Origin of the sequence: Desertibaculum subflavum, from assembly GCA_003576705.1 — a bacterium.
GTDB classification, from domain to species: Bacteria; Pseudomonadota; Alphaproteobacteria; order Ferrovibrionales; family Ferrovibrionaceae; genus Desertibaculum; species Desertibaculum subflavum.
Genome location: QOZS01000004.1, coordinates 53,393 through 158,682 on the forward strand (window position 1 = coordinate 53,393; position 105,290 = coordinate 158,682).

102 protein-coding genes (1 of these 102 cut by a window edge) are annotated in these 105,290 nt (G+C 68.7%); 39 read left to right on the plus strand and 63 right to left on the minus strand.

What is annotated here, in order from left to right; translation table 11 throughout:
- A protein-coding gene (locus DT074_RS03255; RefSeq protein ID WP_119418371.1) for a TRAP transporter large permease crosses the window boundary here: on the plus strand, positions 1–214 show its 3' end. It extends 1,106 nt beyond the left edge of the window; the window shows 214 of its 1,320 coding nt (coding positions 1,107–1,320); the start codon falls outside the window, past its left edge; the stop codon is at positions 212–214.
- A 358-nt stretch (positions 215–572) separates the two neighbouring features.
- Here DT074_RS03255 and DT074_RS03260 read toward each other — a convergent pair whose 3' ends face one another.
- Positions 573–1,463, minus strand: coding sequence for a LysR family transcriptional regulator (locus DT074_RS03260; protein WP_119418372.1), 891 nt, complete (start codon positions 1,461–1,463; stop codon positions 573–575).
- 36 nt (positions 1,464–1,499) lie between these two features.
- Positions 1,500–2,468 carry a thioredoxin-disulfide reductase gene (trxB, locus tag DT074_RS03265; RefSeq protein ID WP_119418373.1) on the minus strand — a complete coding sequence of 323 codons (969 nt, stop codon included), beginning with the start codon at positions 2,466–2,468 and terminating at the stop codon, positions 1,500–1,502.
- Between the two features lie 258 nt (positions 2,469–2,726).
- On the opposite strand from trxB, the gene ccmA reads away from it, so the two are divergent.
- The 3 genes from ccmA to DT074_RS03280 are packed head-to-tail and all read left to right on the plus strand — an operon-like array spanning position 2,727 to position 4,758.
- Positions 2,727–3,350 carry a heme ABC exporter ATP-binding protein CcmA gene (ccmA, locus tag DT074_RS03270; protein WP_119418374.1) on the plus strand — a complete coding sequence of 208 codons (624 nt, stop codon included), beginning with the start codon at positions 2,727–2,729 and terminating at the stop codon, positions 3,348–3,350.
- Complete coding sequence (gene ccmB / locus DT074_RS03275) at positions 3,347–4,012, plus strand: heme exporter protein CcmB (protein WP_119418375.1); 666 nt, start codon at positions 3,347–3,349, stop codon at positions 4,010–4,012. The genes ccmA and ccmB overlap by 4 nt, the downstream gene beginning before the upstream one ends.
- 26 nt (positions 4,013–4,038) lie before the next feature.
- Positions 4,039–4,758, plus strand: coding sequence for a heme ABC transporter permease (locus tag DT074_RS03280; RefSeq protein WP_119418477.1), 720 nt, complete (start codon positions 4,039–4,041; stop codon positions 4,756–4,758).
- 12 nt (positions 4,759–4,770) lie between these two features.
- Here the strand turns inward: DT074_RS03280 and DT074_RS03285 are convergent, their stop codons facing one another.
- Together DT074_RS03285 and DT074_RS03290 are read right to left on the minus strand one after the other, a co-directional pair.
- Positions 4,771–5,802 (minus strand): AI-2E family transporter, encoded by a 1,032-nt coding sequence (locus tag DT074_RS03285; RefSeq protein WP_119418376.1) that lies wholly within the window; start codon positions 5,800–5,802, stop codon positions 4,771–4,773.
- 97 nt (positions 5,803–5,899) lie between these two features.
- Entirely contained in the window at positions 5,900–7,156 is a 1,257-nt protein-coding gene (locus DT074_RS03290; protein ID WP_119418377.1) for an acyl-CoA dehydrogenase family protein, read from the minus strand.
- A gap of 162 nt (positions 7,157–7,318) precedes the next feature.
- Here DT074_RS03290 and ccmD point away from each other — a divergent pair, with 162 nt between their 5' ends.
- From ccmD to ccmI, 6 genes are read left to right on the plus strand one after another with little or no spacing between them, the layout of a single operon-like run.
- Positions 7,319–7,507 carry a heme exporter protein CcmD gene (ccmD, locus tag DT074_RS03295; protein WP_119418378.1) on the plus strand — a complete coding sequence of 63 codons (189 nt, stop codon included), beginning with the start codon at positions 7,319–7,321 and terminating at the stop codon, positions 7,505–7,507.
- Positions 7,504–7,950 (plus strand): cytochrome c maturation protein CcmE, encoded by a 447-nt coding sequence (gene ccmE, locus DT074_RS03300; protein ID WP_119418379.1) that lies wholly within the window; start codon positions 7,504–7,506, stop codon positions 7,948–7,950. Before ccmD ends, ccmE begins: the two co-directional genes overlap by 4 nt.
- Positions 7,947–9,929 carry a heme lyase CcmF/NrfE family subunit gene (locus DT074_RS03305; protein ID WP_119418380.1) on the plus strand — a complete coding sequence of 661 codons (1,983 nt, stop codon included), beginning with the start codon at positions 7,947–7,949 and terminating at the stop codon, positions 9,927–9,929. The genes ccmE and DT074_RS03305 overlap by 4 nt, the downstream gene beginning before the upstream one ends.
- A 2-nt stretch (positions 9,930–9,931) precedes the next feature.
- Positions 9,932–10,486, plus strand: coding sequence for a DsbE family thiol:disulfide interchange protein (locus DT074_RS03310; protein ID WP_119418381.1), 555 nt, complete (start codon positions 9,932–9,934; stop codon positions 10,484–10,486).
- Positions 10,480–11,067: a cytochrome c-type biogenesis protein gene (locus DT074_RS03315; RefSeq protein WP_119418382.1), complete on the plus strand. Its 588-nt coding sequence runs from the start codon at positions 10,480–10,482 to the stop codon at positions 11,065–11,067. The genes DT074_RS03310 and DT074_RS03315 overlap by 7 nt, the downstream gene beginning before the upstream one ends.
- Positions 11,068–11,069: 2 nt before the next feature.
- Positions 11,070–12,887 carry a c-type cytochrome biogenesis protein CcmI gene (gene ccmI, locus DT074_RS03320; protein WP_119418383.1) on the plus strand — a complete coding sequence of 606 codons (1,818 nt, stop codon included), beginning with the start codon at positions 11,070–11,072 and terminating at the stop codon, positions 12,885–12,887.
- Here the strand turns inward: ccmI and DT074_RS03325 are convergent.
- Genes DT074_RS03325 through DT074_RS03335 form a run of 3 tightly spaced genes read right to left on the minus strand, consistent with a single transcriptional unit; the run spans position 12,884 to position 18,435 of the window.
- Positions 12,884–14,062 carry an acyl-CoA dehydrogenase family protein gene (locus tag DT074_RS03325; RefSeq protein ID WP_119418384.1) on the minus strand — a complete coding sequence of 393 codons (1,179 nt, stop codon included), beginning with the start codon at positions 14,060–14,062 and terminating at the stop codon, positions 12,884–12,886. The genes ccmI and DT074_RS03325 overlap by 4 nt on opposite strands.
- Positions 14,063–16,339 carry a CHASE2 domain-containing protein gene (locus tag DT074_RS03330; RefSeq protein WP_119418385.1) on the minus strand — a complete coding sequence of 759 codons (2,277 nt, stop codon included), beginning with the start codon at positions 16,337–16,339 and terminating at the stop codon, positions 14,063–14,065. It lies immediately after the preceding gene.
- Positions 16,336–18,435 (minus strand): ComEC/Rec2 family competence protein, encoded by a 2,100-nt coding sequence (locus DT074_RS03335; protein ID WP_119418386.1) that lies wholly within the window; start codon positions 18,433–18,435, stop codon positions 16,336–16,338. Before DT074_RS03335 ends, DT074_RS03330 begins: the two co-directional genes overlap by 4 nt.
- A 149-nt stretch (positions 18,436–18,584) precedes the next feature.
- Here DT074_RS03335 and gltX point away from each other — a divergent pair, with 149 nt between their 5' ends.
- Complete coding sequence (gltX, locus tag DT074_RS03340) at positions 18,585–19,985, plus strand: glutamate--tRNA ligase (protein WP_119418387.1); 1,401 nt, start codon at positions 18,585–18,587, stop codon at positions 19,983–19,985.
- A gap of 11 nt (positions 19,986–19,996) precedes the next feature.
- Here gltX and DT074_RS03345 read toward each other — a convergent pair whose 3' ends face one another.
- The gene (locus DT074_RS03345) at positions 19,997–21,148 is read right to left on the minus strand and encodes a DSD1 family PLP-dependent enzyme (RefSeq protein WP_119418388.1); all 1,152 of its coding nucleotides are present in this window, start codon (positions 21,146–21,148) and stop codon (positions 19,997–19,999) included.
- Positions 21,149–21,219: 71 nt separating this feature from the next.
- Here DT074_RS03345 and DT074_RS03350 point away from each other — a divergent pair, with 71 nt between their 5' ends.
- Both DT074_RS03350 and DT074_RS03355 read left to right on the plus strand, forming a co-directional pair.
- Positions 21,220–21,834, plus strand: coding sequence for a glutathione S-transferase family protein (locus DT074_RS03350; RefSeq protein ID WP_119418389.1), 615 nt, complete (start codon positions 21,220–21,222; stop codon positions 21,832–21,834).
- 4 nt (positions 21,835–21,838) lie between these two features.
- On the plus strand, positions 21,839–22,165 hold the full coding sequence (locus DT074_RS03355; protein ID WP_368744402.1) for a YnfA family protein: 327 nt from the start codon (positions 21,839–21,841) through the stop codon (positions 22,163–22,165).
- Here DT074_RS03355 and DT074_RS03360 read toward each other — a convergent pair.
- The 6 genes from DT074_RS03360 to DT074_RS03385 form a co-directional block, all read right to left on the minus strand.
- Complete coding sequence (locus DT074_RS03360; protein WP_119418391.1) at positions 22,162–23,544, minus strand: TRAP transporter large permease; 1,383 nt, start codon at positions 23,542–23,544, stop codon at positions 22,162–22,164. The two genes, DT074_RS03355 and DT074_RS03360, sit on opposite strands and share 4 nt — an antisense overlap.
- Before the next feature lie 15 nt (positions 23,545–23,559).
- The gene (locus tag DT074_RS03365) at positions 23,560–24,129 is read right to left on the minus strand and encodes a TRAP transporter small permease subunit (protein WP_119418392.1); all 570 of its coding nucleotides are present in this window, start codon (positions 24,127–24,129) and stop codon (positions 23,560–23,562) included.
- 32 nt (positions 24,130–24,161) lie between these two features.
- Positions 24,162–25,544 (minus strand): TRAP transporter large permease, encoded by a 1,383-nt coding sequence (locus DT074_RS03370; RefSeq protein WP_119418393.1) that lies wholly within the window; start codon positions 25,542–25,544, stop codon positions 24,162–24,164.
- Positions 25,545–25,559: 15 nt separating this feature from the next.
- A complete protein-coding gene (locus DT074_RS03375; protein WP_119418394.1) occupies positions 25,560–26,123 on the minus strand; it encodes a TRAP transporter small permease subunit in 564 nt (187 codons plus the stop codon).
- Between the two features lie 94 nt (positions 26,124–26,217).
- On the minus strand, positions 26,218–27,279 hold the full coding sequence (locus DT074_RS03380; protein ID WP_119418478.1) for a TRAP transporter substrate-binding protein: 1,062 nt from the start codon (positions 27,277–27,279) through the stop codon (positions 26,218–26,220).
- 85 nt (positions 27,280–27,364) lie between these two features.
- Complete coding sequence (locus tag DT074_RS03385) at positions 27,365–28,423, minus strand: TRAP transporter substrate-binding protein (RefSeq protein WP_119418395.1); 1,059 nt, start codon at positions 28,421–28,423, stop codon at positions 27,365–27,367.
- Positions 28,424–28,716: 293 nt separating this feature from the next.
- Here DT074_RS03385 and DT074_RS03390 point away from each other — a divergent pair, with 293 nt between their 5' ends.
- From DT074_RS03390 to DT074_RS03400, 3 genes are read left to right on the plus strand one after another with little or no spacing between them, the layout of a single operon-like run.
- Complete coding sequence (locus DT074_RS03390) at positions 28,717–29,862, plus strand: efflux RND transporter periplasmic adaptor subunit (RefSeq protein ID WP_119418396.1); 1,146 nt, start codon at positions 28,717–28,719, stop codon at positions 29,860–29,862.
- On the plus strand, positions 29,859–31,862 hold the full coding sequence (locus tag DT074_RS03395; protein ID WP_119418397.1) for a MacB family efflux pump subunit: 2,004 nt from the start codon (positions 29,859–29,861) through the stop codon (positions 31,860–31,862). Before DT074_RS03390 ends, DT074_RS03395 begins: the two co-directional genes overlap by 4 nt.
- A gap of 2 nt (positions 31,863–31,864) precedes the next feature.
- Positions 31,865–33,262 (plus strand): efflux transporter outer membrane subunit, encoded by a 1,398-nt coding sequence (locus DT074_RS03400; protein ID WP_119418398.1) that lies wholly within the window; start codon positions 31,865–31,867, stop codon positions 33,260–33,262.
- Here DT074_RS03400 and DT074_RS03405 read toward each other — a convergent pair.
- Positions 33,259–34,362: an NADH:flavin oxidoreductase/NADH oxidase gene (locus DT074_RS03405; protein ID WP_119418399.1), complete on the minus strand. Its 1,104-nt coding sequence runs from the start codon at positions 34,360–34,362 to the stop codon at positions 33,259–33,261. The two genes, DT074_RS03400 and DT074_RS03405, sit on opposite strands and share 4 nt — an antisense overlap.
- A 94-nt stretch (positions 34,363–34,456) precedes the next feature.
- On the opposite strand from DT074_RS03405, the gene DT074_RS03410 reads away from it, so the two are divergent.
- Together DT074_RS03410 and DT074_RS03415 are read left to right on the plus strand one after the other, a co-directional pair.
- A complete protein-coding gene (locus DT074_RS03410) occupies positions 34,457–35,758 on the plus strand; it encodes an NAD(P)/FAD-dependent oxidoreductase (protein WP_119418400.1) in 1,302 nt (433 codons plus the stop codon).
- Positions 35,759–35,845: 87 nt separating this feature from the next.
- The gene (locus tag DT074_RS03415) at positions 35,846–36,913 is read left to right on the plus strand and encodes an alpha/beta hydrolase (protein ID WP_119418401.1); all 1,068 of its coding nucleotides are present in this window, start codon (positions 35,846–35,848) and stop codon (positions 36,911–36,913) included.
- Positions 36,914–36,929: 16 nt separating this feature from the next.
- Here the strand turns inward: DT074_RS03415 and DT074_RS03420 are convergent, their stop codons facing one another.
- The 5 genes from DT074_RS03420 to DT074_RS03440 form a co-directional block, all read right to left on the minus strand.
- Positions 36,930–37,451, minus strand: coding sequence for a hypothetical protein (locus DT074_RS03420; protein WP_119418402.1), 522 nt, complete (start codon positions 37,449–37,451; stop codon positions 36,930–36,932).
- A gap of 19 nt (positions 37,452–37,470) precedes the next feature.
- A complete protein-coding gene (locus DT074_RS03425) occupies positions 37,471–38,511 on the minus strand; it encodes a phosphotransferase (RefSeq protein ID WP_119418403.1) in 1,041 nt (346 codons plus the stop codon).
- Positions 38,512–38,517: 6 nt separating this feature from the next.
- Positions 38,518–39,585, minus strand: a complete 1,068-nt coding sequence (locus DT074_RS03430) for a phosphotransferase family protein (protein WP_119418404.1) — start codon at positions 39,583–39,585, stop codon at positions 38,518–38,520.
- A gap of 77 nt (positions 39,586–39,662) precedes the next feature.
- Positions 39,663–40,715 (minus strand): patatin-like phospholipase family protein, encoded by a 1,053-nt coding sequence (locus DT074_RS03435; RefSeq protein ID WP_119418405.1) that lies wholly within the window; start codon positions 40,713–40,715, stop codon positions 39,663–39,665.
- Positions 40,715–41,689, minus strand: coding sequence for an NAD(P)-dependent oxidoreductase (locus DT074_RS03440; RefSeq protein ID WP_119418406.1), 975 nt, complete (start codon positions 41,687–41,689; stop codon positions 40,715–40,717). The genes DT074_RS03435 and DT074_RS03440 overlap by 1 nt, the downstream gene beginning before the upstream one ends.
- 110 nt (positions 41,690–41,799) lie before the next feature.
- Between DT074_RS03440 and DT074_RS03445 the strand changes: the two genes are divergently transcribed.
- From DT074_RS03445 to DT074_RS03465, 5 genes are all read left to right on the plus strand, one after another.
- The gene (locus DT074_RS03445) at positions 41,800–42,714 is read left to right on the plus strand and encodes a glutathione S-transferase family protein (RefSeq protein WP_119418407.1); all 915 of its coding nucleotides are present in this window, start codon (positions 41,800–41,802) and stop codon (positions 42,712–42,714) included.
- A gap of 77 nt (positions 42,715–42,791) precedes the next feature.
- Positions 42,792–42,974: a zinc-finger domain-containing protein gene (locus tag DT074_RS03450; RefSeq protein WP_119418408.1), complete on the plus strand. Its 183-nt coding sequence runs from the start codon at positions 42,792–42,794 to the stop codon at positions 42,972–42,974.
- Positions 42,975–42,980: 6 nt separating this feature from the next.
- On the plus strand, positions 42,981–45,773 hold the full coding sequence (gene polA / locus DT074_RS03455) for a DNA polymerase I (protein WP_119418409.1): 2,793 nt from the start codon (positions 42,981–42,983) through the stop codon (positions 45,771–45,773).
- Positions 45,774–45,899: 126 nt separating this feature from the next.
- Positions 45,900–46,514: a glutathione S-transferase family protein gene (locus DT074_RS03460; RefSeq protein WP_119418410.1), complete on the plus strand. Its 615-nt coding sequence runs from the start codon at positions 45,900–45,902 to the stop codon at positions 46,512–46,514.
- A gap of 323 nt (positions 46,515–46,837) precedes the next feature.
- The gene (locus DT074_RS03465) at positions 46,838–47,065 is read left to right on the plus strand and encodes a hypothetical protein (protein WP_119418411.1); all 228 of its coding nucleotides are present in this window, start codon (positions 46,838–46,840) and stop codon (positions 47,063–47,065) included.
- A gap of 130 nt (positions 47,066–47,195) precedes the next feature.
- Here the strand turns inward: DT074_RS03465 and DT074_RS03470 are convergent, their stop codons facing one another.
- Together DT074_RS03470 and cyaY are read right to left on the minus strand one after the other, a co-directional pair.
- The gene (locus DT074_RS03470) at positions 47,196–48,995 is read right to left on the minus strand and encodes an ABC transporter transmembrane domain-containing protein (RefSeq protein WP_119418479.1); all 1,800 of its coding nucleotides are present in this window, start codon (positions 48,993–48,995) and stop codon (positions 47,196–47,198) included.
- 50 nt (positions 48,996–49,045) lie between these two features.
- Positions 49,046–49,387, minus strand: a complete 342-nt coding sequence (gene cyaY, locus DT074_RS03475) for an iron donor protein CyaY (RefSeq protein ID WP_119418412.1) — start codon at positions 49,385–49,387, stop codon at positions 49,046–49,048.
- A 102-nt stretch (positions 49,388–49,489) separates the two neighbouring features.
- Here cyaY and rpmE point away from each other — a divergent pair, with 102 nt between their 5' ends.
- Complete coding sequence (gene rpmE, locus DT074_RS03480) at positions 49,490–49,723, plus strand: 50S ribosomal protein L31 (protein WP_119418413.1); 234 nt, start codon at positions 49,490–49,492, stop codon at positions 49,721–49,723.
- A gap of 179 nt (positions 49,724–49,902) precedes the next feature.
- Here the strand turns inward: rpmE and DT074_RS03485 are convergent, their stop codons facing one another.
- A complete protein-coding gene (locus DT074_RS03485; protein WP_119418414.1) occupies positions 49,903–50,409 on the minus strand; it encodes a DUF1465 family protein in 507 nt (168 codons plus the stop codon).
- A 328-nt stretch (positions 50,410–50,737) separates the two neighbouring features.
- Here DT074_RS03485 and DT074_RS03490 point away from each other — a divergent pair, with 328 nt between their 5' ends.
- The 4 genes from DT074_RS03490 (at position 50,738) to DT074_RS03505 (ending at position 53,293) form a co-directional block, all read left to right on the plus strand.
- Complete coding sequence (locus DT074_RS03490; protein ID WP_119418415.1) at positions 50,738–51,208, plus strand: Hsp20 family protein; 471 nt, start codon at positions 50,738–50,740, stop codon at positions 51,206–51,208.
- Positions 51,209–51,392: 184 nt separating this feature from the next.
- Positions 51,393–52,094 (plus strand): hypothetical protein, encoded by a 702-nt coding sequence (locus DT074_RS03495; protein ID WP_119418416.1) that lies wholly within the window; start codon positions 51,393–51,395, stop codon positions 52,092–52,094.
- A 63-nt stretch (positions 52,095–52,157) separates the two neighbouring features.
- Positions 52,158–52,823, plus strand: coding sequence for an RraA family protein (locus DT074_RS03500; RefSeq protein WP_119418417.1), 666 nt, complete (start codon positions 52,158–52,160; stop codon positions 52,821–52,823).
- A complete protein-coding gene (locus tag DT074_RS03505) occupies positions 52,820–53,293 on the plus strand; it encodes a GNAT family N-acetyltransferase (RefSeq protein ID WP_119418418.1) in 474 nt (157 codons plus the stop codon). The genes DT074_RS03500 and DT074_RS03505 overlap by 4 nt, the downstream gene beginning before the upstream one ends.
- Here the strand turns inward: DT074_RS03505 and DT074_RS03510 are convergent.
- From DT074_RS03510 to DT074_RS03525, 4 genes are read right to left on the minus strand one after another with little or no spacing between them, the layout of a single operon-like run.
- A complete protein-coding gene (locus DT074_RS03510) occupies positions 53,265–54,416 on the minus strand; it encodes a hypothetical protein (protein WP_162914587.1) in 1,152 nt (383 codons plus the stop codon). The genes DT074_RS03505 and DT074_RS03510 overlap by 29 nt on opposite strands.
- Positions 54,417–54,425: 9 nt before the next feature.
- A complete protein-coding gene (locus tag DT074_RS03515) occupies positions 54,426–55,511 on the minus strand; it encodes a hypothetical protein (RefSeq protein WP_119418420.1) in 1,086 nt (361 codons plus the stop codon).
- Positions 55,508–56,608, minus strand: coding sequence for a hypothetical protein (locus DT074_RS03520; protein ID WP_119418421.1), 1,101 nt, complete (start codon positions 56,606–56,608; stop codon positions 55,508–55,510). The genes DT074_RS03515 and DT074_RS03520 overlap by 4 nt, the downstream gene beginning before the upstream one ends.
- Positions 56,609–56,621: 13 nt before the next feature.
- Positions 56,622–57,614 (minus strand): hypothetical protein, encoded by a 993-nt coding sequence (locus tag DT074_RS03525; protein WP_162914588.1) that lies wholly within the window; start codon positions 57,612–57,614, stop codon positions 56,622–56,624.
- Positions 57,615–57,701: 87 nt separating this feature from the next.
- Between DT074_RS03525 and DT074_RS03530 the strand changes: the two genes are divergently transcribed.
- Positions 57,702–58,694 (plus strand): protein-methionine-sulfoxide reductase heme-binding subunit MsrQ, encoded by a 993-nt coding sequence (locus DT074_RS03530; protein WP_119418423.1) that lies wholly within the window; start codon positions 57,702–57,704, stop codon positions 58,692–58,694.
- Here DT074_RS03530 and DT074_RS03535 read toward each other — a convergent pair.
- Both DT074_RS03535 and DT074_RS03540 read right to left on the minus strand, forming a co-directional pair.
- Positions 58,691–59,578, minus strand: a complete 888-nt coding sequence (locus DT074_RS03535) for an MBL fold metallo-hydrolase (protein WP_119418424.1) — start codon at positions 59,576–59,578, stop codon at positions 58,691–58,693. The genes DT074_RS03530 and DT074_RS03535 overlap by 4 nt on opposite strands.
- A gap of 3 nt (positions 59,579–59,581) precedes the next feature.
- Positions 59,582–60,466: an MBL fold metallo-hydrolase gene (locus DT074_RS03540; RefSeq protein ID WP_119418425.1), complete on the minus strand. Its 885-nt coding sequence runs from the start codon at positions 60,464–60,466 to the stop codon at positions 59,582–59,584.
- A gap of 59 nt (positions 60,467–60,525) precedes the next feature.
- On the opposite strand from DT074_RS03540, the gene DT074_RS03545 reads away from it, so the two are divergent.
- The gene (locus tag DT074_RS03545; RefSeq protein ID WP_119418426.1) at positions 60,526–61,470 is read left to right on the plus strand and encodes an aldo/keto reductase; all 945 of its coding nucleotides are present in this window, start codon (positions 60,526–60,528) and stop codon (positions 61,468–61,470) included.
- A 72-nt stretch (positions 61,471–61,542) separates the two neighbouring features.
- Here DT074_RS03545 and DT074_RS03550 read toward each other — a convergent pair whose 3' ends face one another.
- Entirely contained in the window at positions 61,543–62,511 is a 969-nt protein-coding gene (locus DT074_RS03550) for a D-2-hydroxyacid dehydrogenase (protein ID WP_119418427.1), read from the minus strand.
- 69 nt (positions 62,512–62,580) lie between these two features.
- Positions 62,581–63,009 (minus strand): CHRD domain-containing protein, encoded by a 429-nt coding sequence (locus DT074_RS03555; protein WP_119418480.1) that lies wholly within the window; start codon positions 63,007–63,009, stop codon positions 62,581–62,583.
- A 160-nt stretch (positions 63,010–63,169) separates the two neighbouring features.
- Between DT074_RS03555 and DT074_RS03560 the strand changes: the two genes are divergently transcribed.
- A complete protein-coding gene (locus DT074_RS03560; protein WP_119418428.1) occupies positions 63,170–64,036 on the plus strand; it encodes a transglycosylase SLT domain-containing protein in 867 nt (288 codons plus the stop codon).
- 462 nt (positions 64,037–64,498) lie between these two features.
- On the opposite strand, the gene DT074_RS03570 is transcribed toward DT074_RS03560, so the two are convergent.
- The 3 genes from DT074_RS03570 to DT074_RS03580 all read right to left on the minus strand — a co-directional run bounded on the left by DT074_RS03570 (position 64,499) and on the right by DT074_RS03580 (position 68,150).
- A complete protein-coding gene (locus DT074_RS03570; RefSeq protein ID WP_119418430.1) occupies positions 64,499–65,911 on the minus strand; it encodes an FAD-binding oxidoreductase in 1,413 nt (470 codons plus the stop codon).
- A gap of 137 nt (positions 65,912–66,048) precedes the next feature.
- The gene (locus DT074_RS03575; RefSeq protein ID WP_119418431.1) at positions 66,049–66,843 is read right to left on the minus strand and encodes an alpha/beta fold hydrolase; all 795 of its coding nucleotides are present in this window, start codon (positions 66,841–66,843) and stop codon (positions 66,049–66,051) included.
- A 14-nt stretch (positions 66,844–66,857) separates the two neighbouring features.
- Entirely contained in the window at positions 66,858–68,150 is a 1,293-nt protein-coding gene (locus DT074_RS03580) for an O-acetylhomoserine aminocarboxypropyltransferase (RefSeq protein ID WP_119418432.1), read from the minus strand.
- A 127-nt stretch (positions 68,151–68,277) separates the two neighbouring features.
- Between DT074_RS03580 and DT074_RS03585 the strand changes: the two genes are divergently transcribed.
- Both DT074_RS03585 and DT074_RS03590 read left to right on the plus strand, forming a co-directional pair.
- Complete coding sequence (locus DT074_RS03585; protein WP_119418433.1) at positions 68,278–69,906, plus strand: AMP-binding protein; 1,629 nt, start codon at positions 68,278–68,280, stop codon at positions 69,904–69,906.
- Positions 69,907–69,965: 59 nt separating this feature from the next.
- Positions 69,966–71,417: a caspase family protein gene (locus tag DT074_RS03590; RefSeq protein ID WP_119418434.1), complete on the plus strand. Its 1,452-nt coding sequence runs from the start codon at positions 69,966–69,968 to the stop codon at positions 71,415–71,417.
- Here DT074_RS03590 and DT074_RS03595 read toward each other — a convergent pair.
- Together DT074_RS03595 and DT074_RS03600 are read right to left on the minus strand one after the other, a co-directional pair.
- Positions 71,404–74,100, minus strand: a complete 2,697-nt coding sequence (locus tag DT074_RS03595; RefSeq protein ID WP_119418435.1) for a DUF2339 domain-containing protein — start codon at positions 74,098–74,100, stop codon at positions 71,404–71,406. The two genes, DT074_RS03590 and DT074_RS03595, sit on opposite strands and share 14 nt — an antisense overlap.
- 53 nt (positions 74,101–74,153) lie before the next feature.
- On the minus strand, positions 74,154–74,552 hold the full coding sequence (locus DT074_RS03600) for a DUF1330 domain-containing protein (protein WP_119418436.1): 399 nt from the start codon (positions 74,550–74,552) through the stop codon (positions 74,154–74,156).
- Between the two features lie 245 nt (positions 74,553–74,797).
- Between DT074_RS03600 and DT074_RS03605 the strand changes: the two genes are divergently transcribed.
- From DT074_RS03605 to DT074_RS03620, 4 genes are all read left to right on the plus strand, one after another.
- Positions 74,798–75,433 (plus strand): LysE family translocator, encoded by a 636-nt coding sequence (locus DT074_RS03605; protein WP_119418437.1) that lies wholly within the window; start codon positions 74,798–74,800, stop codon positions 75,431–75,433.
- A 12-nt stretch (positions 75,434–75,445) separates the two neighbouring features.
- Entirely contained in the window at positions 75,446–76,447 is a 1,002-nt protein-coding gene (locus tag DT074_RS03610; RefSeq protein WP_119418438.1) for an LLM class flavin-dependent oxidoreductase, read from the plus strand.
- Positions 76,448–76,507: 60 nt separating this feature from the next.
- Complete coding sequence (gene atzD / locus DT074_RS03615) at positions 76,508–77,614, plus strand: cyanuric acid amidohydrolase (protein ID WP_119418439.1); 1,107 nt, start codon at positions 76,508–76,510, stop codon at positions 77,612–77,614.
- A gap of 92 nt (positions 77,615–77,706) precedes the next feature.
- Positions 77,707–79,005, plus strand: coding sequence for a hemolysin family protein (locus DT074_RS03620; RefSeq protein WP_119418440.1), 1,299 nt, complete (start codon positions 77,707–77,709; stop codon positions 79,003–79,005).
- Here DT074_RS03620 and DT074_RS03625 read toward each other — a convergent pair.
- From DT074_RS03625 to DT074_RS03730, 21 genes are all read right to left on the minus strand, one after another.
- On the minus strand, positions 79,002–79,442 hold the full coding sequence (locus DT074_RS03625; RefSeq protein WP_119418441.1) for a MarR family winged helix-turn-helix transcriptional regulator: 441 nt from the start codon (positions 79,440–79,442) through the stop codon (positions 79,002–79,004). The two genes, DT074_RS03620 and DT074_RS03625, sit on opposite strands and share 4 nt — an antisense overlap.
- A 206-nt stretch (positions 79,443–79,648) precedes the next feature.
- The gene (gene htpG / locus DT074_RS03635; RefSeq protein WP_119418443.1) at positions 79,649–81,514 is read right to left on the minus strand and encodes a molecular chaperone HtpG; all 1,866 of its coding nucleotides are present in this window, start codon (positions 81,512–81,514) and stop codon (positions 79,649–79,651) included.
- Positions 81,515–81,580: 66 nt separating this feature from the next.
- Positions 81,581–82,057, minus strand: coding sequence for a ribosomal protein S18-alanine N-acetyltransferase (gene rimI / locus DT074_RS03640; protein WP_119418444.1), 477 nt, complete (start codon positions 82,055–82,057; stop codon positions 81,581–81,583).
- Positions 82,042–83,175, minus strand: a complete 1,134-nt coding sequence (gene queG, locus DT074_RS03645; protein ID WP_119418445.1) for a tRNA epoxyqueuosine(34) reductase QueG — start codon at positions 83,173–83,175, stop codon at positions 82,042–82,044. Before queG ends, rimI begins: the two co-directional genes overlap by 16 nt.
- A gap of 9 nt (positions 83,176–83,184) precedes the next feature.
- Complete coding sequence (locus DT074_RS03650; protein ID WP_119418446.1) at positions 83,185–83,853, minus strand: glutathione S-transferase family protein; 669 nt, start codon at positions 83,851–83,853, stop codon at positions 83,185–83,187.
- A 31-nt stretch (positions 83,854–83,884) separates the two neighbouring features.
- Complete coding sequence (locus DT074_RS03655; protein WP_119418447.1) at positions 83,885–84,721, minus strand: class I SAM-dependent methyltransferase; 837 nt, start codon at positions 84,719–84,721, stop codon at positions 83,885–83,887.
- 25 nt (positions 84,722–84,746) lie between these two features.
- Positions 84,747–85,580, minus strand: coding sequence for an MBL fold metallo-hydrolase (locus DT074_RS03660; protein ID WP_119418448.1), 834 nt, complete (start codon positions 85,578–85,580; stop codon positions 84,747–84,749).
- Between the two features lie 173 nt (positions 85,581–85,753).
- Complete coding sequence (locus DT074_RS03665) at positions 85,754–86,422, minus strand: cysteine hydrolase family protein (RefSeq protein WP_119418449.1); 669 nt, start codon at positions 86,420–86,422, stop codon at positions 85,754–85,756.
- Positions 86,422–87,930 carry an ABC transporter ATP-binding protein gene (locus DT074_RS03670; RefSeq protein WP_119418450.1) on the minus strand — a complete coding sequence of 503 codons (1,509 nt, stop codon included), beginning with the start codon at positions 87,928–87,930 and terminating at the stop codon, positions 86,422–86,424. The genes DT074_RS03665 and DT074_RS03670 overlap by 1 nt, the downstream gene beginning before the upstream one ends.
- Entirely contained in the window at positions 87,930–88,625 is a 696-nt protein-coding gene (biuH, locus tag DT074_RS03675) for a biuret amidohydrolase (RefSeq protein WP_119418451.1), read from the minus strand. The genes DT074_RS03670 and biuH overlap by 1 nt, the downstream gene beginning before the upstream one ends.
- Positions 88,618–89,622 (minus strand): formamidase, encoded by a 1,005-nt coding sequence (locus DT074_RS03680; protein WP_119418452.1) that lies wholly within the window; start codon positions 89,620–89,622, stop codon positions 88,618–88,620. The genes biuH and DT074_RS03680 overlap by 8 nt, the downstream gene beginning before the upstream one ends.
- 11 nt (positions 89,623–89,633) lie before the next feature.
- Entirely contained in the window at positions 89,634–90,557 is a 924-nt protein-coding gene (locus tag DT074_RS03685) for an ABC transporter permease (RefSeq protein WP_119418453.1), read from the minus strand.
- Between the two features lie 214 nt (positions 90,558–90,771).
- A complete protein-coding gene (locus tag DT074_RS03690; protein WP_368744403.1) occupies positions 90,772–91,881 on the minus strand; it encodes an ABC transporter permease in 1,110 nt (369 codons plus the stop codon).
- A 17-nt stretch (positions 91,882–91,898) separates the two neighbouring features.
- The gene (locus tag DT074_RS03695; protein WP_119418454.1) at positions 91,899–93,017 is read right to left on the minus strand and encodes a BMP family ABC transporter substrate-binding protein; all 1,119 of its coding nucleotides are present in this window, start codon (positions 93,015–93,017) and stop codon (positions 91,899–91,901) included.
- 169 nt (positions 93,018–93,186) lie between these two features.
- Entirely contained in the window at positions 93,187–93,876 is a 690-nt protein-coding gene (locus DT074_RS03700; RefSeq protein ID WP_119418455.1) for a response regulator transcription factor, read from the minus strand.
- Positions 93,877–94,014: 138 nt separating this feature from the next.
- Complete coding sequence (locus tag DT074_RS03705) at positions 94,015–94,896, minus strand: alpha/beta hydrolase (RefSeq protein WP_119418456.1); 882 nt, start codon at positions 94,894–94,896, stop codon at positions 94,015–94,017.
- Between the two features lie 114 nt (positions 94,897–95,010).
- On the minus strand, positions 95,011–95,643 hold the full coding sequence (locus tag DT074_RS03710) for a class I SAM-dependent methyltransferase (RefSeq protein WP_119418457.1): 633 nt from the start codon (positions 95,641–95,643) through the stop codon (positions 95,011–95,013).
- Between the two features lie 21 nt (positions 95,644–95,664).
- Positions 95,665–96,030 (minus strand): GFA family protein, encoded by a 366-nt coding sequence (locus DT074_RS03715; protein WP_119418458.1) that lies wholly within the window; start codon positions 96,028–96,030, stop codon positions 95,665–95,667.
- A gap of 3 nt (positions 96,031–96,033) precedes the next feature.
- Entirely contained in the window at positions 96,034–96,843 is an 810-nt protein-coding gene (locus DT074_RS03720; RefSeq protein ID WP_119418459.1) for a nucleoside phosphorylase, read from the minus strand.
- Between the two features lie 15 nt (positions 96,844–96,858).
- A complete protein-coding gene (locus tag DT074_RS03725; protein WP_162914589.1) occupies positions 96,859–97,164 on the minus strand; it encodes a rhodanese-like domain-containing protein in 306 nt (101 codons plus the stop codon).
- A gap of 89 nt (positions 97,165–97,253) precedes the next feature.
- Entirely contained in the window at positions 97,254–98,096 is an 843-nt protein-coding gene (locus DT074_RS03730) for a sterol desaturase family protein (protein ID WP_119418461.1), read from the minus strand.
- An 80-nt stretch (positions 98,097–98,176) separates the two neighbouring features.
- Between DT074_RS03730 and DT074_RS03735 the strand changes: the two genes are divergently transcribed.
- Positions 98,177–98,839, plus strand: coding sequence for an ArsR/SmtB family transcription factor (locus DT074_RS03735; protein WP_119418462.1), 663 nt, complete (start codon positions 98,177–98,179; stop codon positions 98,837–98,839).
- A 25-nt stretch (positions 98,840–98,864) separates the two neighbouring features.
- Here DT074_RS03735 and DT074_RS03740 read toward each other — a convergent pair whose 3' ends face one another.
- The 6 genes from DT074_RS03740 to ddpX all read right to left on the minus strand — a co-directional run bounded on the left by DT074_RS03740 (position 98,865) and on the right by ddpX (position 104,646).
- Positions 98,865–100,280 carry an FAD-dependent oxidoreductase gene (locus DT074_RS03740; RefSeq protein WP_119418463.1) on the minus strand — a complete coding sequence of 472 codons (1,416 nt, stop codon included), beginning with the start codon at positions 100,278–100,280 and terminating at the stop codon, positions 98,865–98,867.
- 14 nt (positions 100,281–100,294) lie between these two features.
- Positions 100,295–100,666 carry an ArsR/SmtB family transcription factor gene (locus DT074_RS03745; RefSeq protein ID WP_119418464.1) on the minus strand — a complete coding sequence of 124 codons (372 nt, stop codon included), beginning with the start codon at positions 100,664–100,666 and terminating at the stop codon, positions 100,295–100,297.
- A gap of 128 nt (positions 100,667–100,794) precedes the next feature.
- A complete protein-coding gene (gene arsJ / locus DT074_RS03750; protein ID WP_119418465.1) occupies positions 100,795–102,027 on the minus strand; it encodes an organoarsenical effux MFS transporter ArsJ in 1,233 nt (410 codons plus the stop codon).
- Positions 102,024–103,070, minus strand: a complete 1,047-nt coding sequence (locus DT074_RS03755) for an ArsJ-associated glyceraldehyde-3-phosphate dehydrogenase (protein WP_119418466.1) — start codon at positions 103,068–103,070, stop codon at positions 102,024–102,026. Before DT074_RS03755 ends, arsJ begins: the two co-directional genes overlap by 4 nt.
- Positions 103,071–103,096: 26 nt before the next feature.
- Positions 103,097–103,948, minus strand: a complete 852-nt coding sequence (locus DT074_RS03760; protein WP_119418467.1) for a metalloregulator ArsR/SmtB family transcription factor — start codon at positions 103,946–103,948, stop codon at positions 103,097–103,099.
- Positions 103,949–104,094: 146 nt separating this feature from the next.
- A complete protein-coding gene (gene ddpX / locus DT074_RS03765) occupies positions 104,095–104,646 on the minus strand; it encodes a D-alanyl-D-alanine dipeptidase (protein WP_438503661.1) in 552 nt (183 codons plus the stop codon).
- Between the two features lies 1 nt (position 104,647).
- On the opposite strand from ddpX, the gene tsaB reads away from it, so the two are divergent.
- Positions 104,648–105,290, plus strand: a 643-nt coding sequence (gene tsaB, locus DT074_RS03770) for a tRNA (adenosine(37)-N6)-threonylcarbamoyltransferase complex dimerization subunit type 1 TsaB (protein WP_119418468.1), incomplete at its 3' end; no start/stop codon positions are given.

The following is a 105,290-nucleotide window of genomic DNA, read 5'->3' on the forward strand; positions in this document are numbered from 1 at the left end:
CTTCATCATCATGATGGAGATCGGCTACATGACGCCGCCCTTCGGCTTCAACCTGTTCTACCTGAAGGGCGTGGCGCCGCCGAGCGTGACCATGGGCGAGATCTATACCTCGGTCATTCCCTATGTGCTGGTGACGCTGGTGGGCGTGCTGCTCATCATCATCTTCCCCGATATCGCGCTGTTCTTCCCGAACCTGTTCTACGGCAAGGGGTAGCGGCACAGCCGGTCGGGCTACAGGGGCGGTCGCTGCGCGATCGCCCCATTTTTTTTGACGCGAAGCACGCTGGACAAAAAAAGAGCCCCCGGTTGTTCACCGGGGGCAGTCAAACAGGGAGGCTTCACGTCTGGGAGACGTAAATGGGCTTCACACCTGGGAGGGCGCGAAACCCGGTTTCGGACCTCGCGGCCCGAACTCGGAAACTCGGTGTGCAGAGAGACGCAACGCCGCGCTGCACAGGGAAATAGTTAGGGGCGGTGCAGCATAACAACCAGATCAAGTATGGAACGTCCGCCATGCCGAAACCGCATGGCTATATCAGACGGCGATATGTCGGACAGTTGTTGCGACCGGCTCAGTACTGCCAGTCCGCCACCTTGCGCAGCAGGAAATCGCGGAACACGTTGATCCGCTTGGAGTTCCGGAGCTCTTCCGGATACACGAAATAGGCGTCGCGGGCCGGCGCCTCGACATCGTCCATGATGCGGACGAGGCGCGTGGTGCCGTCGGCGATGTAATCCGGGATCGAGGCGATGCCGAGCCCGCTCTCCACCGCGCGCATGATCGCATAGGCGTTGTTGACCTGCATGATCGGCGTGCGCTTCACCGCCGGCGGCTTGCCGGCCGTGATCAGCCAGTTGACGTCGCGCAGCGGCGGCGGCGCCTCCTCGCCATAGGTGATGAGCTTGTGGCTATCGAGCTCGTCCAGGTTTTTCGGCACGCCGAAGCGCTTCAGGTACTGGGGCGACGAATAGATGTGATAGTGGAAAGTCATCAGCTTCCGGTAGACGAGGTCCGGCTGGACCGGCTTGCGCATCCGGATCGCCACGTCGGCCTCGCGCATGGAGAGGTCGAGCTCGTCATCGTGCAGCAGCAGCACGACGTTGATGTCGGGGTAGAGGTCGATGAACTCGCGCACGCGCGGCGCGAGCCAGACCGAGCCGAAGGCCATGGTGGCCGTCACCTTGAGCTCGCCGCGCGGCCGGTCCTTGCTGTCCAGCAGGATCGCCTCGGCCATGGCCAGCTTGCCGAACACCTCGTGCACGGTGCGGAACAGCACCTCGCCCTGCTCGGTCAGGATCAGGCCGCGGGCATGGCGGTGGAAGAGCGGCGTGGTGAGGCTTTCCTCCAGCGCCGCAATCTGCCGGCTGACCGCCGACTGGCTGAGGTTCAGCTGCTCGCCGGCATGGGTGAAGCTGCCTGCCTCCGCCACCGCGTGGAAGATGCGCAGCTTGTCCCAATCCATCGAAACCTTGGCTGTCGGCACCCCCCGAAACTCCGATCAGTCGGCCGCGGCGGCGTGCGGCAGCGCGGCATGCGCCAGGAACTTCTCCGCATCCAGCGCCGCCATGCAGCCGGTCCCCGCGGCGGTAACTGCCTGGCGGTAGACTTTGTCCTGCACGTCGCCGCAGGCGAAAACGCCCGGCACGTTGGTGAACGTGGTGCCCGGCCGGGTAACGAGATAGCCCTCGCCGTCCATGTCGAGCTGGCCCTTGAAGATCTGCGTGTTCGGCGTGTGGCCGATGGCGACGAACACGCCGTCGAGCTTGAGATCGCGCTTGGCGCCGGTCTTCGCATGGGCGATGCGCAGTCCCGTCACGCCGGGCGGCTCCGCCGTGCCCAGCACCTGGTCAGCCACGTGGTCCCAGACCACCACGATCTTGGGGTTGGCGAACAGGCGCTGCTGCAGGATCTTCTCGGAGCGGAGCTGGTCGCGGCGGTGCACCAGGGTGACCTTGGTGGCGTGGTTGGTCAGGTAGAGCGCTTCTTCTACCGCCGTGTTGCCGCCGCCGATCACCGCCACTTCCTTGCCGCGGAAGAAGAACCCGTCGCAGGTGGCGCAGGCGGAGACGCCGAAGCCCTGGAATTGCTTCTCGCTGTCCAGGCCCAGCCATTTCGCCTGGGCGCCGGTGGCGATGATCAGGGTGTCGCCGACATAGCGGTCGCCCGAATCGCCGATGGCGACGAAGGGGCGCTTCGACAGGTCCACCGAGACGATGGTGTCGGCAATGATCGTCGTCCCCACATGCGCCGCCTGGGCCTCCATCTGCTGCATCAGCCAGGGGCCCTGGATGGTCTCGGCGAAGCCCGGATAATTCTCCACATCCGTGGTGATGGTGAGCTGGCCGCCCGGCTGCAGACCGTGCACCAGGATCGGCGAAAGCGAGGCGCGGGCGGCGTAGATCGCGGCCGTGCAGCCGGCCGGGCCGGAGCCCAGGATCAGCACCTTGGTCTTGTGTTCGGTCGCCATGTGCCGACCCTCTTACACCGGTTTCGTCTTGGTTTTGCACGGAATCTATGGGTCGCCCCGCGCGGCGGCAAGCCGCCGTGCTATAGGTCGGGAAATGTTGCGGCAAGCTGAGCCTGCACCGCTGCTTTTTGCTCCTCCCCCGGCGAAGACGGGGGAGGTTGGGAGGGGGTTTTTGCGGGACATTGGCCGCAGCGGGCGGAGACGGTTCACCCCCACCCTGCCCTCCCCCGTCCTTCGGCCGGGGGAGGATTCCAGGAAATGACCCTCGAGACCCGCGACCTGGCCTGCATACGGGGTGAGCGGCGGCTGTTCCGCGGCCTCGGCTTCAAGGTCGAGGCCGGCCGGGCGCTGGTGGTCGAGGGCCCGAACGGCACCGGCAAGTCGAGCCTGCTGCGCCTGCTCGCGGGCTTCCTGGCGCCGGCCCAAGGTCAGGTGCTGTGGGAGGGCCAGGACGTCGCCGAGGCGCCGGGGGCGCACCGCCGGCGGGTCGCCTGGATCGGCCATCTCGATGCCCTGAAGCCGGCGCTCAGCGTCACCGAGAACCTGCGCTTCTGGCGCGCCGCGCTGGACGACAACCGGCGCCAGCGGCAGAGCGTGCGCCGCGCCGTCGACCGGCTGGGCCTCGACCACGTGGCCGATCTGCCGGCGCGCTATCTCTCGGCCGGGCAGCGGCGGCGTCTCGCCCTCGCCCGGCTGGTGCTGGTGCATCGGCCGCTCTGGCTGTTGGACGAGCCGACCACGGCGCTGGATGCCGAGGGCGTGGCCGCCTTCCGCAGCCTGCTGGAGATGCATCTCGACCATGGCGGATCGGCGGTGATCGCGAGCCATCTCGATCTCGGCCTGCCGGCGATCGACCGGCTCCGGCTCGGCATCGTCAAGTGAGGGCCTTCCTCGCCATCCTGCGGCGCGACATCGCGCTGGGCTTCCGCCAGGGCGGCACGGCGGGCCTCGCGCTCGGCTTCTTCGGCCTGGTGGTGCTGCTGTTCCCGCTCGGCATCGGACCGGAGCGCGAGACCTTGGGCCGCATCGCCGCCGGCGTGCTGTGGATCGCCGCCCTGCTCGCCGTGCTGATCTCGCTCGACCGGCTGTTCCAGGCCGATCACGAAGACGGGAGCCTGGAATTGCTGGCGCTGTCGCCGCTGCCGCTCGAACTCGTCGTGCTGGCCAAGCTCGCGGCCCATTGGGCGGCCTGCTGCCTGCCGCTGATCGCGCTGGCGCCGGTGCTGGGGCTGATGCTGAACCTGCCGCCGACGGCGATTCCGGGGCTGATCACCGCGCTGCTGCTCGGCACGCCGACGCTGTCCGCCATCGGCGCCATCGGCGCGGCGCTGGCGGTGGGGGTCCGGCGCGGCGGCTTCCTGCTCTCGCTGCTGGTGCTGCCGCTCTATGTGCCGGTGCTGATTTTCGGCGCCGGCGCGACCGAGGCGGCGATCTCCGGCCTCGGCTTGGCCGCGCACCTGCTGATCCTGGCGGCGCTGGCCGTGGCCTCGGTCGGCCTCTCCCCGATCGCCGCCGCCGCGGCCTTGCGGCTGTCGCTGGAGTAGGGGATAAGCCGCCGATGGCCGCCAACCTGCACTGGTTCGCCAACCCGACGCGCTTCCTGAGGCTCGCGCGCGTCGTGCTGCCCGTCGCCGCGGCGCTGGGCCTGATATGCTTCGCCGCCGGGCTCTACGACGCCCTCGTCCTCTCGCCGATCGACTATCAGCAGAAGGACAGCGTGCGGATCATGTACATCCACGTGCCGGCGGCCTGGCTGGCGCTCGGCGTCTATACCGGGATCGCGCTGATGAGCGCGGTCGCGCTGGTCTGGCGGCATCCGCTGGCCGATCTCGGCGCCAAGGCAGCGGCGCCGCTCGGCGCCGGCTTCGCCGCCATCTGCCTCGCCACCGGCTCGATCTGGGGCCTGCCGACCTGGGGCACCTGGTGGGTGTGGGACGCGCGCCTCACCTCGATGCTGATCCTGTTCTTCCTCTATCTCGGCTATCTCGCGCTGTGGCAGGCCTATGACGACCCGGAGCGCGCGGCGCGTGCCGCCGGCATCCTCGCCATCGTCGGCGCGGTGAACGTGCCGATCGTCAAGTTCTCGGTCGATTGGTGGAACACGCTGCACCAGCCGGCCAGCGTGTTCACGCTGTCAGGCCCGAAGATCGACCCGAGCATGCTGCGCCCGCTGCTCTTGATGACCGGCGGCTACGTCTGCTTCTTCCTCGTCGTGCTGATCCTGCGGATGCGAGCGGAGATCGCGGCGCGGCGGGTGCGGGCACTCAGGTTGGCGCGGGTGGAGGGTTGAGCATTTCCGCCGCTATCCCGGCGCCTTGCCCAGCGCCCATTGCACGTAGAGCTTCCGCACCAACACGAAGGTGACCACCATAAGCGGTGTGGCGAAGACGATGCCGGGGATGCCGAACAGGAAGCCGAAGATCACGACCGCCAGCACGGTGAGCGCCGGCGGCAAATGCACCGCCCATTTCTCGATCATCGGCTCAAATAGATAGCCCTCAAGGTTCTGAACGACGAGGAACAGGAGCGCCGTGTACGCCGCCAGGGCCCAGCCCTGACCAGAAGCAATCAGCACGGCAGGAACAGCCGCCAGGATGGGGCCGAAGAACGGCACGAAATCCAGCACCGCGGCGAGGAAGCCGAGCCCGAGGGCCATCGGCACGCCGAGCATCCACAGGCCGAGGCCGGTCAGCACGCCGACTATCGCCATCCCGATTACCCGGCCCAGCAGCCAGCCCCGCAGGGCGCGGCCGGCGGCATCCAGGGCGTCTGCCACCCGATCACAGCCGGCCCGTGGGATCAGGGCGAGCAGTCCGCGTTTATAGAGCCCCGGATTGGCGCCGACGAGGATGGCGAGAACGAGCACCACCAGCGCGTCGCCAAGGCCGCCAAAGGCGGTCGTCGCGAATCCGTACATGCTGGGCACCGTCTTGCCATCAAGCAGGCGCTGCGCCCCATCCAGGATCAGCTGGCCGAATTGATGCTGCTGCAGCTCTTTCTCGACTGCCGACCAGGCTTCCGGAACTTTGGAGACAAGCTGGGCCATCTGCCCGCCGATCTGGCTGCCTGCGGTCAAGGTCGCGCCGATGACCAATACCAAGCACAGCGCGATCGCACCGGCGAAGGCGACGTTCTCCGGCAACGGTGTGTGGTCGGAGATCACGCTGGCGATCGACCGGAGAAGCACGGCCAGCACGATACTGCCGAAGACCAGCATCAGCAGGTCGGCAAGGTACCATATGGCCACTGCCGCCCCGGCAATGGCGACCAGCGTCAAGGCCGGAACGGCGAATCGGGCGGCCCCTGGAGAGGCGGCGGGCGCGACGTCGCTCATGGCATGCCATCCGGGTCAAAATCCCGACCCGGAAAACGCCTCCTGCCCGAGCGACGTTCCGTCCCGCTCCGCGCAAAGGTCTGAATCGACGCTGGACCTAGTCTTCGCCGGCGTTCCGGTTCCGCCCGCGGAACCCCATCAGATGCCCCGCGACGTTGCGGATCTGGATCTCCTCCGACCCCTCCGTGATGCGGTAGCGGCGGTGGTGGCGGTAGATGTGCTCGAACGGCTTGTGGCGGGAATAGCCGATGCCGCCATGCACCTGGATCGCGAGGTCGGCCGCCTCGCAGGCCAGCCGGTTGCCGCGGTAGTTGCACATGGCAACCTTGTCGCTGATCGTCATGTGGTTGCCGCGGTCGAGCTCCCAGGCGGTCTTGTAGACGAGGCCGCGCACCATCTCGCACTCGGTCTGCTTCTCCGCCAAGGGCCACTGGATCGCCTGGTGGGTCGCGAGCGATTTGCCGAACACGATGCGGTTGCGGGCGTAGTCGACGCTCTCGTTAATGCAGTACTGCGCCACGCCGACGCCGGAGGCGGCCTGGCGGATGCGGTTCTCGTGCACGAAATGCTGCGCCACGATCAGGCCCTCGCCCTCGCCGCCCAGGATGCAGGAGGACGGCACGCGGACATTGGTGAGCGACACCTCGGCGTGGTCGGAGGGCATGTTGAAGGTCCACCACATGAACTCGACCTTGAAGCCCGGCGTCTTGACCGGGACCATGAAGGCGGTGATGCCGCGCGCATCGCCCGCCTTGCCGGAAGTGCGGGCGAAGATGATGTCGATCGTCGCCGAGTGCAGGCCGGTGTTGAACCGCTTCGCGCCGTTGATGATCCAGTCGGATCCGTCCTTCCGCGCGCTGGTCTCCATCCAGGTGGCGTCGGAGCCGTGGTTCGGCTCGGTCAGGCCGAACGCGATGCGCTGCTCGCCGGTGATCGCGGGCTCGATCAGCTTCTTCTGCTCGGCCGAGCCATAGGCGGCGAGCAGGTGCACGACCGGGAAGTTGCCGACGATCGAGCTTTCGTTCTGCAGGTCGTTGTGCAGCCCGAGCCCCTTCGCCGCGAGATGTTCGCGGATGATCGCCATGGCGAGGTTGGAGCCCCCTTCGCCGCCGAATTCCTTCGGCAGGGCGAAGCGGAGGTGCCCGGCCTTGTCGGCGCGGCGGCGCATTTCCTTGAGCAGCGCCTCCCACTCGTCGCGCGGCTGGCCGTCATTATCCCAGTTGGTCCGCGCATGCTCGCGCCGGTGGTCGAAATACTGGATGTTCTCGGCCTCGAGCGGCTTGATCTCGCGCTCGATGAAGTCGTCGAGCGCCTTGAGCTTGGCCTGGATGGCGGCCGGAATCTCGAAATCCATGGGTTTGCCCCGTTTTGCGCGATGCGTCTCTCTCCCGCTGCCGCGGATTAGGCCACACGGCCGAAGGCGCGGCAATGACAGGTGAATTCGGCGTGAGGCACGGTGCCGCATCGATGCGGGACGCTGGACGGCGCCCCCACCCCGGGATATGCCGATAGCATCATGGAGAGCTTCCGGACCTTCCTGCAGATGGGCGGCTATGCAGCCTATGTCTGGCCGGCCTATGGCATCGCCGCCGCGGTGCTGGCCGGGCTCGCCATCGCCTCCTATCGCGGCATGCGCCAGGCCGAGCGCCAGGCGGAGCGCGAGCGGCCCGCGCGGCCGCGGCGCGGTGGCGAGGAGCGGCCATGACCCGGAAGCGGCGGCGGCTCTATATGCTGGGGGCGGGCGTCGCCGTGCTGGCGGTGGCGACCACTTTGGTCCTGCTCGCGTTCCGGGAGAACCTGGTCTTCTTCTACAGCCCGACCGACATCGTCGAGAAAGGCGTTGCCCCGAACCAGCGCATCCGCATCGGCGGGCTGGTCGAGGCGGACAGCGTGAAGCGCGACGGGCTGACGACCGAGTTCCGCGTCACCGACACCGCCAACACCCTGCGTGTGGTCTATACCGGCCTGCTGCCCGACCTGTTCCGCGAAGGCCAGGGCGTGGTGGCGCATGGCAAGCTGGATTCCGGCGGCCAGTTCGTCGCCGACGAGATCCTGGCCAAGCATGACGAGAACTACATGCCGCCCGAGGTGGCCAGCGCCTTGAAGAAGCAGGACCACTGGAAACCAGGCGAGGGTCAGAAACAGTGACCGCCGAGCTCGGCCATTTCGCCCTCGTGCTGGCGCTGGCGGTGGCGCTGGTGCAATCGACGCTGCCGCTGGTCGGCGCCTGGACCGGCAATGTCGCCTGGATGGCACTGGGGCGCACGGCGGCGCTGGCGCAGGCGGCGCTCGCTCTGATCGCCTTCGCCATGCTGACCGTCGCCTTCGTCGGCTCCGACTTCTCGGTCGTCAACGTGGCGCAGAACTCGCACTCCCTGAAGCCGATGCTCTACAAGGTCGCCGGCGTCTGGGGCAATCACGAGGGCTCGCTCTTGCTCTGGGTGACCATCCTGGCGCTGTTCGGCGCCGCCGTCGCCGTGTTCGGCGGCAACCTGCCGATGAGCCTGCGCGCCCGCATCCTGTCGGTGCAGGGCATGATCGGCATCGGCTTCCTGCTGTTCATCCTGCTCACCTCGAACCCGTTCCTGCGCCTCGATCCGGCGCCGGTCGACGGCAACGGGCTGAACCCGCTGCTGCAGGATCCCGGCCTCGCCTTCCATCCGCCGCTGCTCTATCTCGGCTATGTCGGCCTCTCGGTGGCGTTCTCGTTTGCCGTCGCCGCGCTGATCGAGGGCCGGGTCGACCCGGCCTGGGCCCGCTGGGTGCGCCCCTGGACCCTGGTCGCCTGGTGCTTCCTGACGCTCGGCATCGCCCTTGGCTCGTACTGGGCCTATTACGAGCTCGGCTGGGGCGGCTGGTGGTTCTGGGACCCGGTCGAGAACGCCTCCTTCATGCCGTGGCTGGCCGCCACCGCGCTCTTGCATTCGGCGATCGTCGCCGAGAAGCGCGACGCGCTGAAGAGCTGGACCATCCTGCTCGCCATCATCGCCTTCTCGCTGTCGCTGCTCGGCACCTTCCTGGTGCGCTCCGGCGTGCTCACCTCGGTGCACGCCTTCGCCACCGACCCGGCGCGCGGCGTGTTCATTCTGATCTTCCTCTGCCTGGTGGTCGGCGGCTCGCTGGCGCTGTACTCCTTCCGCGCCGGCGAGCTGAAGGCGGGCGGCCTGTTCGCGCCGATGAGCCGCGAAGGCGCGCTGGTGCTGAACAACCTCTTGCTCGCCACGGCGACGGGGAGCGTGCTGCTCGGCACGCTCTATCCGCTGTTCCTCGACGCGATCACGGCTGAGAAGGTCTCGGTCGGCCCGCCCTTCTTCAACGCGGTGTTCGTGCCCCTGATGACGCCGCTGGTGGTCGCCATGGCGGTCGGGCCGCTGCTGGCCTGGAAGCGCGGCGATCTGGCCGGCGCGCTACAGCGGCTGAAATTCGCCTTCGCGGCGGCGGCGATCGCCGTGCTGGCCGGCTGGTGGTGGCTTGCGGACGGGCCGGTGCTGGCCTTGCTCGGGCTCGGCCTGTTCGCCTGGGTGACGGTCGGCGTGATCGTCGAATGGGCGGAGCGCGTGGGCCTCGGCCGCGTCGCGCTGCGCGACAGCCTGAACCGCGCGCTGAACCTGCCGCGCGCCGCCTATGGCATGAGCCTCGCCCATCTTGGCATCGCCCTGACGGTGCTCGGCATCACCGCCTCCTCCGCCTGGCAGCGCGAGGTGCTGACCATCCTGAAGCCGGGCGACAAGGTGGATGTCGGCAGCTACACGCTCACCTTCGAGGGCGCGCGCCAGATGCGCGGGCCGAACTACACCGCGCTGCAGGGCAGCTTCGCCGTCGCGAAAGGCGGCCAGCATCTCTATGTGCTGCAGCCGGAGACGCGCCGCTTCCCGCAGCCGCCGATGGACACGACCGAGGCGGCGATCGAAAGCACGCTCGCCGGCGATCTCTATGTCGTGATCGGCGAGCCGGACGGCAAGGGCGGCTATGCCGCGCGGCTCTACTGGAAGCCGCTCGTCATCTGGATCTGGCTCGGTGCCGTGGCGATGGCGGCGGGCGGCGTGGTCAGCCTGACCGATCGCCGCCACCGCGTCGGCGCACCGTCGCGCCAGCGCGCCCAGGCCGCGGCGGCGCCGGCGGAGTGAGCATGCGCCTCAAGGTCCTGCTGCCGCTGCTGGTCTTCGCGTTGATCGCCGGCGCGCTCTATGCCGGACTGAGCCTGCGCCCGCGCGATATCCCTTCGGCGCTGATCGGCAAGCCGGTGCCGGCCTTCGAGCTGCCGCCGGTCCAGGGGCGGAATGCGGGCCTTTCGACGGCCGATCTGACGAAGGGCGAGCCGTCGCTGGTCAATGTCTTCGCCTCCTGGTGCGCACCATGCCGGATCGAGCATCCGGTCTGGGTCGAGCTTGCGAAGACGAAGGAAGTGCCAATTCATGGCCTGAACTGGAAGGACCAGCCGCAGGCGGCGTCGCGCTGGCTGGAGACCTTCGGCGATCCCTATACGCGCACCGGCGCCGACATCTCCGGGCGCGTCGCCATCGACTGGGGCGTCTACGGCGCGCCGGAAACTTTCGTGGTCGCGGGCGACGGCACCATCATGTGCAAGTACATCTCGGTCGTCACGCGCGAGATGCTGGATGAGAAGATCCTGCCCATGCTGCGCGACCTGAAGCGCACCGGAAAGACGAGCCGGTCATGCTGAGGCGGTTGTTTTCCTCTCCTCCCCCGTCGCCAGACGGGGGAGGCCGGGAGGGGGTTTGCCGCCGACGCCGGCGCGGGCGGCCTAACCCCCACCCAGCCCTCCCCCGTCCTTCGGCCGGGGGAGGGTTCAAGGGCGCGTTTCTCGCTCTCCTTCTGCTCGCCGCGCCCGCCTTCGCCATCGGCGTCGACGAACCGCTGCCGGATCCGGCCCAGGAGCTGCGCGCGCGCGAGATTGCCAAGTCGCTGCGCTGCCTGGTCTGCCAGAACCAGTCGATCGAGGATTCCAACGCGCCGCTGGCCAAGGATCTGCGCCGCATTGTGCGCGAGCGCATCGAGGCCGGCGACAGCGATGCCAAGGTGCAGGACTATGTCGTGGCGCGCTATGGCGACTGGGTGCTGCTGAAGCCGCCGTTCAATGCGCGCACCGCGGCCTTGTGGATCGGGCCGTTCGCCCTGCTGGGCTTGGCCGGTATCGGCGTCGCCGTCTACTACCGCCGCCTGGCGACCGCCGCCAAGGCCGAGGCGCCGCCGCCGCTGACGGCGGAAGAGCGGGCGCGGCTCGACCGGCTGGTTTCGGACTAGCGATGCTCTGGATCCTGCTCGGCCTTATCACCGCCGCGGTGCTGGCGCTGCTGCTCTGGCCGCTCCTGAAGCCGCCCGCGGCCGGCGCGGCCCGCGCACGCCACGATATCGAGGTCTATCGCGACCAGTTGAAGGAGATCGAGACCGAGCGCGCGCGCGGCAATCTCGGGCCTGCCGAGGCCGAGGCGGCGAAGCGCGAGATCGAGCGCCGGCTGCTCCGGGCCGGCGACGAGCGCGAGACGCGCGCGATCCCCCGCGCCGCCGCCACCACCGCACTGGCCGTCGCGGTCGCCGTGCCGATCGGTGCCGTCGCGCTCTATCTCAAGCTCGGCCAGCCGGCGATTCCGGCGCAGCCGCTGGCGAGCCGCGCGCTGCCGCAAGCGGAAGTCGCGGCGCGAAGCGAGGCCGGCAACATCGCCGAGATGGCGGCGAAGCTCGCTGACCGGCTGAAGGAGAATCCGAACGACCTGCAGGGCTGGATGCTGCTCGGCCGCTCCTACATGCAGACCGAGCGCTTCGACGATGCGGCCAGGGCCTATGCGCGCGCCGCCGAGATCGCGCCGGAGCACATCGATGCCCGCATGGGCGCGGCGGAAAGCCAGGTCTATGCGGCGCAGGGCGTCGTCACGCCGAAGGCGGCGGAAGCTTTCGAGGTCCTGCTGAAACTCGACCCGAAACATCCCGGCGCGCGCTACTACCTCGCCTTGGCACGCGGCCAGGCGGGCGACATGCGCGCCGCCTTCGACGGCTGGAAGGCGCTGGCCGCCGACAGCGCGCCCGACGCACCCTGGCAACCGGCGCTGCAGGCGCGGCTTCGCGAAGCGGCGGCGGCGCTGAAAATCGATCTCGCCGAGGCGCTGCCGCCATCGCCGGCGCCACGCGGACCGACGCCGGAGCAGATGCAGGCGGCGGCCGGCATGTCGGCCGAGGACCGCAACGCGATGATCCGCGGCATGGTGGAGAGCCTGGCCGAGCGGCTGAAGGACAACCCGAACGACGCCGAGGGCTGGGCGAGGCTCGCCCGCTCCTACGAGGTGCTGGGCGAGGCCGAGAAAGCGAAGGACGCGCGAACGAAAGCCGAAGCGGCCGCGAAGGCGCCGCCCGCCGCGCCACCGCGCGGGCCGAGCCAGGAGCAGATGCAGGCCGCCGCCAAGATGGCGCCGGAAGAGCGCCAGGCGATGATCCGCGGCATGGTCGACAGCCTGGCGGCGCGGTTGCAGGAGAACCCGAACGACCGCGAGGGCTGGGTGCGCCTCGCCCGCTCCTACGAGGTGCTGAACGAACCGGCGAAGGCGAAGGATGCCTGGGCGCGGGCCGAGGCGCTGGCGACCGGCGCGGCCCCGCCCCCGCCCGCGCCGCGCGACCCGCTCTCCGCCGGGCAGCGGGCGGAGATGACGCGGCTGGTCGAACGTCTAGAGACGCGCCTCAAGGCCGAGCCGGGCGACGCGGAGGGCTGGACCCGTCTCGGTCAGGCACGGGCAATGCTGGGCCAGCCGAAGCAGGCGCGCGCCGCCTTCGCCGAGGCACTGAAGCTGAAGCCGAACGATGTCGAGCTGCTGATCGACCATGCCGGCGCGGTGCTGGACGACGAAGGCTCCATCGGCCCGATCCCGCCCGAGGCGGATGCGATCTTCCGCAAGGTGCTGGCGCTGGCGCCGGAGAACCTCGACGCGCTCTGGTATGTCGGCGTGTCGGAGCTGCAGGCCGGCCGCCGCGACGTCGCGCTGGTCTATTGGGAGCGCCTGCTCGGCAAGCTCGATCCCGGCAGCGCAGAGGCGGCGCAGGTCAAGGAAGCGATCGAGCGCGCGAGGAAGCGCTAACTATATTCCTTCGTCAACAGCGCGCCGATACGGTCGTTCTGGATCTCGGTCGAGCCGTCGACATAATTGGCGACGCGGCCGCAGAGGATGTGACGGCCGATCGGGTAGATGTCCTTGAGCCCCTCCGCGCCCATCGCCTGCATGCAATCGGCGAGGCGCGGCACGATCATCTCGGAGGCGAACTTCTTCGCCTGCGCCGCGGCCAGCACCGCATCGGCCTCGCCGTCGATCAGCGCCGCGGCGCGGTCGCAGAGCAGGCGCGCGGCCTCCAGGTCGGTCGCGGCATCGGCGAGCTTCCAGCGCCAGCCCTGATGCTCGATCAGCTTCTGGCCGAAGGTCCGCCGCGCCTCACCGTGGCGGATCGCCAGGCGCAGGCTCTCCTCGAGCATGCCGCAGGCCATCGCGGCGACATAGGTGCGGGCGCCGTTGATGCCGCCGAGCGCATGCTTGAAGGCCTCGCCCGGGCCGTACTGCACATCGGCATCGGCAACGAAATAGTCCTTCAGCACGAAGCCGCCGGCGCCGATCGCATGTGCGCCGGCGAGCTCGAAGGCGGGGCGGCGCTCGAAGCCGGGCTTGGAGGCCTCGACGATGAAGCTGGCGATGCCGCGCCAGCCCTTGGCGGGATCGGTCTGCGCATAGGTGACGATCACCTCGGCATTGGCGGCGTTGGTGATCCAGGCCTTCTCGCCGTTCAGCACCCAGCCGCCATCGACGCGCCTTGCCTGCGTCGCAATGGCGGCAAAGTCGCTGCCGGCGCCGGGCTCGGTCAGGCCGGCGCAGCCCAGGATCTCTCCGCTCAGCAGGCGCGGCAGAAGGCGTTCGCGCGGGCTCGCCGGGCCGGTCTTGGCCAGCCGCTCGGCCGAGTTATGCGTGTTGATCAGCGCGAAGGCGAAGGCCATGTCGTGGCGCGACAGCACCTCCGCCACGTGCATCTTGCAGGCGAAGGAGAAGCCGAGGCCGCCCTGCTGCACGGGCACCTGGATGCGCACGAGGCCGAGCGTCGCCGCCTTGCGGATCGCCTCCAGCGGCTGGCGCCGTTCGCGCTCCCACCGGTTGGCATTCGACGCGACTTCGGTCCGCCCGAATTCTTCCGCCGCGGCGACGAGGTTGCGCTCGGCGGCGCTCAGCATGGTGCGATTGCGGTTCATCTCCCCGACTTTCTTTTCGGCCACTCACTTCTCGGTCGCGACGAAGACCCCGTCCCAGCCGGCAGCCGGCGGGTTCGCCTCGAAATGCATGATGCGCTCTTCATAGAGATCATAGAGCTCGAGCAGGCGCGGCTCCATCGCCCGCGCACGCGAGATGGCGCGGCGCGCCGTCGGCCAGTCCTGCGCGCGATAGGCGGCGATGGCATGGCCGTGCTCCTCGGCCAGGGCCCGGAAAGCGTCGCTCGCGCGCATCTCGGGCCCGCCCAGCACGGTGTAGATCGTCACCGCCTCCTGCTTGCCTTTGACGGCGATCCGGTCGAGCTCGAGATGGGCATGATCGGGCGCGAGCGCGCGCGTCCGCTCGCCGATCACGATGGCGACGCCATAGGTCTTCGACTGGCCCTCGAGGCGCGAAGCGAGGTTCACGGCGTCGCCCATCACGGTGTAGCTGAGCCGCTTTTCCGAACCCATGTTCCCGACCACCACGTCGCCGGTGTTGAGGCCGATGCCGACATTGAGCGGCGCATGGATGCGCCCCTCGGCCCTGGCCTCCGCCTCCAGCTCGTCGTTCAACGCGGCGAGGCGCGCCAGCATGGCAAGCGCGGTGTCGCAGGCATTGGCGGCATGCGCCGGATCGTCGAGCGGGGCGTTCCAGAACGCCATGATGCAGTCGCCGATATACTTGTCGATGGTGCCGCCCTGCGCCTCGATGATGTTGGTCATCGGCGTCAGGAAGCGGTTGATCAGATGGGTCAGCCCTTGCGGATTGCTCTTGAACCGCTCCGATATGGTGGTGAAGCCGCGGATGTCGGAGAACAAGATGGTCATGTCGCGGGTCTGCCCGCCGAGCCGCAACAGCTCGGGATGCTCGGCGATCTGCTCCACCACCGCCGGCGAGAGATACTGGCCGAAGGCGGCGCGCACCTGGCGCTTCTCCGCCTCGGTGCGGAGATAGCCGGTCAGCGAGCCGGAGAGATAGACGGCGAAGGCGGCAAAGCCCGGCGTGACCGGATCGAACAGCCAGCGCCATTCGATATAGGCGAACCACGAGATCGCGAAAGTGCCGATGATGGCGGTGGCGCCGACCACGGCGGAGGCGAGCGCGCCGGCGGTGCCGAGCAGCGCAATGGTGACGATGCCGAGCACCAGCACGAACAGCCATTCGACCCCGTCGGCCCAATCGGGGCGGTCGAGATAATGCTCGAGCAGCATCTGCTCCAGCGCATTGGCATGCGCCTCAACCCCCGGCATCGCTGGGTTGAGCGGCGAGGGCCTGAGATCGCGCAGGCCCGAGGCCGAGGTGCCGATCAGAACGATGGCGCCTTCCACCTCCTTGCCGTCGTAATCGGGCTGCAGCACCTTCCAGGCCGGCACGTAGCGCCGCGCCACCGGCGGCGTGAAATGCAGGATGATCTGGCCGAACCGGTCGGTCGGCACGAAGGTCTGGCCGATATTGACGCTGACCACGCCGGTGCGCTCGCCGAAGGCAAGCTCGCCGCTGCTGCCGGAGGACTTGATGCGGTAGGTCTTGGCGCCTTGCGCGACGCGCAGCGCCTCCGTCGACAAGGCTGGCTGGAACTGGCTCTTTTCCAATGGCCCGGAGGTACAGCCGTGCCGCTCCGGATTGTAGGCGAGGAGCAGCGGAATGCGCCGCACCACCAGTTCGGTGCCGGGGCTGAAGCTGAAGGTGCCGTTGCCGGCCGCGGCCTTCTCCAGCGGGGCCAAATTCACGACCGAGCCTTCGAAGCAGTGCAGGAAGAGGCGCGGGTCGTCGCCGCCGAAGGCGACCGAGGCGCGCGTGCCGGGCGGCGTCCCGCCGGGATCGGTCTTCAGCACGAAGCCGGTGACGACATTGCCGGACTGGGCGATGACATCGGCCAGCACGGCATCATGGTCCGGCACCTGTGCGAGCGCCGGTGCAAGCTGCTTCCCGTCGGCGAGGCCGGACCACAGCTTCAGCATGCCGGCCGGGCTGGTGCGGTCGGGCTCGGCGAAGACGATGTCGAAGGCGATGACGGCGGCGCCGGCATTGGCGAGGTTCGCCACCAGCTCCGCGACGACGGTGCGCGGCCAGGGCCATTGCTGGCCGGTGCGGGCCAAGGTCTCGTCGTCGATGTCGACGATGCGCACCGGCACGTCCTGGTAAACGCGCGGGGCGAGCCGCTGGTACTGGTCGAACACGCCCTGGCGCACGCGCTCGATCAGGTCGCCGGGATCGGACTGGCGCCAGGTCAGCGCCAGCACCAGGACCAGCGCCGGCAGGATCGTGGTCGCGAAGTGGCGCTTCAGCCCCCGCATCATGGTTCGTCCGGATCCTTCTCCGTATTCTCTTGGGCGCCGGTCCAGGGCCGACGGCCGCGCTCGCGATTGACCGTCCTCAGGTCGAGCGTGCCGTCCGATCGTAAACGAATGGCATGCGCCCCCTCACGCGCCAGATCGGCGCGGTCGATCACATGCCGCGCGGCGGCGCAGCGGCCCTCGACCGGGAAGGTGGCGATGACCAGATCGGCGCGGCGGCAATCCTCGTCCACGTCCGCAGGGCCGCGCGGCAGCGCCACCAGCCAGCCGTCGTAGCGCCAGAGGCAGGCCGTCGCATCGCAGCGCAGGCGGCCGTCGGCGCTCGGCCCCTGTCTCGGAAATGTGGTTCGCGGCACCTCCCCGTCGCGCCGCGCCCAGGCGGTGGTGACGGCGCGGCCCGCCCGGCCGCTGGAAACGAGCAGGTCACCTTCGCCTCCGCGCAGGGCAACCACGCGGCCCGAGCCGTCGATGCGGATGTCCGGCCGGTCAGGCCAGCCGAGTGGGACCAGTGCGGCAACCAGCCCGGCCAGGCCCCACCAGCGCCAGCCGGTGCGCCAGATACAGAGCCATAGCCCGCCCGCCGTCATCGCCAGCAGCGACCAGAGCGGCAAGGCGGCATAGCTGGTCGAGGCGAGCGGCCAGCCGGCGATCCATTGCGCCACCCAGAGCAGCGCCTCGATGCCCCATCCCATCGGCGTGAGAGCGAGATGCTCGAGGCCGAACGGCATCAGCACAAAGGCAATGACCGCGAGCGGCATGATCCAGAACGCGGTCAAGGGATCGACGATCAGATTGGCGATCACGCCATAGTGGACGAAGCGGTTGAAATGCCAGAGCGCGTAGAGGCCGGAGGCGGTGCCGGCGATCAGCGAGGTGAGGGCGATGCCGCCGATCCAGAAACTCGCCTTGGCGAGCCACCCGGCGCGGCGGCGGCGCGCGGCGAGCCAGGGCGCGGCATGCTCGAAGGCGGCGATCAGTGCCACCACGGCGGCGAAGGACATCTGGAAGCTCGCTTCCAGCAACGCATCCGGCTGCACCACCAGGACCACCAGCGCGGCCAGCGCGACCAGGCGCATGGAGAGCGCGGAGCGGTCCAGCATGACCGCGATCAGCACGACGGCCGTCATCAGGAAGGCGCGCTGGGTCGGCACCGCGGCGCCGGAGACCAGCATATAGGCGAAGGCGCCGGCGAGCGCGGCCGCCGCGGCGATCTTCTTGATCGGCCAGCGCAGCGCCACCCATTCGATGGCGGCGAGCGCGAAGCGGGTTCCGAAGAACAGGATGCCGGCGACCAGCGCGAGATGCAGGCCGGAGATCGAGAGCAGATGCGCGAGGCCCGAAAGCTGCATCGCCGTGTTGACCTCGTCGGGGATGCCGCTCCGCTCGCCGGTCATCAGCGCGGCGGCGATGGCGCCGGCGGGGCCGGGCAGCGCGCGTTCGATGCGGTCGGTCAGGTCGGCCTGCCAGCGACGCAGCATCAGGATCGGCTCGAAGCCGGGCGTGGCCATCGGCCGCGCGGCACGGACCTCGCTCACCGCAAAGCCGAGACCGCCGAGCTGGCGATAGAAGGCATAGCGGGCGAAGTCGAACCCGCCGGGCTCATAGGGTGCGCCGGGCGGCGACAGCACGGCGCGCAACCGGATCCAGGCGCCGATCGCCGGCGCCGCCTCGCCCGGCTTCAGGGTAATGCGGGCGCGCGCCGGCGTGTCAGCCGGATCGTGGCGCCAGATCGAGACGTGATCGAGCGTGACGCGAAAGCCGCGCTCGGTCCGGTCGGTATCGACCACACGACCGATCACCGTGGCGGGGCCGACGCGTTCGGCGAGCACCGGCGCCGCGACCCGGTCGGTGCGCCAGGTCGCGAGACAGAGTCCGGCGGCGATCAAGGTGCCGGCCAGCGCCGGCACCAGCAGCCAGGATCGCGCGCGGCCGAGCCAGGCCACCACCGCGCACAGGCCCGCGAGCACCAGCCCGACCTGCCGCGGCGGCTCGCTCGGCAGTGCAAAGTAGAGGCCGATGCCGAGACCGATGGCGACCGGCATCCACAGCGCCCAGCGCTCGCGCTCGGCCGCCAGCCGCTCGGCCAGCGCGGGCGGCATGAACGAAGCGCGAACCCCGTGGGCCCAGAGCAGCGTCGCTTTCGTCGCGGCCGCTGCTCGATGCCCCCAGGTCACGCCTTGCTGTCCGATCCGCTTGCCTGTGCTAGAGGAGCGCCCGTTGTCCTCCTTCCACAGCTTAGACTTTCTAAATGTCCGTCGTCGTCCGTTTCGCCCCCTCGCCCACCGGCTTCCTCCATATCGGGGGCGGCCGCACGGCCCTGTTCAACTGGCTGTTCGCCCGCCATCACGGCGGCACCTTCCGGCTGCGCATCGAGGATACCGATCGCGCGCGCTCGACCGAGGCGGCGATCGACGCGATCTTCGACGGGCTGAAGTGGCTCGGCCTCGACTGGGACGATGAAGTCGTCTTCCAGTTCGCGCGCATGGCCCGCCATGCCGAGGTGGCGCGCGCGATGCTCGCCAACGGGCAGGCCTATCGCTGCTACTGCACGCCGGAAGAGCTGGAGGCGAAGCGCGCCGAGGCCAAGGCCGCCGGCAAGGTCTGGCGTTATGACGGCATCTGGCGCGACCGCGATCCGAAGGACGCGCCGGCCGGCGTGCAGCCCGTCATCCGCTTCAAGGCGCCGCGCGAAGGCTCGACCACGATCGACGACCTGGTGCAGGGCGAGGTGACGGTGGCGAACCAGGAGCTCGACGATCTCGTCATCCTGCGCGCCGACGGCACGCCGACCTATAATTTCTCCGTCGTGGTTGACGACCACGACATGGGCATCACCCATGTCATCCGCGGCGACGACCACCTGACCAACGCGTTCCGGCAGACCCAACTCTACCTGGCCGCCGGCTTCGCGCTGCCCGAATTCGCCCATATCCCGCTGATCCACGGGCCGGACGGCGCCAAGCTTTCCAAGCGGCACGGCGCGCTCGGCGTCGATGCCTATCGCGATATGGGCTATCTGCCGGAGGCGATGCGGAACTACCTGCTGCGCCTCGGCTGGTCACATGGCGACGACGAGGTGATCTCGACCGAGCAGGCGATCGAATGGTTCGGGCTCGACCATGTCGGGCGTTCGCCGTCGCGCTTCGACTTCGACAAGCTCGCGCATCTGAACGGCGTCTATATCCGCCAGGCCGACAACGCGCGCCTGGTCGAGATGGTGATCCCGCGGCTCGCCGCGCTGGCCGGCGGCCACCTGCCGGCGGCGACGCCGGACCGGCTGCTCGCCCTGATGGCGCCGTTGAAGGAACGCGCCAAGACCCTGCAGGACCTGGCGCAGGCCGCTCTGTTCCTGGCCGAGCACCGGCCGCTGCAGCCGGATGCGGGCGCGGCGAAGCTGCTGCAGGAGGCCGGCGCCGATCTGGTCGGCGCCATCCACGATGCGCTCAACCCGGTGACCGACTGGACCGCGCCGGCGACCGAGGCGGCGATCCGCGCGCTGGTGGAGGCCAAGGGCCTGAAGCTCGGCAAGGTGGCGCAGCCGCTGCGTGCCGCGCTGACCGGCCGCACCGTCTCGCCGCCGATCTTCGACGTGCTGGCGGCGCTGGGACGCGACGAGAGCCTCGGCCGCCTGCAGGACGCGGCGAAGTAGACCCCTCGGCTCTAGATCAACCCGCGCGCATCGACCGGCCAGAGGGCGACCAGCTTGTCGCCGTCCATGACGTGGAACTCGTCGTAGAGGTTGACGGTCGGGTCGCAATGCGGCGTCAGGCATTCGACCGCGTCGCCGACCGCGAGCGGCTTCGCGCCCTTCGGCAGGTCGATGCGGCCGAACTCGTCGCCCCAGGGGCGATAGGTGGCGCCTTCCGGCGCGCCGCGATAGAGGCGCGGCACCGGCCCGTCGGTGGCGAAGCGCTTCAGGCCGGCATCCGTGGTGGCGATATCGGGGTGGTTGGCGGTGATCACCGTGGCGCGCACGAAGAGCGCCGGCTCGAAGGGCTGCGCATTGCTGCCGGGGCGGAGCCGGCAGCGGTCGTAATCGACATCCATGAAGATGTAGGAGCCGGCCTGGATCTCGGTGAACGGCGAGTCCGGTAGCGTGTCGATGAAATGGCTGCCGGTGCCGCCGCCGGTGACCAGCTCGCATTTCAATCCGCGCTCGGCGAGGCCGTCGACGGCGGCCTTCAGCTCGGCATGCAGCTTCAGGCCCTGCGCCTCACGCTCCTCGTAGGTCGCGACATGCTGCAGCGGCCCGGCATAGGCCTGGATCCCTCGGAAGCGGATGCCGTCATGCGCGGTGAGATCGCCGGCCAGCGCGAAGGCATGCGCGGCATCGGCGACGCCGGTGCGCTGGTTGCCGAGCGCGTAGTCCACCAGCACACGCACCGGCCGGCCGAGCCTGCGCCCGATTTCGGCCAGCGCGGGCGCGGCGGCGGGATTGTCGGCCGTCACCGTCAGATCGGCGCCAGCGGCGAGCAGGGCTTCCAACCGGCGCAGCCGCTGGACGGTGGCGATCGGCGTGCAGAGCAGGATGCCAGGGATGCCGGCGCGGGCCAGCACCTCGGCCTCCGCAATCGTCGCGCAGCAGATGCCGCGGGCGCCCGCGGCGACCTGCCGGCGGGCGATCTCGACCGACTTATGGGTCTTGAAATGCGGCCGGACGCCGCGGCCGCGCGCGGCCACGAAGGCCGCCATGGCGGCAATGTTGCGCTCCAGCGCCGGCAGGTCGATCAAAAGCGCGGGCGTGGCGAGGCGGACCCTGGCATCGGCCTGGCCGATCAGGGCGGCATTCGGGTGGCGGGCGGGATCGAACATGGGGGCGGAGGCTAGGCGGAGCGGGCATGTTGGGGCAAGCTCCACCGCCGCAACCCTGGGGAGCCTGCAACGTGATCCTGATCGGCCGCTACCTCTCGCCCTTTGTCCGCCGCGTGGCGGTTTCGCTCCAGCTCGCCGGGCTGAGCTATGAGCACCGGGCGCTGTCGACCGTCGACGACCTGGCCGAGGTGAAGAAGCTCAACCCGCTCGGCCGCGTCCCCGCCCTGGTGCTGGACGATGGCGAAGTTCTGGTCGATTCGAATGCCATCCTCGACCATGTCGACGAGATGGCCGGCCCATCGCGCGCCCTGCTGCCGGCAGCCGGCAAGCCGCGGCGCCAGGCGCTGCAGGCGGTCGGGCTCGGCCTCGGCGTGCTGGAGAAGGGCGTCGCCGCGGTCTACGAGCGCACCAAGCGGCCGAAAGAGCTGATCCACGCGCCGTGGCGCGACCAGCTCGACGGCCAGGTCAAGGACGGCCTCGCGGCGCTGGAGCGCATGCTGGGCGACCGCACATGGTTCGGCGGCGCCAAGCCGAACCAGGCGGATGTCACCGCTGTCGTCGGCTTCGACTTTCTCGGCCGCATGCTGCCCGGCGTGGTCGAGAAGGGCGCCTGGCCGCGCCTGGAAGCGCTGGTCAGGCTGGCCGACGCGCTGCCCGCCTTCGCCGACACCAAGCCCAAGGCCTGACACCGTGCGGTCAGCCCTGGTCTTCGCCGGCGCGGCCACGGCGGAGATCGCCGGCTGCTTCGCCTTCTGGGCCTGGATGCGGCTCGGCAAGCCGGTCTGGTGGCTGGTTCCTGGCATCGCCTCGCTGATGCTGTTTGCTTGGCTGCTTACGCTGGCCGAGAGCACGGCGGCGGGCCGCGCCTTTGCCGCCTATGGCGGGGTCTACATCGCCGCCTCGCTGGTCTGGCTCTGGGCGGTGGAGGGCTTCCGCCCGGACCGCTACGACCTTGCCGGCGCCGCCATCTGCCTGGTCGGCGCCGGTGTAATCCTGTGGGCCCCGCGCAGCGCCTAATCCAGGAGGCCAGTGACGCGCGGCAGCCAGAGCGAGAGGCCGGGGAACCAAAGGCAGAGAATCAGCCCGACCACCTGCAGGATGACGAACGGCGTCATGCCGCGATAGACGTCGGTCATGGTGACGCCGGGCGGCACGGTGCCGCGCATGTAAAACAGCGTGGCGCCGAAGGGCGGTGTCATGAAGGCGGTCTGCAGGTTGACCGCGACCAGCGTCGCGAACCACGGCATGAACCAGTTCGCCTGGCCGATATGGTCGGAAAAGTCGAGCCTGGCCAGGATCGGATAGAACACCGGCAGCACGATCAGGCAGATCTCGATCCACTCGAACGGAAAGCCGAGCAGGAAGATCAGCACCATCACGAAGATCAGGATCTCCCATTTGGTGTCGATGCCGAAGCCGGCCAAGGTGCTCAGCATCAGCTCGTCGCCGCCGAGCACGCGGAACACGTAGGAGAATCCGGTGGCGCCGAGGAAGATCAGGAACACCAGGCCATTGGCGCGGCAGGCGTTACGGATCGCGTCCTGCACCATGCGCCAGTTGAGGCAGCCGTTCATCCACGCGATCAGCAGCGAGCCGAGCACGCCGACGCCGGCGCTTTCCGTCGCGGTGGCGAAACCGGCGAAGATGGCGCCGAGCACGACGACCATGAGGAAGGTCATGGGGAACAGGCCGTGCCACATCTCGCGCCAGAACTCGGTCCGCGTCTGGGTCAGGGCCTCCGGCGGCAAGGGCGGCGCCACCTCGGGCTTCAGCATGGAATAGCCGACGATGTAGGCGAGGTAGAGGCCGGAGAGCACGAAGCCCGGGATGGTCGCCGCGGCGAACAGCGCGCCAGCCGAGGTCGACAGCATCTCGCCCATCACCACGATCATGATCGAGGGCGGGATCAGGATGCCGAGTGTGCCGGCGGACGCGATGGTCCCGATCGACAGTCGGACGTCGTAGCCCCGCCCCAGCATCTGCGGCAGCGCGATCAGCGACAGCAGCACCACCGAGGCGCCGACCACGCCGATCGGCGCCGCCAAGATGGTGCCCATCACCATGACGGCGACCGCGAGCGCGCCGGGCACGCGCTTGAGCAGGATCTGCGTCGCCATCAGCATGTCCTTGGCCGACCCGCTGCGCTCCAGCACCGTGCCCATCAGGATGAACATCGGGATCGAAGTCAGGACGGGATCGACCGCGACGCCGCCCCACATGCGCAGCACGATGTTGGTCAACCCCTGAATCGGGAACACGCCGAGCGACCAGCCGAGCAGGCCGAAGAACAATCCGGTACCACCGAGCACGAAGGCGACCGGATAGCCGCAGAAGATGACGATGAACATCGCGATGAACATGATCAGCGCGAGATGTTCGGCGAGCCAGTCCAGCATCGGCTGTCCCGCCGATCAGACGTCGATGCGGGCGTTGTCGAGCGGCAACGTCACCTCGCGCGCCGCCGCGCCGCCGAACAGAAAGACGCAGGACTTGATGAACATGCTGAGCACGCCGAGCGGGATCAGCACGATGCCGGCGACGAAGATGCCCTTCAGCACCCAGCGGAACGGCAGGCCGTTCGGCGCGTCGGAGGATTCACCGATTTCGTAGGCGGTGGCCAGGAAGGGTATCGCGTAGTAGACGCAGACGTAGCAATAGGGGAAGGCGAAGATCAGGCAGCCGATCACCTCGATCCAGGCCTTGCGGCGCATGTCGAAGTCGGCGGTCATCGAATCGACGCGCGGATGCGCGTTGATCACGTAGTTGTAGCCCATCCAGCCGCAGAAGATGATCGTGTGCAGGTGCCATTCCAGCTCCTGCAGCCGGGTCGAGGTGAAATACGGGAACTGGAAGCCGGCCTTGCGGGTGATGACGTCGGCGATGATCACCGTCATCAGCACCAGCATGAACCAGCCGCTCCAGTCCGCGATCTTCGCCAGCATGGCGTCGATGCCGCGGCTCAGTGCCAGCAGTCGACGCATGTCGGCCCGCTTCTGTCAGTGCGGCCCCAGCCTCAGTCGAGGAAGCCGACGTACCGCGGCAGCCACAGGATGATTTCGGGCCAGATCATGCACACCGCCACCGTGGTCATCTGCAAGGCGACGAAAGGAATGATGCCGCGGTAGATGTGCTGCATGGTGACCGAGGGCGGTACGGTTCCCTTCATGTAGAACAGCGCGAAGCCGAATGGCGGCGTCAGAAAGGCCGACTGCAGATTGACTGCCACCAGCACCACGAACCAAGCCAGGAAATGCCTGTTTTCATCAATGTGCGGCTCAAAGTCGATGACCTTCAGGATCGGCGCGAAGATCGGCATCACGATCAGGCAGATCTCCAGCCAGTCGAAGAAAAAGCCCATCAGGAACACCAGCACCATGACGAAGATCAGGGTCTCCCATCCGGTGTTGATGCCCATGGCCTTGAGTAATTCGGCCACCACGTCGTCGCCGCCGAGCGCACGGAACACGTAGGAGAACAGCGTCGCGCCGAACACGATGAAGAACACCAGCCCGTTGGTCAGCGCCGCGCTGTCGATCACCTCGCGGATCGTCTTCCAATTGAGCCGCTTGTTCCACCAAGCGAGCAGCATCGCGCCGATCGAGCCCATGCCGCCCGCCTCGGTCGGCGTGGCGAAGCCGCCGAAGATCGAGCCCAGCACCACCACGATGAGAAAGGCCGGCGGCAGGAAGCTCTTGAAGATCATGCGCAGGAATTCGGGCGTGGTCTTGGGTCCGATATCCTCGTGCAGCGGCGGCGCGCTCTGCGGCCTCAAGAACGCGAAGATGCCGATATAGATCAAGAAGATCAGCGACATCAGGACGCCGGGCACGATCGCCGCGGTGAACAAGGTGCCGACCGAGAGCGACATCAGGTCCGCCATGATCACCAGCATGATCGAGGGCGGAATCAGGATGCCGAGCGTGCCGGCCGAGGCGATGGTGCCGACCGAGAGCTCCTTCGAATAGCCGGCAGCCAGCATCGGGGGCAGCGCGATCAGGGTCAGCATGATGACCGAGGCGCCGACGATGCCGGTGGTCGCCGCCATGATGGTGCCCATGATGGTGACCGACATGGCGAGCCCGCCGGGAATCCGCCGCGTCAGGACCTGCAGCGCCTTCAGCAGCTCGTCCGCCACGCCGGAGCGTTCCAGCATGGTGCCCATGAAGATGAACATCGGCACCGCGATGAGTACGCCGTTCTGCACCGCCTGGCCCCAGATGCGCGGGATGATGTTGAAGAACTGCACCGGCTGGAACACGTCGAGCAAGATGCCGAGTGCGCCGAAGCCGAGCCCGACGCCGCCCAGCACATAGGCGACCGGATAGCCGCAGAACATGATGAAGGTGAGCGCCGCGAACATGACCACCGAGAGGTGATCGGCAAGCCAATCCCACATGACCGATCTCCTCCGCTACTGGTGCCGGGATGTAGGGCCCTGTGCCTCTCGCGCGAGATCGGCAGGTCCCATCAGGAAGACGAGTTTGCGGAGAAAGACCGAGATCACGCTGAGCAGCACACCGACCAATGCGACGAACAGGAAGAACTTGATGATCCAGCGATAGGCAAGACCGTTCGGCGCGTCCGAGGATTCGTTCTGGAGGAATGAGGTGAGGAAGAAGTCGTACGAGTAGTGAATCGTCACCAAACAATACGGCACCGCGAAGAGGAAGATGCCGGCGATCTCGAGCCAGGCCTGCGCGCGCGGGCTCAGGCCGGCGATGAAGACATCGATCCTGACATGGACATTGCGCACATAGCAGTAGCCGATCCAGCCCATGAACAGGACGGCATGCACGTGCCATTCGAGCTCCTGCAGGCGCGTGGAGCCGAACAGCGGCAACTGAAAGCCCGCCTTGCGGGTGACGACGTCGAAAAAGATCAGACCGATAAGCACCAGAAACAGCCACCCGGTCGCGCGGGCGGCGGCCTCGAGTGCCCGATCGATACCTTGGCTCAGCGCCAGTAAGCCGCGCATCGTACCCCCTTCATGCAGCCTGAGCCGCGGACGCGGCCGGCGTGGCGAGATTCCACGCCGGCCGGTCTCGCTGCGCCTCCCCCTCGTTACATTCTCACTTCAGGTAGCCGTTCTCGCGCCAGATCGCATAGTCGGCGCGGAACTTTGAATACGACGCCCAGCCTTTGGCGAATTCCGGGCTCTTGGCCTTCGTCTCCTCCACCACTTCGAGCCAGGCCTTCTCGAACTGCTTCAACACGTCATCCGGCCAGCGATGGATGGTGACCCCTTTGGCCTGGATCTCCCGCATCGCCTTGAACTGCTCCGCCTCGCCGAGGCTGAACTCGTACATCAGTGCCGAATCGCAGGCGGCCTGGGCCTGCACCTTCTGCGTCGCCGAGAGCTCATTCCATTTCGTCTCGGACCACATCAGGTCGCTGAACGTCGATTGCTGGTGCCAACCGGGGAAGTAGTAGTGCTTGGCCACTTGATAAAAGCCGAGCTGCAGGTCGGAGGCCGGCATCGAGAACTCGGTCGCGTCGATGGTGCCGAGCTGCAGCGCCTGGAAGATCTCGCCCGCCTGCAGGAGCTGGGTCGACACGCCAAGCTTCTGCATCACGATGGCGCCGAGCCCGAAGAAGCGCATCTTCAGCCCCTTCAGGTCGTCGAGCGACTTGATCTCCTTGCGGAACCAGCCGGACGCTTCCGGAGGGATCATGCCACAGAGGATCGAGTGGATTTTGTACTTCTTGTACAGCTCCTGCATCAACTTCTCGCCGCCGCCCCACTTCATCCAGGCGAGGTATTCGCCCGCATTGGGGCCGAACGGCACCGAGGCGTAGAGCGCGAAGGCGATATCCTTGCCGGTCCAGAAGCCGGGCGTCGCCCAGGCGGCATCGAGCGAACCCGCGGCCACCGCGTCGAACGACTGGCCGGGCGGCACCAGGGCGCCGGGCTCGTTGTAGCGGACGTTGATCGTTCCGCCGGATGTCTTCTCGATCATCTCGGCCGCATATTTCGCGGCTTGCCCGATGACCGGAAGGGTCGAGTTGAAGTTGCTTTGGAACTGAACTCGGACTTTCTTGTCCTGCGCCTCCGCGCCAGCCCCCAAACCGAACGTCGCCAACCCGAACACGGCGCCGGCGACGGCACCACGCACCACGCGTCCTGCACTCATTTTGCGCTTGCTCCCCATCGATCGTCGGGCGGCCCACCCCGTCGGCGCCGAATGGCAGGCCGCCCGCTATCGTCCCCTTCGACGCCTACTGCAGATACCCGATGTCCTTCCAGATCGCGTAGTCGGCACGGAACTTCTGCAGGTGATCGAAAGCCTTCTTGAATTCCGGGCTCTTCTCACGCTGCTCGTTCGCCACCTCGATCCACGCCTTCTCGAAGGTCTTCAGCATTTCCGGCGACCACCGGTGGATGGTGACGCCCTTCTTCTTCAGCTCGTTCAGCGCCGCGAATTGCGAATTCTCGCTGAGACCGAGTTCCCAGTTCAATGTCGCTTCGCAGGCGATGTCGACCTGGTCCTTCTGCAGGTCGGAAAGCTCGCCCCACTTCTTCTGCGACCACATCACGTCGCTGAAGGTCGCCTGCTGATGCCAGCCCGGGAAGTAGTAGTGCTTCGCCACCTGGTAGAAGCCGAGCGACAGGTCCATCGACGGCATGGAGAATTCGGTCGCGTCGATCGTACCGAGTTGCAGGGCCTGGAAGATCTCGCCCGCCTGCAACAGCTGGGTCGAGACGCCGAGCTTCTGCATGACATTGGCGCCGAGGCCGAAGAAACGCATCTTCAGTCCCTTGAGGTCCTCCGGCGACTTGATCTCCTTGCGGAACCAGCCGGAGGCCTCCGGCGAGATGATGCCGCAGACCATCGAGTGGATGCCGTACTTCTTGTACAGCTCCTGCATCATCTTCTCGCCGCCCGCATGCTTCATCCAGGCGATGTACTCGCCGAGGCCCGGGCCGAACGGAATGGTGGAATAGACAGCGAAGGCGATGTCCTTGCCGGTCCAGTAGCCGGGCGTCGCCCAGGCGGCGTCCAACGAACCTGCTGCGACGGCATCAAAATGCTGCGAGGGCGGCACCAGCGAGCCGGGCTCGAAGAATTTGACATCGACTGACCCGCCGGTCGCGCGGGTGACTGTCTTGGTATAGTGCTGAGCCGCCGGGCCGAGCACCGAAAGCGATGAGGCGAACGCGCTCTGCATGGAGACGCGGACCTTCTTGTCCTGCGCCAAAGCCGCTCCGGACGAGAACGCAAATACTGTCGCGAGCGCTATGGCGCCCGCGCGATACATCGCACGTGTCCCTGGCATGTCTTGCCCTCCCAGTTTGAATTACGAACGCAAAGCCACCTGTCCGCCGTGCGCTTGTCGCGGCGGTACTTTCTTTTCCCTGTGCGGCGCAGATTATCGATTGGCCCGGCGCATCACAACCGCAATATCCGCGACGGCCAGGAACCCGGCGCCGCCCCTCCCGCTGCGCGCAGGAATCCCCGCCCCGGGCCGTAAGATGTTGGAGTAATGTCGAAGCGCCGGGCACGGAGCATCCCCCTGCCAGGCCGCTCTGAAGTTCGGCCTGCCCGATCGGATCGTCTGAATTTGCCGTGATGCGTCGCCTCGTTGTCGTTCTTCTGATCGCCCTCGTCCTCGGCGCGGGCGCCTTTGGCGCTTGGCGCTGGTGGGCCGCGCCCGGCGAGGCCGTCACCGCATTGCCGACCCAGACGGTGGTGATGGGCGACGTGGAGAACAGCGTCTCCGCGCTCGGCACCCTGCAGCCGCAGAACTATGTCGATGTCGGCACCCAGGTGTCCGGCCAGCTGCAGACCATCAAGGTCGAGATCGGCGACAAGGTCGAGCAGGGCCAGCTGCTGGCCGAGATCGATCCCACCGTCTACCAGTCCCGGGTCAATGCCGACGAGGCGCAGCTGCTCGGCCTGCAGGCGCAGATGCTGGAGAAGCAGGCCCAGCGGCGGCTGCTGGAGAACCAGCTGAAGCGCCAGAAGGAGCTGCTGGCGGCGCGGGCCACCAGCGAGGACGCCTATGAGATCGCAGCCGCCGCCCTGCAGCAGGTGACGGCGCAGATCCAGGCGCTGGAAGCGCAGGCCAAGCAGACGCAATCGACCCTGAACGGCGACCTGGCCAACCTGCGCTATACCAAGATCTACGCGCCCCTGACCGGCACGGTGGTGTCGATCACCGCCCGCCGCGGCCAGACCCTGAACGCCAACCAGACGGCGCCGATCATCCTGCGCATCGCCGATCTGGACACCATGACGGTGTGGACCCAGGTGTCGGAAGCGGACGTGCCGAAGCTGAAGCTCGGCATGCCGGCCCACTTCACCACCTTGGGACAGCCGGGCAAGCGCTGGTCGGGCAAGCTGCGCCAGATCCTGCCGACGCCCGACGTGGTGAACAACGTGGTGCTGTACAATGCGCTGTTCGACGTGGCCAATCCCGGGCACGAGCTGCTGCCGCAGATGAGCGCCCAGGTGTTCTTCATCCTGGGCGAGGCGCGCGGCGTGCCGGTGGTGCCGATGGCGGCCTTGAAGCCCCAGCGCGGCAGCCGCGGCCAGCGCTTCACGGCCCGGGTGATGCAGGAAGGCGTGCCGGTGGAGCGCCAGGTCGAGGTGGGGGTGACCAGCCGGCTGGTCGCCGAGGTGAAATCCGGCCTCGCCGCCGGCGACGAGGTGGTGCTGGAACCCGGCGGCGAGCGGCCCGCGCCGGGCCAGCGTCCAAGGATGCCGCGGCTGTGAACGAATTCAGCCTCCCGACCCTGACCGCCCCACGCCGCGCCGCGGCAGCGCAGGCCGCCGCCTCCGGCCCGCTGATCGAGCTGAGCGACATCGCCAAATCGTTCAGCCGCGGCGCCGCCGAGGTGCAGGCGCTGCGCGGCGTCTCGCTTGCGGTCTGGCCCGGCGAGTTCGTCGCCATCATGGGCGCCTCCGGCTCCGGCAAGTCGACCCTGATGAACATCCTGGGCTGCCTCGACCGGCCAACCGCCGGCAGCTATCGCTTCGCCGGCCGCGAGGTGGCCGAGCTCGACAGCGACGAGCGCGCCCTGCTGCGCCGCCAGGCCTTCGGCTTCATCTTCCAGCACTACAACCTGCTCGGCACCGCGACGGCGGAAGAGAATGTCGAGGTGCCCGCGATCTATGCCGGCCTGCCCAGGGCGAAGCGGATGGCGCGGGCGGCCGCGCTGCTCGCCTCGCTCGGCCTCGGCGAGCGGCTGGACCATCGGCCGAACCAGCTGTCCGGCGGCCAGCAGCAGCGCGTGTCCATTGCCCGGGCGCTGATGAACGGCGGCGCGGTGATCCTGGCCGACGAGCCGACCGGCGCGCTGGACAGTCGCAGCGGCGAAGAGGTGCTGCAGCTGCTGGAAGAGCTGAACGCCCGGGGCCACACCATCCTGCTGATCACCCACGATCCCGCCGTGGCGCGCCGGGCCAACCGGGTCGTCGAGATCAAGGACGGCGAGATCGTCGCCGACAGCGGCCCGGGGCCGGTTGCGGCCGCGCAGCTGCCGGAGGCGGGCGGCCGTGCCACCGGCCTGGCGCTGACCCTGCCGGATATCACGGAGGCCTGGAAGGTGGCGCTGCGCTCGCTGCGCGCCAATATCCTGCGCACCGCGCTGACCCTGCTCGGCATCATCATCGGCGTCGCCTCGGTGGTCGCCATGCTGGCGATCGGCGACGGCGCCAAGCGCGACGTGATGCAGCGCATCCAGGCCATGGGCACCAACCTGCTGCTGGTCCGGCCCGGCGCGCCCAATGTGCGCATGTCGAGCGGCGTGACCGCGACCCTGGTGCCGGAAGATGCCCGCGCCATCGCCGAGCTCGACGGCGTCGCCAATGCGGTGCCGGAATATCAGAGCTCGGTCACCGTGCGCGGCAGCGGCAACGACTATCAGACCCAGGCGACCTCCACTTCGCCGGATTTCCCCGCGGCGCGCGACTGGCCGGTGGCGTCCGGCGTGTTCTTCTCCGCGGCCGACCAGCAGAGCTATGCCCCGGTGGCGGTGCTGGGCCAGACCGTCGCGCGCATCCTGTTTCCCGATGGCAGCGACCCGGTCGGCCGCTATGCGCTGCTGAACAACGTGCCGTTCCAGGTGATCGGGGTGATGGCGCCGAAGGGCGCGACCCCCTGGGGCGCCGACCAGGACGACGTGGTCTTCGTGCCGCTCTCCACCGGCATGCTGCGCCTGCACGGGCAGCGCCATGTCCGCAGCATCACAGTCCAGGTCGACGATGTGGCCGAGATGGATGCCGTGCAGCAGGCGGTGCGCGCCACCCTGATCGCGCGGCACCGGGCCGAGGACTTCCAGATCCGCAACATGGCCTCGATCCTCGACACCGCGATGCAGACGCAGAACACACTGACCGTGCTGCTCGGCTCCATCGCCGCCATCTCGCTCCTGGTCGGCGGCATCGGCGTGATGAACATCATGCTGGTCAGCGTGACCGAGCGGACGCGCGAGATCGGCATCCGCATGGCGACCGGCGCGCGCAAGCTCAACATCCTGCTGCAGTTCAACACCGAGGCGATCATCGTCTGCGCCATCGGCGGCCTGGTCGGCGTCGCAGCCGGGCTCGGCGCCGCCGCGGCACTGGAGCGGTTCGGCTGGTCGATCGCCTACCAGGCCTGGCCGGTGGCTCTCGCCTTCGGCTGCGCCTTCGCCACTGGTCTGGTGTTCGGCTATCTGCCGGCGCGCAAGGCGGCCAATCTCGATCCCGTGGTGGCGCTCGGCGCGGAGTGACGATGTCCCTCTCCCGCATCGCCGCCCTCGCCGTCGCGGGCACGGTCTCCGCCTGCTCGCTCGGCCCGTTCTTCGATGCGCCGAAGGTCGAGGCGCCGGCCGCCTTCGAGGCCACGGTGGAGGGCATACCGGCCGCCGGCAATGTCTGGCCCAGCGCCGATTGGTGGCGTGGCTTCGGCAGCGTCGAACTCGATGGCCTGATCGCCCAGGCGAAGGAGAACAATTACGACCTTCGGGCCGCGATCCGCCGCATCGACGCGGCGGAGGCGCAGGTCCGCATTGCCCGCGCCGCGCTGTTTCCGTCGCTCGGCGCCAGCGGTTCGGGCGCCCGCAGCGACCGCGCCGCCACGCGCGGCGGGGCGGCCAACAGCTGGCAGGTGGGGCTGCAGGCGAGCTATCAGGTCGACCTGTTCGGCGCCAACCGGGCGAGCGCGGGCGCCGCACAGCTCCGCCTCGCCGGAAGCGTCTACGATCGCGAGACGGTGGCGATCACCGTGGTCGCCGACGTGGCGCGGGCCTATTTCCAGGCGCTGTCGGCGCGCGATCGCCGCGGCATTGCCGAGGATCTGCTGGCGAACGCCCAGAGCATCCTGGAACTGTTGGAGCGCACGCAGGCGGTCGGCACCACTTCGGCCCTGGAAGTGGCACAGCAGAGAAGCGCCGTGGCGAGCCAGCGCGCCGCCATCCCGGGCCTGATCCTCGCGGAACGGCAATCGCTCGCTGCGCTCGCCGTGCTGCTCGGCCGCAACCCGCAAGGTTTCACAGTGGCGACGCCGTCGCTCGACGACATCGCACTGCTGCCGATCACCGCCGGCCTGCCGTCGGAACTGCTGTTCCGGCGCCCGGACCTGAAACGGGCGGAGACGGATCTGCTTGCCGCCGAGCGCGACACCCAGTCGGCGCGCGCCCAGCGCTTTCCGATCATCAACCTGACCGCGGAAGGCGGTTTCGCCAACCAGGCGCTCGGCAGCCTGCTCAGCTCCGGCAGCTGGCTCTATTCGATCGCCGCCTCGCTGACCGCGCCCATTTTCCAGGGCGGGCGGCTGGAGGCGCAGGAGGATTTCAACGCCGCCCGCTACCGCGAGCTCGCCGAGATCTATCAGCAGGCGGTACTGTTCGCCTTCCAGGACGTGCAGAACGCGCTCGACGCCGCCGATCAGAGCCGGCGCGAATACGAGCTGCGGCGCGAGGCCTTCGCCCAGGCGCGCGAAGCCTATCGCCTGGCCGAGCTTCGCTATCGCGCCGGCACCGCGACCTTCCTCACCGTCCTGCAGGCACAGCAGAGCGTCTTTCAGGCGGCCGACAGCGTCCTGCAGACGCGGCTCGACCAGTTCAACTTCACCGTCGATCTCTACACGGCGCTGGGCGGCGGCTGGCCCGGATATGCGGCGACACCCTAGGCCGCCTTGCGCCTGGCCCCCGGCCAGAATTTCGGGTGGGCGCGCACATACTGGCTGGCATAGGGCGTGTCGGCGCCAAGCGCCGCGGCGGCGCGCCAGGCCCAGCGCGGATCGTCCATGATGGCGCGGCCGAGCGCCACCAGATCGGCATCGCCCGCGACGACGATCCCTTCCGCCTGCTCGGCCTCGGTGATCAGGCCGACCGCCATGGTCGGGATGCCCGATTCCCGCTTCACCTGCGCCGCGAACGGCACCTGGTAGCCCGGGCCGAGCGGCACCTTCTGGCGTGGGTCCAGTCCGCCGGAGGAAACGTCAACGAAGTCGCAGCCCAGCGCCTTCAGCCGCTTTGCCAGCGCGACCGTTTCCGCCGGCGTCCAGCCGCCCTCGACCCAGTCGGTCGCCGAGACGCGCACGCCGAGCGCGGTGCCCGGCGGCAGCGCGGCGCGCACGCTCTCGAACACTTCCAGCGGATAGCGCATGCGGCTCTCGCTCGCGCCCCCATACTGATCGTCGCGGCGGTTCGAGATCGGCGACAGGAACTGGTGCAGCAGATAGCCATGCGCCATGTGCAGCTCGACCAGGTCGAAGCCGAGCCGGGCCGCGCGCATTGCCGCCTCGGTGAACTGGCCCTTCACCGCCGCGAGCTCGGCCGCGCCCATCGCTTGCGGCGTATGCCAACCGGGCCCATAGGGCAGCGCCGAAGGCGCCAGCGTGGTCCAGGGCCGCTCTCCCTCGGCCAGCGCGGTGCCGCCGGCGAGCGGCGTGCGGGCCGAACCCTTGCGCCCCGCATGGGCGAGCTGGATGCCGAGTACAGCCACGCCATGCCGGCGGCAGAACTGCACCACGCGGCCGAGCGCCGCCTCGTTGGCGTCGGAATAGAGGCCGAGGCAGCCATGCGTGATGCGCCCTTCGGCCGAGACCGCCGTCGCCTCGGTGAACAAGAGGCCGGCCGCGCCCATGGCGAGCTGGCCGAGATGCATCAGGTGCCAGTCGGTCGCGCTGCCGTCCTCGGCGACGTACTGGCACATCGGCGAGACCACGATGCGGTTCGGCAATGTCACCCCGCGGAGCGGGAAGGGCGAGAACAGGGCGCTCGGCATGTCGGCTTTTCCTCGGGCGTCGGGCGTAGGCTGAGATCCGCCGAGATCCTGCGCTAGAGTGGCGCCGGAGGAAACCCCGAGGAAACGGCCAAGAATGACGCAAGCGACCGAGCTGCCGGATTCGCTCTGGCGCGCAAGCTCTCCGGAACCGGCACCGTCTACGCGCCCCTTCGAAGGCGAAGCGACGGCCGACGTGGCGGTGATCGGCGGCGGCTTCACCGGCCTCTCCACCGCGCTGCATCTGGCGGAGCGCGGCGTGAAGGTGGTGCTGCTCGAGGCGGTCGAGATCGGCTTCGGTGCGTCAGGCCGCAATGGCGGCCAGGTAATTCCCGGTCTGAAGCTCGATCCCGAGCAACTGGCCGAGAGCTACGGCCCGGAGCTTGGCGAGCGCATGGCGGATCTGGCGGGCGGCACCGCCGATTTCGTCTTCGACTTGGTGCGCCGGCACGACATCCGCTGCGACGCGCGACAGACCGGCTGGATGTCGGCGGCGCATACCGACGAGGCGCTGAAGCTGACGCATGAGCGGGCAAGGCAATGGGCCGCCCGCGGCGCCGATGTGGCGGCGCTCGACGGCCCCGGCATCGCCCGGCTGCTCGGCACGGATCACGGCGGCTACAAGGGCGGCTGGGTCGACCGCCGGGCGGGCTCGGTGCAGCCGCTCGCCTATGCGCGCGGCCTCGCCCGTGCCGCCACGGCCGCCGGCGCCGTGATTCACGAGCAGAGCCCGGTCGTCGAGCTCAAGCGGGCGAACGGCGCCTGGCGGGTCCGAACGCCTGGGGGCAGCCTGCACGCCGACCGCATCGTGATCGGCACCAATGGCTATACCGACGGCCTCGTGCCGGGACTGCAGCAGACGGTGATCCCGGTGCGGAGCTATATCGTTGCGACGCAGCCGCTCGGCGACAACCTGCGCAGGACGATCCTGCCGCAGGGCCATTGCGTCTCCGACAGCCGACAGCTCCTGTTCTACTGGCGCCTCGACGCGCAGGGCCGCCTGGTCATGGGCGGACGCGGACCGCTGCGCGACCGCTCCCGCCTGCCGGATTACGAGCCGGTGCGGCGCGCCATCCGCCGGCTCTATCCCGAGATCGGCGAACCCGAATGGCAGTACCACTGGAACGGCCGCGTGGCGGTGACGATGGACGGCCTGCCGCATCTGCACGAGCCGGCGCCGGGGCTTGCCGTGGCGCTCGGCTATAACGGCCGCGGCGTCGCCATGGCGAGCCGCATGGGCAAGCTGCTGGCCGATCACGCGCTCGGCGCCGAGGCATCCCAGCTCGGCTTTCCGGTCAGCAGGCTCAGCCCCATCCCCGGCCACGCCTTCCGCCTGCCCGCGCTGGCCGCGGTGATCGCCTGGCGGCGGTTTCAGGATTGGCGGGCGGGCGCCCTGTAGCCAGCGATAGGGAGCCCGGCCCCGTCATTGAGGCGCAACCTTGCCGGACCTATAGTTGCGGTACGCGCGACCAGCGGGGGAACGGCGATGACGGATGTCTTTTTCGCCACCAATCGCGAAGGCGACGGCACCGGCAAAGGCTATTTCGGCCGGGAGATCCGCAAGCCCGAAGGCGCCTTCCGCGTCGGCACGGCGCGGGTCGAACGCGGCGGCGCGGAATGGCGGGTCACCAGCGTCACGGTCGAGCCGGAGCACATGCCGACGCCGGACGAAATCGCCGCGGGCATCGCGACGGCCGACCCGAAGCAGCAGGTCTGGGGCAGCGCCAGCCTGTTCGGCAAGATGGTGGCCGCGCTACGCCCCGAGATATCCGGCAGCGGAGCCATCGAGAAAGCCGCACTCGTCTTCATCCACGGCGCCGCCTACGACTTCCCCGATGCGATGGAGGACGCCGCCGAGCTGGCGGCGCTCTATTCCACCGAGCGGCTGCAGCTGGTGCCGTTCGCCTTCTCCTATCCGACCAACGGCGAGTACACGCCGCTCGGCTATGTCAGCGACAAGCACGATGCGCGGCGCTCTGGCCTCGCCATGGCGCGCGCCTTCCAGCGCTTCTCCGAATACATGGCGGCGGCCGGCCGCGCGGCCCGCTGCGGTGCGCGCATCTTCCTGGTCGCCCACAGCATGGGGAATTTCGCGCTGCGCCATGCCGTGCAGGAACTGATCACCAATCCGCGCATGCGCACGGTCCGGCTGTTCGACAAGGTCTTCCTTATGGCGCCGGACGAGGATGTCGACGCGTTCCACCACGACCACAAGCTGGTCCCGATCACCCGCCTGACCACCGAGGTCAATATCTACATCCGCACCGACGACAAGCTCCTCGCGCTCAGCGACGTGCTGGACGAGGACCGCCTGGGCCATGTCGGGCCGCTGCCGCCGATCCGCGAGACCATCGCCGGCTGCAGCATCGCGGTGGTCGATTGCACGCCGGTCATCGCCGTCGCTGATGCCGATACGCGGCATCGCTACTACCGGCGCGCGCCGGAAGTGGTGGCCGATATGCGCGCCGTCCTGTCCGGCATGACGCCCGGCAAGATCGCCGAGCGGCACTACGACGAATTGCGGATCTGCTGGGTGCTGCGCGACCAGCCGTAGGCCACGCGGCCGCCGCTCAGAGTTCGCGGTCGGGCAAGAGGTTCGCCATCACCTGGTTCATCAGGTTCTGGAACGATTTCGCGGCCGGCGAGGCAGCCGCCTCGCCCTCCCCCTGCAGCCAGGAAACCGGCTTGGCATCGACGCAGAGCGCCGCTGCCACGATCAGCTTGCCGCCGGCCGGCGCGAGCTCGAGCTTGGCCGAGCTGTCGCACAGCCATTCCTCGCGCACGCCGCGCCAGGTCGGCTGGAACGCCAGTACCACGCGGATATTGGTCGGGGTGGGCGGCGAAGGCCGGGTGGTGAGGCGCGTGCCCCGCGGCAGCCAGCCGGGAAGGTGAATGGCGCTCGCAATGGTTTCGGCATCCATTGCGGTCGGGAACGGATTGCCATGGATGACGGCCGTGAGCTCGCCCGACTTGACGGCGAAGCGCACCAGGGCGGGCGCATAAGGCGTCTGGCGGTCCGCGTTGGAGATCTTCACCGGATCGTTGCACCCCAGCAGGGCGGTCAGCCCCGCCAACAGCCACACATGACGCATTACGCCATCTCCACCATTGCTACATCGATTGCGCGAGCGCCCAGCCACGCGCGGCGATCACCGGCACGGTGTCGCCGATCAGCAGCGAGGCGGGATTGGAGGCGTTGCCGTCCAACCCGCGCTTGTAGACGCCCTGGCCGATCGCCGCAGAGCGGAACAGCGAGAAGGCGACATAGAACTTCCACCCGGGGATGTCCGGCCGCCCGGTGCGCCGGCAATAGGCGGCGACGTAGTCGGCTTCGCTCGGAATGCCGGCCGGCCGGCTCTCCGCTATGCCCGAACCCGGCCGCGTGCGCAGGTTCCAGGGCAGGCAGTTATAGGCGAGGTCGGCCAGCGGATGGCCGAGGGTAGACAGTTCCCAGTCGAGCACCGCCAGCACGCGCGGCTCGGTCGGATGGAAGATCATGTTCTCCAGCCGGTAGTCGCCATGCACCAAGGTCGTCTCGTCTTGCGCCGGCAGGTGCGCCGGCAGCCACGTCTTCAGGCTTTCCATCGCCGGGATGTCGGCGGTCCGCGCCGCATCGTACTGCCGGGTCCAGCGCTCGATCTGGCGGGCGAAATAGCTGCCCGGACGGCCGAAATCGGCCAGCCCCAGCGCGCGCCAATCGAGCTGGTGATAGGTCGCCAGCACCGCGTTCATCGCGTCGTAGATCGCCGCGCGCTCGGACGCAGCGACATCCGGCAGGTTGACGTCGCGGAACACCCGGCCCGCGACATGGTCCATGACGAAGAACGGCGTGCCGATGACCGCCGCATCCTCGCACAGCGCATGCACGCCCGGCACCGGTACGCCGCTGCCCTGCAGCGCGCGGATGATGCGGTATTCACGCTCCACCGCATGCGCCGAGGGCAGGAGTTTGCCCGGCGGCTTCTTGCGCAGGACATAGCCGCGCCCGCCGGCGGCGAACCAGAACGTCGGGTTGGAATGTCCGCCGGCGAACTGCCTGACCTCGATCGGGCCCTGCATGGCCGGCAGGTTGGCCGCGAGCCAGCGCGCCAGCGCCGTCTCGTCGAAGCGATGCGCCTCGCGGACCGGCGTGGTTTCGGCCGGCGGGCGCATGCGCCCTCAGCCGGTCTTCTTCAACATGCGCTCGACCTGGGTCCAGGCGGCGATCGCCATCGGCTTCGCCCGCTTGCCCTGCTCCAGCGCGCTGGCATTCGACGCGGTGCCGGCCACGACGCGGCCCATGATGCCCTGCAGGATGCCGGCCAGCCGGAACATGTTGTAGGCGAGGTAGAAGTCGAGGTTGGGGATGCCGTCCCGCCGGGTGCGCCTGCAATAGAGCGCGACGTACTCGTCCTCCGTCGGGATGCCGAGCGCCGGCAGATCGAGCCCGAGCAGCCCGCGATAATCGCCGCCGCCGAGCCGCCAGCTCATCAGGTGATAGGAGAAATCGGCGAGCGGGTGGCCGAGCGTGGAGAGCTCCCAGTCGAGCACCGCCAGCACGCGCGGCTCGGTCGGGTGGAAGATCATGTTGTCGAGCCGGTAGTCGCCGTGCACCACCGACGTCTCTTCGCCCGGCGGAATGTTCTTCGGCAGCCAGGCGATCAGGTTCTCCATCTCCGGGATCAGCTCGGTCTCGCTGTCCTTGTACTGCTTGGTCCAGCGATGGATCTGGCGCTGGATGTATTCGGTCGGCTTGCCGAAATCGGCAAGGCCCACCGCCTGCCAGTCGACATTGTGCAGCGCCGCGATGGCGCGGTTCATGTCGTCATAGACCTTGGCCCGCTGGTCCTTGGGCAGGTCGCCCAGCGACTGGTCCCAGAAGACGCGGCCTTCGACGCAATCCATCACGTAGAACATGGTGCCGATGACGCTGTCGTCGGTGCAGAGCGCATAGGGCCGCGCCACCGGCACGTCGGTCGGGTGCAGCGCCGAGATCACCTTGAACTCGCGGTCGACGGCATGGGCGGAGGGGAGCAGCTTGCCCGGCGGCTTGCGGCGCAGCACATAGCGCTTGCCCGCGCCATCGGTCAGCCGGAAGGTCGGGTTCGACTGGCCGCCCTTGAACTGCTCGACCGTCACCGGGCCCTTGTAGCCCTCGACGTTCTGGCGCATCCAGCGGTCGAGGCTCGCCTCGTCGAAGCGATGCTGCTCGCGCACCGGCATCGTGCCGACGTACTGGTCGTACATGAAGCGTTCCTCCCGGGACTGAACTCGAAGACGGATAGCACCCCGCCCCGGCCGGGGGCAATGCGGCCCGGCCTACCCTAAAGATACTGCTGGGCGATGTTGCAGGTGCCGGCGGCGCCGATCTTGTCGAAATCCTGCTCCAGCCACTTGTCGGCGGCGGTGCGACCAAGGCCTTTCAGATAGGTCAGGAATTCCGGCTCCGCGTTCAGCTTGGTCGAGGCATGCAGATCGACCATCACATCGGTGCCGTCGATCAGGTGCATGTTGGTGTGGCGGTACTCGCTCGGGTCGAGCTTGCCCCCGGCGATCAGCCGGTTGACGAAATTGATCGCCCGCATCTCGGCGATCAGCGAGCTGTTGAAGGTGATCTCATTGACCCGGTCCTGGATCTCGCGCGCGGTCGTCGGCACCGCCTCGCGAAACACCGGGTTGACCTGCACGATCACGATGTCGCGGCTGCCCGGCGCATAGATCAGCGGCCAGATCGCCGGGTTGCCGACATAGCCGCCGTCGTAATAGGCCTCGCCCTTGACCTCGACGGCACGAAACAGGAAGGGCAGGCAGGCCGAGGCGAGCACCGCCTCGATGCAGACCTCGCGGTTCTCGAACACCTTGACCTTGCCGGTGCGCACGCTGGTGGCGCCGATATGGAGGCCAATGCGGCAGGCATAGCGGATGGCATCGAAATCGACCGCCTTCTCCAGCACGTCCTTCAGCGGGTTCAGCCCGTCCGGCAGCTGGTAGGGGGAAAACACCCGGCCCAGCATGTCCATGGCGATATAGCCGGGCGAATTGTCGATCCGCCAGTTGCCGAACAGGCGGTCCAGCGGGGTGCGCTGAATCAGGCTCCAGGTCGCCTCGCGGCCGATTTCGCCCCAGAACGCGTCGAGCGCGGCGCGCGCGCCCTGGCGGTCGCCGCTGGCATGACCCGAGGCCAGCACCGCCGCGTTCATCGCCCCGGCGCTGGTGCCGGAGATCGCCTCGATCTCCAGCCGCTCGTCTTCCAGCAGACGGTCGAGCACGCCCCAGGTGAAGGCGCCGTGCGAACCGCCGCCCTGCAGCGCGAGCTTGATGCCCTTCGGCCGCCCGTGGCTCGATGGCGGCGGAGCCGGAGGCTGGGCTTCGCTCATCAGGTGCTGGGCTTCTTGCGCAGCGGCGGCTTCGGCACCGGGCGGATCGGCACGCGCACAGGCGGCCGCGGCTTCACCGCCGGTTTGCGCGCGCCCTTCTCGTACATGGTGACGATGGCGATGCCGTCCTGCTCCGCATTGCCGTGCAGCAGGAAGAGACGCCAGAGCTGGGTGGCGAGGCCGGTGATCGGCAGCGGCGTGCCGCTGGCCTTGCCGACCGCGGTGATCAGGTCGAGATCCTTTACCAGGGTCTTGGCCTGACCCTGGCGGGCGAAATCGTGCTTGATCATGCGCCGGCCGTGCAGCTGCAGGATGGTGCTGTCGGCGAAGCCGCCTTCCAGCACATCCGGCAGCAGCCCGACATCGACGCCGTTGTCGCGCGCCAGCGCGAACATCTCCGACAGCATCGGAATGGTGCAGCCGACCACGATCTGGTTGCACATCTTGGTGGTCTGGCCGGCGCCGATATCGCCCATGCGCACGAAGCGGCGGGCGACATGCTTCATCGCTGGCCGCACCCTCTCGACATCCGCCTCGGCGCCGCCGGCAAAGATGGCGAGCGTGCCGGCCTTGGCGCCGACCACGCCGCCGGTCACCGGGGCATCGACCCAGCCCATCCCCGCCTCGCGCCGGAGGCGGAGCCCCAGGTCACGGGCGGCCTCCGGGCCCGTGGTCGAGTGATCGACCACGATCTTGCCGGGCTTGGCGCCCTCGATGACGCCGTCGGGCCCGAACACCACCTCCTCGACCGAAGCGCCGTCGAACACGCAGAGATGGATGATGTCGGCCGCGCGCGCCACCTCGGCCGGCGAAGCGGCCTCCTTGGCGCCGGCCTGCAGCGCCGGCAGGATCTTCTCGCGGCTGCGGTTCCACACCGTCACCGGATGGCCGCCCTTCAGCAGGTTCAAGGTCATCGGCAGGCCCATGAGCCCCAGCCCGATGAAACCGAGCGGCGTCTTGCCCTTCTTTGCCATCACCCCTCCGGCACGCAACGAGCGCGATCCTATGGGGGCGGACGCCGGCGCTCAATCGCCGCGAGCGTCGCGCAACGGCTATGATGCCGCCAAAGCGCGGGAGGAAAGCGATGACCGAACCGATCCTGCACCACTACGACATCTCGCCCTTCTCCGAGAAGGTGCGGCTGATCTTCGGGCTGAAGGGCATCGCCTGGGCCTCGGTGATCATCCCGCAGATCATGCCGAAGCCCGACTACACCGCGCTGACCGGCGGCTATCGCCGCACGCCCAGCCTGCAGATCGGCGCCGACATCTATTGCGATACGCGTCTGATCGCCGAGGAGCTGGAGCGGCGCTATCCCCTGCCGACCCTGTTCCCGGGCGCCGCCGAGGGCCTGCACCGCGCCGTCGAGGCCTGGGCTGAGAACGTCTTGTTCTGGCCGGCGGCGCGCGCCACGGTCGGCGTCAACGCCGCGCATATGCTGCCCGACTTCCATGCCGACCGCGCCGCCATGCGCGGCCTGCCGCCACCGGCGCCGGACAAGGTGCGCGCCGCCGGCCTGCTGGCGCAGGCCCAGCTGCCGCCGCAGATCGGCTGGATCGCCAGCATGCTGGCGGATGGCCGGCACTACCTGCTGGGCGACCGGCCGGGCCTCGCCGATTTCGCCGTCTATCACTGCCTCTGGTTCCTCGACCGCCTGCCGCACCGGCTGACGCCGGAGCTTATTGCCGACCGTGCCATGACCGCCTGGATGGCCCGCATCGCCGAAATCGGCCAGGGCGAGCGCGAGGAGATCGAGGCGGCCGAAGCGATCGCCGCCGCCCATGCGAGCCGGCCGGAGACCCCGCCCGCCTCGACCGATCCGGAATTGAAGCCCGGGCAACGGGTGACGGTGAGCCCGGAAGAGCGCACCTCCGCGGCGGTCGAAGGCGAGATCGTCTTCGTCTCGCCGACCTGCATCGCGCTCCGCCGCACCGACGAGCGCGCCGGCACGGTGCATGTGCATTTCCCCAGGCTCGGCTATGTCGTGAAAGCAGCCTGAACCTGACGCGGCTTCGCTTGCCCCGCCGGCCGTCATCGCTATCATCCGCCGCGATCCGTGAACACGAGGGGAACTGAATGCGCGAGCCGCCGGAGATCGTGGAGGCGAAGGAGCCGGTCGTGGCCTGCGATGGCGATGCCGGACCGAGCGGCCATCCGCGCGTCTATCTCAACATGGGGGCGAATACCCAGATCGACTGCCCCTATTGCGGCCGCCGCTTCGTGCTGAAGCAAGGCGCCGCGCACGCGGCCGCCCACTGAGGCCCCGTGGCTGAAGCGCCGCATCGCAAGCTGACGCTGGTCGACGGCTCGGGCTATATCTTCCGCGCCTATCACGCACTGCCGCCGCTGACCCGCAAGGACGGCACGCCGACCGGCGCCGTGTTCGGCTTCTGCAACATGCTGGAGCGGCTGGTCGAGGACGCCGCCGCCGACCACAAGATCACCCATCTCGCGGTGGTGTTCGATGCCGCGCGGGAGACCTTCCGCCACCAGATCTACGCCAACTACAAGGCGAATCGGCCGGAGCCGCCGGAAGACCTGATCCCGCAGTTCCCGCTGTTCCGCCAGGCGGTGGACGCCTTCTGCGTGCCCAGGGTCGAGCTGCAGGGTTTCGAGGCCGACGACGTGATCGCCACCTATGCCCGCCTCGCCAAGGAGGCCGGCATCGAGGTCGAGATCGTCTCCTCGGACAAGGACCTGATGCAGCTGGTGCGCGACGGCGTCGGCATGTACGACCCGATCAAGCTGAAGCCGATCGGCGCCGCCGAAGTGATGGAGAAGTTCGGCGTGCCGCCCTCCAAGGTGGTGGAGGTACAGGCCCTGGCCGGCGATTCGACCGACAACGTGCCGGGCGTGCCGGGTATCGGCGTGAAGACGGCGGCGCAGCTGATCAACGAATACGGCGATCTCGACACGCTGCTGGCCCGCGCGGCCGAGATCAAGCAGCCGAAGCGCCGCGAATCCCTGCTCGCCAACAAAGAACAGGCGCTGATCTCGCGGCGCCTGGTGCAGCTCGACGAGAACGTGCCGGTGCCGCTTGGCCTCGACAAGCTCGCAGTGCAGCCCTGCGACACCGACCGGATGATCGCCTTTCTGCGCGAGATGGAGTTCGAGCGCCTGGTGGCGCGGGCGCAGTCGAAGCTCGCCGGCGCCCGATCGGTGCCGGCGCCGGCGGCGAGCGACGAAGCAACGGCGCCTGCCGGCCCGCTCAACTCCGCCTATCGGCTGGTGCAGAAGGCGGACGAGCTGAGGGGATGGGTCGACCGCGCGACGCGCGCCGGCTATGTCGCCGTGGACACCGAGACGACCTCGCTCGACGCCATGCAGGCGAAGCTGGTCGGCGTCTCGCTCTCGGTCGAGACCGGCGAGGCCTGCTACATCCCGCTCGGCCATGTCGGCGGCGGGTCGCAAGGGGCACTGGACCTCGATGGCGCGGCGGCGCAGGGCGCGCCGGAACAGATCCCGATGGCCGAGGCGGTCGCGATCCTGAAGCCGCTGCTGGAGGATCCCGCCATCCTCAAGATCGGCCAGAACATCAAATACGACGCACTGGTGCTGTCGCGGCTCGGCATTGAGGTCGCGCCGATCGACGACACCATGCTGATCTCCTTCGTGCTGGAGAACGGGCTGCACGGCCACGGCATGGACGAGCTGTCGGAGCTGGTGCTGGGCCACAAGCCAGTCAGCTACGACGAGGTGACCGGCAAGGGCAAGACCCGCATCACCTTCGACCGGGTCGGCCTCGACGACGCGCTGCGCTACGCGGCCGAGGACGCCGATGTCACCTTGCGCCTGCACCAGAGCCTGAAGCCGAAGCTCCGCGCCAAGGGCATGCTCTCGGTCTACGAACGGCTCGACCGGCCGCTGGTGCCGGTGGTGGTCGCCATGGAGCGCGCCGGCATCAAGGTCGATGTCGAGGAGCTCCGGCGGCTCTCCGCCATGTTCGCCAAGAAGATGGGCGAGCTGGAGGCGGAGATCCACGAACTGGCCGGCCAGCCGTTCAATGTCGGCTCGCCGAAGCAGCTCGGCGAGATCCTGTTCGACAAGATGCAGCTGCCGGGCGGCCGGCGGATGAAGACCGGCGCCTGGGGCACCGACGCCGATGTGCTGGAGGCGCTGGCCGGCGATGGCCACGCGCTGCCGCAGAAGGTACTGGACTGGCGCCAGGTGCAGAAGCTGAAGAGCACCTATACCGACACGCTGCAGCAGGAGATAAATCCCGAAACCGGGCGCGTGCATACGAGCTACGCGCTCGCCGCCACCTCGACGGGGCGCATCGCCTCGAGCGACCCGAACCTGCAGAACATTCCGGTGCGCACCGACGAAGGCCGGCAGATCCGCCGCGCCTTCGTGGCCGAGCCCGGCAACCTGCTGATGAGCGCCGACTATTCGCAGATCGAGCTCCGCATCCTGGCCCATATCGCCGATATCGAGCCGCTGAAGCAGGCCTTCCGCGACGGCATCGACATCCACGCCAAGACCGCGTCGGAAGTCTTCAACGTGCCGGTCGAGGGCATGGACCCGATGGTGCGGCGCTCCGCCAAGGCGATCAATTTCGGCATCATCTACGGCATGTCGAGCTTCGGCCTGGCGCGCCAGCTCGGCATCGGCCAGCGCGAGGCGGCGACCTATATCGACGCCTATTTCAAGCGCTATCCCGGCATCCGCGACTACATGGACCGCACCAAGCGACAGGCGCGCGAGCAGGGCTATGTCGAGACCATCCGCGGCCGGCGCTGCCATTTCCCGGCGATCAACGACAAGAACCCGGCGCGGCGCGGCTTCATGGAGCGCGCGGCGATCAACGCGCCGATCCAGGGCTCGGCCGCCGACATCATCAAGCGCGCCATGGTGAAGCTGCCCGCCGCCCTCGCCCGCGCCGGCCTCAAGGCGAAGATGCTGCTGCAGGTGCATGACGAGCTGGTCTTCGAAGTGCCGGAGGCCGAGCGCGACGCCACCGCCGCCACCGTGCGGCACGAGATGGAAGCCGCCGCCACGCTCTCGGTGCCGCTGGTCGTCGAGACCGGCTTCGGCCGCAACTGGGGCGAAGCGCACTAGAGATTTCGACCGCCAAGGACGCAAAGAGCGCCAAGGAACGCCAAGTGGGTTTTTTGATCATCCTCCCCTTGCGGCCCTTGGCGTCCTTCGCGTCCTTCGCGGTGAATGATTTGTAGGGAGGAAGCGATGCTGAAGATCTGGGGACGGGCGAACTCGATCAACGTGCAGAAGGTGCTGTGGGTCGCCGACGAGATCGGCATTCCATACGAGCGCGTCGATATCGGCGGGCCGTTCGGCGGCAACCGGGAGCCGGCCTATCTGAAGCTCAACCCCAATGGCCTCGTCCCCACCATCGAGGATGACGGCTTCACGCTCTGGGAATCGAATTCCATCGTGCGCTACCTCGCGGCCAGCCGGAACTCGCCGCTCTTGCCGGCCGAGCCAAAGGCGCGCGCCGAGGCGGAGCGCTGGATGGACTGGCAGCTCACCTCGCTGCCCGGCATGACGACCCTGTTCTGGGGCCTTGTCCGCACGCCGCCGGAGAAGCGCGACCCGAAGCCGCTGGAAGAGGCCCGCGTGCAGACGGCGGAGCGCTGGCAGATCGTCGACCGCCATCTGGCGGCGCGGCCCTATCTCGCCGGCGACAGCTTCACCGTAGGCGACATTCCGGTCGGTGCCATGGCCTATCGCTGGCTGAACCTGCCGATCGAGCGGCCAAAACTGGCCAATCTCGACGCCTGGTACGAACGGTTAAGCAAACGCCCGCCCTATCAGCGGCATGTCATGCCGCCGATGACCTGAGATCTGCCGTTCACTTTCCCGGCCAAGTTTTTCTTAAACTTTGCGGCGAATGATCGGGACAGTCGGGCACGCGAAGGCCCGGCCGGTCGGAGCGCCACTTCCGGCCTGTAATGCCTACCTGTCGCAAAGGGAGGGCCGCTCTCGCCGGAGCGGCCCTCTACTTTTTCATCGGACGGCAACACAATTCGTCCGGAACCAATCGCGCGCCGGCGCGTTGGGTGTGGCAGGAGCCCCGGCGCCGTCTCCCAAGGCCCGTTTCCCCCCTCCGTGCCTCCGGGCGCCGGGGTTCCGCCCCCGAAGCACCCTTTCGAAGGAGGACCGCCATGGCGGAGTCCCGCCCACCGAACGCGCGACCGCAAGCCGACCAGCGCAACGAAGGCGAAGGCAACCGCACCGCCGCGCGCCGCTACAACGCCGAGACGACCGAGCACGCCAAGCAGGACAGCAAGGTCCGCCAGGCCGCCGAGAAGGCCAAGCAGGCCATGCAATCGCCCGAGCGCAAGGACCTGACCGAGGCCGAGAAGCAGGGTCTGAACAAGGCCCGTCACTAGGCCGTTGCGCAAAGAAATCGCCGCCGATGCGGTGCATCGGCGGCGATTTTCGTATCGGTTGTGGCGGAGCCATCAGCCGGGCGGGCCAGCGCGCCGCGCCAACCACGGCGCCGGCGCAGCGCTGATGTCGCTATTCCGCCGCGGCGCGACCCTCATCGAATTGCAGCTTGGCGAGGCGGGCATAGAGGCCGCCCTGGGCAATCAGCTCGGCATGGGAGCCGGTGGCGACGATGCGGCCCTGGTCCATCACCACGATGCGGTCGGCGCGCAGCACAGTGGCGAGGCGATGCGCCACCACCAGCGTGGTGCGGTTCTTGAGCAGGCGCTCGAAGGCCTGCTGTACCAAGCGCTCGTTCTCGGCGTCGAGCGCGCTGGTCGCCTCGTCGAGCAGCAGCAGCGGCGGGTCGCGCAGGATGGCGCGGGCGATGGCGATGCGCTGGCGCTGGCCGCCGGAAAGCCGCACGCCCTTCTCGCCGAGGAAGGTGCCGAAGCCTTCGGGCAGGCGCTCGATGAAGTCGAGCGCGGCGGCTGCCTCGGCGGCGGCGCGCACCTCGGCCTCGCTGGCCTCGGGCCGGCCATAGCGGATATTCGCCATCACGTCGGCGGCGAAGATCGCCGGCTCCTGCGGCACCACGCCGATGCGCCGGCGCAGCGCCACCGGATCGACCTCTGCCAGATCGACGCCGTCGAACAGGATGCGCCCGCGATCGGGCGCGCGGAAGCGCAGCAACAGCTGGAACACCGTCGTCTTGCCGGCGCCGGACGGCCCGACCAGGGCCACCGTTTCGCCGGGCGAAACTTCGAGGTCGAACTGGTCGAGGGCGGAGGTGTCGGGCCGGGTCGGATAGCGGAAGCTGACCTGCTCGAAGCGCAGCGCGCCTTGCACCACCGCCGGGAGCGGCACCGGATGGACGGGCACGGCGATCGCGGGTGCGGTGTCGAGCAGCTCGATCAGCCGGCCCGCCGCGCCGGCCGCCTGCTGCACCTCCCCCCAGACCTCGGAGAGCGCGCCGACCGCGCCGGCCACCACGACAGCATAGAAGATGAAGGCGGTGAGCTCGCCCGGGCTCATGGCGCCGGTCAGCACATCCTTGCTGCCGATCCACAGCACGCCGTCGACCGCGCCGAACACCAGCAGCATGACCGCCGCCGTCATCCAGGCGCGCGCCTTGACCCGGCGGATCGCGGCGCGGAACGCGCCCTCGGCATCGGTGCCGAAGGCGGCGCGCTCGCGCAGTTCCGCCGTGTTGGCCTGCACGGTCTCGACCGCGTTCAAGGTTTCGCCGGCCCGCGCCGAGAGATCGGCGACGCGGTCCTGGGCCAGCCGCGCCAGGCCGCGAAGCTTGCGGCCGAGCAGCACGATGGGCGCCACCACCAGCGGCACCACGAGAAAGACCAGCAGGGTCAGCTTCGGGCTGGTGATCGCCAGCATCACCGTGCCGCCGAGGAACAGCAGCAGGTTGCGCAGCGCGACCGAGATCGAGGAGCCGACCACGGTCTGGATCAGGGTCGTGTCGGCGGTGAGCCGGGACAGCACCTCGCCGGTCCGCGTCACCTCGAAGAAGCTCGGCGTCAGCTGCAGCACATGGCCGTAAACCGCCTTGCGGATATCGGCGACGATGCGCTCGCCGAGCCAGGTGACCAGATAGAAGCGAGCGAAGGTGGCGATCGCCAGCACGACGACGACCCCGAACAGCGCCAGGAAATAGATGTCGATGAAGGTCTCGCCGGCCGCGAGGAAGCCGTGATCGATGACCCGGCGCACCGCCTGGCCGATGGCCAGAACGGCCGCCGCCGCGACCACCAGCGCCGCCAGCGCGCCGGCGACATGCAGCCGATAGGGCCGCAGATAGACGAGGATCCGGCCGAGGCCCCGCAGCGACTTGCGGCGGTCGGCGGCGTCGGAGGGCGCGGATGCGGGATCGGGCATGCCAGGATCGGCCATGATTGGGGGTGCTGCCTTTCCGATCCGGGCCGTGCTCAGGCGAGGTCGATATCGACGCCGGCTGCCTGCGCCAGATCGCCGGCCAGACGCCCCAGCAGCTCGGCATTGTCGCGGGTCGACATCCAGGTCCGCCCGTCGAAGGCGTAGTGGCTGGCCCCGGAAACCGGCGAGGAGAGCCAGATCTGCCGGGTCGGGGCGTGCTTGCTGATCACGAAAGTGCCCCCGCGCCTGCCCGCCCCGGCCTCGATTTCGACCGTCAGGACCGGGCCTTGCAGCTCCACATCGACCCCGTCGGCCTCGGCGCTTTCGATCGACTCGGCCAGCCGGCCCAAGAGCGCCTCCGCCATCTGCTCGAACTCGTTTTCGGACAATGCCATAGGGGACCCTTGCGACCGGCCCGGGATATAGCAGCGGGATGCCTTGCCTCAAAGGGCCGTCGCTTGTATAGAGCCCGCTCGATTTCGCCGGAGCCCGCCGCCATGAAGGCCGACATTCACCCCGACTACCATGACATCACCGTCCAGATGACGGATGGCAGCACCTACAAGACCCGGTCGACCTATGGCAAGGCGGGCGAGACCCTGGTGCTGGAGATCGATCCCAAGGTGCACCCGGCCTGGACCGGCGGCCCGCAGCGCCTCAACGAGAGCGGCGGCCAGGTGGCCAAGTTCAACAAGCGCTTCGCCGGCATCAGCCTGCCCAAGAAGAAGTAGCGGCAGGCGAGCGCGAGGCGCCGGCGGGCGCCGCCCGCCTCAAGTTCCCAACCGACAATCTGAAGGATGAGGACGGCGCACGCCTGGCCGGGCAGGCCGGCCGGCGCGCGCCGTCGGCGGAGCCGTCCCCCGATAGCTCCGCCGTAAGGTTCTCTCCGTCGCCTAAATCGCGGCGCCGGTCAAGATCCTGCCACCGCCGCATTGCCCATCTGGGCACTGGCGAGCGACGAGGCGGTCAGCGACGACAGCGCCACCGGCAAGGTCACCCGCGGCGAGCGGGCCTGAGCATCGAGCCGGGCCAGCCGGCGATAGAGCTGGTCGCTCTCGTCCAACAGCTGCAGCAGCATGGTGGGCAGGCGTTCGCGGTCGACCGACGGCGCCGCCAGGCAGACTTCCACCTTCTCCAGCTCAGGCGCCTCGTTGGTGGCCTCGACCTGCGGCATCTCGCCCTCTTCGGCGGCGCGCTGCAGCAGCAGCCAGGCCATCATGTGGGTCAGGCGCGCGGTCAGGCGCACGGTCTCCAGCGCATGGGCGAGACGATCGGCCTGCGGCAGCTGAGCCACCTCGGTCGACGCGATCTCGCTAATATAGAGACGCGCGCGCCACAGAAGGTCGATCGCCTCCCGGTAGGTCCGGCGCAGGAACAGACCCGAGCTGCCGATCAACACGTCCTGTTCGAGATCCATCACCGCGTCCTCCAGCCCCGTTAACCCCTTGACGCACCACCGGCAATCGCGTTGCACCGTCTTTTTGTCATAAGCAAGCGCCGGGCCAACAGGGTCAAGCCCTTGACGGAAAAAGGCAAGCAAAACAAGGGTTAACGAGCAATCCGTAAATTTGTCAGTTTCGTTGACACTCGCATCCGGCGGAGGCGGCCCTTGAACGCGCGCCGACCGCTCTTACATGCAGGCTCGACCGCAACGCCGCCTCGGCGGGTTGCGGAACATCCGGTGGCCCCGGCCGATGGCGGGGCGGCGCCGATGGGTTAATCGCTCACGCAAGAGGATTCCGACCATGCGAACCTTCGACCTTTCTCCCCTGCTCCGCTCCTCGATCGGCTTCGACCGTTTCGGCCAGCTGTTCGACACCGTGAACCGCCTGGAAGACGCGGCGAACGGCTATCCGCCCTACAACATCGAGAAGCAGGGCGACGACAAGTACCGCGTGACGCTCGCGGTCGCCGGCTTCGGCGAGGACGAGCTTTCGATCGTGCAGCACGAGAGCACGCTGATCGTCAGCGGCAAGGCCAGCGAGCAGGGCAACGGCGACGGCCATAGCTACCTGCATCGCGGCATCGCCCGCCGCGCCTTCGAACGCCGCTTCCAGCTCGCCGATTACGTGAAGGTGGTCGGCGCCGCGCTCGACAACGGCCTGCTGCATGTCGACCTGCAGCGCGTCGTGCCGGAGGCGATGAAGCCGCGCAAGATCGAGATCGGCAAGACCAGCCAGCCGGCGCCGAAGGTGATCGACGCCAAGGCCGCGTAAAGCGTCGCGGCAGCAACCAGGGCAAGGCCCCTGCATCAGCAGGGGCCTTGTCTATTTTCTCCCCTGCCGAACCTGCGATCAACGGTCGCTAGTTATCGCGCAAGCTTGACCATTGCGGCATGACCGCGGCAGATTTCGGCGCCGGCCGGTGGCCGGATCGTGACGCGAGGGGGAGTTCGTGGACATGCTTTGGTGCCTGCGCGCGGTCGGCGCCGCCGCGCTCATTCTGTTTGCGGGTTGCTCGGTGCCCCGCGTCGAGGCCACCCAGGGATCGCTCGGCAAGATCGGCACGCTCGCCGTCATCATCCCGCCGGAGCCGAAGACGATCGGCGTCGCCGATTTCGGCCATCCCGGCATGGCCTTCGGACTGATCGGCGGCATGGCGGCCTCGGCCGACATGAAGGCCAAGCAGGACCGCGTCACCGCGGCGCTCAAGTCCGAGAAGCTCGAACTGTCGCCGTTGCTGGTCGATCGGGTGGTGGCCGGCCTTGCAGCCGGCGGCTACAAGGCGCGCGCCGAAACCGGGCCATGGCGCGAAATCGATGGCAAGCTTCAATTGCGATATGAGGAGATTCAGTCGGACGCCGATGCGGTGCTGGTTCTTGTCCCGAACCCGGCCTTCATGTCGCCCAACCTCGCTTCGGATTTCCTGCCGACCATGCTGGTGACGGCGGTGCTGCTCGACAAGGACCGCAAGACCCAGCTCTATCGCGGCTTTCACGCGAGTGGCTGGAAGCCGACCGGCGATGGCTGGCGCCACACGCCGGCCAAGGTGACGTTTCCGACCTTCGACGCCGTGATGCAATCGCCGCCGGCGACCGCGATCGCGCTGAAGGACGGCACCGACGCCGTGGCGGCGACCGTGGTGGCCGATCTGCGCCGATAGACGCGAGACGGGCTGCGCTGCGCCGCGCCTGCTATTCTCCCGGTCCGTAAACGGGAGGAAGCGATGGCGGCGGACGCGGCCCTGCTCGAACAGGCGAAGCGGGTTCTCTACACGGCGGTGTTGTCCGACGTGCTGGACGGGCTTGGGCACCGCCACCAGGCGATGCGGCCGAGCGTGCGGCCGCTCGACGACACGCTCATGCTGTTCGGCCGCGCCCGCACCGGGATCTACATGGACGTCTATCACGTCGATCCCGCGGTCAACCCCTACGAGCTCGAGATCAGGCTGATCGACGACCTGAAGCCGGGCGAGGTGGCGGTGCTCGCCTGCGGCACGAGCGGGCGCATCGCGCCCTGGGGCGAGCTGCTCACCACCGCCTCGCGGGCGCGCGGCGCCGCCGGCTGCGTCACCGACGGGCTCTGCCGCGACCTGCGGCTGATCCGCGAGATGCGCTTTCCGGTGTTCTGCGGCGGCATCGGCCCGCTCGATTCCAAGGGCCGCGGCATGGTGATGGCGATCGACGTGCCGGTGGAGACCGGCGGCGTGCACGTCGCGCCGGGCGACCTCGTGGTTGGCGATGTCGACGGCGTGATCGTGGTGCCCAAGGCGGTGGAGGTGGAGGCGCTCCGCCTCGCCATCGAGAAAGTCGCCGCCGAGGACACCACGCGGAAGGAGCTCGAAGCCGGCGCGCTGCTCGCCGACGTGTTCAAGCGGCACGGCGTGCTGTGAGCGCGGCCTGCACCATCGTGCCGCTGGCGGCGCGGCCGGATCTCGTGCCGCTGGTCGCCGAATGGGGCCATGCCACCTGGGGCCATCTCGCGCCCGGCGACACCGCGGCGAAGCGGGCCGGGCGGCTCAAGCGGCATCTGCAGGTCGATGCGGTGCCAAGCACCATCGTGGCGCTCGACGCGGCCGGCGTGCCGGTCGGCTCCGCGGGCCTGCTCGCGCATGACATCGACGGCGATCCGCGCGGGCCCTGGCTCGCCAGCGTCTACGTCGTGCCGGAGCGGCGCGGCGAGGGCTTCGGCAAGGCGGTGGTCGGCGCGATCGAGGCATCGGCCGCGCACGCCGGCATCGCCCTGCTCTATCTCTTCACGCCCGACAAGATGAGCTTCTACGCCAGCCTCGGCTGGACCGCGATCGAAGCCCGCGACTACCGCGGCGAGCACATCACGGTGATGACGAAGCGGTTGGGTTAGTTCGATGCCGCGGAAACGGGCCGATCGCTGATCCGGCGATCTCGCGTTCAATGATTCGCGTGAGCGAGGCAAATTCGCGATGCGTCTTCTGGTCCCGCGGCAGGACCAGCGTGAACTGGAGAAGTGCCAGCTCCGTATCGCGAGGCTCCAGCAGCATCCATCGCAGCAAGACGAAGGCCCCGTCCTTCTCCGTGCCCGGTTGCTCTTCATGGAAGAGCAGCCTCCCCGGCATCTCGGTCGGGCGCGGCACAGCGCCTCGCCGGCTGAAGACCTGTTTGTACCGCTCCAACAGCTGCTCTCTGGCTCCCTCATATAGATCGTACTGGATCCAGAAAGTGCCCGTATTCGGTTCATCCTCGCAGGCGATCCACATGCCGTCAGGCGAAGAATATTCGTCGTACCAGCGCGCCGGCACATTCAGTTCGATGAAGCCGAAGGCGCGCATCGGCCGCACGCGATCGAAGCCGAAACCCCGGTCGAGCGAGCCGACCAGGCGCGGGTCGCTGGGCGGCGCACGGCGGAACTGCTGTCCGAACAATTCCTCCAGGATCGCGGTATCCGCGCTGTGCCAGAACCGGTCGCGGACATAGAGCGACAGCCATGCTTCGACGATCACACCATCCAGGCGCAGAAGCTGGGGCCAGTGCCAGGCGCTGAACCCGTCTCGGTCCGACTTTGCCACCGGCACCTGGAGCGCAACCATGCGCCTGACGTCGAGCTCGGCGAACGTCTCTTTCATATTTTTGCCGGTCAGCGCTTGCATGATCTCTGCCGCCCGCGACCTGATGGTCTCACGCCAGTCGCTGCCCGCCGGCAGCAGCCGCATTCTGCGCTCGAGACCGTAGTCGCGTTGCGCCGGCGCCGTCCAAGGCGCGCCGGTGTCGTCGCGTCCAGTGTCCCAGTCATGCGGAACCCGGAAGCGATAGCCGTCCAGGCTGATCGTCTTGAGCGGGCCCAGATGCGCCGCCAGCGTGTCGTAGTCTGGCGTGGAGCCCATATCCTCGACTGCCGGAACGCTGTTGCTTTGCTCCGCCATCGGCGATTCCCTTGCTTGTTCGAACGACGCTGGCGCGACCAAGGCGAACATTGCCACCAGCCACCACGCCGCGTGCCGAATCGTCATTGATAATCTCTACGGTCGGCGGGCCGGTGCCGTGTCGTTCGGCCGCTTACCGGTCTCGATCGTCGCTTCCTTCTCCGCCGGCGGGCGGCCGATGCGCATGCGGTGGAGCTGCTCGTCGACGATCTGCACCAGTTCCTTGAACTCCGGCCGGTCGGCGTCGCTCTCCGCCATGAAGAGGTCGACGATCAGGATCATCGCCCGGTCTTCCGTGCCGTCGGAAATCATCCACTGCACGCGGCGGCGGTCGTCGCTCTTGTTCTCGCGCCGATAGGGCGCATCCATCTTGCGGTAGACGGCACCGCCGCGGTCATGGTGACGGATGACGATGTGATAGCCGATCCAGAGCTCGGGCGAGCCGGGCCGCGGATCGTAGTAGCCGACCACGTCGCCATCGTTCTCCTGTCGCCAGGTGCTCGGCACGCGCAAGGCCATGAAGCCGAACGGCGTCACCGGTCGGAGCGAACGGAAGTCGTAACGGTCTTCGGACCGCGGCGGCGGCAGTCGATCGATCACCGATGGTGGCGGTGCGAGGCTGCCGCGCAGGAGCTGTTCGCGGAACAGCCTGACGATCTCGACCGTCACCGCCGGCTCGCGCGCCTGCGGACGCACCTCGATCTGGAATCCGGAGACATGCGCGTCGCGCGGATCGGTCCAGAACTGGACCACGCTGTGCGTAAGGGCGCCGGCGACACGGCCGCCCACCGGGACTGTGGCCTCGATCAGCAGGGTACCGCCGCGCTCCGCGACCCGCAGGTCTCGGGCGGAGCGGTCCTCCAGCAGCCGCCGGATCGGATCGACCAGGCTCTTCCGCCCGGCAGCGGGATCGCCTCCATGAGCGACGGCGATCTGGGTGAGCTCGACCATGTAGTTCCGGTCGGCCGAGCCGAGCCGCAGCTGATCCTTCGCGTCGCGCCAGACACGCCAGCCGGCGGGCACGATCAGCGACGGCGGATCGGCGCTGGCGCGGTCCTTGATCTCGAGCCGTTCGAGCCGGAAGGCGGTCGAGCTGAATCCGTCGAGCTCATAGGGCTGCGCCTTCGCGGCGACCGCGCTCGTCAGCGCCAGTATGCCGAGGGCGAGCCACGCCGCCTTCATGCCCGGCCTCGCTTCGCCGATGGGCGCCCGATCTCGCGGGTCGCTTCCGCCTCGGGCGGCGGCAGGCCGATCTTCATGCGGCGCACCTGCTCGTCGAGGATCAGGATCAGCTCCTGGAACTCGGGGTCGTCCGCCTGCCCCTCGTCGAGCATCAGATCGATCAGCACGATCATCGACCGGTCGGCCGTGGTGTCCTTGACCATCCATTGCAAGCGCTCGATCTCGGGGTCCTTGCTCTGCCGCCAATAGCGGTCGACCTCGCGCGACGGCGTCAGGCCCGAGCCATGATCGCGGATGACGACGTGGTAGGAGATCCAGAGCGCGCCCGAGCGCTGGTCCGGGTCGTAGTAGCCCTGCGCCCCGCCGCTCTCATGCGCGCGCCAATGGCGCGGCACGCCGATGCTCATGAAGCCGTGCGGCTGCACATGGTGGAGGTCGCGGAAGTCGAAGCGGTACGCCGCCGGCGTCGGCGGCAGCTTGTCCAGGACCGATGCCGCGGCCCAGAAGCGGCCGCGAAGGATCTGCGCCCGCAGCAGATCGACGATGTCGGCGGTTTCTGGCCGATCCCAGATTTCGGGCCGCGTGATCAGATGGTAGCCGACCAGATAGAGCTTGCCGTCTTCCGGCCAGATGCGGAACAGGTTGCGGATTCGCACCTGGCGCCCGTCATAGGTAGTGTCCTGCGCGCTCTCGAAGATGGTGTGATCCTCGTGGCGATAGCTGCGCGGACGGGGAAGGCCGGCGCCGATCGAGGCCTCGCGGCGCAGCTCGCCGAGCAGTCCGCGCAAGGTGGCGGCTTCGTCGGCACCGATCGGCCGGAAGCCCCCCGACCGCTGCAGGATGTAATTCTCGTCCGGATCGGCGAGCCAGATATTGTCGCCCTGCGTCAGGCCACTCCGCCAATCGGCCGGCACGACGAACGAGCCGATGGTGGTGCCTGTGCGGTCGTCGATCTCGACTCGCTTCAGCTCGAAAAAGCGGGATTGATAGCCTTCGAATTCGTACATCGGCTTCGCCTCCTCCGCGCGGCCGACCAGCAGGGTGAAGATCAGAAGGAAGGTGCGAACCGCCTCGACGAAGAGTTCGAGCGAGAGCATTTCCGGCCTCCGCTCACGCGCGCCGCCGCGGCTCGGCGCAGGCCTCGGCGCTCGCCGGCGGCATGCCGATGCGCATGCGGCGCACCTCGTCGTTGACGATGCCGACCAGCTCGCGGAATTCCGGCGTGTCGGCGCGTTCGGCATCCATCACCAGATCGACGATCGCCCACATCGCGCGGTCGTGCGTGCTGTCGGACACCATCCACTTGATGCGGCGGAGGCGAACGCCGCGGTCTTCCTCTTCGCGCGCGGTCATGTCGACCTTGCGATGTAGCTCACCGCCGTTGTTCGGGAAGCGGAGGATCACCACGTAGTTGACGAACAGCGTCAGCGCCGCCTCGTCGGGATCGAAATAGGCGACATGGCCTTCGTCGTCCTCTTCCGACTCCCAGTATTCGGGCACGCGGAGCTGCATGAAGCCGTAGGGCTCGACTGGCTTCAGGTCGCGGAAATTGAAGCGGCTGTCCGGCTTCGGCGGCGGCAGGCGATCGACCAGGGGCAGGTCGGCGGGCGGCTCGGCCCGCAGGATCTGCGGGCGGAAGAGGTCGATCAGGTCCTGCGTCCTCGGCCGATCGGCCAGGCGCGATCCGTATTCGAGACCGAGCTGGCCGACGAAGTAGACGTCGTCGCGCGACCACAATCGGAACAGGCGGAAGACGTGGAAGCCGTCGCCCGTGTCGCTCGCGGCCTCGATCAGGGCGCGGTCGCCCTCGCGCATCGTCGCGACCGGCTGGGCGAGGCCCTGTTCCTCCACTCCTGCGACGATGCTTTCGACCAATCCGTCACGCTGACGTACCGGGTCGCGGCGAAGCGGGAAGACGTCGAAGGTGATCTGAACCCGGTAATCGCCATCCGGATCGGCGATCCAGATCAGGTCGCGATGGCTGAGTTCGCCGCGCCAATGGTCCGGCGCATAGATCGGATCGCGCCGGCCTGTCGAGCGATCGAGCACCTCGAACCGCTTCAGCGGGAAAAACCGCGTCCGATTTCCGTCCAGCTCGTGCATCATCCCTGCCTCGCGCTTAGAACGAACAAGGAACATACTGATCGACGCGGCCCGATCAACTACCAATTCGTGCATTAACTATCTTTGATGCACGAATCCGCCCGCCGTACCGGCAAGAGCGTACTATATAGAGAATATAAATTAAATAACTCTCATTGCGGGTATCGCGGAGTTGCGACTGGCCGGCCCGCGGGGCATGCCTATGCTCCCCGCCAGCACCCGCCCGGAGCTTTCGCCCTGTATCCCTGGCTTGACCGCACCGGTCGCTTTTCCGCCCTGAAAGCCCTGACCTTCGCGCTCGTCCTGGCGCCGGGTCTATGGCTGGTCGCGCAAGGCCTGGTCGAAGGGTTCGGCGCCGAGCCGATCAAGACGGCGCTGCGCAATCTCGGCGACTGGACGGTGCGCTTCCTGCTGCTCGCCCTGCTCGTCACCCCACTGCGCCAGATCGGGCGCTGGCCGCGCCTGATGCTGGTGCGGCGCATGCTGGGCGTCACCGCCTTCGCCTATGCGGCGGTGCATTTCACGCTCTACATCGCCGATCAGAGCTTCAATCTCGCCGTGGTCGCGCGCGAGATCTGGCTCCGCGTCTATCTCACCATCGGCTTCGTCGCGCTGGCCGGCCTGACGGTGCTGGCGGCGACCTCGACCGACCGCATGGTGCGGCGGCTCGGCGGCCGGCGCTGGCAACGCCTGCACCGCGCCGCCTATCCGCTCGCCGCCCTCGCGCTGATCCACTTCCTGCTGCAGAGCAGCAAGTCGGGCATCGACGAGGCCGTGCTGATGTCGGGCTGCTACATCTGGCTGATGGGCCATCGCCTGATGCAGGCGGGCTTCGCCGCGCCGGGCCCGCTGCACCGCCTCGCCCTCGCCGGCCTTACCGCCTTGCTGACGGCCGCCGGCGAGGCCGCCTGGTACGGGCTCACCACCGGCATCGATCCCTGGCGCGTGGCCGCGGCCAATCTCGACCCGCTCGGCATGCTGCGCCCGGCCTGGTGGGTGCTGGCGGCGGGCATCGTCATGGTGGCAATCGACATCGCCCGCGCGACACAGCGCCGCCGCGCGCTGCAGCCCGCGACCTAGCCGGGCGGCGCCCAGTCGAGCTCGAAAGCTTCGCCGCGTCCTCTGATATAGGCCGCATGCGGCGCGCCGAAATGCGCCGGCAGCATCAGGCTCCGCGTCTCCGCGCAATGCCCGAGCAGGGCATGGCGCGTCGCGCGCGATTGCACCGGATCCTCGCAGGAGCTGGCACTCCACTGCCAGAGGGGCACCTGCAACGGGCTGTGCAGCGCGTCGCCGGCGAATACCGCGCGCTTGTCCGCGGAGGCGAGATCGATGCGGAAATGCCCGGGCGTGTGGCCCGGCGCGGCGACGACCCGGAGCGCCGCGTCGCATTCATGCCCGTCCTCCACCATGGCGACGCGACCCGACTCCATCACCGGCAGGATCGAATCCGCATAGGCCTGGCGGCGGAATTCGGACGCGTCCGGCGCGCCGGCGCGGGCATGCCAGAGATCGTGATCGATGCGCGACATCACGTAGGTCGCATTGGGGAAAGTCGGCACCCAGCGCCCGTCCTTCGCTTGCGTGTTCCAGCCGATGTGATCGACATGCAGATGCGTGCACATGACGACGTCGATCATGTCAGGTGTCACGCCGGCGGCGGCAAGCCGCTGCAGAAAGGGCCGGTCCTGCAGATGAAAGTCCGGCATGCCGGGACGCTCTTTGCCGTTGCCGCCGCAGGCATCGATCAGGATGCGATGCCGCGGCGTCTCGACCAACCAGCTGTGAATGCTGAAGCGGATCTGGTCGCGCGCCGCATCGTAGTGGTGCGGCGCGAGCCAGTCCGCATGGCGGGCGAACTCCTCCGGATCGAAATCGGGGAAGAAGCGCGACGGCGGATCGGCGGACCAGATGAACTCCTCGATCCGGGTGACGCGCACATCGCCGATCTGCCAGACCTGCACGAGTTACCCCCGATCCCAGTCGAGCTCGAAGGCGTCGCCCTTGGCCTTGATATAGGCCGCGTGCGGCGGGGCGAAATGCGCCGGCATGAGCAGCGCGCGCGTCTCGGCGCAATGCGCCAGCAGCTCGCCGCGCGTCCTGCGCGCCTGCGCCGGGTCCTCGCAGAACCGGCTGTTCCATTGCCAGAGCGGCACCTGCACCGGATTGTGCAGCGCATCGCCCGAGAACACGGCGCGCCGGTCCTTCGACGCGAGGTCGACCCGGATATGGCCGGGCGTGTGGCCCGGTGTCGGCCGCACGGTGAGGCAGGCATCGCACTGGTGCCCGTCGGCGACGAACTCGGCCTTGCCCGCCTCCACCACCGGCAGGACGGAATCGTTGTAGGTGTTGACCTGATAGGCGGCCGTCTCCGGCCGCTTCGCCTCGGCCGCCCAGTGGTCGTGGTCGGTGCGCGACATCACGTAGCGCGCGTTCGGGAAGGTCGGCACCCAGCGGCCGTCCTGAAGCCGGGTGTTCCAGCCGACATGATCGACATGCAGATGCGTGCACATCACGAAGTCGACCTGTTCCGGCGCCACGCCGGCCGCCTGCAGCCGGTCGAGATAGGGCGTGTCCAGCATGTCGAAGCGCGGCATGGCGGGACGCGGCTTGTGGTTGCCGCTGCAGGCATCGATCAGGATGGTGTGGTGCGGCGTCCGCACCAGCCAGGAATGGATCGATGCGATCAGCTTGCCGCTCTCCGGCTGGTAGTAGGTCGGCGCCAGCCAATGCTCGTGTGACTTGAAGGTCTCCGCATCGAATTCCGGAAAGAAATCCTTGGCCGGGAAGCCCGGGCCCATGATCTCCTCGATACGCGTGACGCGCACATCCCCGATCAGCCGTTCCTGCATGCTCACCCCTCCTCTGACCGCGCTATGATGCGGCCAAGATCACGCCAAGGGGAAGTCTGATGGAAATCCGCAATCTCGGCCGCTCCGGCCTGCGCGTCTCGGCCGTCGGCCTTGGCTGCAACAATTTCGGCATGCGCTGCGATCTGGAAGCCTCGCGCAAGGTGATCGACAAGGCGATCGATCTTGGCATCACCCTGTTCGACACCGCGGATGCCTATGGCAACCAGGGCGGATCGGAAGAGATCATCGGCCAGGTGCTGGGCGCCCGCCGCAAGGACATCGTGCTGGCGACCAAGTTCGCCCTGCCGATGGACAAGGCCGAGGTGCTCAAAGGCGCGTCCCGCCGCTACATCATGAGCGCCGTGGAAGCGAGCCTGAAGCGGCTCAAGACCGACTGGATCGACCTCTACCAGCAGCACCGCCCGGATCCCCTCACCCCGATCGAGGAGACCTTGCGCGCCCTCGACGACCTCGTGGCCCAGGGCAAGGTCCGCTATATCGGCTGCTCCAACCTGGTGTCGTGGCAGGTGGTGGAGGCGCAGTGGACCTCGAAGGAGCGCAACCTGGAGCGCTATGTCTCCTGCCAGGACGAATACAGCCTCCTGGTGCGCGACATCGAGAAGGAGCTGATCCCGGCGATGCAGGCCTATGACCTCGGCCTGCTGCCCTTCTTCCCGCTGGCGAGCGGCCTCCTCACCGGCAAGTACAAGCGCAACGCGCCGCTGCCGCCGGGCGCCCGCCTCACCACCACCCAGCGCCTCGCCGACCGCTACATGACCGACGCCAATTGGCCGATCGTCGAAAAGCTTGCCGATTTCGCCGCCTCGCGCGGCAAGTCGATGCTGGAGCTTGCCTTCTCCTGGCTCGCCTGCCGGCCGCAGGTATCGAGCGTGATCGCCGGCGCGACCAGGCCGGAGCAGCTCGAGGAGAACGTGAAGGCGGCGGGCTGGAAGATCAGCCCGGAGGACATGGCGGCGATCGACAAGATCACCGCCAAGGGTTGAGCTCCGGGCCCCGCGGCGTCACGCCGCCATGGCGGTGTGACGCCCAGGCTCGTCGTAGTGTGGAGCGGGCGCTCACACGATCTGGTTCTTCAGCGCCGTCTCGCCGCGCCAGAGCCGCCCGAGATTGTCCAGCAGGATGTCGAGCACATTGTCCTCGTAGGCGCGGGTCTCGCCGCCGGTATGCGGGGTGACGAAGGCGTTCGGCAGGTCCCAGAGCGACGATGACGACGCGAGCGGCTCCTCGCGCGTCACATCGATGCCGGCGCCGGCGATGCGGTTCGCCTTGAGCGCCGCGACCAGCGCCGCCTCGTCCACCACGCGGCCGCGCGCGACGTTGACGAGATAGGAAGACGGCTTCATCAGGCCGATCGCCTCGGCGCTCATCAGGCCCTCGGTTTCCGGCGTCAGCGCGCAGGTGAGCGCCACCACATCGGCCTTGGGCAGGCAGGCCTTGAGCTGGCTCATCGCCAGCACCTCGTCGCAGGCATCGCCGCCGGAGGCGGGATCGCGGCGCAGACCGATCACCTTCATGTCGAAGGCCTTGGCCAACTGGGCGAGGCGGCCGCCGATGCGGCCGAGACCGACGACGAGCAGGGTCTTGCCGCCGAGCTCGTCCTCGCGGATCGACAGGTCGCCGATCATGCCGCGCCAGACATGCTTGGCCTGGTTGTCGCGCGCTTCCGGCAGGCGGCGGGCCAGCGCCAGGACCAGCGCGATCGCGTGCTCCGCCACGGCGCGCGCGTTGACGCCCTGGGCGCTCGCCAGCCGGATGCCGGCCTTGGCGAGCTCGGGCTTGCCGTACTGATCCACGCCGGCCGAGATCGACTGGATGAATTTGAGCTTCTTCGCCATCGGGATCAGCTCGTTGCGCCAGAGGCCGGAGACCAGCAGCACATCGGCCTCGCCGATCCGCTTTTCGAGATCTTCCCTGGTCCGGACTTCGAAGCTTCTCAGGCCGGTGCCACGCGGCTCCAGCCGGTCCTTCATCCGGTAGGCGGCATGGGCAAAGCAGATGGTGAGCTGTTCCTTCGGCGGCAGCATGAATTGTCCCCTTGTTCGGCTGCCGCCGATCCTACCCGACGCCGAACGGTGCCGCAGCGCCCGCGTGGGCTATGGATAAAGCTGGCCGCGGATCTCGCCCGCCTTATTCTGGTCCGTATGCACGTTGATGTAGTAGCGGCCGGCGAGCAGGGCGGTGACCTGCGCCTCGGTCAGCTCGGCCGAGCCGGCGAGCGGGGTCTTCATGCCCTGCGGCGCGAGGTTGATGACGACGCCGGCATTCTCGACCGGCGTCGCCGGGCCATGGATATGCGCCGCCGTGGCGGGACCGGTGAGGCCGCGCCAGGTGATGGTCCAGGTGAGCTTGCGGGTCGTGGTGTCCAGGATGAGGCTGGCGGTGCCCTGGCCCTGGCTGACGGCGGCGGGCACCTCCTGGGTGGGATTGAGGGCAGCGCTGAACCGGCGGACCTCCGCCTCGGCGGAAGCGGCGGCAAGCGAAGCGAGCAAGGCGGCAATGGCGAGACTGTGACGAAGCGGCATGGTCATCCTCCTTCGTTGGCGCGCGTCCCCCATCGCGCGGTGCGGTATGATCTTAACGCATTCCGGCGGCGACGACGATTTCGTGGCGCGGTCGGCCGCGCTTGCGCTATCTTCCGCGCCGGCCAGCGGGCGGGGCCGCCGCGTGACGAGAGCCATTCCCATGTCGCAGACCCGCCAGATTCCCGAGCGCAAAGCTGCCACCCGCGCTGCCCGAACCCCGCCCCGCCGAAATCGCAAACGCCGCAGCGCCTTCGGCCGCCGCATCGATCGCTGGCGCCGAGGTCTGCGCCGCGCCCGGCGCCGGTTCGCATCGGCGCCGCGCATCGTGCGCTTTGGCGTCTATGCGGCGCTCGCCGCCTTCGCCCTCGTGCTGCTCGCCGGCGCCAACCTCGCCTATCAGGTGGCGCGCAAGCCGACCGAGATGTTCTGGCCGGTCGCCGGCGTGCTGCACAAGCGACCGGCCGAGACCTGGGCCGCCTATGGCCCGCTCTTCCGCACGCACGCGACGGCGACGATCACGCCGGAGCTGCTCGCCGCGCTGGCGCAGATCGAGAGCACCGGCAACCCGGTGGCGCGCACCTATTGGCGCTGGCGCGCGAGCTGGAACCCGCTCGAGATCTACGCGCCGGCCTCGAGCGCCGTCGGCATGTTCCAGATGACCGACGCCGCCTTCGAGGAGGCGCGGCGCTACTGCGTGCACCGGAACGTCGTGGTGGAGAAAGGGTGCTTCGCCAACGCGCTCTACACCCGCGTGCTGCCGAGCCACGCGATCGAGCTCGCCAGCGTCTATCTCGACCGCCACGTCGCCGCCGTGCTGCGCGGCCGGCCGGCAACGACGCAGCAGAAGCAGACGCTCGCCGCCCTGATCCACCTCTGCGGCCCCGGCGCCGCCCGCCGGCAGATGCGCAGCGGCATCACCTTCGCGGCGGAGGTGCGCTGCGGCGACCACAGCGCGGCGGGTTACCTTGCCAAGGTGGAGGCGATGAGGCGGGAATTTGCGAAGATGGCGGCGGCAGAGAAGAGTTAGCTCCTCCCCCGGCGAAGACGGGGGAGGCTGGGTGGGGGTTTTTTTGGCCACCCGCAGCGCAGCCGAAAACCCCACCCCGACCCTCCCCGCCTGTCGTCGGGGAGGGAGATCAGACCGCTACTTGGTTACGATTCAAGATCGTGACCGCACTTGGAGCAAACGCGAGGCGACCAGAAAATAAACCGGCGACCAGCAATCGCAGTGCGCGCGATCGATGTTTTGCAGTTCGGACATCGTAGCATCATCAGTACGGACCAGAGTCCAACGATAGCGACGATCATCCATTCGCCGTACTGAAAATCCCCCAGGCCGACAGCGCTCCACGTATCGACGTGGAATCCGGCGGGCAGAGTGATGAAGACCACCGCGATGATCCAAAACGACGGCATTGCCCAATTGTAGAAACTGCGCCTGTTCACGGACTGCCGCTCACCGCCGGAAGTTGATCACGCACCAGAGCCGCTACCCCAACACCTTCCCCGGATTCATGATGCCGTCCGGGTCGAGGCTCGCCTTCAGGCTCTTCATCAGCCGGAGCTCCACCGGCGCTTTGTAGCGGGTCATGTCGGCGAGCTTTTCGAAGCCGATGCCGTGTTCGGCGCTGAACGAGCCCTTGAGCTCCGCCACCAGGTCGAGCATGGCGTACTCCATCGGCTTGCCGTGCTTCTCCATGAAGTCGGGATGCGCCATGCCGGCCGGCGGGCGCACGGCGTAGTGCAGGTTGCCGTCGCCGAAATGGCCGAAGCCCCAGGCGCGCGCGCCGGGGCAGATCTTTTCCGCGATCTGCGGCGCGCGGGCGTAGAAATCGGGCAGCTTGGCGATCGGCACCGCCATGTCGAGATGCACGGCGCGGCCCTCGCGCCGGCTCGCCTCCGGCAGGCTTTCGCGGATATGCCAGAGCTTGTCGCGCTGCGCCTCCGATTGCGCGATGGTGGCGTCGGTCACCAGCCCGTCCTCGGCCGCCTTTTCCAGCAGCGCCTCGGTCAGCGCCGTCACGTCGACGCCCTCGGCGGCGAAGGTCGCGATCTCCATCAGCACGTAGAAGGGATACTTCGTCGCCAGCGGATCGGCCGCCTGCGGGATGTGGCGGAGATACATCTCGACCGCCTCGCGCGGGATGAACTCGAAGGTCTCGACCGAATCCCCCGACGCGGCGCGGGCGCGCGACAGCAGCTCCAGCGCCGCCGCCGCGCCGGGCACGGCGAGCCAGGTGGCGGCGATCTGGCGCGGCTTGGGATAGAGCTTCAGCACGGCGCCGGTGATGATGCCGAGCGTACCCTCGGCGCCCATGAACATGCCGCGCAGGTCGTAGCCGGTATTGTCCTTGCGCAACCGCTTGAGACCGTCCCACACCGTGCCGTCGGGCAGCACCACCTCGATGCCGAAGCAGAGGTCGCGCGCATTGCCATAGCGGAGCGTGTTGGTGCCGCCGGCATTGGTGGAGAGATTGCCGCCGATGGTGCAGCTGCCTTCCGCCGCGAGGCTGAGCGGGAAGTAGCGGTCGGCCGCATCGGCCGCCTTCTGCAGCTCCTCCAGCACGCAGCCGGCATCGACCGTCATCGTGTAGTTGACCGGATCGATCTCGCGGATCCGGTTCATCCGGTTCAATGACAGCAGGATGCCGCCGGTCGGCGTGGCGCCGCCGCAAAGCCCGGTATGGCCGCCCTGCGGCGTGATCGGCAGCTTGGCGTCGGCGCAGATCTTCACGACCGCCGCCACTTCCTCGGTGCCGGCCGGGCGCACCACCAGCGGCGAGCGGCCCTTATGGGTGACGATCCAGCCCTCGGTATAGGGCTTCATATCGGCCTCGGCCTCGATATAGCCCTTCGGCCCCACCACCCGCTTGATCGCCTCGATCGCTTCGTCCCTGCCCATCACTTTCTTCCTTTCTTATTCACCGCGGAGGACGCAGAGGGCGCGGAGGCACGCGGAGAAATTTGATGATCGCGCTTGGCGCGATCGAAACAAAATTCCGCGCAACTCTGCGCCCTCTGCATCCTCCGCGGTGAATATCACACCGCTTCCCGCAGAGCGTCGAGCGTCTCGTCGGGGCGCTCGGCCATCATGCTGTGGCCGCATTCCGGCAGCGTCACCGTCTCGCAGGAGGCGAACTTGGCGGCCAGCGCGCGCGCCGCGCGGGGCGGGGTCATCATGTCGCGCTCGCCGAGCAGCATCAGCACCGGGCAGGTGACCTTGGCGGCGGCGGCATAGCCCGTCGCCTCCGGGTAGCTGTTGACCGCGCTGAACGCCGCGTAGAGCGCGCCGGGCCGGCTCTGCTCGTTGAGGCGCATGCCGCCGCCGATGATGTTGAGGCCGGGCATGCGGGCGCCGCCGATATGGGTCTTGCGCGAATGCGCCCAGTCGTTGACCAGCTCATAGGCCTTGTGGTCGCCTTCGCGCGCAAGCGCGAGCAACTCGTCGTTCACCTTCATCGGGAGAGCGCTTCCCAGAAGCGCAAGGGCCCAGACGCGGTCCGGCGCCTGTGCCGCGGCTTCGAGCGCGACCAGGCTGCCGAGCGAATGGCCGACCAGCGCCGCCTTCTCCAGCCCCGCCGCGTCGAGGAAGCGGATCAGCCACTGGCCGAGCGCCGGCACGGAGGCCGGCATCTCGCCCTCCGAGCGGCCATTGCCCGGCAGGTCGATCGCCAGTACCGAGCGGCCGTGATAGGCGAACCACCGCGTCTGCAGCGCCCAGACCGTATGGTCGCCGGCGGCGCCGTGCACGAAGACGATGGTCGGCAGCTTCGGATCGAACGGCCGCCCGCCGGTCGCGGCATAGACCTTGCGGCCGTCCACGGTGAAGAACATGTGCTTGCCTCCCCTCAGCCCTTCTGCGAGCCGCGCAGCGCCTGGCCGAGATCGTCGATCAGGTCGGCCGGGTCTTCCAGGCCGATCGAAAGCCGCACCATGTCCTCGCCGATGCCGGCGGCCTTCAGCGCCTCCGCATCCATCTGCTGATGCGTGGTGCTGGCCGGGTGGATGACCAGCGACTTGGCATCGCCAACATTGGCGAGATGCGAGAAGATGCGGAGCCCCTCGATGAAGCGGCGCCCGGCGGCGCGGCCGCCCTTGATGCCGAAGGTGAAGATGGCGCCGGCGCCGTTCGGCAGCAGGGTCTTCGCCAGCGCATGGTCGGCATGCTCCGGCAGCTCGGGATAGCTCACCCAGGCGACGCTCTCATGCGCATGCAGGAAGGCGACGACGCGGCGGGCGTTCTCCACATGGCGCTGCATGCGCAGTGGCAATGTCTCCACGCCCTGCAGGATCTGGAAGGCGTTCATCGGGCTCATGCAGGCACCGAAATCGCGCAGGCCCTCCGACCGCGCACGCATGACATAGGCAGCGGGGCCGAATTCCTCGGCGAAGTCGAGGCCGTGATAGCCGGCATAGGGCTCGGTCAGGGTCGGGAACTTGCCCGAGCGCTCCCAGTCGAAATTGCCGCCATCGACCAGCATGCCGCCGATCGCCACGCCATGGCCGCCGAGGAACTTGGTCGCCGAATGCACGACGATATCGGCGCCATGCGCGATCGGCCGGCAGAGATAGGGCGTCGCGAAGGTGTTGTCGATCATCAGCGGCACGCCGGCCTTGTGCGCGATATCGGCGACTTTGGGCAGGTCGAGCACTTCGAGGCCGGGATTGCCGAGCGTCTCGCCGAAGACGAGCCGCGTCTCCGGCCGGATCGCGGCGCGGAAGCCGTCGAGGTCGCGCGGGTTGACGAAGGTCGTGGTGATGCCGAAGCGCGGCAGGGTGTGGGTCAAGAGGTTGTGCGAGCCGCCATAGATCGAGGCCGAGGCGACGATGTGGCTGCCCGCGCCCATCAGGGTGGCGATGCCGAGATGCAGCGCCGCCTGGCCGGAGGCGGCGGCGACCGCGCCGACGCCCTGCTCCAGCGCCGCAACCCGCTCTTCCAGCACCGCGACCGTCGGGTTGGAGATGCGGGAATAGATGTGGCCGGCGCGCTCCAGGTTGAACAAAGCGGCGGCATGCTCGGTGTCGCGGAAGACGTAGGAGGTGGTCTGGTAGATCGGCACCGCGCGGGCGCCGGTCGCCGGGTCGGGCTGCTGGCCGCCATGCAGGCTGATCGTGTCGAATTTCAGGAACTTGGCTTCCATCGCCGCCTCCTCCCGAGGAGTGGGCCGCCACGCTACACGCGCCCGTGAGCGGCGGCAAAGCGGCCTTTGCAGCGCGGGCCGGCTTGCCGCAAACTGGGAAAAATCCAGCCCGGATTCCGGGGAGGCGATGAGCAAGTCAGCCCATATCGACAGCTTCGCGCGCGACCACCTGCCGCCGCCGGAGGCACAGCCGGTCTTCGACCTGAAGGCGACCCCGGAGATCGCCGCCTATCCGGCGCGGATGAACTGCGCGGCCGAGCTGCTGGACAAGCAGGCGGCGAAATTCGGCGACCGCCCGGCCTATCATTTCGGCGACGAGACCTGGACCTATAACGACCTGCTGGCCAAGGCGAACCAGATCGCCCATGTGCTGGTGGACGAGCTCGGCCTTCGGCCCGGCAACCGGGTGATGATCCGCGGCTTCAACAACCCGATGTTCGTCGCCATCTGGTTCGCGGTGATGAAGGCGGGCGGCATCGTGGTGGCCACCATGCCGCTCTATCGCTGGCGCGAGCTGACCTTCATGGCCGACAAGGCGGAGATCGGCATCGCCCTCTGCGACTGGCGCCTGCACGAGGAGATGGAGCAGACCGCATCGCGCGCCAAGACGCTGAGGCGCGTCGTCTGGTTCAACAAGCCGGGCGACACCGCCGCGCTGGAGCCGCGCATGGCGCGCCAGCCGGCGACGTTCAAGACGCTCGACACCGCGGCCGACGATATCTGCCTGATCGGCTTCACCTCCGGCACGACCGGCCAGGCCAAGGGCGCGCTGCACTACCACCGCGACGTGATGGCGATCTGCGACACGTTCAGCCGCTATGTGCTGAAGCCGACGGAGGACGACGTCTTCTCCGGCTCGCCACCGATCGCCTTCGCATTTGGCGTGGGCGCGCATATCGCCTTCCCGCTGCATGCCGGCGCCGCGACCGTGCTGGTCGAGCAGTACACGCCGCAGGTGATGCTCGAGACGATCAGCAAGCGGAAGGTGACGGTGTTCTTCACCGCGCCGGCCGCGTTCCGCGCCATGACCGATCTCGCCGGCGGCTACAACCTCTCCTCGCTCCGCGAATGCGTTTCCGCCGGCGAAACCCTGCCGAAGCCGGTCTGGGAAGGCTGGTTCAAGGCGACGGGCAACAAGATCATCGACGGCATCGGCTCGACCGAGATGCTGCATGTCTTCATCGCCTGCCGCGGCGATGAAATCCGCCCCGGCTCCACCGGCAAGGCGATTCCGGGCTACCGCGCCAAGGTGGTCGACGACCAGGGCAAGGAGCTGCCGCCGGGCGAGACCGGCCGGCTCGCCGTGCAGGGCCCGACCGGCTGCCGCTACCTCGCCAATCCGGAGCGCCAGGCGGCCTATGTGCAGGACGGCTGGAACTTCACCGGCGACGCCTACATGCGCGATGCCGACGGCTATTTCTGGTACCAGGCCCGCACCGACGACATGATCGTCTCCTCCGGCTACAACATCTCCGGCAACGAGGTGGAATCGGTGCTGCTGCTGCACCCCCAGGTGAAGGAATGCGCCGTGGTCGGCTGGCCCGACAAGGAGCGCGGGCAGGTGGTGAAGGCCTTCGTGGTGCCGCGCGATCCTGCCGCCGCCACGCTGGAAGCGGTGAAGGGCCTGCAGGATTTCGTGAAGGCGGAGCTCGCGCCCTATAAATATCCGCGCGCCGTCGAGTTCATCGCCGAGCTGCCGCGCACCGAGACCGGCAAGGTGCAGCGCTTCAAGCTCAGGGAGCGGGCAGGCCTGTAGCGACCGTCATTTCCGGCCGATTAACCTGGGGTTAGAGTAAGCGGCCTGAAATCGACGTCATGCCCATGCGCCTGCCCGCCTGGTTAACCATAATTGTCGTGGCTTTCGGCCTCGCCGCACTGCCGGCCCTGGCGGAAAAGCGCGTTGCGCTCGTCATCGGCAACGCGGCCTACAAGGACGCGCCGCTGAAGAACCCGGTCAACGACGCCCGCGCCATGGCGGCGAAGCTGAAGGAGCTCGGCTTCCAGGTCGTCCAACGCGAGAACACGACCAAGCTGGAGATGGAGCGCGCAGTCGCCGATTTCGGCGACCTGCTGAATCCCGACACGGTCGGCCTCATCTTCTATGCCGGGCACGGGCTGCAGGTCGACGGGCGCAATTACCTCGTGCCGGTCGATGCGCGCGTGGCGGCGCAAACGCGCGTGCGGCTCGAGACCGTGGATGTGGATATTCTCCTCGAGCAGATGGGCGCCGCCGGATCGCGCGTCAACATCGTCATCCTGGATGCCTGCCGCAACAACCCGTTCGAGCGCCGCTTCCGCTCCTATGAAGGCGGCCTCGCCCAGATAAACGCCCCGACCGGCACGCTGATCGCCTATGCCACCGCGCCCGGCAAGACGGCGGCGGACGGAAGCGGGGCGAACGGGCTCTACACGGCGGAGCTGGTGCGCGCGCTGGATGCGCCGGGCCTGCCGGTGGAAGAGGTGTTCAAGCGCGTGCGTGTCGAGGTGGCGCGCGCCTCGTCCGGCACGCAGACGCCGTGGGAAGCCTCCTCCCTCACCGGCTCGTTCTCGTTCCGCGAGGCGCCGCGCGTGGCGCCGCCGGCGCCGGCGCCCGCCACGGTTGCGCCGCCGCCCGCGCCGGCCGTCGACAAGGAGCTGGTATTCTGGAACTCGATCCAGGCGAGCCAGGACCCGTCGATGTTCGACGCCTATCTTCGCCAGTTCCCGAATGGCAGCTTCGTCGAGCTGGCGCGCGCCAAGGCCGCGGCCCTGCGCCAGCCGGTGCCATCCCCGGCGCCGCCGGCGCAGATCGCCGCCGCACCGCCGGTGACATCGAACGACTTCCAGCGCAACCGGCCCCCGCCGGCGCCACCGGCCGCCGCCGCCACATCCCACGAGGGCAGCTTCGACATCGCCGCGCTGTACACTCAGCGCGAGGTCAAGGGCGTCTATGTGGTGGCCAGCAAGGCCTGCGGCTTCAGCTACAAGCTCTCCTCGTCCAAGCGGATCGAGTTCGGCGCCAACGGCCATGCGCCGTGGCGGGCGACCTACAGCGGCGATGGAATGAGCGGTCCCGTGTATATCGAGCGCATGGCGAGCGGCCTGCGCATCTCCGTGTCGGCGCGCACCGGCGGGGGCACGCCGGCACAGGCGGATGGATTCGGCTTCAACTTCATCGTGTCGAACAGCGAAATCGGCGCCGACGGCAGCTTTACCGCCAGGGACAGCGTCAACGGCAGCCGCAACAGCCGCTGCGCCGACTACCGCATCGAGTTCACGGCGCGCTGACCGCCGGCGCCGCGGGACGCCGCGGCGGAAACACGAAGCGCTGGTAGATCCAGCCGAGCCCGAGCAGCGCCAGGCCGAGGCCCAGGAACGACAAGGCGCGCAACAGGCCGGTCAGCTCCGCCATGTCGAACAGGAAGACCTTGGCGATGGTCAGCCCCAGGATGGCGAGCGAGGCGTAGCGCAGGCCGTGCTGGCGGAACCCGATGCCGAGCCCGAGCAGCGCCGCGCCGTAGAGCAGCCAGACGGCGGAATAAGCGTAGTACTCGCCGTCGCTGACCGGGCCTTCGTCCAGCACGTTGCCGACGAAGGCGCGGCGCACCTCCATGCTGAGATAGACGAGGCCCAGCACCAGGCCGGTCACCGCCGCGGAGTTGGCGACGGCGCGCTGGCCGCGCCGATGCGCCGTCCGCAGGAACAGCAGCGCGAGCAGGGCCGGGGCGAGATAGGCAAGCCCGAGCGCGTTGACCACTGGCCAGGCACCGACCGCGTCGCCATTGAACAGCGGATTGGCCAGGATGAGATTGCCGAACAGCAGGAGCAGCAGCGCGATGGCGGTGACGACGCGCCCGCCCCAGATCACCGCCTGCGAGGGATGCACGTCGCGCGCGCGGTAGAGCGCCCAGCCGATCACGCCCCAGGCCAGGGTGAGCGCCGCCGCCTCGACCAGGCCGGAATCGGCGCAATCGATGCTGCCGCCGCAGGCGGCATGGCGGATCTGCAGGCTGGCCAGCGCGACGACAAAGGCGATGGCGCCGCCTTCCAGCACCTCGACGGTGAGATCGCGGCGGTCGCGGGCGAACAGGCGCGCGGCCAGCGCGAAGGCAAGCGCCGGCAGGCCGTAGGTGTAGAGCAGCGGATTGAGGATCGGCCAGCCGCCGAGGTCGTAGGCCGCCACTTCCGGGTTGAACAGCAGGCGCACGATCGCGATGCCGGCCAGGGCCAGCGCCACCCGCCGCAGGGCGCGCAGCGGCAGCTGAAGGTAGATCCACGCCAGCGCCGGCAGCTCGACCGCGAGTGCGACGGTGAGCCAGCCGGTGCGGAAAGTAGTGACGCAGGCCAAAGTCACTGCCGCGGTGACGCCGACCGCATAGGCCGCCAGCGCGGCGTCGAGGCCCGGCACCTGCCGATAGCCGTTGAGCCGTGCCGCCATGCTGAGGAAGAGCAGCGCCAAGGCCAGCGCGGCGGCGAGCCAGGGCAGCGAGGTATCGAGCGCCGTCACCTTCCAATAGGCGAGGGCGAACAGCACGACCGGCGCCGTCACGCCGAGCACGGCCCAGCGCCCGGGCCGCCGCGCGCCCCAAAGCCCGCCCGCGCCGGCCGCGCCGAACAGCACGCCGAGACCGAGACACCAGCCGACGAAGCGCTGCAGGCTGGGCGGCACCAGCGGCGCCGAGGCGAAGCCGGCCGCCATGCCTTCGATGACACCGAGCGCCTCCGGCCGTTCCACCCCCTGCGGCAGCGGCCAGGCGGCGACCAGCAGCAGGGCGACCGCGAGCGGCACGTATTCGACGCCGGTCTCGCCCTCGCGCCAGCGCATGCGCAGCAGCATGATCGCGGCGATAGCGGCGAAGCCGATCAGCGCGGTCGTGCCATAGCCGTCGCGCCCGACCAGCAGGCCGGCGAGGACGGCGAAGATGCCGAGCGCGACCGGCCCCGGATCGTCGGCGCGCCAGCCCCGCGCGCCCAGCGGCCCGGCCAGCGCGATGGCGAACAGGCCGCTGGTCGCGACCAGGAACAGGCCGACCGCCAGCGCATCGCCGGCGCGATAGCCGTCGGCTAGCCAGAGCAACGTCCAGGCCGTGATGGCGGCGACCGCGATCCAGCCGGTCCAGCCCCAGTCGCGATAACGAGCGAGGCCGGCCACACCGGCGGTGACGGCAAACAGATAGATGAAGAGGCCGGCCGCGGAAGGCTCCGGCCCGGCGACCAGCAGCGGCACGGCGAAGGCGCCGACCTGCCCGACCACGGCGAGCAGGCTGCCATGCAGCAGCGCCAGAGCGAGGCCGAGGGCGGCGATCACCGCCATGGCGATGAAGGCGATGCCGGGCGAGACGAGGCCATAGAGCTCGAACCCGCTATAGACCGAGGCGTAGAGCGCCACCACGCCCGCGGCGGCGAGCGCCGCCGGCACCCGGGCGCGCGGCACGTCGCCGAGCATCGGCAATTCCGGATCGAAGCGGCGCAGCCATTCCGCGCCGGCAAGCAGCGCGAGGCCGAGAGCGAGCCCGAGCGCGATGCGCACGGTCGGGCCGAGCAGGCCCTGCTCGATCGAATAGCGGACCAGGAAGATGGCGGCGAGCGCGATGGTGCCGGCGCCGAGCCAGACCGCCCAGCGCACGGTGAGCAGCTCTTCCAGGCGCGGGCGCTCGGCAGGGGGTTGCGGCGGCGGAGGTGGTGGTGGCGGCGCGGCGCTGGCCGCCGCCGGAACCGGCTCGACCTCCGGCACTGGCGCGTCGCTTGCCGGTAGCGCGGCTTCCGGCGGCGGGACCGGCGCCGCGGCCGCGACTTCCGGGCTCGCGCCGGATTCCTCCACCGGCTCCGACGGGCGCGGCGCGGTCTCGATGGCGTCGAGACGACGGCGCAATGCCTGAACCTCGGCCTGCAGCTGCCCGACCAGCAGGCCGGTCTCGCGCAGCCGCCAGCCGACGAAGGCGACCGCCGCCAGCAACAGGATCTCGATCACCCCACCACCCCCACGGGCCGCTTGCGGCCCGCGCCAAGCTAGCCGAGCCCGATTCAGCTTGCGAGCAGCTTCGAATAGGTCTCGCCGACCGGCAGGATGACGTGCTTCTCCAGGCCGGCCAGGCGATGCGGATTGATCGCGGCATAGCCGTCGGAGCGCATGGTGGCGACGAAGGCCTGGCGGTGCGGATAGCGTACCAGCACGGCATAGTCCCAGGCGTCGCCCGCATCGTCGCCGATGGCGACGCCGGTGACCTTGCCGGCCCAGAGGATGGTGCCGCCGCATTGCTTGAGCAGCGGTACGAAGCCGCGGGAATAGCGGAGATAGGCGTCGTAGCCGCTGCCGCTGCCATCGGTGGCCCGGGCGCGGAACTTGACCAGGTTCAGCATGACGACCGGCCCCTTCTCCGCCGATGCGGCCAGGGCGTCGAGCTGTCGCGGCTTCGGGTCCATCTCTTCCTCCTTCGAATCAATGCGGCAATCCTAAGCCCCCTCTGCCCATAGGGCGGAGGGGGTTTGGGGGAGGTGGGCCATCCGCAGTGGTAACTGCCGTCCGCACGTGCTCGGCGTACCGCATCCTCCCCACCTCTACCAACCCTCTCCCCCTCTTCGAGGGCGGAGAGGGCTTTTTTCAGTGCGGATTGCATGGTCCTGCGGCTTCTGCAACGCTTTCCTCCGTGTTTGGGGAGTTCGCCGACATGACTGGGTCGTTCCTGGCGTTTCTCGGGGTGTCGATCATCGTCATCGTGACGCCGGGGCCGGATACGGCGATCACGGTGCGCAACACGCTGCTCGGCGGCCGGAGCGGCGGCATCCTGACCGCGCTCGGCGTCTCCACCGGCCAGGCGATCTGGGCGCTGGCGACCGCAATCGGCGTGGTCGCGCTGCTGGTCGCTTCCGAGCCTTTGTTCCTGGCGGTGAAGTATGCCGGCGCCGCCTATCTCGTCTGGCTCGGCCTGCAATCGCTGCGCGCCGCCTGGGCAGCACGCCATTCGGAAGCAGCGAGCGGCGAGCGACCCATCGCGCGCCGGCTCGGCCCCGCCGCAGCGTTCCGCCAGGGCGTGATCAGCGATCTCGGCAACCCGAAGATGGCGGTGTTCTTTGCGAGCCTGCTGCCGCAATTCGCCACGCCGGGCGACGGCATGCTGACCGGCCTGTTCGCGCTCGGCCTGGTGTTCAGCCTGATGACCTTCCTCTGGCTGGTCTTCTATGCCGTCGTGGTCGCCAAGGCGGGCGACCTGCTGCGCCGCGGCCGCGTGCGGCAGGCGATCGAGGCGGTGACCGGCACGGTGCTGATCGCGCTCGGCCTGCGTCTCGCCGCCGAACAGCGCTGAGGCCGGCACGCGATGCGCATCTCGATCTTCACCGTCCTCGACCATCATCCCGGCCGCGCGCGCAGCATGGCGGAGCTCTACGCGCAGGTGACGGCCCAGGCCAGGCTCGCCGAGGCGCTCGGCTACCACGCCTTCTATGTCGCCGAGCACCATTTCCACGAATACGGCGCCTGCCCCAACCCGGCCGTGCTGCTGGCATCGCTGGCGCCGCAGACGACTCGCATCCGACTCGGCACCGCCATCGCCGCGCTCGCCTTCCGGAACCCGGTCGAAGTGGCGGAGAGCTATGCCCTGGTCGACGTGCTGTCGGGCGGGCGGCTCGAGCTCGGCCTGGGCTCCGGCTATCTCGCGCATGAATTCGCCGGCTTCAACATCGACCCGGCGGAGAAGCGCGAGCGGTTCGACGAGAACCTCTATGTGCTGACACGCCTGCTCGCGGGCGAGAAGGTAAGCTTCCAGGGCCGCTGGAATCGCCTGAGCAACGTGCAGATCAACGTGGCCCCGGTGCAGCACCCGGTGCCCATCGCGGTCGCGACATTGCGCCCGGAAGGGGCCTACGATATCGGCGCCAAGGGGCACAACATGCTCTGCGTGCCCTATGCCTCGGTCGGCCGCTTCGAGGAGATCCAGGGCCTGATCGCCCAGCATCACAAAGGACTGCGCAAGAAGGAGCGCAAGGATTTCGTGGGCGCGACCGGCGTGACCCTGCACACCTATGTCGCGGCGACCGATGCGGAAGCCAGGGCCGAGGCGGCCGAGGCCTTCGACCTCTATGTCGCTACCCGCCTCTATGCCCGCCGCCAGACCTATGACGACGTGATCGCGAGCGGGCTCGCTCTGTTCGGCTCGGTCGAGACGGTGGCCGAGAAGATGCTGCAGCTCGCCGATTGGGGCGTCGACCACGTCATCGCGCTGGCCGATTTCGGCCTGCTGCCATTCGACCGCGTGGAGCGGTCGATGCGGCTGTTCGCCGAGGAAGTCCTGCCGCGGGTGCAGCAGCGCCTCACCGCCTGATCCCTGTCTTGGCACGCGGCTTGCTGCGCCGGCGGCGAGCGACGAGCCGGAGGAATCCCTATGCAAGCCCAGGTCTTCCGCGTGCCGATGGCGGATCCGTCGGATACGAGCGGTGTCATCCGCCTGATCGACGAGGGCCTTCTCGCGCCCGACGGCCTGGTCGCCGTGCTCGGCAAGACCGAAGGCAATGGCTGCGTCAACGACTTCACCCGCGGCTATGCGACGGCGAGCCTGAAGAGCGCCCTCGCCGCCCGGCTCGGTACGACGCCGGGCGAGATCGGCGACCGGGTCGCCTTCGTCATGTCCGGCGGCACCGAAGGCGGGCTGTCGCCGCATTTCATCGTGTTCGCTCGCGGGCATGGGCGCGGGCAGCCGGGGAGCAAGCGGCTCGCCCTCGGCACCGCCTTCACCCGCGCCTTCCGTCCGGAGGAGATCGGCCGCACGGCGCAGGTCGAGGAAACCGCCCGTGCCGTCGTCGCGGCGATGCGGACGGCGGCGATCGCAACGTCGAGCGACGTGCACTATGTGCAGATCAAGTGCCCTCTGCTCACCCGCGAGCGCATCGCCGAGGCCGAGGCGCGCGGCCAGCGCGTCGCGACGGAGGACACCTATCATTCCATGGGCCTGTCGCGCGGCGCCTCCGCGCTCGGCGTCGCCGTGGCGCTCGGCGAAGTCGTGGCCGATGCGCTCAGCGATGCCGTGATCGGTCACGACCTCGCGCTCTGGTCCGGCCGCGCCTCGACCTCGGCCGGGATCGAGCTGATGCGCAACGAGATCATGGTGGCCGGCATGAGCGATGCCTGGGGCGGCGACCTCGTGATCGACCATGGCGTGATGCAGGACGCGATCGACCTGGCCGAGGCGCAGGCCGTGCTGCGCCGGCTCGGCTTCCGGGCGGAAGGCCAGCTCGGGCCCGAGGAGCGGAGCCGGATCGCGGCGGTGCTGTGCAAGGCGGAGCCGGCGCGGTCCGGCCAGATCCGCGGCGCCCGCCACATCATGTGGGACGACAGCGACATCAACGCGACTCGCCATGCCCGCGCCCTGGTCGGCGGCGTGCTGGCCGGCCTGATCGGCGACACGCGGCTGTTCGTCTCCGGCGGGGCGGAGCATCAGGGGCCGGATGGCGGCGGCCCCGTCGCGGTGATCGCCCGCAAAGCGCCGGATTGAGGGCGACTGACGGCCGCGCGCCACCTGCTATCATCCCGCCTCAGAGACGGGGGCCCCGCCCGGGCCCGCCGGACGGGAGCTATTGCAGAACGATGTTGCTCGAATCCCTCGCCATTCTTCTGTTGATCCTGCTGAACGGCTTCTTCGCCATGGCCGAGCTCGCGGTCGTGTCGGCGAAGCGGGCCCGGCTCGAGGTGATGGAGGATGCGGGGAATGCCGGCGCCGGCCTCGCCCGCACCTTGGCCGAGGAGCCGGAGCGCTTCCTGCCGACGGTGCAGATCGGCATCACCCTGATCGGGGTGCTGGCCGGCGCGCTCTCGGGCGCCACCATCGCCGACAAGTTGGCCGCGTGGCTGGCGGGCATCCCGGCGCTGGCGCCGGCGGCGAACGGGCTTTCGATCGCCATCGTCGTCGTCATCGTCACCTATCTGTCGCTGGTGCTGGGCGAGCTGGTGCCGAAGCGGCTGGCGCTGCGCCGGCCGGAGCCGATCGCCGCCTTCGTCGCCCGCCCGCTCGACCTGCTGTCGCGCATCGGGGCGCCGATCGTGTTCCTGCTCCGCGTCTCCACCGAAGCCGTGCTGCGCCTGGTCGGCGCCCATCGCGAGGCCGATCCCGGCGTCACCGAGGCCGAGATCCGTACCATCATCGAGGAAGGCGCCGAGCACGGCGTGATCGAGGAGGAAGAGCGCGAGATGATCTCCGGCGTCATGCGCCTGGCCGACCGGCCGGCGCGGGCGCTGATGACGCATCGCACCGATATCGTCTGGCTGAACATCGACGACGATCCGAAGGTCAACCTGCGCAAGATCGTCGAGAGCGGCCGCTCGCGATTCCCGGTCTGCCGCGGCTCGATCGATGACGTGATGGGCATCGTGCAGGCGAAAGACCTGCTGGACTGGGCGCTGGCCGACAAAGCGTTCGACCTGCGCGCCGTGGTGAAGGAGGCGTCGGTGATCCCGGAAGGTGCCGATGCCTTTCAGGTGCTGGACCTGCTGAAGCGTTCGCCGATCCACATGGCGCTGGTGGTTGACGAGTACGGCAGCCTGCTCGGCGTGGTCACCGCGACCGACGTGCTGGAGACCATCGTCGGCGAGCTGGCCGGTCCGGAGGGGCCGGCCGTGCCCGAAGTGGTGACGCGCGAGGACGGCACCTGGCTGATCGACGGCGCGTTGAATGTCGACCGGCTGACCGAGCTGCTCGACCTCGCGACCCCGCCCGAGGCCGGGGAGTTCCATACCGTCGCCGGCTTCGTGCTGTGGCGGCTCGGACATATCCCGCAGACCGGCGAAAGCTTCGAATGGAACGGCTTCCGCTTCGAGGTGGTCGACATGGACGGCCGCCGCATCGACAAGGTTCTGGTCTCGCCGATCGGCGGCGACGGCGGCGGCTAAGGCGCGAGCTTCTCCAGCAGCTGCAGCAGCGCCGCCCGCTCCTCTGTGGTCAGCGCCTCGGCGATGCGGGCCTCATGCGCCCGCACTTCCGGCACCGCGGCTTCCAGCGCCGACTTGCCTTTCGGCGTCAAGGTCAGGCGGTGCGCCCGCCGGTCCGAGGTCGAGGGCTTGCGCGCCACCAGGCCGCGCGCCTGCAGCCGGTCGATCACCGCCACCACAGTGGAGCGGTCCACCCCCATGGCATTGCCGAGCCGACTCTGGTTCAAGCCGGGATTGCTGTCGATCAGCACCAGCACGCCGAACAGGCCGGGGGTCAGCTCGAACGGCGCCAGCGAGGCGAGGAAGTCGTTGAACACGCGCACCTGCGCCCGCCTGAGGCGATAGCCGATCAGCTCCGGCAGCAGCCCGCGGGCGATGGTCGGCTTGGCCGGGTTCAACGCGCAGGCGCCTGCAGCTCTCCGTCACCCGAATCCAACTCGTCGTGGCCGGGCTTGACCCGGCCATCCACGTGTGGACCGCACCGCGGCAGATAGGCGTGGCTGCCCGGGTCAAGCGGGGGCACGACGCATAGCAGCGGCGACAGAGGGACGGCGCAATACATCATCCCCCGCAACATAGCCGACCTTGCGGCCGGTGCACCCTTTCAGGCGGCGAGGTTGCGGGCCAGCGCCTCGTTCAGGCGGCGCACGAAGGCCGCGGGATCGACCGGTCCCTCGCCCTCCAGGATGCGGGCCTGGTCGAACAGAAGGTGGGCCGCTTCCCCCACCTGGTCGGCCGCGCCCCCGGCCGCCGCCAGGGCGGCGAGGCGCTTGACCAGGGCATGGCGCGGGTTGAGCTCCAGGATGCGCGCCGCCGCTTCCGGCGCGCGGCCGGTCTGGCGCAGCAGACGGGCCAGCCGCATGTCCATGTCGCCCTCGGCCGCGACCAGGCAGACCGGCGATTCGGTCAGGCGGTCGGAGGCGCGCACGTCCTTCACTGCCTCGCCCAGCGCGGTCTTCACCACCGCGATCAGGGTGGCGATGTCGCCCTCCTTCGCCGCCTCTTCCTTCGGCGGCTCGGCCTTGGCCCCCTTGATGCCGCCGAGATCGATGCCGCCGCGGGTCACCGAGCGGAGCGCCTTCCCCTCGTAGGCCGGCACCATGCTGGTCCAGAAATCGTCGACCGGATCGGTCAAGAGCAGGACCTCGATGCCCTTGGCCTTGAAGCCTTCGAGCTGCGGGCTGGTCTTGAGCTTGCCGAGATCCTCGCCGGTCATGAAGTAGATCTCGCTCTGTCCTTCCTTCATGCGGCCGATGTAGTCGTCGAGCGTGACCAGGGCATCGCCCTCGGTCGAGCGGAAGCGGGCGAGCTTCAGGATGCGGTCGCGATGCTCGAAATCCTCGTACAGGCCTTCCTTCAGCACGGCGCCGAAGGCGTCCCAGAATTTCGCAAATGACTCTGCATCCTGCTTCGCCTTGGCCTCGATCTCGCTCAGGACTTTGCGCACCAAGGCGTTGCGGATCTTTTGCACGATCGGATTGGCCTGCAGGGTCTCGCGGCTGATGTTGAGCGGCAGATCCTCGCTGTCGACCACGCCACGCAGAAAGCGCAGCCAGGCCGGCACTAGGCCCTCGCAATGATCGGTCACGAAGACGCGGCGGACATAGAGCTTGACCTTGTGCTTGCGGTCCGGGTCGAACAGGTCGAACGGCTTCTCGCTCGGCACGTAGAGCAGCATCGTGTATTCGATGGTGCCCTCGGCCTTCTGGTGGATGGTCAGCCACGGCGCGTCGAAGGCATGGCCGACATGGTGGTAGAATTCCCGGTGTTGCTGTTCGGTGATATCGGCCTTGGGCCGGGCCCAGATCGCGGCGGCCGAGTTGACCTTCTCCTCCGCGCCCTCCGCCGCCACGGTGATCGGCAGCGCGATATGGTCGGAATAGGTCTTGACGATGCGGTCGATGCGCGCGCGCTCGAGGAACTCGTCCGCCTCCTTGTTCAGCTGCAGTTCGATCCGGGTGCCGCGCGGCACCTCGCCCGCCTCCTCGACGGTGAAGCTGCCGGCGCCTTCGGACGCCCAGCGCCAGCCCTGATTCTCGCCGGCCTTGCGGCTCGTCACCTCGACGCGGTCGGCCACCATGAAGGCGGAATAGAAGCCGACGCCGAACTGGCCGATCAGGTTCATGTCGGCGGGCTTCGCCGCCGCCATGCCCTCGACGAAGGCGGCGGTGCCGGACTTGGCGATGGTGCCGAGGTTCTGCACCAGGTCGTCGCGGTTCATGCCGATGCCGTTGTCGATCACGGCGAGCCTGCGGCCCGGCTTGTCGATCTCGATCCGGATGCCGAGCGTCGCGTCACCGTCGAGCAGCGCCGGCTCGGTCAAGGCCAGATAGCGCAGCTTGTCGCAGGCATCCGAGGCGTTGGAGATCAGCTCGCGCAGGAAGATCTCCTTATTCGTGTAGAGCGAGTGGGTGACGATATTGAGCAGCCGGGCCACTTCGGCCTGGAACGACAGCGTTTCGGCGCCCATGACGGCTCCCTTTGTGCAGGTTCAATGCGAGTTCGGCGCCTTATGTGCCGTCGCCGGGGCGCCGGTTCAAGAGGGGACGCCAGTGCCCGGAACCAGATCGCGCCGCAGCACATCGGCATCGACCCGTCGGCCGGCATCCCGGTAGTAATCCGGCCGGCTGCCGACCCGGCGGAACCCGGCGCGGGCATAGAGCGCCTGGGCCGGCGCATTGTCGGCCGCGACTTCCAGGAAACAGCTTCTGACCCCGGACGCCGTCATGGCGGCCAGCGCCGCCTGAACCAGCGCGCGGCCGGCACCGGAAATGCGGCTCTCCGGTCGGACGCCGAGGGTGACGATTTCGGCTTCGTCGGCGCCGAGCCGATAGACGACGAAGCCGACCGGATCGCCGTCCTGGGTGGCGACCAGGGCGGCGGCGCCCGGTGTTTCCAGGAAGTCCTCGAACGAGGCGGCGCTCCAGGCTTGCGCGAAGCAGCGCGCATGCAGCTCGGCGAGCAGCGCCCCGCTGCCGCGCGCGAGCGGGCCGGTGATCACGCCGCCAGCCATTCCTGCCTCACTTCCGGGTCGCCCTCGCCCGGCAGTCGTGCCGCGCGCTCGCGTTCCAGCTCCGCCGGCGGAACAAGTCGCGCGTAGCCCCAGATCGCCGCGCCGCGCACCAGCGGTGCCGTGTCGTCGAGCAGCCGGCGCAGCACTGGCACCGCGGCCGTGGCGCCGCTGTTGCCGAGCGCGATGGCGACGTTGCGCAGGAAGCGGTCGCGCCCGCTGCGCTTGATCGCGGTGCCGGCGAAGTGCCGGCGGAAGGCCGCATCATCCAGTTCGGCAAGCTCGGCCAGCGCCGGCGCCGCCAGTTCGGGCCGCGGCTTGAGCGCCGCCTCGCGGGTGCGGCGCGCGAACTTGTTCCACGGGCAGATGGCGAGGCAATCGTCGCAGCCATAGATGCGGTTGCCGATGGCGGCGCGGAACTCGCGCGGGATCGGCCCGGCATGCTCGATGGTCAGGTAGGAGATGCAGCGCCGCGCATCCAGCCGATACGGCGCCGGAAAGGCGGCTGTGGGGCAGATGTCGAGGCAGGCCCGGCATTGGCCGCAATGGTCGCTCTCCGGCGCATCCGGTTCCAGCTCCAGCGTGGTGAACATCGCGCCGAGGAACAGCCAGGAGCCGAAGCCGCGCGAGACCAGGTTGGTGTGCTTGCCCTGCCAGCCGATGCCGGCCGCCTCTGCCAGCGGCTTCTCCATGACAGGCGCGGTGTCGACGAAGACCTTGAGCTCCGCCTTCAGCTGCCCGGCGACGAACTGGCCGAGCGCCTTGAGGCGGGACTTGACCACGTCGTGATAGTCGCGCCCCTGGGCATAGACCGAGATGACGGCGCGCTCGCGCGCGGCGAGGCGCGGCAGCGGATCGGCCTCGGGGCCGTAATTCATGCCGAGCATCACCACCGACCGCGCTTCCGGCCAGAGCGCGTTCGGATGCCGGCGCCGATCGGCCTTGGCCTCGAGCCAGCCCATATCGCCGTGCATGCCGTCGGCGAGGAACTCACGGAAGCGCGCGCCCGCCTCGCCAATCGCAGCAGGACGGGTGAACCCGACGGCATCGAAGCCGAGCCGCAGCGCTTCGTCGCGGATCGCCGTCTTCGGATCGGGCGGCGCGCGCCCCGGCTGCCTCATGGGCTCGCCTCAGAAATCGAGATCGGCGTAGTGCTTCGGCGGTGGGAAGCCCGGGATGTGATCCGCCAAGAGCGGCCGGAAGGCGGGGCGCGACTTGATGCGGGCATACCAGTCGCGCGCCTGCGGATGCTGGTCCCACGGCACGTCGCCGAGATAGTCGATGCAGGAGAGATGCGCGCCGGCGGCGATGTCGGCGAGGCTGAATTCGTCGCCGGCGAGCCAGGTGCGCCGCTCCGCCAGATAGCCGATATAGTCGAGATGGATGTGCAGGTTGTGCTGGCCGGCGCGGATCGCCGCCGAGCTCGGCTCGCCGCCCCGCGTCATCCGCTTCAGCAGTTTCTCGCCGACCAGCGGCTCGCCGACTTCGAGCGCGAATTTCTGGTCGAACCAGGCGACGACGCGCCGGGTCTCCGCCCGCGACAGCGGATCGAAGCCGATCATGCGCCTGTCGGGATAGGCCTCGTCGAGATATTCGCAGATGGTCTGGCCGTCCGAGACATGCGCCCCGTTTTCCTCCACCAGCAGCGGCGTGGTGCCGGCAGGATTGACCTCGATATAGCCGTCGCGGAGCTCCCAGGGCCGCTCCAGCTCCAGGCCGAAATCGAGCCCCTTCTCCTTCAATACGATCCTGACCTTGCGCGACTGCGGGCAGAGCCAGAAATGGTAGAGCATGCGCATGGCGCGCACTCTAGCCCGATTTGCCGGCGCGTCACTCGGCCTTGCTGAGCCAGAAGCTGGTCTCGAAGGCACCGGCCGGCAGGGCCAAGGCGGTGAGCGAAGGCGGCAGCGCGGCGGCCATCCGCGTGGCCACCCAGTGGCTGGCAAACTCCAGATCGAAGCCGCCGCCCTGCAGCAGGCCGATCACGCCCTGCTGCTCGTTATAGCCGCGCCATTCCCAGGCGGTCGGGTAGTCGTCGGGCAGGAAGATGTCGTGGATATGCACGCGCACGCCGGCGGCGAGGCGCGGCAGCACATGGCCGAACAGCAGGTCGACATCGCTGCCCGGCATCAGAATGTGGCTCGAATCGATGAACAGGATGTCGCCGGCCGCCAGCCGCTCGAACGGGGCGAGGCCTGCCTGGTGAACGGTCTGGCGCAGGAAGGTGACGTCGAGCCCGCCGATCGCGGCGCGCGGCGCCGGGTCGATCGCGGTGATGCGGGTGGCAAGGCCACCGTCGCGCACGGCGCGGGCGAGGAACCGCGTCGAATGGCCGGACCCGATCTCGACGACACGCGCCGGCTGCGTGGACCGGACGATCGCATAGGCGGCGGCCGCATCGAGGCGCGGGAACCAGTCCTGGTTCCAGCGCGGCGCCGGCGGCGGCGCCTGCCCGATCGCCGCGAGTTCCGGCGCGAAGCCGTCGATACGATCGAGCACCGCCTGGAAGCGCGGCCGCGCCACTTCGAAGCGCGGCAGCAGCGCGGTGTAGATGCCGCGCGCACCTGCCGGGGGCAGCGTGTCGGCATAGCGATAGGGGATGAACCAGCCGCGGCGCCGGGCGCCGGCAATGGTCGCAAGGCCGAACCAGAACCGGCGGAATCTCACCGCCGGCCCAGCCTCAGGCCGCGCCTCATGGGCGGACGACGAGGCCTTCGCGCGCCACCACGGAGCCGGGGCGTACCTTGTCGAGCTCGGCCTGCACGCCGTCCATGAACTCGTCGTTGTGGTCGGGATCGTGGTGGAACACGACGAAGGTCTTCACCTTGGCCGCATCGGCCAGCCGCACGCCTTCCTGCCAGGTGGAATGGCCCCAGCCGACATGGCAGGGATATTCGTCGTCGGTGTACATGCAGTCGTAGATGAACACGTCGGCGCCGCTGATCAGATCGAGGATATTCGGGTCCGGCTTGCCCGGCGTGTGCTCGGTATCGGTGCAGTAGCAGATCGACTTGCCATCCCATTCGATGCGGTAGCCGGTGGCGCCGTTTGGATGGTTCAGCGGTGCCGTGCGGATGCGGATCTCGTTGGAGAGCTGCAAGGTCTCGCCGGCGTGGAAATCGTGAAACTCCATCGAGGCGCCGAAGATCTCCGGCGGCACCGGGAAGAGCGGCGCCATCATCAGATCGCACAGCGCGTGCTTCACCGTCATCGCCGGCAGCAGGTGGCCGGCATGCACGCGGAACTTGTTGCGCGGGTTGAAGAAGGGGCCGAAGAACGGGATGCCGGCGATATGGTCGAAATGAGTGTGGGTCAGGAACATGTCGGCATCGACCGGGCCGTTCATGCTGAGCTCGCGGCCGAGATAGCGCAGACCCGTGCCGCCATCAAACAGCAGCAGCCGTCCGCCGCACCGCACTTCGAGCGAGGAGGTGTTGCCGCCGTAGCGCGCGGTTCCAGGATCGGCGCTGGCGATCGAGCCGCGCACGCCCCAGAACTTCACGAAAAAGTCGCCCGGATCGTGCATGGGCGGTCCCTTCGTTGCGATCGCGGCCTTCTATATCAACTCGATATAGATCGACCTTGAACCCACAGGCTACAATATCGGCGTCATTGGAACAATTACAAGCCAGGAATCAGCCTAGGTCGTCCGGGCTAACGATTCCGTATTCGATTCAGCGATTCAAGGTTAACCAATCGCTACCGGGCCGCGATGGTTGCGATCACAGCATCCGATCGGGCGGTCCAGCCGACGATCGCGCCCTGGGCGCGGATCATTTCGAGGGCAGCCTGCTTGAAGGCGGGGAAATAGCTTTCGGTGCAATCCTCGACCAGCAGGCATTCGTAGCCGCGGTCGTTGGCCTCGCGCATGGTGGTCTGCACGCATACCTCTGTCGTCACGCCGGTGACCACAAGGTGTGTCGCGCCGAGCTGTTCCAGCCGGGCGCCGAACTCGGTGGCATAGAAGGCGCCCTTGCCCGGCTTCTCGATCACGATCTCGCCGGCGATTGGCACCAGCTCGTCGATGATCTCGCTGCCCGGCTCGCCGGCGACGAGGATGCGGCCCATCGGTCCGGCATCGCCGATCTTCAGGCTCGGGTTGCCGCGGGCGAGCTTGGCCGGCGGGCAATCGGAGAGATCGGGCCGGTGGCATTCCTTGGTATGGATCACCGGCAGGCCGGCGGCGCGGAAGGCGGCGAGCAGGCGCTGCAGCGCCGGCACGATGGCGGTGAGGCGCGTCACGTCGTTGCCAAGCGTCGCGCCGAAGCCGCCCGGCTCCACGAAATCGCGCTGCATGTCGATGATGACGAGGGCGAGCTTGCCCTTCGGGAAGGTATAGGCGTAGGGCTCGGCCGCGATGGTCGGCATCAATGCGCCACCATGCGCTTGCCGATCTCCTGGCGGTCGGCCGCCGCGATCGGCGCCTCGTAGGCGATCTTGCCCGACGCGATCACGGCGACGCGGTCGGAGAGCTCGAGGATCTCGTCCAGGTCCTCGCTGACCAAGAGGATCGCCGCGCCCTTGTTGCGTTGCGCGACCAGCGCGGCGCGGATCTCCGCCGTCGCCTTCACGTCGAGTCCGAAGCAGGGATTGGCGACGACGAGGAGGTCGATCTCCTCGCTGAGATCGCGCGCCAGCACGGTGCGCTGCACATTGCCGCCGGAGAGCTCGGCGATCGGCGTCGCCGGCGAACGGGTGCGGATGCGGTATTCGCCGATCAGCTTCTCCGCCGCGCGGCGGATCGCGCCATCGGAGAGCCAGGGCCCGCGCGCCATCGGCGCGAGGTCGAAGCGGCGCAGCGCCAGGTTCTCGGCGACGCTCATGGTCGGCACGGAGGCGTTCTTCAGCGGCTCCTCCGGCAGGCAGACCACCTTGTGCTTGCGCGCCGCCGCGCGGTCCGCCGCGTATCTCTCGCCATGCACTTTCACGGCACCGGCTTCCGGATCGCGCTGGCCGGCCAGGATCTCCACCAGCTCGCGCTGGCCGTTGCCGGAGACGCCGGCGAGGCCGAGGATCTCGCCGGCCCGCACGGCGAGCGACGCGCCGTCCAGCGCGCGGCGCCCGCGATCGTCGGCGGCAACGAGTCCGGACGCGTCGAGCACCACGTCGCCGGCGGGTTTTGGTGCACGCGCCGCCGGCTGCGCCAATGTCTCGACGCCGACCATCATGCGCGTCAGCTCCGGCGCGGCGAGATCGGCGGTGCGGCCGGCACCGACCAGCTTGCCCTGGCGCAGCACCGAGACCTCCTCGGCATAGGCGTAGATCTCGCGCAGCTTGTGGCTGATCATCACGATGGTGAGGCGGCCTTGGTCAACCAGGCCGCGCAGGAAGCCCAGCACCTCGTCGGCCTCGTCCGGCGTCAGCACCGAGGTCGGCTCGTCGAGGATCAGCAGGCGGCGGTCGAGATAGAGCTGCTTCAGGATCTCGACCTTCTGCTTCTCGCCGATGGCGAGCGCGCTGATCGGCCGGTCCAGCGGCACGCGGAACGGCATGCTGTCCATGAAGCGCGTCATCTTCGCGCGCTCCGCCTTCCAGTCGACCACCGCCGGCACCTTGCCGCTCGCCAGCAGCAGGTTCTCCGCTACGCTCATGTTCGGCACCAGGGTGAAGTGCTGATAGACCATGCCGAGGCCGAGCGCCGCGGCCGCCCTGGGGCTGCCGATCTCCTGGCCGCGGTCGCCGATCAACACGTCGCCGTCATCGGCGTGGTAGTAGCCCATCACGCATTTGACCAGGGTCGACTTGCCGGCGCCGTTCTCGCCGAGCAGCGCGTGCAGCGAGCCGGCACGCACCTTGATCGACACCGCGTCGAGCGCGGTGAAGGCGCCGAACCGCTTGGTCAGGCCGACGGTCTCGAGCGAGAGCGCGTCCGACATCAGATCACATCCAGCACTTGCGAAGATGTCGCGGTGGCGCCGAACACGCCGCCCTGCATCTGCACCATCTTGATCGCCGCGAGATGATTGCCGTGGTCGGTGGCGCCGCAGCCATCCTCCACCAGCAGGCATTCGAAGCCGCGGTCGTTCGCCTCGCGCATCGTGGTGTGCACGCAGACATCCGTCGTGATGCCGGTCAGGATGATGTTACGGATGCCGCGCGTATTGAGGATCAGCTCCAGGTCGGTGGCGCAGAACGATCCCTTGCCCGGCTTGTCGATGATCACCTCGCCCTCGAGCGGCGCAAGGTCGGGAATGATCTCCCAGCCAGGCTCGCCGCGCACCAGGATGCGGCCGCAGGGGCCGGGATCGCCGATACCGGCGCCGATCCGCTGCGAGCGCCAGCGCTTGTTCGCCGGCAGGTCGGCGAGATCGGGACGATGGCCCTCGCGGGTGTGGATGATGTGGTAGCCCTTCGCCCGCATGGCGCCGAGCAGGCGCTGGATCGGCTCGATCGGCGCGCGCGTCAGCGACAGGTCGTAGCCCATCTTGTCGACATAGCCGCCCGGCCCACAGAAATCGGTCTGCATGTCGATGACGATCAGCGCCGTGTTGGCGGGACGCAGGTCGCCGTCATAGGGCCAGGGATAGGGATCGGAGGCGATGTGCTTCTCAGCCCCGAGAATCTCAGCCATGGGCGGCCCCCTTGTAGCGACGGTTGGGCACGGGGAAGCCGCAAGCCGTGCCGTCCGTCACCTGCACCTTGTCCTCCCAGGGCAGGCGGTAGCGACCGGCAGCAAGGTCGATCATGTAGGTATAGGGGCAGTCCCGCGCGCCGCCATTGACGGCGACGAAGCCCCGATGGCCGAACTGGTAAATGTTGTTCTCGACGCCCCAGCCTTCGCGCGCCTCACGCACCAGGTCGGGCCGCACCTCGGCGGTGACGATCTCGTCCGGCACGCCGCTGCCTTCGGCCAGCATGGTGCCGTCGAAACTGCAGATCATCGCCTCGCCCATCGAGTTGAAGGTGCCGTCGCTGCCGCACATGCAGACGCTCGCCGTCGCCATCAGGTTGCAGAAGGCGTTCGATTGGTTGGTCACCTTCCAGGCATGGCGGATCGGCGCCGTGTAGCCCGCGGTGCGCAGCATGATCTCGGCGCCCTTGTACGCCGCCTCGCGCGCCATCTCCGGGAACATGCCGTCATGGCAGATGATGAGCGAGAGCTTGGAGCCGTTCGGTCCGTCGCAGACCGGGATGCCGAGATCGCCCGGCTCCCACGGCTCCACCGGCACCCAGGGATGCAACTTCCTGTAGTAGAGCTTGATCGCGCCCCGGTCGTCGATGATCAGCCCGCTGTTATAGGGGTTGCCGCCCTCGTTCAGCTCCATGATGGAGAAGCAGCCCCAGATGCTGTTCTCCTTGCAGGTCTGCTTGAAGGCGGCGACTTCCGGCCCGTCGAGTGTGCAGAGGATCTCGGGCCGGGTATCCATCGACAGGCCGTGCAGCGCGTATTCCGGGAACACGACGAGATCCATCGTGGCGGAGCCGCGCCGCGCCTTCGCCACCATCGAAACGATCTTCGCCGCCTGCCGCGTGATGTCGGCGCGGGTCTCGATCACAGGCAATTGGAGCTGCACCAGGCCGATGACGACGCCGTGCTTCGACTTGTTGAGGCCGCCGAGTCCGCTCATCTCGATTCCTCCTAGCGCGCGATGCCGAGCTCGGCCGGCATGCCGGCGAGGCTCTGCTTGCGCGAGCACATCACCGCCATGATCACCAAGGTCAGCAGGTAGGGCGCGGCGTTGAACAGGTAATACCCTTGCGTCACGCCGACCGATTGCAGCGCCGGGCCGAGCGCGCCGGCGCCGCCGAACACGAAGGCGGCCCAGACGCAGGCGACCGGGTTCCAGCGCGCGAAGATCACCAGCGCCACCGCCATCAGGCCCTGGCCGGAGGACAAGGCCTCGTTCCAGCTGCCGGGGTAGTAGAGCGACAGGAAGGCGCCGCCGATGCCGGCGAAGAAGCCGCCCGCCGCCGTGGCGGCGACGCGCACCGGCATCGCCGCGATGCCGACCGCCTTCGCCGCGTCGCCGGAATCGCCGACCATGCGGACGACCAGGCCGGTGCGCGTGTTGCGGAAGCCCCAGGCGAGGATCGGCGCTGCGGCGAGGCCGATCAGGAACAGCGGGTTGATCGTCGCCGCCTCGGCGAGGCGCGGCGGCAAGAGGCCGAAGGAGAGATCGAAGCCCGGCAGGATCGGCGCCTTCGGCTGGATGTAGGGCTTGCCGAAGAAGAACGCGAGGCCGGTGCCGAGCAGCATCAGCGCGATGCCGACGGCGACGTCGTTGACCTTGGGCAGGCTGCAGATCAGCCCGTGCAGCACGCCGAACAGGCTGCCGGCCAGCGCCGCGGCCAGAACCCCGAGCCAGGGTGACCCCGTGTTGTAGGAGATGGCGTAGCCGGCCATGGCGCCGAAGACGAGCGTGCCTTCCAGGCCGAGATTGATGCGGCCCGCCTTCTCGGTGATGCATTCGCCGAGGCTGACGAACAGGAACGGCGTCGACACCCGGATCGCCCCGGCGAAGATCGCCAGCGGCACGCCCCACAGCCCGAGATCGCCGTCCATCGATCAGCCCTCCGCCGCGCGCACAAGCCCTCTCCGCCCTCGAAGAGGGGGGAGAGGGTTGGGAGAGGTGGGGAGGATGCGGCTGGTAGTGGTGCGCAAACGCGGATGCGTTGCGCACATTCGAATCTCGTCGAGAAGCGGCGCGCCCCACCTCTCCCAAACCCTCTCCGCCCCTGAGGGGCAGAGAGGGCTTTTATGTCCGCACATCGTCATCTCAACGCCCGCTGAAATACGGCCGCAGCCGGCCGCGCAGCGTTTCGCTCGCCAGGATCGCCACGAACAGCAGGCCCTGCAGCACGAGCACGCTGGCGTCCGGCAGGTCCAGGCGCCGCTGCAGCAATCCGCTCGACGCACCGATGCCGCCGAGCAGGATGGCGACCGGCACGATGGCCAGCGCGTTGTGGCGCGCGAGGAACGCCACCAGGATGCCGGTATAACCGTAGCCGACCGCGAGCGAGGCGTTGGCGCGGCCATGCACGGCCGCCACCTCGATCATGCCGGCGAGGCCGGCCGCGGCGCCGCCGAGGAAGCAGGCGCCGATCAGGAGCGGCCCGACGCCGAGCCCCGCGAGCCGCGCCGCCGCCGGATTGCCGCCGACCACCCGCATGGCGAAGCCGGTGCGGGTGTGGCGGATCAGCACGTGGCAGATCAGGCAGACCACGATGCCGATGGCGAGGCCGACATGGATGTCGGTGCCGGGCAGCGCGCCCAGCATGAAGCCGTCGCCGATATGGCCGGTGGAGGGCTTGTTCAGGCTGGCGGGGTCGCGCAAGGGACCTTCGACCAGGTGGTTCATCAGCGCGATGGCGAGATAGGAGAGGAGCAGGCTCGAGATCGTCTCGTTGACGCCGCGGAAGTGGCGGAGTGCACCGGCGAGCGCGACCCAGATGCCGCCCGCCAACATGCCGGCGAGGCCCATGGCGACGATGGCGACCGCCGCCGGCGCCCCGGCCAGCGCGAAGCCGATGCCGGCCGCGGCGACGCCGCCCAGCACCAGCGCGCCCTCGTTGCCGATGACGACGAGGCCGAGCCGGGCCGGCACCGCGGTATAGAGCGCGGTGAGCAGCAGCGGCGCGGCGCGCAGCAGCGTGTTCGACCAGGAGAAGCTGGAGCCGAAGCCGCCGGCCCAGATCAGCGCATAGACCTCGACCGGATCATACCCGGTCGCCAGCATGAACAGCGCGAACAGAGCCGCGCCGGCGAGCAGCGCAATGAGCGGGATCGCGATCGCCTCGGCGATGGCGCCGAGGCGGTCGCGATCCAGCGCCCATGCGCCGCGTGTTGGCGATGCCGCTTCCCCCGAAGTCTCGGCGACCGCCGCCACGGCTTGAGCCGCCCCGATCAACCGATGGCGCCGACCACGCCGTCGATCAGATAATTCATCGATTCGAGCGCGAGATCGGTCTGGCCGAGCGCCTTGCCGCCGGCGATCACCTCATTGCCCTTGTTGTCCTTGAGCGGGCCTTTGAAGATGACGAAGCCCTTCGACATCATCTCGGCCTTGATCGCATCGGCCTGCTTGCGCGCCGCCTCACTCACCGCCGGGCCATAGGCCGAGGTCTTGACGAAGCCTTCCTTCAGGCCGCCGCGCACGAAGTTGCCGGGCGTCTTGCCCGCCTTCATCGCATTGGCGAAGTCGAGATAGACTTTCGACCAGTTCCACTCCGCGCCGGTCAAATAGCCCTTGGGCGCCAGCGGCGCCTGGTTGGCGTGATAGCCGCAGGTGAAGGCACCGCGGCGCTCCGCCGTCTCGACCACCACCTTCGGGCTGTCGACATGGCAGGTCAGCACGTCGACGCCCTGGTCGATCAGGCTGTTGGTGCCTTCGGCTTCCTTCACCGGGAAAGCCCAGTCGCCGGTGAAGATCACCTGCGTCGTCGCCTTCGGGTTGACCGACTTGGCGCCGAGGGTGAAGGCGTTGATGTTGCGCAGCACCTGCGGGATCGGCTTCGCCGCGATGAAGCCGAGCTTGCCGGATTTCGAGGTGTGGCCGGCGACCACGCCGTTCAGGTACTGGCACTCGTCGATATAGCCGAAATAGCTGCCGGTGTTCTTCGCGTGCTTCGCCTCGTTCCACAGGCCGCCGCAATGGCGGAACTCGATCTTCGGGTACTTCGCCGCCAGCTTCAGCATGTGCGGGTCGAAGTAGCCGAACGAGGTCGGGAACATCAGTGTCGCGCCGTCGAGGTTGATCATGCTCTCCATCGACTTCTCGACCGCGACGGTCTCCGGCACCTTCTCCTCTTCCAGCACCTTGAAGCCGGCCTTCTTCAGCGCGGCGGCGCCTTCGGCATGCGCCTGGTTGTAGCCGTAATCGTCCTTCGGGCCGACATAGATGAAGCCGATCACCGGCGCCTTGCCCTGGGCGAAGGCGCCGGGCGAACCGAGGGCGGTGGCCGCGCCGAGCGCGACGCCCGACTTCAAGAGCTGTCGGCGGCCGATCAGAAACTGCGCATCCATGTCTTTCCCCTGTCCCATCCGTGCGGGCGTCGGGGGAGGAAAAGCACGCGCCATGCCAAGCGCCCCGGCAGCGGATTCCGCGGGATTGCGCGCCCGCGGATCATCCGGCGCGCCGAAATGGTATGCAATCCGCGCCGAAACGGCGCCGATTGACTAATTTATGTGCAGCCTAGGGCGCGAGGCGGTAGCCGCCGGGATCGGTGACCAAGATCGCCGCCTTGGACGGGTCGCGCTCGATCTTCTGGCGCAGGCGGTAGATATGCGTCTCCAGCGTGTGCGTGGTGACGCCGGCGTTGTAGCCCCAGACCTCGTTCAACAGCACGTCGCGCGACACGGCGCGGTCGCCGGCGCGGAACAGGTATTTCAGGATCGAGGTCTCCTTCTCGGTCAGCCTGACCTTCTTCCGCTTCTCGTTGTCGAGCAGCAGCTTTGCCGCCGGCTTGAAGGTATAGGGCCCGATGGCGAAGACGGCGTCCTCGCTCTGCTCATGCTGGCGCAGCTGGGCCCGGATGCGGGCCAGCAGCACCAGCAGCTTGAACGGCTTCACCACATAGTCGTTGGCGCCGGAATCGAGGCCCAGGATCGCGTCGGCATCGGAGGCCGCCGCGGTCAGCATGATGACCGGGCAACGCACGCCGGTTTTGCGGATCAGCTTGCAGAGCTCGCGCCCGTCGATATCCGGCAGGCCGACATCGAGCAGGATCAGGTCGAAATGCTCGGCCTTGACCTTCTCCAGCGCCTGCCCCCCATCGGCGGCCTGGACGGTGACGAATTCCTCGTGCAGTTCGAGCTGCTCGGCCAGCGAGCCGCGCAAGGCGGCATCGTCATCGACCAGCAGCAATCTCTTGGCAGCAGACAATCAGGCCTCCCGTTGGACCCCTTGACCCGGCCGTGCCGTCCCCCAATCCGACCACGTCCGGTCCATCATACGATCCTCAATGCCCGATGGATGCACCCGCTGCAACGGCCGGGCCGCTATCGGTCCCATGCCAGCCGTTTATGCCGGCGCCAGACACATCTGCGCGAGCGCCGCCCGGTTGAGCGGGGTGCCGGGCTGGGCCAGCGCCTCCACCACCTGGAAATGATGCAGGCCAGGCGCAGGAATACTGTCGGGCCGGAAGCCGCGGGCGAGCAGCGAGGCGGCATAGGTCTGCTGCTGGCGCAGGAACTCGTCGGTCTCGGCCGCGCCGACGCAGAGCGCGAGCTTCGGATTGCCCAGCGGCTCCAGGTTGATCGGACTGTTGCGGCGGACCTCGGCCGGCGTGAGGCTCAGCGCCTTGTTCAGGTAGCAGAGCCGGATCGGCTCCAGGTCGTAGAGGCCGGCGATCATCACCCCGCCCTTGACCAGGTCGGCCGGCAGGTCGGGCGCGAAGCCGGGCCAGTCGGTCGACACCATCATCGCGGTGAGATGGCCGCCGGCGGAATGGCCGGACACGTAGATCTGCCCCGGATCGCCGCCGAACGTGGCGGCATTACGCCAGGTCCAGGCCAGCGCGGCGCGGCACTGCCGCACGATCTCGTCGATGCCGACCTTGGGCGCCAGGTCGTAGTTCACCACCACCACGGCGGCGCCGGCCGGCACCAGGCCTAAGGCGACGAAGGAATGGTCGGCCTTGTCCAGCATCTGCCAGTAGCCGCCATGGATGAAGACATGCACCGGCGCCGGCGTCTTGCCCGCCGGCGGCAGGAAGATATCGAGCGTCTCGCCCGGGCCGGACGGGCCATAGGCCAGGTCGAGCCGGCAGGGCATGGTCTTGCGCGCCTGTTTCGAGCGGGCGGCGTAGCGGTCGAGAAAGCTCTGGAAATCGGCGATGCGGCCGCGCAGGAAATACTGCGCGTCGAGCCCCGCCTGGTCGTAATCGCGATAGACCGCCGCCATCTGCCCCCTCACATGTCCCGGGCGTCCGCTCCCTAATTTCATCTTAGACCTGTCAGGGGCGGGAAACGAATTCGCGCTGAACGAGCAGTGTGGGGAATTGTCGGGCGGCGCGGTTCAGCCCGGGCCGGGACGGGGCCGGGCGGCGCCCCAGAAGTTGAAGCCCGACCATCGCGGCGCACCGGGCAGATACATCGTCTCGAGCTGTTCGATCTCGAACCCGCCGGCGCCGATCAGGTCGGGGATGTCGCGCGTCAGGTGGCACCCGCCGCCGATGACGCGCCAGATCGGCTCGATCCGCCCTTGCCAGCGACGCACGCCGGGATCGGGCGCGGCACCATGCTCGCAGAACAGCAGCCGGCCGCCGGGCTTCAGCGCGCGCCGCGCGCCCTGCAGCGCGGCCACCGCATCGGGGATCGAGCACAGCGTGTAAGTGACGACCACCGTGTCGACGCTTGCCAGCGGCAGCGAGAGTTGCTCCGCCGTCCGGTTCAGGATCTCGACCGGGACGGTCGCGCTCCGCAGCTGCTCGCCGGCCCGCGCGAGCATGCCGCCAGCCGGCTCCAGGCCAATCAGCTTGGTCACCTTTGCCGGATCGTAATGCGGCAGGTTGAGCCCGGTGCCGAAGCCGAGCTCGAGCACCACGCCGGCGGCCTGCGGCACGATCTTGGTGCGCTGCCGCTGCACCGGCCGGCAGGAGCAGGCCCAGTCGACCAGGCGCGGCAGCACATAGCGGTCATAGAGGCCCATGCGATATTCGCTCGATTCGGCTCAGGCGAGATGCAGCCACGGCAGCTGCTCCTCGCGGAAGAAATGCAGGGTCGGTTCGAACCGGCGCGGTTCGTCGAAGGCACCGATGTGGAAATGCGCCTCGGTCGGCAGCATCGTCGTCTCGCAAGTGAGCGTCGAGCCGCAGGCGCGGCAGAAACCGCGCACCGTGCCCGGCGAGGAAGCGAATTTGGCGATCTCGCCTTGCGTCACCTGATAGGCGCTGTGCTCGAAGCCAACGAAAACCGAGACCGGCGCGCCGCTATGGCGCCGGCAGCTCTGGCAGTGGCACCAGAACACCGATTTCGGCGCGCCGGTGGCGACGAAGCGCACCGCGCCGCAGAGACAGCCGCCTTCGATCCGTTGCATGCGTCAGATCCTCCCTGCCAGCCTGGCGGCGGTGCGGCGGATGACGGCCATCGCATCCGTCGTGCCGTCGGCATGTCCCTTCTCGAAATCGCCCTCGACCCGGCCCATCTGGTTGGTGACATAGGCGAAGCAGATCACCGCCTTGCCGCGCGCCGCGGCGAAGGCATAGAGCGCCGCCGCTTCCATCTCGACCGCGAGCAGGCCGCGCGCCCGCATGGCGTCGATCGCGGCGGCGGTTTCGCGAAACGGCGCGTCGGTGGTCCAAGTGGCGCCGCCCAGTACCGGAACGCCGAGATCGGCGAAGGCGCCGTCGAGCGCGGCGACGAGCGCCGCCGGCGCATCGCTGAACGCGGCGGGCGGCAGATAGTGATAGCTCGTCCCCTCGTCGCGCAGCGCGCGTTCGATCAGCACGAAATAGGGCGGCTCCCGTATCGGCACGATCTGGCCGGACGAGGTGACGCTGATCAGGAGCCGGCAGCCGGAGACGAACAGCTCCTCCGCCACTAGCACCGCGAAGGACGCGCCGACCGCGCAGCCGACGATGCCGATGGTCGTTGCGCCATCGTCGAAGAGATGGAGATCGGTGTGATAGCAGACCCAGCCGTCATGCCGCCGCGCGCGGCCCTCGGCCTTGAGGCGGCGCACGATGTCGCCATCCGGGTCGAGCAGGCAGATCTCGGGCACCGGCTGCAATGCCGCGGATTTCTGCCGCCGCGCCTCGCGCAGCAGGCTTTCCGGCGTGAAGGCGGACGGTGCCGCGTGGTGCTTGTCGGCGAGGATCGGCGGGAGGCTTTTGTCATCGGACGTCGTCATGGCGGCGCCTCGCTGTCAGCTGCCGCGCGACACGGCGAAGCCCAGGGCATTCCATCGCTGCATACCGCCACGCAGCACAGTGACATCTTCGAGGCCGGCCGCGACGAGGCGCGCCCGCGCGGCAGCCGAACGCATGTCCGTGCGGCAGACCAGAACGATCCCGTCGCTGGACCGCGCGCGGACCTCGTCCATTCGGCGATCGATCTCGCCAAGCGGCAGATTCACCGCGCCGGCGATATGCCCGAGCTCCCCCGAGAACTCGTCGGGCCCGCGCACATCGATCACGGTCGGCTTCGGCGCGCTCGCCAGCTTCTGTCGCAACCCCTCCGCCTCGATCCAGGCCGGATCCGAAGTCCTGGCGGGCGAGAGCAGCCGCGTAAGGACAGCGAGGAGAGAGGAGCGAGGCTTCGTCATTTCGGACCCGTTTCGCGGTTGATCGGATAGCCGCTCGCCGGGCCGCGCAGCGGCTGCACCAGCATGCGGTCGAGGCGCAGATCGCCCACCGCGCGGAATTGCTCGATGCCGATGGTCATGCCCTCATACCCCTCGGCCGGCTGCGCCCGGTAGGTGCCGAGCAGGCGATCCCACCAGGGCAGGTTGAAGCCGAAATTGCTGTTGGTCTCGGCCGGCCGGATCGAATGGTGCACGCGATGCATGTCGGGTGTCACGACGATCCAGCGCAGCACGCGGTCGATACCAATGGGCAGACGCAGGTTGGCGTGGTTGAACATGGCGGTGGCGTTGAGCAGGACCTCGAACACCAGCACGGCGGCGGCCGGCGGGCCGAGCGCGGCCACCACGCCGAGTTTCAGCGCCATCGAGAGCAGGATCTCCACGGGGTGAAAGCGCAGCCCGGTGGTGACGTCGAAATCGAGGTCCGCATGGTGCATGCGGTGCAGCCGCCACAGCGCCGGTACCGCGTGGAACATGACGTGCTGCAGATAGATCGCGAGGTCGAGCGCCAGCAGCGACAGGACGAAGGCCAGCCAGAACGGCAATGGCCACAGGTTGAGCAGGCCGAAGCCCTGCTGCTCGGCCAGCGCGGCGAGGCCGACCGCCAGGACCGGGAAGGCCAGCCGCAGCAGCACCGTGTTGAGTGCGACGATCCCGAGATTGCCGCTCCAGCGGTACAGCCGCGAAACCTGCCGCCGGCGCCGCGGGACCGCAGCCTCCCACCCTGCCATGATGGCGAACACGCCGAGAAACAGGCCAACGCGGATGACCGGTTCGTTTTCCAGCAGCGCCGCCTGCATCCAGCCAGTCCTTGCCCCCGGTTCTCGGAGCGGTTACATTCAATAAATCAATTGAATGAGATAATATCAGAGCCGCCGCCATGTCAATCGGCCCGAAACAGGCCCTGTTCGCCGAGTTCGCCGCCGTCGCCCGAGCGCTCGGGCATGCGCATCGGCTCGAGTTGCTCGAACAGCTCGGCCAGGGAGAGCGCAGCGTGGAGACCCTGTCGGCGCGGGTCGGCCTTTCCGTCGCCAATGCCTCGCAGCATCTGCAGCACCTGCGCCGCGCCGGGCTGGTGGCGGGGCGGCGCGAGGGCAAGTTCGTGTTCTACCGGCTGGCCGACGACGCCGTGCTGGCGCTGCTCGCGTCGCTCAGCCACGTTGCCGAGCGGAACCTCGCCGAAGTCGACCGCATCCTGCGCGGCTATTTCGCCGACCGCGACAGCCTCGAGCCGGTCTCGCGCGAGGAGCTTCTCGCGCGCTCGCGCGCCGGGCTGGTGACCGTGCTGGATGTGCGGCCGGCCGACGAGTTCGCGCTCGGCCATGTGCCGGGCGCCGTCAACATTCCGCTCGCCGAGCTGAAGGGGCGGCTCGCTGATCTCGACCCGGCGCTGGAGATCGTCGCCTATTGCCGGGGCGCGTACTGCGTCCTGTCCTTCGAGGCGGTGGCGGCCCTGCGCGCCCGCGGCTTCAAGGCGCGGCGCCTGGTCGACGGACTGCCGGAATGGCGCGCCGCCGGCCTGCCGGTCGAGCGGCCGGCCTGAACGGCATCATCGGTAAACCGTCGCCTCAGGCGGGGCAGCAGCCGCCTGCCTGACGGGCGGACGCTTCCGCGGCGGCGGCCGGCTTCGCCGGGGCGCAGCACGCCGATGTCTGCTGCACCGCCGCCTCTTCCCTGGCCGGGCCGCAGCAGCCGGCGGCCACCGGCTCGCCGGCGCGCTCGACCCCGATCGGCCGGCTGACGCAGACGCCGGTTTCCGGCAGGGCAAGCTCGACGCGGCCGGCTGCTTCCGCATCGCCGCTGAGCGACGCCGCGATGGAGCGCACCTGTTCGTGGCCGGTGGCCAGCAGGAAGGTCGGCGCGCGGCCATAGCTCTTCATCCCGGCGATGAAGAAGTCGGGCTCGGCATGCGCCAGCTCCTTCGCGCCATGCGGGCGCACGGTGCCGCAGCTGTGCAGGTTGGGATCGATCAGCGGCCCGAGGCTGCCGCTGCTTTCCAGCCACGGATCGAGCGTCAGGCGGATCTCGCGCAGGAAGGAGAGGTCGGGCCGGAAGCCGGTGGCGACGATGATCTCGTCCACCGCGATGGTTCGGCTCGACCCGTTCACCTCGCCGCTGACGCGGAGCCCACAGGAGCAGCCGTCGGCGATGCGAGCAACGCGGAACGGCGTGACCACCTCGATCGTGCCGCTCTCCACCAGCGCCCGCACCTGGGAGCCGAGCGCGCCGCGCGCCGGCAGCTGGTCCGCCGCCTCGCCGCCATAGGCGGCTTCCACCCGCTCCTTGCGCAGGGCCCAGACGATGCGCGTCTTGGGGGCGGCCTGCTTCAGCGCGGCGAGCTCGATGATGGCATTGAGCGCCGAATGTCCGCCGCCGATCACCAGCACGGCGCGGCCCTCGTAACGGGCGCGCTCGCCGCCCAGCACGTCCGGGATGCCGTAGCGGATATGGTCCGCGGCGCCGCGCTCGCCGATGGCCGGCAGGCCGTCGGCGCCGGACGGATTCGGCATCGTCCAGGTGCCGGACGCGTCGATCACGGCGCGCGCCTCGATCACGTCCTCGCCGGCCGCGCCCTCCACGCGGAGCACGAAGGGCTGGCGGTCGCGGCCTTCGCTCCGCACCTTGTCATGGCCCTTGCGGCTCACCGCGGCGACGCGGGCGCCGAGCCGGAGATGCGGGCGCATCGCCGGCAGCTCGGCGAGCGGCTCCAGATAGCGCGCCACCAGGTCGCCGCCGGTCGGGATCGCGTCGGGCGCCGGCGGCTGCCAGCCTGCTTTGTCCAGCAGGCGCCGGGCGGCGCTGTCGACGTTGTACTGCCAGGGCGAGAACATGCGCACATGCGACCACGCGCGCACGCTGCTCGCCACCTTGTCGCCGGCCTCGACGACGATCGGCGTCTGGCCGCGCTCGATCAGATGGGCGGCGGCGGCGAGGCCGACCGGGCCGGCGCCGATCACGGCAACGGGAAGCTGGCTGTCGGTCATGGACGGTCTCCCGGTCAGGCGGCGCGGGCACGCATGCGGCGCGGCGAGGTGCTGGCTTCGGCGGATGGCTTCGGGCCGCAGGATCTGGCGCGCGCCTTCCCGGCGCCGGCGCAGCAATTCTGGGTCAGATAGCCCATCAGGGCGTTCATGCCGTCGTAATCGGCCGAATAGAAGATGTTGCGGCTCTCGCGCCGCTGGCGCGCCAGGCCGGCATGGGCCAACTGCTGCAGATGGAACGAGAGCGAGGCCGGCGGCACGCCCAGCTCCTCCGCGATGGCGCCCGCCGCCAGGCCCTGCGGGCCGGCCTGCACCAGCAGGCGGAACACGTCGAGCCGGGTCTCCTGCGCGAGGGCGCCGAGCGCGGCAATGACCTGCCTGGATTTCATAACGCGCATCCGATTCGATAATTGAACAATCGTCAAATTAACGGCCGCGCGGACGAAGTCAATCGATATTTGAAAAAGTATCAAATTATGTCCGTCGGGCCGGCATTCGAACAGGGAGATCGGCCGGCTTAGACCGGGCGCAGGGGCGCGGCCTTCGCGGCACCGGCCGGCAGCGCGAAGCTGATCGCCCAGCAGAGCGCCAGCATGACGGCGGAGCCGATCAGGCAGCCGGCGAGGCCGGCGAGCTGATAGAGCGCGCCGGAGAGCAGGATGCCGATCAGGCGCCCGGCCGCATTCGCCGCATAGTAGAAGCCGACATCCTCCGCCGCCTTCTCCGATCCCGCATAGGCGAGGATCAGATAGGAATGCAGCGACGAGTTGACCGCGAAGGCGAAGCCGAACACCGCGAGCCCGATCGCCACGATCAGATCGACCGGGAGCGCCCCGGGCATCATGACAAGCAACGCGAGCACGACGGGAATTGCCGCGAGCAGGGCGGCCCATAGGCGGGCGGCCGGCACCTCGCGGCGCAGGCCATCCGCGCTGCGGGGAACCAGAGAGGGCGCGATGCCCTGCACCAGGCCGTAGCCGATGGTCCAGGCGGCGAGGAATCCCCCGACTTCCAGAAAGGCCCAGCCCTGCGCGTAGAGAAAGACCGGCAGCCCGACCACGAACCACACGTCGCGGGCACCGAACAGGAAGATGCGCGCCGCGGCCAGCAGGTTGACGCCGGCCGACTTGCTGAACAGCTCGCGCATCGACTTCGAGGCCTCGGCGCGGCCGAGCCTGGCCGGCAGCGAGAGCGCGGCGGCGATCAGGATCACCGCCAGCGCGCCCGCCATCAGCCAGAGGCCTTCACGGAAACCGGCAAGGTCGAGCAGCAGCCCGCCGAGGAAGAAGCCGACGCCCTTCATCGCGTTCTTCGAGCCGGTGAACCAGGCGACCCAGCGGAACAGCTGGCCCGCGCCGGCATCGGCGGTCGCCTTGATCGCCGATTTCGACGCCGTCTTGGTCAGGTCCTTGGCGATGCCGGCGATGCCTTGCGCCGCCACCACCCAGGCGACCGAGAGCGCGGCGCCCCAGCCCGGGTCCAGCGCCGAGAGCATGACGAGGCCGGCGATCTGCAGGCCGAGCCCGACCGCCAGCATGCGCGGAATGCCGAAGCGCGACGCGAGCCAGCCGCCGCCCAGATTGGCGAAGATGCCGGCGGCCTCGTAGAGCAGGAACAGGAAGGCGAGCGTGAACGGCGAATAGCCGAGGCGGAAGAAATGCAGCAGCACCAGCATGCGCAACGCGCCGTCGCTGAGCGTGAAGCCCCAATAGGCGGCGGTGACGATGGCGTAGTTGCGCGCGGCACTCATCGCGCTTCCGCCGCCTGGACGATGCCGGCCAGGTCGACCATGCGGCAGGCATAGCCCATCTCGTTGTCGTACCAGGCATAGACTTTCAACAGGGTGCCGTCGGTCACCAGCGTGCTCAACGCGTCGACGATGGAGCTCCGCGTGTCGTTGACGTAGTCGACCGAGACGAGCGGGCGCCGCTCGATGCCGAGGATGCCCGCCAGCACGCCCTGCGCCGCGCTCTCGAACAGGCGGTTGACCTCGCCCGCGGTGACCGCGCGCATCAGCTCGAAGACGCAATCGGTCAGGCTCGCGTTCAGCACCGGCGCGCGCACCGCATGGCCGTCCAGCTTGCCCTTCAGCTCCGGATAGATCAGCGCGATGGCGGTGGCGCTGCCGGTCGTGGTCGGCTGCAGCGAGTTGACCGCCGATCGCGCGCGCCGCAGGTCCTTGTGCGGCGCATCGACCACCACGTTGGTGTTGGTCGGGTTGTGGATGGTGGTGATCTGGCCGTGCCGGATGCCAATCGCCTCGTGGATCACCTTGACCACCGGCGCGAGGCAGTTGGTGGTGCAGGAAGCCGCAGTCAGCAGGCGGTGCCGCGTGGGATCGTAGAGGTGGTCGTTGACGCCGACCACGATGTTGAGCGCCGCTGCGTCCTTCACCGGCGCCGAGACGATCACGCGCTTCACGCCGCAGGCGAAATAGCCGTCGAGCGCGGCCGGCGTGAGAAACCTGCCGGTGCATTCCAGCACGATGTCGCAGCCGAGATCGCCCCAGCGCACCTCGCCGGGATCGGCCTTGGCGCTGAAGCTGATCGGGCGGTCGCCGACCAGAAAGGCATCTTCGCGGTCCAGCGCGCGCGGTCCGCGCCAGCGGCCGTGAATGCTGTCGAATTCCAGGAGATGCGCCGTCGTTGCGGCGCCGCCCTTGACCTCGTTCACATGGCCGATCTCGAGCCGGCGCGCGCGGCGCGGATCGGCACTGTCCCGCTCGACGCCGCCGAGCGCCGCGCGCAGCGCCAGCCGCCCGATGCGGCCCATGCCGTTGATGCCGATCGCCATGGCGGCTGCTCCGGCCGGTCGCCGCGTCAGGCCAGCGCCGGCGAGCTCGCGCCGATCTGGTCGAGCCTCGTCTTCACCGCCATGCGGTCGAGCGAGGCAAAGGGCAGGTTGCAGAAGATCTCGAGCCGGCGCCTGAGCGCGCTGTAGAGCTGGTTCAGCAGCACGTTGCGCTCCAGCTCGGTGCCGGTGAACAGCGCCGGGTCGGGCAGCGGCCAGAATCCGGTCAGCGCCTTCTCGCCGATATCGGGGCAGCTTTCGCCCGGCGTGTCGCACAGCGCGATGATGAAATCCATGCGCGGCGCATCGGGCCGCATGAACTCGTCCCAGGACTTGCTGCGCAGCCGGTCCATGTCGTGGCCGAGCGCGCGGAGCTTGTCCATCACCTCCGGCATCGGTGCCGGCGCCGGCGCGGAGCCGGCGGAATAGGCATTGAACCGGCCCTTGCCGATCTTCTCCAGGATCGCCTCGGCCATGATCGAGCGGGCGGAGTTCCGGGTGCACAGGAAGAGCACGTTGAAGGCAGCACTCATGGTGGATACCTCGGCATCGTCGATTTCGGGCAGCAGGCGGGCGAGATCGCCGCAGAGCTCCGGCCGGCCGTCGCAGCAGGTCTCGGTCACGAAGCCGAGCAGGCTGCGCAGGCCCAGGATGCGGACGGCGTAGATGACCTGCCGCCCCTGCCGCGTCGATTGCACGAGGCCGGCCTGCTCCAGCGCCGCGAGATGGAAGGAGAGCGTCGAGGGCGGCACCGAAAGCCGCGCCGCGAGCTCCCCGGCCGGCATCCCGCTCGGCCCGGCGCCGGCCAGCAGGCGCAGCAGGCGAACGCGGGTTTCCTGCGACAAGGCCTGAAAGGCATTGGCTGCCTGCTGTGAATCCATATTTCCAGCATAATCGAAATGATGAGTGGGACAAGTGCATTTGAAGGGAAAAAACTGCGAAACGCCCCCCTTTTCGCTATAATTCGCTATCTAACGGAAAGAAATTGCGGCACTTCCCTTTGCACGGATTGGACGGGCGCCCGCCTTCAGGCCATCATCCGGGTGCCGGCGGCGCTGTCGGAGAGCAGCGGGAAGCGCTTGGGCTGGAACAGCTGGTAGTGCCACCACTCCTTCAGGTAGCAGTCCCAGCCGGCCGCGGTCATCAGGCCGAGCAGCAGCGCCCGGTTCCGCTGCGCCTCGACCGACACCTCGAGCGCGCCGTGATGCGAGAGCTCGGAGAGCGTGTCGAACGGCGTGCCCATGTCGAGGGCGCGGCCCTGGGCGTCGATCAGGGTCAGGTCCACGGCGGCGCCGCGGGAATGCGGCGAGCCCTTGCGCGGATCGGCGAAATAGGGCGAGCCGGGATTGAGGTTCCAGAACGCCCAGGCGGCCTCGGTCGGCCGGAAACCGTCGAAGACGCGGAAGCGCAGGCCGAGCGCGCCGGCGAGCGCGATCGATTTCCGCAGCAGCTCGGCCGCTTCGGGGTTGAGATAGCAGGCCGGCCGGGCGTAGATCGGGCGGCCGGCGACGTTGTCGGCGGTGGCATAGGCGATGTCGAGCTCGACATCGAAGCGGGGCGGTGCGATCTCCACCAGCAGCATGAGCGACTCCGGCAGCAAGCCCCTCAAAGTGCTCGGTCTCGACGGTGCCCTGCAAGGCTTCTCCGTCGCCGTGGCGATCGGCGACCGCTGTGCCGCGCGGCGCGCCGAGCCCGGCCCGCGCGGCCAGGCCGAGGCGATGGTGCCGATGATCCAGCAATGCCTGGACGAGGCCGGCATCGGCTTCGCCGATCTCGACGCCATTGCGGTGACGGTCGGTCCCGGCGGCTTCACCGGGCTCCGCGTCGCGCTGGCCACCGCGCGCGGCCTCAGGCTCGCGCTGGCCAAGCCAGCGGTCGGCCTCTCGACCTTGGAGGCGATCGCGGCCGGCGTGCCGGAGGCGGCCCGCGCCGGGCGCCGCATCCTCGCGGTGATCGATGCCCGCCGCGGCGAGGTCTTCGCGCAAGGCTTCGCCGCCGATCTTTCGCCGCTGACCGAGGCGATCGTGGCGAGCCCGGCCGAGGCGGCGCGGCTGGCCCTGGATCGTCTCGGCGGCCCGGTCGTGCTGGCCGGCACCGGCGAGGCGCTGGTCCTGCCGCATGCGCCGGGCGCGCTCGCCGGCATGGCCCCGGCCGAGCCGGACGCCGCCACCATTGCCCGGCTGGTCGCGCGGCGGCCGGCCCCGCCGGCCGACCTGCCGGCGC

Coding starts and splice junctions, on each gene's coding strand:
- DT074_RS03260 (WP_119418372.1), bottom strand. CDS start 1,463: ATGGATTGGGACAAGCTGCGCATCTTCCACGCGGTGGCGGAGGCAGGC.
- trxB (WP_119418373.1), bottom strand. CDS start 2,468: ATGGCGACCGAACACAAGACCAAGGTGCTGATCCTGGGCTCCGGCCCG.
- ccmA (WP_119418374.1), top strand. CDS start 2,727: ATGACCCTCGAGACCCGCGACCTGGCCTGCATACGGGGTGAGCGGCGG.
- DT074_RS03285 (WP_119418376.1), bottom strand. CDS start 5,802: ATGAGCGACGTCGCGCCCGCCGCCTCTCCAGGGGCCGCCCGATTCGCC.
- DT074_RS03290 (WP_119418377.1), bottom strand. CDS start 7,156: ATGGATTTCGAGATTCCGGCCGCCATCCAGGCCAAGCTCAAGGCGCTC.
- ccmD (WP_119418378.1), top strand. CDS start 7,319: ATGGAGAGCTTCCGGACCTTCCTGCAGATGGGCGGCTATGCAGCCTAT.
- ccmE (WP_119418379.1), top strand. CDS start 7,504: ATGACCCGGAAGCGGCGGCGGCTCTATATGCTGGGGGCGGGCGTCGCC.
- DT074_RS03310 (WP_119418381.1), top strand. CDS start 9,932: ATGCGCCTCAAGGTCCTGCTGCCGCTGCTGGTCTTCGCGTTGATCGCC.
- DT074_RS03315 (WP_119418382.1), top strand. CDS start 10,480: ATGCTGAGGCGGTTGTTTTCCTCTCCTCCCCCGTCGCCAGACGGGGGA.
- ccmI (WP_119418383.1), top strand. CDS start 11,070: ATGCTCTGGATCCTGCTCGGCCTTATCACCGCCGCGGTGCTGGCGCTG.
- DT074_RS03330 (WP_119418385.1), bottom strand. CDS start 16,339: ATGATGCGGGGGCTGAAGCGCCACTTCGCGACCACGATCCTGCCGGCG.
- DT074_RS03335 (WP_119418386.1), bottom strand. CDS start 18,435: ATGCCGCCCGCGCTGGCCGAGCGGCTGGCGGCCGAGCGCGAGCGCTGG.
- gltX (WP_119418387.1), top strand. CDS start 18,585: ATGTCCGTCGTCGTCCGTTTCGCCCCCTCGCCCACCGGCTTCCTCCAT.
- DT074_RS03345 (WP_119418388.1), bottom strand. CDS start 21,148: ATGTTCGATCCCGCCCGCCACCCGAATGCCGCCCTGATCGGCCAGGCC.
- DT074_RS03360 (WP_119418391.1), bottom strand. CDS start 23,544: ATGCTGGACTGGCTCGCCGAACATCTCGCGCTGATCATGTTCATCGCG.
- DT074_RS03365 (WP_119418392.1), bottom strand. CDS start 24,129: ATGCGTCGACTGCTGGCACTGAGCCGCGGCATCGACGCCATGCTGGCG.
- DT074_RS03370 (WP_119418393.1), bottom strand. CDS start 25,544: ATGTGGGATTGGCTTGCCGATCACCTCTCGGTGGTCATGTTCGCGGCG.
- DT074_RS03375 (WP_119418394.1), bottom strand. CDS start 26,123: ATGCGCGGCTTACTGGCGCTGAGCCAAGGTATCGATCGGGCACTCGAG.
- DT074_RS03380 (WP_119418478.1), bottom strand. CDS start 27,279: ATGAGTGCAGGACGCGTGGTGCGTGGTGCCGTCGCCGGCGCCGTGTTC.
- DT074_RS03385 (WP_119418395.1), bottom strand. CDS start 28,423: ATGCCAGGGACACGTGCGATGTATCGCGCGGGCGCCATAGCGCTCGCG.
- DT074_RS03390 (WP_119418396.1), top strand. CDS start 28,717: ATGCGTCGCCTCGTTGTCGTTCTTCTGATCGCCCTCGTCCTCGGCGCG.
- DT074_RS03400 (WP_119418398.1), top strand. CDS start 31,865: ATGTCCCTCTCCCGCATCGCCGCCCTCGCCGTCGCGGGCACGGTCTCC.
- DT074_RS03405 (WP_119418399.1), bottom strand. CDS start 34,362: ATGCCGAGCGCCCTGTTCTCGCCCTTCCCGCTCCGCGGGGTGACATTG.
- DT074_RS03410 (WP_119418400.1), top strand. CDS start 34,457: ATGACGCAAGCGACCGAGCTGCCGGATTCGCTCTGGCGCGCAAGCTCT.
- DT074_RS03415 (WP_119418401.1), top strand. CDS start 35,846: ATGACGGATGTCTTTTTCGCCACCAATCGCGAAGGCGACGGCACCGGC.
- DT074_RS03420 (WP_119418402.1), bottom strand. CDS start 37,451: ATGCGTCATGTGTGGCTGTTGGCGGGGCTGACCGCCCTGCTGGGGTGC.
- DT074_RS03425 (WP_119418403.1), bottom strand. CDS start 38,511: ATGCGCCCGCCGGCCGAAACCACGCCGGTCCGCGAGGCGCATCGCTTC.
- DT074_RS03430 (WP_119418404.1), bottom strand. CDS start 39,585: ATGTACGACCAGTACGTCGGCACGATGCCGGTGCGCGAGCAGCATCGC.
- DT074_RS03435 (WP_119418405.1), bottom strand. CDS start 40,715: ATGAGCGAAGCCCAGCCTCCGGCTCCGCCGCCATCGAGCCACGGGCGG.
- DT074_RS03440 (WP_119418406.1), bottom strand. CDS start 41,689: ATGGCAAAGAAGGGCAAGACGCCGCTCGGTTTCATCGGGCTGGGGCTC.
- DT074_RS03445 (WP_119418407.1), top strand. CDS start 41,800: ATGACCGAACCGATCCTGCACCACTACGACATCTCGCCCTTCTCCGAG.
- DT074_RS03450 (WP_119418408.1), top strand. CDS start 42,792: ATGCGCGAGCCGCCGGAGATCGTGGAGGCGAAGGAGCCGGTCGTGGCC.
- DT074_RS03460 (WP_119418410.1), top strand. CDS start 45,900: ATGCTGAAGATCTGGGGACGGGCGAACTCGATCAACGTGCAGAAGGTG.
- DT074_RS03465 (WP_119418411.1), top strand. CDS start 46,838: ATGGCGGAGTCCCGCCCACCGAACGCGCGACCGCAAGCCGACCAGCGC.
- DT074_RS03470 (WP_119418479.1), bottom strand. CDS start 48,995: ATGCCCGATCCCGCATCCGCGCCCTCCGACGCCGCCGACCGCCGCAAG.
- cyaY (WP_119418412.1), bottom strand. CDS start 49,387: ATGGCATTGTCCGAAAACGAGTTCGAGCAGATGGCGGAGGCGCTCTTG.
- rpmE (WP_119418413.1), top strand. CDS start 49,490: ATGAAGGCCGACATTCACCCCGACTACCATGACATCACCGTCCAGATG.
- DT074_RS03485 (WP_119418414.1), bottom strand. CDS start 50,409: ATGGATCTCGAACAGGACGTGTTGATCGGCAGCTCGGGTCTGTTCCTG.
- DT074_RS03490 (WP_119418415.1), top strand. CDS start 50,738: ATGCGAACCTTCGACCTTTCTCCCCTGCTCCGCTCCTCGATCGGCTTC.
- DT074_RS03495 (WP_119418416.1), top strand. CDS start 51,393: ATGCTTTGGTGCCTGCGCGCGGTCGGCGCCGCCGCGCTCATTCTGTTT.
- DT074_RS03500 (WP_119418417.1), top strand. CDS start 52,158: ATGGCGGCGGACGCGGCCCTGCTCGAACAGGCGAAGCGGGTTCTCTAC.
- DT074_RS03510 (WP_162914587.1), bottom strand. CDS start 54,416: ATGACGATTCGGCACGCGGCGTGGTGGCTGGTGGCAATGTTCGCCTTG.
- DT074_RS03515 (WP_119418420.1), bottom strand. CDS start 55,511: ATGAAGGCGGCGTGGCTCGCCCTCGGCATACTGGCGCTGACGAGCGCG.
- DT074_RS03520 (WP_119418421.1), bottom strand. CDS start 56,608: ATGCTCTCGCTCGAACTCTTCGTCGAGGCGGTTCGCACCTTCCTTCTG.
- DT074_RS03525 (WP_162914588.1), bottom strand. CDS start 57,614: ATGCACGAGCTGGACGGAAATCGGACGCGGTTTTTCCCGCTGAAGCGG.
- DT074_RS03530 (WP_119418423.1), top strand. CDS start 57,702: ATGCACGAATCCGCCCGCCGTACCGGCAAGAGCGTACTATATAGAGAA.
- DT074_RS03540 (WP_119418425.1), bottom strand. CDS start 60,466: ATGCAGGAACGGCTGATCGGGGATGTGCGCGTCACGCGTATCGAGGAG.
- DT074_RS03545 (WP_119418426.1), top strand. CDS start 60,526: ATGGAAATCCGCAATCTCGGCCGCTCCGGCCTGCGCGTCTCGGCCGTC.
- DT074_RS03550 (WP_119418427.1), bottom strand. CDS start 62,511: ATGCTGCCGCCGAAGGAACAGCTCACCATCTGCTTTGCCCATGCCGCC.
- DT074_RS03555 (WP_119418480.1), bottom strand. CDS start 63,009: ATGCCGCTTCGTCACAGTCTCGCCATTGCCGCCTTGCTCGCTTCGCTT.
- DT074_RS03560 (WP_119418428.1), top strand. CDS start 63,170: ATGTCGCAGACCCGCCAGATTCCCGAGCGCAAAGCTGCCACCCGCGCT.
- DT074_RS03570 (WP_119418430.1), bottom strand. CDS start 65,911: ATGGGCAGGGACGAAGCGATCGAGGCGATCAAGCGGGTGGTGGGGCCG.
- DT074_RS03575 (WP_119418431.1), bottom strand. CDS start 66,843: ATGTTCTTCACCGTGGACGGCCGCAAGGTCTATGCCGCGACCGGCGGG.
- DT074_RS03580 (WP_119418432.1), bottom strand. CDS start 68,150: ATGGAAGCCAAGTTCCTGAAATTCGACACGATCAGCCTGCATGGCGGC.
- DT074_RS03585 (WP_119418433.1), top strand. CDS start 68,278: ATGAGCAAGTCAGCCCATATCGACAGCTTCGCGCGCGACCACCTGCCG.
- DT074_RS03590 (WP_119418434.1), top strand. CDS start 69,966: ATGCCCATGCGCCTGCCCGCCTGGTTAACCATAATTGTCGTGGCTTTC.
- DT074_RS03600 (WP_119418436.1), bottom strand. CDS start 74,552: ATGGACCCGAAGCCGCGACAGCTCGACGCCCTGGCCGCATCGGCGGAG.
- DT074_RS03605 (WP_119418437.1), top strand. CDS start 74,798: ATGACTGGGTCGTTCCTGGCGTTTCTCGGGGTGTCGATCATCGTCATC.
- DT074_RS03610 (WP_119418438.1), top strand. CDS start 75,446: ATGCGCATCTCGATCTTCACCGTCCTCGACCATCATCCCGGCCGCGCG.
- atzD (WP_119418439.1), top strand. CDS start 76,508: ATGCAAGCCCAGGTCTTCCGCGTGCCGATGGCGGATCCGTCGGATACG.
- DT074_RS03620 (WP_119418440.1), top strand. CDS start 77,707: ATGTTGCTCGAATCCCTCGCCATTCTTCTGTTGATCCTGCTGAACGGC.
- htpG (WP_119418443.1), bottom strand. CDS start 81,514: ATGGGCGCCGAAACGCTGTCGTTCCAGGCCGAAGTGGCCCGGCTGCTC.
- rimI (WP_119418444.1), bottom strand. CDS start 82,057: ATGGCTGGCGGCGTGATCACCGGCCCGCTCGCGCGCGGCAGCGGGGCG.
- queG (WP_119418445.1), bottom strand. CDS start 83,175: ATGAGGCAGCCGGGGCGCGCGCCGCCCGATCCGAAGACGGCGATCCGC.
- DT074_RS03650 (WP_119418446.1), bottom strand. CDS start 83,853: ATGCGCATGCTCTACCATTTCTGGCTCTGCCCGCAGTCGCGCAAGGTC.
- DT074_RS03660 (WP_119418448.1), bottom strand. CDS start 85,580: ATGCACGATCCGGGCGACTTTTTCGTGAAGTTCTGGGGCGTGCGCGGC.
- DT074_RS03665 (WP_119418449.1), bottom strand. CDS start 86,422: ATGCCGACCATCGCGGCCGAGCCCTACGCCTATACCTTCCCGAAGGGC.
- DT074_RS03670 (WP_119418450.1), bottom strand. CDS start 87,930: ATGTCGGACGCGCTCTCGCTCGAGACCGTCGGCCTGACCAAGCGGTTC.
- biuH (WP_119418451.1), bottom strand. CDS start 88,625: ATGGCTGAGATTCTCGGGGCTGAGAAGCACATCGCCTCCGATCCCTAT.
- DT074_RS03680 (WP_119418452.1), bottom strand. CDS start 89,622: ATGAGCGGACTCGGCGGCCTCAACAAGTCGAAGCACGGCGTCGTCATC.
- DT074_RS03685 (WP_119418453.1), bottom strand. CDS start 90,557: ATGGACGGCGATCTCGGGCTGTGGGGCGTGCCGCTGGCGATCTTCGCC.
- DT074_RS03695 (WP_119418454.1), bottom strand. CDS start 93,017: ATGGATGCGCAGTTTCTGATCGGCCGCCGACAGCTCTTGAAGTCGGGC.
- DT074_RS03705 (WP_119418456.1), bottom strand. CDS start 94,896: ATGGCGGCGGTCTATCGCGATTACGACCAGGCGGGGCTCGACGCGCAG.
- DT074_RS03710 (WP_119418457.1), bottom strand. CDS start 95,643: ATGGGCCTCTATGACCGCTATGTGCTGCCGCGCCTGGTCGACTGGGCC.
- DT074_RS03715 (WP_119418458.1), bottom strand. CDS start 96,030: ATGCAACGGATCGAAGGCGGCTGTCTCTGCGGCGCGGTGCGCTTCGTC.
- DT074_RS03720 (WP_119418459.1), bottom strand. CDS start 96,843: ATGACGACGTCCGATGACAAAAGCCTCCCGCCGATCCTCGCCGACAAG.
- DT074_RS03730 (WP_119418461.1), bottom strand. CDS start 98,096: ATGCAGGCGGCGCTGCTGGAAAACGAACCGGTCATCCGCGTTGGCCTG.
- DT074_RS03735 (WP_119418462.1), top strand. CDS start 98,177: ATGTCAATCGGCCCGAAACAGGCCCTGTTCGCCGAGTTCGCCGCCGTC.
- DT074_RS03740 (WP_119418463.1), bottom strand. CDS start 100,280: ATGACCGACAGCCAGCTTCCCGTTGCCGTGATCGGCGCCGGCCCGGTC.
- DT074_RS03745 (WP_119418464.1), bottom strand. CDS start 100,666: ATGAAATCCAGGCAGGTCATTGCCGCGCTCGGCGCCCTCGCGCAGGAG.
- arsJ (WP_119418465.1), bottom strand. CDS start 102,027: ATGAGTGCCGCGCGCAACTACGCCATCGTCACCGCCGCCTATTGGGGC.
- DT074_RS03755 (WP_119418466.1), bottom strand. CDS start 103,070: ATGGCGATCGGCATCAACGGCATGGGCCGCATCGGGCGGCTGGCGCTG.
- DT074_RS03760 (WP_119418467.1), bottom strand. CDS start 103,948: ATGGATTCACAGCAGGCAGCCAATGCCTTTCAGGCCTTGTCGCAGGAA.